At 64.3% G+C, this 114,124-nt stretch carries 100 protein-coding genes, 1 tRNA gene and 1 pseudogene (2 of these 102 running past the window's edge); 55 read left to right on the top strand and 47 right to left on the bottom strand.

Features of this window, described 5'->3' with window-relative positions:
• The 3 genes from AC1Q7Q_RS03245 to AC1Q7Q_RS03235 all read left to right on the top strand — a co-directional run.
• Positions 1–451: the 3' portion of a peroxiredoxin gene (locus tag AC1Q7Q_RS03245; protein WP_043345420.1), read on the top strand. Its footprint begins 98 nt before the window's first position; only the last 451 of its 549 coding nucleotides appear in the window; its start codon lies off the left edge, out of view; the stop codon is at positions 449–451.
• Between the two features lie 141 nt (positions 452–592).
• Positions 593–1,114: a carboxymuconolactone decarboxylase family protein gene (locus tag AC1Q7Q_RS03240; RefSeq protein ID WP_006155913.1), complete on the top strand. Its 522-nt coding sequence runs from the start codon at positions 593–595 to the stop codon at positions 1,112–1,114.
• 230 nt (positions 1,115–1,344) lie between these two features.
• Complete coding sequence (locus AC1Q7Q_RS03235; RefSeq protein ID WP_492372840.1) at positions 1,345–1,926, top strand: GNAT family N-acetyltransferase; 582 nt, start codon at positions 1,345–1,347, stop codon at positions 1,924–1,926.
• A 46-nt stretch (positions 1,927–1,972) separates the two neighbouring features.
• Here the strand turns inward: AC1Q7Q_RS03235 and ispF are convergent, their stop codons facing one another.
• Both ispF and ispD read right to left on the bottom strand, forming a co-directional pair.
• Entirely contained in the window at positions 1,973–2,482 is a 510-nt protein-coding gene (ispF, locus tag AC1Q7Q_RS03230; RefSeq protein ID WP_150987634.1) for a 2-C-methyl-D-erythritol 2,4-cyclodiphosphate synthase, read from the bottom strand.
• A gap of 90 nt (positions 2,483–2,572) precedes the next feature.
• Positions 2,573–3,373, bottom strand: coding sequence for a 2-C-methyl-D-erythritol 4-phosphate cytidylyltransferase (ispD, locus tag AC1Q7Q_RS03225; protein ID WP_492372839.1), 801 nt, complete (start codon positions 3,371–3,373; stop codon positions 2,573–2,575).
• A gap of 264 nt (positions 3,374–3,637) precedes the next feature.
• Between ispD and mfd the strand changes: the two genes are divergently transcribed.
• The 4 genes from mfd (at position 3,638) to AC1Q7Q_RS03205 (ending at position 11,311) form a co-directional block, all read left to right on the top strand.
• Positions 3,638–7,099: a transcription-repair coupling factor gene (mfd, locus tag AC1Q7Q_RS03220; protein ID WP_492372838.1), complete on the top strand. Its 3,462-nt coding sequence runs from the start codon at positions 3,638–3,640 to the stop codon at positions 7,097–7,099.
• Positions 7,100–7,266: 167 nt separating this feature from the next.
• On the top strand, positions 7,267–8,472 hold the full coding sequence (gene argE / locus AC1Q7Q_RS03215) for an acetylornithine deacetylase (protein ID WP_477134981.1): 1,206 nt from the start codon (positions 7,267–7,269) through the stop codon (positions 8,470–8,472).
• Positions 8,473–8,569: 97 nt separating this feature from the next.
• Positions 8,570–9,874, top strand: a complete 1,305-nt coding sequence (locus AC1Q7Q_RS03210) for an MFS transporter (protein ID WP_492372837.1) — start codon at positions 8,570–8,572, stop codon at positions 9,872–9,874.
• A gap of 60 nt (positions 9,875–9,934) precedes the next feature.
• A complete protein-coding gene (locus AC1Q7Q_RS03205; RefSeq protein ID WP_492372836.1) occupies positions 9,935–11,311 on the top strand; it encodes an amidohydrolase in 1,377 nt (458 codons plus the stop codon).
• A 288-nt stretch (positions 11,312–11,599) separates the two neighbouring features.
• Here AC1Q7Q_RS03205 and AC1Q7Q_RS03200 read toward each other — a convergent pair whose 3' ends face one another.
• Complete coding sequence (locus AC1Q7Q_RS03200) at positions 11,600–12,421, bottom strand: IclR family transcriptional regulator (RefSeq protein WP_492372835.1); 822 nt, start codon at positions 12,419–12,421, stop codon at positions 11,600–11,602.
• A gap of 178 nt (positions 12,422–12,599) precedes the next feature.
• Between AC1Q7Q_RS03200 and AC1Q7Q_RS03195 the strand changes: the two genes are divergently transcribed.
• The 6 genes from AC1Q7Q_RS03195 (at position 12,600) to AC1Q7Q_RS03170 (ending at position 21,067) form a co-directional block, all read left to right on the top strand.
• Complete coding sequence (locus AC1Q7Q_RS03195; RefSeq protein ID WP_492372834.1) at positions 12,600–13,445, top strand: sugar phosphate isomerase/epimerase family protein; 846 nt, start codon at positions 12,600–12,602, stop codon at positions 13,443–13,445.
• A gap of 63 nt (positions 13,446–13,508) precedes the next feature.
• Positions 13,509–14,858 (top strand): MFS transporter, encoded by a 1,350-nt coding sequence (locus tag AC1Q7Q_RS03190; protein ID WP_492372833.1) that lies wholly within the window; start codon positions 13,509–13,511, stop codon positions 14,856–14,858.
• Positions 14,859–14,951: 93 nt separating this feature from the next.
• Positions 14,952–15,785 carry a shikimate dehydrogenase family protein gene (locus AC1Q7Q_RS03185; protein WP_492372832.1) on the top strand — a complete coding sequence of 278 codons (834 nt, stop codon included), beginning with the start codon at positions 14,952–14,954 and terminating at the stop codon, positions 15,783–15,785.
• Positions 15,786–15,879: 94 nt separating this feature from the next.
• Positions 15,880–16,206 carry a hypothetical protein gene (locus AC1Q7Q_RS03180; RefSeq protein ID WP_492372831.1) on the top strand — a complete coding sequence of 109 codons (327 nt, stop codon included), beginning with the start codon at positions 15,880–15,882 and terminating at the stop codon, positions 16,204–16,206.
• Between the two features lie 919 nt (positions 16,207–17,125).
• On the top strand, positions 17,126–20,221 hold the full coding sequence (locus AC1Q7Q_RS03175; protein ID WP_492372830.1) for an acetoacetate--CoA ligase: 3,096 nt from the start codon (positions 17,126–17,128) through the stop codon (positions 20,219–20,221).
• A 54-nt stretch (positions 20,222–20,275) separates the two neighbouring features.
• A complete protein-coding gene (locus AC1Q7Q_RS03170) occupies positions 20,276–21,067 on the top strand; it encodes a 4'-phosphopantetheinyl transferase family protein (RefSeq protein ID WP_492372829.1) in 792 nt (263 codons plus the stop codon).
• Between the two features lie 253 nt (positions 21,068–21,320).
• Here AC1Q7Q_RS03170 and AC1Q7Q_RS03165 read toward each other — a convergent pair whose 3' ends face one another.
• The 6 genes from AC1Q7Q_RS03165 to AC1Q7Q_RS03140 form a co-directional block, all read right to left on the bottom strand.
• Positions 21,321–21,923: an antibiotic biosynthesis monooxygenase gene (locus tag AC1Q7Q_RS03165; RefSeq protein WP_492372828.1), complete on the bottom strand. Its 603-nt coding sequence runs from the start codon at positions 21,921–21,923 to the stop codon at positions 21,321–21,323.
• Positions 21,920–22,546, bottom strand: coding sequence for a hydrolase (locus tag AC1Q7Q_RS03160; RefSeq protein ID WP_150987658.1), 627 nt, complete (start codon positions 22,544–22,546; stop codon positions 21,920–21,922). Before AC1Q7Q_RS03160 ends, AC1Q7Q_RS03165 begins: the two co-directional genes overlap by 4 nt.
• Positions 22,547–22,819: 273 nt before the next feature.
• Positions 22,820–23,518 carry a hydrolase gene (locus tag AC1Q7Q_RS03155; RefSeq protein ID WP_013953087.1) on the bottom strand — a complete coding sequence of 233 codons (699 nt, stop codon included), beginning with the start codon at positions 23,516–23,518 and terminating at the stop codon, positions 22,820–22,822.
• A 254-nt stretch (positions 23,519–23,772) separates the two neighbouring features.
• On the bottom strand, positions 23,773–24,075 hold the full coding sequence (locus AC1Q7Q_RS03150; RefSeq protein ID WP_492372827.1) for a UBP-type zinc finger domain-containing protein: 303 nt from the start codon (positions 24,073–24,075) through the stop codon (positions 23,773–23,775).
• Positions 24,072–25,724, bottom strand: a complete 1,653-nt coding sequence (locus AC1Q7Q_RS03145; protein WP_492372826.1) for an FAD-dependent oxidoreductase — start codon at positions 25,722–25,724, stop codon at positions 24,072–24,074. Before AC1Q7Q_RS03145 ends, AC1Q7Q_RS03150 begins: the two co-directional genes overlap by 4 nt.
• 79 nt (positions 25,725–25,803) lie before the next feature.
• Complete coding sequence (locus AC1Q7Q_RS03140; protein WP_492372825.1) at positions 25,804–26,184, bottom strand: OsmC family protein; 381 nt, start codon at positions 26,182–26,184, stop codon at positions 25,804–25,806.
• A 270-nt stretch (positions 26,185–26,454) separates the two neighbouring features.
• Between AC1Q7Q_RS03140 and AC1Q7Q_RS03135 the strand changes: the two genes are divergently transcribed.
• The gene (locus AC1Q7Q_RS03135) at positions 26,455–26,826 is read left to right on the top strand and encodes a nucleotidyltransferase family protein (RefSeq protein ID WP_492372844.1); all 372 of its coding nucleotides are present in this window, start codon (positions 26,455–26,457) and stop codon (positions 26,824–26,826) included.
• Here the strand turns inward: AC1Q7Q_RS03135 and AC1Q7Q_RS03130 are convergent.
• Together AC1Q7Q_RS03130 and AC1Q7Q_RS03125 are read right to left on the bottom strand one after the other, a co-directional pair.
• Entirely contained in the window at positions 26,756–27,229 is a 474-nt protein-coding gene (locus AC1Q7Q_RS03130; protein ID WP_492372824.1) for a serine hydrolase, read from the bottom strand. The two genes, AC1Q7Q_RS03135 and AC1Q7Q_RS03130, sit on opposite strands and share 71 nt — an antisense overlap.
• 349 nt (positions 27,230–27,578) lie before the next feature.
• Entirely contained in the window at positions 27,579–28,487 is a 909-nt protein-coding gene (locus AC1Q7Q_RS03125) for a LysR family transcriptional regulator (protein ID WP_492372823.1), read from the bottom strand.
• A 140-nt stretch (positions 28,488–28,627) separates the two neighbouring features.
• Here AC1Q7Q_RS03125 and AC1Q7Q_RS03120 point away from each other — a divergent pair, with 140 nt between their 5' ends.
• Both AC1Q7Q_RS03120 and AC1Q7Q_RS03115 read left to right on the top strand, forming a co-directional pair.
• Positions 28,628–29,809: a M20 aminoacylase family protein gene (locus tag AC1Q7Q_RS03120; RefSeq protein WP_492372822.1), complete on the top strand. Its 1,182-nt coding sequence runs from the start codon at positions 28,628–28,630 to the stop codon at positions 29,807–29,809.
• A gap of 24 nt (positions 29,810–29,833) precedes the next feature.
• A complete protein-coding gene (locus AC1Q7Q_RS03115; RefSeq protein WP_492372821.1) occupies positions 29,834–30,841 on the top strand; it encodes a Bug family tripartite tricarboxylate transporter substrate binding protein in 1,008 nt (335 codons plus the stop codon).
• Positions 30,842–31,028: 187 nt separating this feature from the next.
• Here the strand turns inward: AC1Q7Q_RS03115 and pdxR are convergent, their stop codons facing one another.
• Entirely contained in the window at positions 31,029–32,555 is a 1,527-nt protein-coding gene (gene pdxR, locus AC1Q7Q_RS03110) for a MocR-like pyridoxine biosynthesis transcription factor PdxR (RefSeq protein ID WP_492372820.1), read from the bottom strand.
• A 137-nt stretch (positions 32,556–32,692) separates the two neighbouring features.
• Here pdxR and AC1Q7Q_RS03105 point away from each other — a divergent pair, with 137 nt between their 5' ends.
• Positions 32,693–33,430, top strand: coding sequence for an NAD-dependent epimerase/dehydratase family protein (locus tag AC1Q7Q_RS03105; RefSeq protein WP_492372819.1), 738 nt, complete (start codon positions 32,693–32,695; stop codon positions 33,428–33,430).
• Positions 33,427–33,963, top strand: a complete 537-nt coding sequence (locus tag AC1Q7Q_RS03100; protein ID WP_492372818.1) for a cupin domain-containing protein — start codon at positions 33,427–33,429, stop codon at positions 33,961–33,963. Before AC1Q7Q_RS03105 ends, AC1Q7Q_RS03100 begins: the two co-directional genes overlap by 4 nt.
• Positions 33,964–34,667: 704 nt before the next feature.
• Here the strand turns inward: AC1Q7Q_RS03100 and AC1Q7Q_RS03095 are convergent.
• Positions 34,668–35,465, bottom strand: a complete 798-nt coding sequence (locus tag AC1Q7Q_RS03095; RefSeq protein ID WP_492372817.1) for a Crp/Fnr family transcriptional regulator — start codon at positions 35,463–35,465, stop codon at positions 34,668–34,670.
• Between the two features lie 345 nt (positions 35,466–35,810).
• Here AC1Q7Q_RS03095 and AC1Q7Q_RS03090 point away from each other — a divergent pair, with 345 nt between their 5' ends.
• Positions 35,811–36,461 carry a TetR/AcrR family transcriptional regulator gene (locus AC1Q7Q_RS03090; protein ID WP_400102049.1) on the top strand — a complete coding sequence of 217 codons (651 nt, stop codon included), beginning with the start codon at positions 35,811–35,813 and terminating at the stop codon, positions 36,459–36,461.
• 221 nt (positions 36,462–36,682) lie between these two features.
• Here AC1Q7Q_RS03090 and AC1Q7Q_RS03085 read toward each other — a convergent pair whose 3' ends face one another.
• From AC1Q7Q_RS03085 to AC1Q7Q_RS03060, 6 genes are all read right to left on the bottom strand, one after another.
• Positions 36,683–38,380, bottom strand: a complete 1,698-nt coding sequence (locus tag AC1Q7Q_RS03085) for a tannase/feruloyl esterase family alpha/beta hydrolase (protein ID WP_492372816.1) — start codon at positions 38,378–38,380, stop codon at positions 36,683–36,685.
• Between the two features lie 320 nt (positions 38,381–38,700).
• Positions 38,701–38,928 (bottom strand): enoyl-CoA hydratase/isomerase family protein, encoded by a 228-nt coding sequence (locus tag AC1Q7Q_RS03080; RefSeq protein WP_492372815.1) that lies wholly within the window; start codon positions 38,926–38,928, stop codon positions 38,701–38,703.
• A gap of 69 nt (positions 38,929–38,997) precedes the next feature.
• Positions 38,998–40,194, bottom strand: a complete 1,197-nt coding sequence (locus AC1Q7Q_RS03075; protein WP_492372814.1) for an acetyl-CoA C-acyltransferase — start codon at positions 40,192–40,194, stop codon at positions 38,998–39,000.
• Positions 40,195–40,216: 22 nt separating this feature from the next.
• Positions 40,217–40,975, bottom strand: coding sequence for an SDR family NAD(P)-dependent oxidoreductase (locus AC1Q7Q_RS03070; RefSeq protein ID WP_416046960.1), 759 nt, complete (start codon positions 40,973–40,975; stop codon positions 40,217–40,219).
• Between the two features lie 25 nt (positions 40,976–41,000).
• Positions 41,001–42,371, bottom strand: coding sequence for an MFS transporter (locus tag AC1Q7Q_RS03065; protein ID WP_492372813.1), 1,371 nt, complete (start codon positions 42,369–42,371; stop codon positions 41,001–41,003).
• Between the two features lie 61 nt (positions 42,372–42,432).
• Positions 42,433–43,155, bottom strand: coding sequence for a nitroreductase (locus tag AC1Q7Q_RS03060; protein ID WP_492372812.1), 723 nt, complete (start codon positions 43,153–43,155; stop codon positions 42,433–42,435).
• A 245-nt stretch (positions 43,156–43,400) separates the two neighbouring features.
• Here AC1Q7Q_RS03060 and AC1Q7Q_RS03055 point away from each other — a divergent pair.
• Positions 43,401–45,055 (top strand): annotated as a pseudogene (locus tag AC1Q7Q_RS03055) (AMP-binding protein).
• A gap of 599 nt (positions 45,056–45,654) precedes the next feature.
• Here the strand turns inward: AC1Q7Q_RS03055 and AC1Q7Q_RS03050 are convergent.
• Positions 45,655–46,596 (bottom strand): LysR family transcriptional regulator, encoded by a 942-nt coding sequence (locus tag AC1Q7Q_RS03050; protein ID WP_492372811.1) that lies wholly within the window; start codon positions 46,594–46,596, stop codon positions 45,655–45,657.
• Positions 46,597–46,735: 139 nt separating this feature from the next.
• Between AC1Q7Q_RS03050 and AC1Q7Q_RS03045 the strand changes: the two genes are divergently transcribed.
• The 7 genes from AC1Q7Q_RS03045 (at position 46,736) to AC1Q7Q_RS03015 (ending at position 52,471) form a co-directional block, all read left to right on the top strand.
• Positions 46,736–47,962, top strand: a complete 1,227-nt coding sequence (locus tag AC1Q7Q_RS03045) for an FAD-dependent monooxygenase (protein ID WP_492372810.1) — start codon at positions 46,736–46,738, stop codon at positions 47,960–47,962.
• A 285-nt stretch (positions 47,963–48,247) separates the two neighbouring features.
• Positions 48,248–48,682, top strand: a complete 435-nt coding sequence (locus AC1Q7Q_RS03040; protein ID WP_492372809.1) for an SgcJ/EcaC family oxidoreductase — start codon at positions 48,248–48,250, stop codon at positions 48,680–48,682.
• Between the two features lie 121 nt (positions 48,683–48,803).
• Positions 48,804–49,019: a hypothetical protein gene (locus AC1Q7Q_RS03035; protein ID WP_492372808.1), complete on the top strand. Its 216-nt coding sequence runs from the start codon at positions 48,804–48,806 to the stop codon at positions 49,017–49,019.
• A 216-nt stretch (positions 49,020–49,235) separates the two neighbouring features.
• Complete coding sequence (gene serB, locus AC1Q7Q_RS03030; protein ID WP_492372807.1) at positions 49,236–50,090, top strand: phosphoserine phosphatase SerB; 855 nt, start codon at positions 49,236–49,238, stop codon at positions 50,088–50,090.
• Between the two features lie 104 nt (positions 50,091–50,194).
• Complete coding sequence (locus AC1Q7Q_RS03025; protein ID WP_492372806.1) at positions 50,195–50,497, top strand: hypothetical protein; 303 nt, start codon at positions 50,195–50,197, stop codon at positions 50,495–50,497.
• Positions 50,498–50,547: 50 nt separating this feature from the next.
• Complete coding sequence (locus AC1Q7Q_RS03020; protein ID WP_492372805.1) at positions 50,548–50,817, top strand: hypothetical protein; 270 nt, start codon at positions 50,548–50,550, stop codon at positions 50,815–50,817.
• Between the two features lie 22 nt (positions 50,818–50,839).
• Entirely contained in the window at positions 50,840–52,471 is a 1,632-nt protein-coding gene (locus AC1Q7Q_RS03015; RefSeq protein ID WP_492372804.1) for a PepSY-associated TM helix domain-containing protein, read from the top strand.
• A 60-nt stretch (positions 52,472–52,531) separates the two neighbouring features.
• Here AC1Q7Q_RS03015 and AC1Q7Q_RS03010 read toward each other — a convergent pair whose 3' ends face one another.
• The 5 genes from AC1Q7Q_RS03010 to AC1Q7Q_RS02990 form a co-directional block, all read right to left on the bottom strand.
• Positions 52,532–53,758: a cystathionine beta-lyase gene (locus tag AC1Q7Q_RS03010; RefSeq protein WP_492372803.1), complete on the bottom strand. Its 1,227-nt coding sequence runs from the start codon at positions 53,756–53,758 to the stop codon at positions 52,532–52,534.
• 106 nt (positions 53,759–53,864) lie between these two features.
• Positions 53,865–54,506 (bottom strand): hypothetical protein, encoded by a 642-nt coding sequence (locus AC1Q7Q_RS03005; protein ID WP_492372802.1) that lies wholly within the window; start codon positions 54,504–54,506, stop codon positions 53,865–53,867.
• Between the two features lie 49 nt (positions 54,507–54,555).
• Positions 54,556–55,740: a beta-ketothiolase BktB gene (gene bktB, locus AC1Q7Q_RS03000; protein ID WP_492372801.1), complete on the bottom strand. Its 1,185-nt coding sequence runs from the start codon at positions 55,738–55,740 to the stop codon at positions 54,556–54,558.
• Between the two features lie 103 nt (positions 55,741–55,843).
• Positions 55,844–57,223, bottom strand: coding sequence for a 30S ribosomal protein S12 methylthiotransferase RimO (rimO, locus tag AC1Q7Q_RS02995; protein ID WP_052494509.1), 1,380 nt, complete (start codon positions 57,221–57,223; stop codon positions 55,844–55,846).
• Between the two features lie 233 nt (positions 57,224–57,456).
• Positions 57,457–58,131 carry a TetR/AcrR family transcriptional regulator gene (locus AC1Q7Q_RS02990; protein ID WP_492372800.1) on the bottom strand — a complete coding sequence of 225 codons (675 nt, stop codon included), beginning with the start codon at positions 58,129–58,131 and terminating at the stop codon, positions 57,457–57,459.
• Positions 58,132–58,256: 125 nt separating this feature from the next.
• On the opposite strand from AC1Q7Q_RS02990, the gene AC1Q7Q_RS02985 reads away from it, so the two are divergent.
• From AC1Q7Q_RS02985 to AC1Q7Q_RS02955, 7 genes are all read left to right on the top strand, one after another.
• Entirely contained in the window at positions 58,257–60,065 is a 1,809-nt protein-coding gene (locus tag AC1Q7Q_RS02985) for an ABC transporter ATP-binding protein (RefSeq protein ID WP_492372799.1), read from the top strand.
• On the top strand, positions 60,059–61,825 hold the full coding sequence (locus tag AC1Q7Q_RS02980; protein WP_492372798.1) for an ABC transporter ATP-binding protein: 1,767 nt from the start codon (positions 60,059–60,061) through the stop codon (positions 61,823–61,825). Before AC1Q7Q_RS02985 ends, AC1Q7Q_RS02980 begins: the two co-directional genes overlap by 7 nt.
• Positions 61,825–62,766, top strand: a complete 942-nt coding sequence (locus tag AC1Q7Q_RS02975; RefSeq protein ID WP_492372797.1) for an ABC transporter permease — start codon at positions 61,825–61,827, stop codon at positions 62,764–62,766. Before AC1Q7Q_RS02980 ends, AC1Q7Q_RS02975 begins: the two co-directional genes overlap by 1 nt.
• Positions 62,763–63,713, top strand: coding sequence for an iron chelate uptake ABC transporter family permease subunit (locus AC1Q7Q_RS02970; protein WP_492372796.1), 951 nt, complete (start codon positions 62,763–62,765; stop codon positions 63,711–63,713). The genes AC1Q7Q_RS02975 and AC1Q7Q_RS02970 overlap by 4 nt, the downstream gene beginning before the upstream one ends.
• The gene (locus AC1Q7Q_RS02965; RefSeq protein ID WP_492372795.1) at positions 63,710–64,486 is read left to right on the top strand and encodes an iron ABC transporter ATP-binding protein; all 777 of its coding nucleotides are present in this window, start codon (positions 63,710–63,712) and stop codon (positions 64,484–64,486) included. The genes AC1Q7Q_RS02970 and AC1Q7Q_RS02965 overlap by 4 nt, the downstream gene beginning before the upstream one ends.
• The gene (locus AC1Q7Q_RS02960; protein ID WP_492372794.1) at positions 64,483–65,490 is read left to right on the top strand and encodes a siderophore ABC transporter substrate-binding protein; all 1,008 of its coding nucleotides are present in this window, start codon (positions 64,483–64,485) and stop codon (positions 65,488–65,490) included. Before AC1Q7Q_RS02965 ends, AC1Q7Q_RS02960 begins: the two co-directional genes overlap by 4 nt.
• A 120-nt stretch (positions 65,491–65,610) precedes the next feature.
• Positions 65,611–68,091, top strand: coding sequence for a TonB-dependent siderophore receptor (locus AC1Q7Q_RS02955; RefSeq protein ID WP_492372793.1), 2,481 nt, complete (start codon positions 65,611–65,613; stop codon positions 68,089–68,091).
• 46 nt (positions 68,092–68,137) lie between these two features.
• Here the strand turns inward: AC1Q7Q_RS02955 and AC1Q7Q_RS02950 are convergent, their stop codons facing one another.
• The 5 genes from AC1Q7Q_RS02950 to phaC all read right to left on the bottom strand — a co-directional run bounded on the left by AC1Q7Q_RS02950 (position 68,138) and on the right by phaC (position 74,357).
• Positions 68,138–69,118: a tRNA dihydrouridine synthase gene (locus tag AC1Q7Q_RS02950; RefSeq protein ID WP_492372792.1), complete on the bottom strand. Its 981-nt coding sequence runs from the start codon at positions 69,116–69,118 to the stop codon at positions 68,138–68,140.
• A 383-nt stretch (positions 69,119–69,501) separates the two neighbouring features.
• Positions 69,502–70,053, bottom strand: coding sequence for a polyhydroxyalkanoate synthesis repressor PhaR (gene phaR / locus AC1Q7Q_RS02945; RefSeq protein ID WP_006155938.1), 552 nt, complete (start codon positions 70,051–70,053; stop codon positions 69,502–69,504).
• 396 nt (positions 70,054–70,449) lie between these two features.
• Complete coding sequence (locus AC1Q7Q_RS02940) at positions 70,450–71,190, bottom strand: 3-ketoacyl-ACP reductase (protein WP_043345337.1); 741 nt, start codon at positions 71,188–71,190, stop codon at positions 70,450–70,452.
• Positions 71,191–71,305: 115 nt separating this feature from the next.
• Positions 71,306–72,487 (bottom strand): acetyl-CoA C-acetyltransferase, encoded by a 1,182-nt coding sequence (locus AC1Q7Q_RS02935; RefSeq protein WP_043345333.1) that lies wholly within the window; start codon positions 72,485–72,487, stop codon positions 71,306–71,308.
• A 76-nt stretch (positions 72,488–72,563) separates the two neighbouring features.
• Entirely contained in the window at positions 72,564–74,357 is a 1,794-nt protein-coding gene (phaC, locus tag AC1Q7Q_RS02930) for a class I poly(R)-hydroxyalkanoic acid synthase (RefSeq protein WP_492372791.1), read from the bottom strand.
• Positions 74,358–74,729: 372 nt separating this feature from the next.
• Between phaC and AC1Q7Q_RS02925 the strand changes: the two genes are divergently transcribed.
• On the top strand, positions 74,730–74,990 hold the full coding sequence (locus AC1Q7Q_RS02925) for a hypothetical protein (protein ID WP_492372790.1): 261 nt from the start codon (positions 74,730–74,732) through the stop codon (positions 74,988–74,990).
• 13 nt (positions 74,991–75,003) lie between these two features.
• Here the strand turns inward: AC1Q7Q_RS02925 and pgeF are convergent, their stop codons facing one another.
• Together pgeF and AC1Q7Q_RS02915 are read right to left on the bottom strand one after the other, a co-directional pair.
• Positions 75,004–75,795, bottom strand: a complete 792-nt coding sequence (gene pgeF, locus AC1Q7Q_RS02920) for a peptidoglycan editing factor PgeF (protein WP_492372789.1) — start codon at positions 75,793–75,795, stop codon at positions 75,004–75,006.
• Positions 75,785–77,095, bottom strand: coding sequence for an RluA family pseudouridine synthase (locus tag AC1Q7Q_RS02915; protein WP_492372788.1), 1,311 nt, complete (start codon positions 77,093–77,095; stop codon positions 75,785–75,787). The genes pgeF and AC1Q7Q_RS02915 overlap by 11 nt, the downstream gene beginning before the upstream one ends.
• On the opposite strand from AC1Q7Q_RS02915, the gene AC1Q7Q_RS02910 reads away from it, so the two are divergent.
• The gene (locus tag AC1Q7Q_RS02910; protein ID WP_183031633.1) at positions 77,019–77,849 is read left to right on the top strand and encodes an outer membrane protein assembly factor BamD; all 831 of its coding nucleotides are present in this window, start codon (positions 77,019–77,021) and stop codon (positions 77,847–77,849) included. The genes AC1Q7Q_RS02915 and AC1Q7Q_RS02910 overlap by 77 nt on opposite strands.
• A gap of 92 nt (positions 77,850–77,941) precedes the next feature.
• On the opposite strand, the gene yoaA is transcribed toward AC1Q7Q_RS02910, so the two are convergent.
• The 3 genes from yoaA to AC1Q7Q_RS02895 all read right to left on the bottom strand — a co-directional run bounded on the left by yoaA (position 77,942) and on the right by AC1Q7Q_RS02895 (position 81,357).
• Complete coding sequence (gene yoaA / locus AC1Q7Q_RS02905) at positions 77,942–80,119, bottom strand: DNA repair helicase YoaA (RefSeq protein ID WP_492372843.1); 2,178 nt, start codon at positions 80,117–80,119, stop codon at positions 77,942–77,944.
• Positions 80,120–80,195: 76 nt separating this feature from the next.
• Positions 80,196–80,399, bottom strand: coding sequence for a DUF465 domain-containing protein (locus AC1Q7Q_RS02900; RefSeq protein WP_150987726.1), 204 nt, complete (start codon positions 80,397–80,399; stop codon positions 80,196–80,198).
• A 145-nt stretch (positions 80,400–80,544) separates the two neighbouring features.
• Positions 80,545–81,357: a hypothetical protein gene (locus AC1Q7Q_RS02895; RefSeq protein ID WP_492372787.1), complete on the bottom strand. Its 813-nt coding sequence runs from the start codon at positions 81,355–81,357 to the stop codon at positions 80,545–80,547.
• A gap of 201 nt (positions 81,358–81,558) precedes the next feature.
• Between AC1Q7Q_RS02895 and AC1Q7Q_RS02890 the strand changes: the two genes are divergently transcribed.
• Positions 81,559–83,928: a Tex family protein gene (locus tag AC1Q7Q_RS02890; RefSeq protein ID WP_492372786.1), complete on the top strand. Its 2,370-nt coding sequence runs from the start codon at positions 81,559–81,561 to the stop codon at positions 83,926–83,928.
• Between the two features lie 118 nt (positions 83,929–84,046).
• On the opposite strand, the gene AC1Q7Q_RS02885 is transcribed toward AC1Q7Q_RS02890, so the two are convergent.
• The 8 genes from AC1Q7Q_RS02885 to AC1Q7Q_RS02850 all read right to left on the bottom strand — a co-directional run bounded on the left by AC1Q7Q_RS02885 (position 84,047) and on the right by AC1Q7Q_RS02850 (position 93,672).
• Positions 84,047–85,945 (bottom strand): potassium transporter Kup, encoded by a 1,899-nt coding sequence (locus AC1Q7Q_RS02885; protein WP_492372785.1) that lies wholly within the window; start codon positions 85,943–85,945, stop codon positions 84,047–84,049.
• Positions 85,946–86,275: 330 nt separating this feature from the next.
• The gene (locus tag AC1Q7Q_RS02880) at positions 86,276–86,995 is read right to left on the bottom strand and encodes an ABC transporter ATP-binding protein (RefSeq protein ID WP_492372784.1); all 720 of its coding nucleotides are present in this window, start codon (positions 86,993–86,995) and stop codon (positions 86,276–86,278) included.
• On the bottom strand, positions 86,992–87,822 hold the full coding sequence (locus AC1Q7Q_RS02875) for an ABC transporter ATP-binding protein (RefSeq protein ID WP_492372783.1): 831 nt from the start codon (positions 87,820–87,822) through the stop codon (positions 86,992–86,994). The genes AC1Q7Q_RS02880 and AC1Q7Q_RS02875 overlap by 4 nt, the downstream gene beginning before the upstream one ends.
• Entirely contained in the window at positions 87,819–88,790 is a 972-nt protein-coding gene (locus tag AC1Q7Q_RS02870) for a branched-chain amino acid ABC transporter permease (protein WP_492372842.1), read from the bottom strand. The genes AC1Q7Q_RS02875 and AC1Q7Q_RS02870 overlap by 4 nt, the downstream gene beginning before the upstream one ends.
• 58 nt (positions 88,791–88,848) lie before the next feature.
• The gene (locus AC1Q7Q_RS02865; protein WP_150987739.1) at positions 88,849–89,715 is read right to left on the bottom strand and encodes a branched-chain amino acid ABC transporter permease; all 867 of its coding nucleotides are present in this window, start codon (positions 89,713–89,715) and stop codon (positions 88,849–88,851) included.
• A gap of 110 nt (positions 89,716–89,825) precedes the next feature.
• On the bottom strand, positions 89,826–91,007 hold the full coding sequence (locus tag AC1Q7Q_RS02860) for an ABC transporter substrate-binding protein (protein ID WP_183030966.1): 1,182 nt from the start codon (positions 91,005–91,007) through the stop codon (positions 89,826–89,828).
• Positions 91,008–91,153: 146 nt separating this feature from the next.
• Positions 91,154–91,969 carry an alpha/beta fold hydrolase gene (locus AC1Q7Q_RS02855; RefSeq protein ID WP_492372841.1) on the bottom strand — a complete coding sequence of 272 codons (816 nt, stop codon included), beginning with the start codon at positions 91,967–91,969 and terminating at the stop codon, positions 91,154–91,156.
• A gap of 14 nt (positions 91,970–91,983) precedes the next feature.
• Positions 91,984–93,672: a benzoate-CoA ligase family protein gene (locus tag AC1Q7Q_RS02850; protein ID WP_492372782.1), complete on the bottom strand. Its 1,689-nt coding sequence runs from the start codon at positions 93,670–93,672 to the stop codon at positions 91,984–91,986.
• A 231-nt stretch (positions 93,673–93,903) separates the two neighbouring features.
• Here AC1Q7Q_RS02850 and AC1Q7Q_RS02845 point away from each other — a divergent pair, with 231 nt between their 5' ends.
• From AC1Q7Q_RS02845 to AC1Q7Q_RS02775, 15 genes are all read left to right on the top strand, one after another.
• Positions 93,904–94,842 (top strand): helix-turn-helix transcriptional regulator, encoded by a 939-nt coding sequence (locus AC1Q7Q_RS02845; RefSeq protein WP_492372781.1) that lies wholly within the window; start codon positions 93,904–93,906, stop codon positions 94,840–94,842.
• A 111-nt stretch (positions 94,843–94,953) separates the two neighbouring features.
• Positions 94,954–96,648, top strand: coding sequence for a 2,3-epoxybenzoyl-CoA dihydrolase (gene boxC / locus AC1Q7Q_RS02840; protein WP_492372780.1), 1,695 nt, complete (start codon positions 94,954–94,956; stop codon positions 96,646–96,648).
• Between the two features lie 76 nt (positions 96,649–96,724).
• On the top strand, positions 96,725–98,149 hold the full coding sequence (gene boxB, locus AC1Q7Q_RS02835) for a benzoyl-CoA 2,3-epoxidase subunit BoxB (protein ID WP_174422703.1): 1,425 nt from the start codon (positions 96,725–96,727) through the stop codon (positions 98,147–98,149).
• A gap of 84 nt (positions 98,150–98,233) precedes the next feature.
• Entirely contained in the window at positions 98,234–99,472 is a 1,239-nt protein-coding gene (boxA, locus tag AC1Q7Q_RS02830; protein WP_492372779.1) for a benzoyl-CoA 2,3-epoxidase subunit BoxA, read from the top strand.
• 212 nt (positions 99,473–99,684) lie between these two features.
• Positions 99,685–100,074, top strand: a complete 390-nt coding sequence (locus AC1Q7Q_RS02825) for an MbcA/ParS/Xre antitoxin family protein (RefSeq protein WP_043345277.1) — start codon at positions 99,685–99,687, stop codon at positions 100,072–100,074.
• Positions 100,034–100,786, top strand: coding sequence for an RES family NAD+ phosphorylase (locus AC1Q7Q_RS02820; RefSeq protein ID WP_492372778.1), 753 nt, complete (start codon positions 100,034–100,036; stop codon positions 100,784–100,786). Before AC1Q7Q_RS02825 ends, AC1Q7Q_RS02820 begins: the two co-directional genes overlap by 41 nt.
• 123 nt (positions 100,787–100,909) lie before the next feature.
• Positions 100,910–100,985, top strand: a tRNA-Met gene (locus tag AC1Q7Q_RS02815).
• A 203-nt stretch (positions 100,986–101,188) separates the two neighbouring features.
• Positions 101,189–101,773 (top strand): NUDIX hydrolase, encoded by a 585-nt coding sequence (locus tag AC1Q7Q_RS02810; protein WP_174422706.1) that lies wholly within the window; start codon positions 101,189–101,191, stop codon positions 101,771–101,773.
• Positions 101,774–101,801: 28 nt separating this feature from the next.
• The gene (aat, locus tag AC1Q7Q_RS02805) at positions 101,802–102,542 is read left to right on the top strand and encodes a leucyl/phenylalanyl-tRNA--protein transferase (RefSeq protein ID WP_492375945.1); all 741 of its coding nucleotides are present in this window, start codon (positions 101,802–101,804) and stop codon (positions 102,540–102,542) included.
• A 91-nt stretch (positions 102,543–102,633) separates the two neighbouring features.
• Entirely contained in the window at positions 102,634–103,479 is an 846-nt protein-coding gene (locus AC1Q7Q_RS02800; protein WP_150987755.1) for an arginyltransferase, read from the top strand.
• A 101-nt stretch (positions 103,480–103,580) separates the two neighbouring features.
• On the top strand, positions 103,581–104,615 hold the full coding sequence (locus tag AC1Q7Q_RS02795) for a quinone-dependent dihydroorotate dehydrogenase (RefSeq protein ID WP_492375944.1): 1,035 nt from the start codon (positions 103,581–103,583) through the stop codon (positions 104,613–104,615).
• A 57-nt stretch (positions 104,616–104,672) separates the two neighbouring features.
• Positions 104,673–105,731: an aldo/keto reductase gene (locus AC1Q7Q_RS02790; protein ID WP_492375943.1), complete on the top strand. Its 1,059-nt coding sequence runs from the start codon at positions 104,673–104,675 to the stop codon at positions 105,729–105,731.
• Positions 105,732–106,054: 323 nt separating this feature from the next.
• A complete protein-coding gene (locus tag AC1Q7Q_RS02785; RefSeq protein ID WP_043345265.1) occupies positions 106,055–107,026 on the top strand; it encodes an ABC transporter substrate-binding protein in 972 nt (323 codons plus the stop codon).
• Positions 107,027–107,179: 153 nt separating this feature from the next.
• On the top strand, positions 107,180–108,076 hold the full coding sequence (locus AC1Q7Q_RS02780) for an ABC transporter permease (RefSeq protein ID WP_492375942.1): 897 nt from the start codon (positions 107,180–107,182) through the stop codon (positions 108,074–108,076).
• 1 nt (position 108,077) lies between these two features.
• Complete coding sequence (locus AC1Q7Q_RS02775; RefSeq protein ID WP_492375941.1) at positions 108,078–108,872, top strand: ABC transporter ATP-binding protein; 795 nt, start codon at positions 108,078–108,080, stop codon at positions 108,870–108,872.
• 91 nt (positions 108,873–108,963) lie between these two features.
• On the opposite strand, the gene AC1Q7Q_RS02770 is transcribed toward AC1Q7Q_RS02775, so the two are convergent.
• The 4 genes from AC1Q7Q_RS02770 to AC1Q7Q_RS02755 are packed head-to-tail and all read right to left on the bottom strand — an operon-like array spanning position 108,964 to position 111,577.
• Entirely contained in the window at positions 108,964–109,239 is a 276-nt protein-coding gene (locus tag AC1Q7Q_RS02770) for a hypothetical protein (RefSeq protein ID WP_492375940.1), read from the bottom strand.
• The gene (locus AC1Q7Q_RS02765) at positions 109,239–110,648 is read right to left on the bottom strand and encodes a LutB/LldF family L-lactate oxidation iron-sulfur protein (RefSeq protein ID WP_492375939.1); all 1,410 of its coding nucleotides are present in this window, start codon (positions 110,646–110,648) and stop codon (positions 109,239–109,241) included. Before AC1Q7Q_RS02765 ends, AC1Q7Q_RS02770 begins: the two co-directional genes overlap by 1 nt.
• Positions 110,649–110,689: 41 nt before the next feature.
• Complete coding sequence (locus tag AC1Q7Q_RS02760) at positions 110,690–111,415, bottom strand: (Fe-S)-binding protein (protein ID WP_150987773.1); 726 nt, start codon at positions 111,413–111,415, stop codon at positions 110,690–110,692.
• A gap of 33 nt (positions 111,416–111,448) precedes the next feature.
• Positions 111,449–111,577, bottom strand: a complete 129-nt coding sequence (locus AC1Q7Q_RS02755) for a hypothetical protein (RefSeq protein ID WP_492375938.1) — start codon at positions 111,575–111,577, stop codon at positions 111,449–111,451.
• 75 nt (positions 111,578–111,652) lie between these two features.
• Between AC1Q7Q_RS02755 and AC1Q7Q_RS02750 the strand changes: the two genes are divergently transcribed.
• From AC1Q7Q_RS02750 to AC1Q7Q_RS02740, 3 genes are all read left to right on the top strand, one after another.
• The gene (locus AC1Q7Q_RS02750; protein ID WP_150987776.1) at positions 111,653–112,438 is read left to right on the top strand and encodes an IclR family transcriptional regulator; all 786 of its coding nucleotides are present in this window, start codon (positions 111,653–111,655) and stop codon (positions 112,436–112,438) included.
• Between the two features lie 173 nt (positions 112,439–112,611).
• Entirely contained in the window at positions 112,612–113,358 is a 747-nt protein-coding gene (locus AC1Q7Q_RS02745) for a FadR/GntR family transcriptional regulator (protein WP_492375937.1), read from the top strand.
• A 30-nt stretch (positions 113,359–113,388) separates the two neighbouring features.
• Positions 113,389–114,124: the 5' portion of an FAD-binding oxidoreductase gene (locus AC1Q7Q_RS02740; RefSeq protein ID WP_492375936.1), read on the top strand. It continues 677 nt past the right edge of the window; only the first 736 of its 1,413 coding nucleotides appear in the window; its start codon is at positions 113,389–113,391; the stop codon falls past the right edge of the window.

Here is a 114,124-nt window from a genome sequence, read left to right as displayed (position 1 = left end):
CATCACCGAAAAGTCGTTCGAAGGCAAGTGGAAGATCATTTACTTCTACCCGAAGGACTTCACCTTCGTGTGCCCGACCGAAATCGTTGCTTTCGCCAAGCTCAACGGCGACTTCGCCGACCGCGACGCGATCGTGCTGGGCGGCTCGACCGACAACGAATTCGTGAAGCTGGCATGGCGCCGTGAGCACAAGGACCTGAACAAGCTGGACCAATGGCAATTCGCCGACGTGACCGGCTCGCTGATCGACCAGCTGGGCGTGCGTGACCAGGCTGCCGGCGTCGCACTGCGCGCTACCTTCGTCGTCGATCCGGACAATGTCATCCAGCACGTGTCGGTGAACAACCTGAACGTCGGCCGTAACCCGGACGAAGTGCTGCGTATCCTCGACGGCCTGCAAACCGACGAGCTGTGCCCGTGCAACCGCGCTGTTGGCGGTGCCACGCTGTAAGCTGTCGACCAGCTGACATGCTGCACAAACTGCCGGTGAGAGATTGCCGGCGATTTGTGACGATCTGCGCGCCGGGCTTTGGCCCGCGCCTCAAAACCCGCCATGGCGGGTTTTTTGAGACCTCACCGATAGGAGATTTGTATGGAATTCCTCAGCACGATTAAAGGCCTTATTCCTGACTACGCCAAGGATATCCGCCTGAACCTCGACGGCACCATCGCCCGCTCCTCGCTCGAGGGCAACGATGCGGTGGCCGTGGCGCTGGCCGCGGCGTTTGCTGCCAAGAGCCGCGTGATCGTCGACGCGATCCGCAACGCGGGTGTGCTCTCGCCCGAGGAAACCAATGCCGTGCTCACCGCCTCCGCGCTGATGGGCATGAACAATGTCTGGTATCCGTTCGTGGAAATGGCCGACGACCAGGATCTCGCGACGCAACCGGCCGGCCTGCGCATGAATGCATATGCCACGCACGGCGGCGTGGACAAGCGCCGCTTCGAGATGTACGCGCTGGCCGCGTCCATCGTCGGCAAATGCCATTTCTGCATCAAGTCGCACTATGCGCTGCTCAAGAACGAGCAAGGCATGACCGCGCAGCAACTGCGCGACGTGGGCCGCATTGCCGCCGTGGTCGTGGCAGCTGCCAACGTCATCGCGGCGGAATAAGACCGTATCGAGGCCTTGCGGGTGGCACGCGCCGGCCCGGCACGGCCCGGCATGGTGCTTCCGGTACTTCCCCGAAAGCCCCGCGGCGCAAGGCCGGCGGGGCTTGCCCAGCATGCCGCGCGCGTCAGCGCAAGCCTGTTGCCCACGCGCCAAGTCGGTAATTCACTGACTGCATTTGTGCACCGAAGGGCCTACAATCCAGCAAGGTCACAGCCTTTGCCCCCTCTGCCATGAGCACCCTTCCTTCGCATACCTCCCCCCGCTTTCACTACCGCCTCGCCACCGTGCAGGACTGGGGCGACATTGCCGCCGTGACCCAGCAAGCCTATGGCCAATATGAGCTGGAGATCATGGAGGACTGCCGCGAGTCCTTCCAGCAAGGCATGAAAGCCGTGCTGGCCGCGTCGACTTCGGAAATGGAATGGTGGGTGGCGGAAACCGATCACGGCATCAGCGGCGCGGTGTTGTTCTGCCACCCCGGCGCCACGTTGCAGGCGCTGGACGGCAGCACCATCACGCTCGCCTTGCCGGAAGCCCGGCTGCTCGCGGTCAGCCCGCAGGCACGCGGACTGGGCCTTGGCCGCACGCTGATGCAGGTCTGCATCCAGCGCGCGCGCGATATTGGCGCCGGCGCGCTGCTGGTGCGCACCATGCCGGAAATGAAATCCGCCAACCAGCTGTGCCAGCAGATGGGTTTTGTCAAACGCACCGAAGCCGGTGCGCGCTCGGGCCCGATGGCCCGGCTGATCGACTACCTCTACGCGCTCCCGCCCGAAAACGCTAGCGCAACCGGAACGGCCGCAAGAAGCTGAGCGCCCACAGCGCCCAGCCCTGCAACAACTCCGCACCAGCCCCGCATCAATCCTGCGGGGAGACGATCGTGCCGCGCCAGATCAGCACCACAGCTTGCGCAACGATACCTTCCTGACGCCCCTCGAAGCCCAGCTTCTCATTGGTCTTGGCCTTGACGTTGCAGCTGGCGGCGGCCAAGCCCAGGTCCTCCGCCAGGTTCGCCACCATGGCGCCGATATGCGGCGCCAGCTTCGGCGCCTGCGCGATCACCGTCGCATCCACGTTACCGATTTCATAGCCTGCCTCGCGCACGCGCCGCGCGGCCTCGCGCAGCAGCACACGGCTGTCCGCTCCAGCAAAGCGCGGATCGGTGTCGGGAAAGTGGCGGCCAATGTCGCCCAGGCCGGCCGCGCCGAACAGCGCATCGGTGATGGCGTGGAGCAGCGCGTCCGCATCGGAATGGCCCAGCAGGCCGCGGTCATGGGGAATGTCCACGCCGCCCAGGATGAGCTTGCGGCCCGGCACCAGCGCGTGCACGTCATAGCCTTGGCCGACGCGGATATCGAATGGGGTCATGGGAGCAATTCTCCTTCAGGATCGGAACGGGGGATGGATAGGAATGGATAGGGATCGGTGGGGATGGCTGGTAATGCACGAGGATGACGGTCAGGGCTTGCCAGCACCCTCGCCCAGCAGCAACTCGGCCAGCGCGAAATCCTCGGGGTAGGTCACTTTGAAATTGCGCAGCGAGCCATTGACCAGGCGCGGATGCAGACCCAGCCGCTCGATCGCGCTGGCCTCGTCGGTCACCACGGCGCCCGCGGCCAGCGCTTCCTGCAGCGCCTGTCGCAAAACACCCAGGCGGAACATCTGCGGGGTCTGCGCCTGCCACAAGCCCTCGCGCGAGACCGTCGCGCCGATGCGCACCACCGCCGCCGACTGCCCGCCGGGGGGCGCATCGGCGCGCTTGAGCGTATCGGGCACCGGCACCGCCAGGATGCCGCCGATGGCTGCGTCGGGGCCGTCTTCGTCTGCGCCGTCGCCCTCCACCGCGCGTACCAGCGCGTGGATCATGGCGGGCGTCAGGCCCGGGCGGGCCGCATCATGCACCAGCACCCAGTCGCGGTCCGTGGCGCCGAGTTGCGCCAGGTGATGCAGGCCAGCCAGCACCGAGGCATGGCGCGTATCGCCACCCACGAAGGCAGTGTCAAAACGCAGGCCGGCAAACGCCGCCACGCCGAAGCGGGACTCCAGCGGCATATCGTCGGGCGCCAGCACCAGCGCGGTGGCGCTGATGGCATCGCAGGCGGCAAAAGCGGCGAGCGCGTACCAGATCATCGGCCGGCCGGCCACGGTCTGGTATTGCTTGGGCAGGCTGCCGCCCGCGCGGCTGCCGGTACCGGCACAGGGGATGAGGGCAAATCGGCGAGCAGACACGGATAGCGTGAGGGACAAGGTGAGCGCCATGCCAGGAGCATGGCGCAAGGCTTCGGGGCCCCTGCCATGGCAGGGGAGCGGGAAGCGCGGCATTGAAAACGCGGATTCGGAGCGCATTCTATAATACGGCCTTCGCTCGCGGACATGCGGGCGTCGATCAGCGCGAGCGCCCGCCGGGCGCCGCATGCTTCGCCCACTCCCCGCCCGCGATGCCGGCGGGGTGTCGCTGTTGCATCGCCGCGCTCTTTTAGCCCCGCAACGCCTGAAAGCCGTCAACAAGCCAGCCCGTACCCGATGCCTGAAGCCAATCGCCCCGCCCCCTTCGCCAACCTCCCCTTGGTCAAGGCCGGCCAGCGCTATACCGTGTCCGGCCTGCCCGGCTCCGCCGACGCCCTGGCGCTGGCCGCCTACGCCAGCCAGCACCGCGAGCGTGTGCCGATGCTGGCAGTGGTGTGCGCCAACGCGGTCGACGCGCAGCGGCTGGCCGAGGAAATCCCCTGGTTCGCGCCGGGCCTGCGGGTGCGCCTGCTGCCCGACTGGGAAACCTTGCCCTACGACAGCTTCTCGCCGCACCAGGATCTGGTTTCGGAGCGGCTCGCCACGCTGCACGACATCCAGGGCGGCCAGTGCGACATCATGCTGGTGCCGGCGCAGACCGCGCTCTACCGGCTGGCGCCGCCCGCCTTCCTGGCGGCCTACACCTTCTTCTTCAAGCAGGGCGAGAAGCTGGACGAAGCCGCGCTCAAGGCGCAGTTCACGCTGGCCGGCTATGAGCATGTCAGCGCCGTGATGCGGCCCGGCGAGTACAGCGTGCGCGGCGGCCTGATCGACCTGTTCCCGATGGGCTCGCCGCTGCCGTACCGGATCGACCTGTTCGGCGACGAGATCGAAACCATCCGCGCCTTCGATCCCGACACGCAGCGCAGCCTGTACCCCGTGAAGGAAGTGCGCTTGCTGCCGGGCCGCGAGTTCCCGCTCGACGACGCCGCGCGCACCGCGTTTCGCGGCCGCTGGCGCGAACTGTTCGAAGGCGACCCGAGCAAGTCGACGATCTACAAGGACATTGGCAATGGCGTGCCGTCGGCCGGCATCGAGTACTACCTGCCATTGTTCTTTGAAAGCTCGGCCACCGTCTTCGAATACCTGCCCGCCAACAGCCAGCTCGCCTTTGCCGGCGATGTGCCGGACGCCATCCACCGCTTCTGGGCCGACACCACGCAGCGCTACAACTTCATGCGCCATGACCGCGAGCGGCCGCTGCTGCCCCCCGCCGCGCTGTTCCTTTCGGAAGAGCAGTTCTTCGCAGGTGCAAAGCCGCTGGCGCGGCTCGTGCTGCAAGGCACCGCTACCGGCGACACCGTGCCGCTGGCTGAGTCCCTGCCCGATGTCTCGGTCAACCGGCGCGCGGAAGACCCGCTAGTCAACCTGGAAGCGTTGCTGCTGAAAAAAGACCGGCGCGTGCTGATGTGCGCGGATTCCGCCGGACGGCGCGAAACGTTGCTGCAGCTGTTCGGCGAAAGCGGGCTGCGCCCGCAGCCGATCGATGATTACGCCGCCTTCCTGGCGGGAGATTCGCATTTCTCCATCGTGGTGGCGCCGCTGCAAAGCGGCTTTGCCGTGCCCGGCGCGCAAGGCATCGAGCCGCTGGCCTTTGTCACCGAGGCCGAGCTGTATGCCGGCACCGCGCGCCGCACGGGCCGGCGCAAGCAGGAACAGGCCAGCGCCGTCGACTCGATGGTGCGCGACCTGGCCGAGCTCAAGATCGGCGATCCGGTCGTGCACAGCGAGCACGGCATTGGCCGCTACCAGGGCCTGGTCTCGCTGGACCTGGGCCAGGGCGAGGAGGAATTCCTGCACCTGGACTACGAGAAAGGCAGCAAGCTGTACGTGCCGGTGCACCAGTTGCATGTAATCTCGCGCTACTCCGGCGCCGATCCGGACACCGCGCCGCTGCACTCGCTGGGCTCCGGCCAATGGGACCGCGCGAAACGCAAAGCCGCGCAGCAGATCCGCGATACGGCCGCCGAGCTGCTCAACCTGTACGCGCGCCGCGCCTTGCGCCAGGGCCATGCCTTCGAGCTCACGCCCAGGGACTACGAGAAGTTTGCCGAGAGCTTCGGCTTCGAGGAAACGCCGGACCAGGCCGCAGCCATCGCCGCGGTGATCGCCGACATGACCTCGGGCAAGCCAATGGACCGGCTGGTGTGCGGCGACGTGGGCTTCGGCAAGACCGAAGTCGCATTGCGCGCCGCCTTCGTCGCGGTCATGGGCGGCAAGCAGGTGGCCATCCTGGCGCCCACCACGCTGCTGGCCGAGCAGCATTTCCAGAATCTGTCCGACCGCTTCGCCGAATGGCCGGTGCGCATCGTGGAGTTGTCGCGCTTCAAGACCAAGAAGGAGATCGACGGCGCCATCAAGCAGATCAACGACGGCACCGCCGACATCGTGATCGGCACCCACAAGATGCTGTCGGACGACGTCAAGTTCCAGCGCCTGGGGCTGGTCGTCATCGATGAGGAACACCGCTTTGGCGTGCGCCAGAAGGAAATGCTCAAGACCCTGCGCGCCGAGGTCGACGTGCTCACGCTGACCGCCACGCCGATTCCCCGCACGCTGGGCATGGCGCTCGAAGGCCTGCGCGACTTCTCCGTGATTGCCACCGCGCCGCAAAAGCGCCTGGCCATCAAGACCTTCGTGCGCCGCGAGGAAGACGGCGTGGTGCGCGAGGCCATCCTGCGCGAGCTCAAGCGCGGCGGCCAGGTCTACTTCCTGCACAACGAGGTCGACACCATCGAGAACAAGCGCGCCAAGCTCGCCGAGCTGGTGCCGGAAGCGCGCATCGCGGTGGCGCACGGCCAGATGCACGAGCGCGAGCTGGAGCGCGTAATGCGTGACTTCGTGGCACGCCGCGACAACATCCTGCTGTGCACCACCATCATCGAGACCGGCATCGACGTGCCGACCGCCAACACCATCCTGATCCACCGCTCCGACAAATTCGGCCTGGCGCAGCTGCACCAGTTGCGCGGCCGCGTCGGGCGCTCGCACCACCAGGCCTATGCCTACATGCTGGTGCACGATGTCGAAGGCCTGAGCAAGCTGGCGCAGCGCCGGCTCGAAGCCATCCAGCAAATGGAAGAACTGGGCTCGGGCTTCTACCTGGCCATGCACGACCTGGAAATCCGCGGCGCGGGCGAAGTGCTGGGCGACAAGCAATCGGGCGAGATCCACGAGATCGGCTTCCAGCTCTACACCGACATGCTCAACGCCGCCGTCAAGTCGCTCAAGGCCGGCAAGGAACCGGACCTGATGGCGCCGCTGGCCGTGACCACCGAAATCAACCTGGGCACCCCGGCCCTGCTGCCCAGCGACTATTGCACCGATGTGCACGAGCGCCTCTCGCTGTACAAGCGCCTGGCCAATTGCGAGACGGCCGAGCGCGTGGACGATATCCAGGAAGAGCTGATCGACCGCTTCGGCCGCCTGCCGCCGCAGGCGCAAGCGCTGATCGAGACGCACCGCCTGCGCATCGCGGCGGTGCCGCTGGGCGTGCGCAAGATCGACGCCAGCGACGCGGCCATCAGCATGCAGTTCCTGCCCAACCCGCCGATCGACGCCATGAAGATCATCGAGCTGGTGCAGAAGAACCGCCATATCAAGCTGGCAGGACAGGACAAGCTGCGCATCGAGGCCAAGATGCCGGATGTGGCAGTGCGCGCGCAGACCATCAAGCACACCCTGCGCCAACTGGCCTGAATGGCCTGAATGGTCTGAATGGTCTGAATGGCCTGATCATTGCTCCACAGTACCCCGTTTGCGGCGCGCCGCCGCCGCGGCGGGCCACGATGGTGCACCGTGCATGGACCGACGAGCCAGCACGGTGTAGCATCATTTACTTAACACGTTACCCAAAGCCAACCGCCATGCAAGCCGATACCCTCAGCAAGCCTGCCGATGCCGCAACCCGCGGCAGCGCGCTCGACTGGACCCAGCGCCTGGTCAGCTACGACACCACCAGCCGCCACTCCAACCTCGGCCTGATCGAAGCCGTGCGCGATCATTTCCTGGCCAAGGGCCTGCGTCCCCACCTGAGCTACAACCCGCAGGGCGACAAGGCCAACCTGTTCGTCACCGTGCCCGCCGCCAACGGCAGCACCGATGGCGGCATCGTGCTGTCGGGCCATACCGACGTGGTGCCGGTGGACGGCCAGAACTGGACCACCGACCCGTTCAAGCCGGTGATCCGCGATGGCCGCCTGTACGGGCGCGGCACCTGCGACATGAAGGGCTTCATCGGCACCAGCCTGGCGCTGCTGCCCACGCTGCTTGAGGCCAGGCTGCGTGAGCCGGTGCACTATGCGCTGTCCTTCGACGAAGAGATCGGCTGCATGGGTGCCCCCTACCTGCTGGCGGAACTGCGCGAACGCGGCGTGACCCCGGGCGGCTGCATCGTCGGCGAGCCCACCAGCATGCGCGTGATCGTCGCGCACAAGGGCATCAACGCCTACCGCTGCTGCGTCAAGGGCCAGGCCGCGCATTCGTCGCTCACGCCCAAGGGCGTCAACGCCATCGAGTACGCCGCCCGCCTGATCTGCCATATCCGCGACATCGCCGACGAGTTCAAGGCCAACGGCCCTTACGACCGCGACTTCGATGTGCCCTTCACCACGGCCCAGACCGGCACCATCCACGGCGGCATCGCGCTCAACACCATTCCGGCGCTGTGCGAGTTCGTGTTCGAATTCCGCAACCTGCCGGGCGTCGATCCGGAAGCCATCTTTGCCCGCATCCAGGGCTACGCCAACGACGTGCTGCTGCCGAAAATGCGCGCCGAGCATGCCGACGCGGGCCTGACCATCAACAAGATCGCCGCCGCGCCCTCGCTCGACGTGGCCGAGCAGGCCGCCATCACGCAACTGGTGCGCGCGCTGACCGCCGACCGCGACGTCAACAAGGTCGCCTACGGCACCGAGGCCGGCCTGTTCCAGCGCGCCGGCATCCCGGCCGTGGTGTGCGGCCCCGGCGATATCGAGCAGGCCCACAAGCCCGACGAGTTCGTCGCACTGGACCAGCTCGCCGCCTGCGAAGCCTTCCTGCACAAGGTGGTCGACAGCCTGCGCGTGAACTAAGCCGTTTTCCTCGTTTTCCTCGTTTTCCGTTGTAGCCGGCCCGCTAAACCTGCGGGCCGGTGGTTGCGTCATGTCCAAAAAATAACCCGGAGACACCATGACAGCAGTATCGGCAAGCGGTAGCAGCAACAGCGGCGCGGCAGCATCGGCAGCGCCCGCCTCGCGCCATCCCTGGCGCGCGGTGATCTCAGCCTCGATCGGCAATGCGCTGGAGTGGTTCGACCTGGTCGTCTACGGCTTTTTTGCCGTCACCATCTCCGCGCTGTTCTTTCCCAACCACGATGAAAACACCTCGCTGCTGCTGACGCTCGGCACCTTCGGCGTGTCGTTCTTCATGCGGCCGCTGGGCGCGGTCGTGATCGGCGTCTATGCCGACCGCAAAGGCCGGCGCGCCGCGCTGACGCTCTCCATCCTGCTGATGATGGTGGGCACGCTGATCATCGCGCTACTACCCACCTATGCCGCGATCGGCGTCATGGCGCCCATCGGCATCGTGGCAGCGCGCATGATCCAGGGCTTCTCCGCTGGCGGCGAATTCGGCAGCGCCACCGCCTTCCTGGCCGAGCACGCGCCCAACCGGCGCGGTTTCTACTCCAGCTTCCAGGTCGCCAGCCAAGGCCTGACCACCCTGCTTGCCGCGGGCTTTGGCGCGGTGCTCACCACCACGCTCACGCCCGACCAGATGCAATCCTGGGGCTGGCGCGTGCCCTTCCTCTTTGGCCTGCTGATCGGCCCGGTGGCGTACTACATCCGCCGCCACGTCGACGAAACCCCTGAATTCCTCCAGGCCGAGACCACCGAAACACCGCTGCGCGACACGCTCAGCCACCAGAAGGAGCGCCTGCTGCTGGCCATGGGCGTGGTCATCGTCGCCACGGTGTCGACCTACCTGGTGCTGTACATGCCCACCTACGCGGTCAAGCAGCTCGGCCTGCCGCCCTCGGCGGCGTTTGCCGCCACGCTGGCCACGGGCGTGGTGCAGATGCTGTTCGCCCCGCTGGTCGGGCACTGGTCGGATCGCTATGGCCGCATCCCACCCATGCGCCTCGCCGCGCTGCTGTTGCTGGTGTCGATCTGGCCGCTGTTCTGGCTGCTCAGCCACTATCCCGGCTTCAGCGTGATGCTGGCGGTGCAGGTGGTGCTGGGGCTGATGATGACGCTGTACTTCGGCGCGCTGCCCGCGCTGGCGTCGGAGATCTTCCCGGTCAAGACACGCACCACGGGCCTCTCGCTCTCGTACAACATCGCGGTGACGCTGTTCGGCGGGTTCGCGCCCTTCATCCTGACCTGGCTGATCGGTGCCACCGGCAGCAAGCTGGCGCCGAGCTTCTACCTGATGGCCTGCGCGTCGATCAGTCTGGTGGCGCTGGCCCAGACGCGCGCGCGCCTTGGCATCCGCTAGCCGCGCATGCGTTGGTTTTTTCATCCCGTTCCATCACGAAAAAATAAAAAAGGAGTCTTCATGGCAGCACGCCAAGCCCGTTCCCCTGCCGCGCTGCGCGCCGGCGTTTCCGCCCTCGCGCTGGCCGCCGGCCTGCTGTGCCTGGCACCCGCCGCCGCGCAGGCGCAAGCCACCGGCAGCGAGAGCCTGCAGGCGCAGATCGAGACCCGCGCCAAGGCCGTCGAAGCACAGCTGATCGCCTGGCGCCGCGACATCCACCAGCATCCCGAACTTGGCAACTATGAAATCCGTACCTCCAAGCTGGTGGCGGACCATCTGCGCAAGCTCGGCATGGAAGTGAAGACGGGGGTCGCCAAGACCGGCGTGGTGGGCGTGCTCAAGGGCGGCAAGCCGGGCCCCGTGGTGGCGCTGCGCGCGGACATGGATGCGCTGCCGGTGAAGGAGCGCGTGGACGTGCCCTTTGCCTCCAAGGCCAAGGGGCAGTACCTGGGCAAGGAAGTGGACGTAATGCACGCCTGCGGGCACGACACCCACGTCGCGATTCTCATGGCCACGGCCGAGGTGCTGGCCGGCATGAAGGACCAGTTGCCCGGCACGGTCAAGTTCATCTTCCAGCCGGCCGAGGAAAGCCCGGCGGATTTCGAGCCCAACGGCAGCAATATGTGGGGCGCCAAGCAGATGGTGGCCGAAGGCGTGCTGGACAATCCCAAGGTGGATGCCATCTTCGGCCTGCACGTGAGCAGCGGCATCGAGTCGGGCAAGCTGGCCTGGCGCAGCGGCCCGTCGATGGCCGCCGCCGACCAGTTCTGGATCGACGTCAAGGGCCGCCAGACCCATGGCGCGCGCCCCTGGGGCGGCATCGACCCGATCGTGGTGGCCTCGCAGATCGTGCTCGGCCTGCAGACCATCCAGAGCCGCCAGGTCAACGCCATGCTGGAGCCTTCGGTGATCACGGTTGGCACCATCCACGGCGGCAACCGCATGAACATCGTGCCGGACAAAGTCGAAATGATGGGCACGGTGCGCACCTATGACGAAGGCATGAAAAAGGACATCCATGCCCGCATGAAGCGCACCACCGAAGCCATCGCCAGCAGCGCCGGCGCCGAGGCCACCTTCAAGGTCGTGGAGCTTTACAACGCCACCGTCAACCAGCCCGCGCTGACCGACAAGATGGCGCCCACGCTCAAGCGCGTGGCCGGCGATGGCAACTGGATGATCGCGCCCAAGGCCACGGCGTCGGAGGATTTCTCCTTCTATCAGGAGAAGGTGCCGGGGTTGTTCTTCAACCTGGGCGTCACGCCCAAAGGCGTGGACGTGGCCAAGGCAGCATCCAACCACTCGCCGGAATTCTATGTGGATGAGGCCGCGCTGGTGAATGGGGTCAGGGCGCTAGCTGGTCTGACGGTCGACTATATGACGATGGCGCAGCGATAAGGGGGATTGCCGGGCAGACGATGATCGGAGGTGATCTCGTCTGTCTGGACCGCAGTTATGGGACATGACGGCCTCGGCCAGTCATGGCCATCCAGCGATGCATGGCCGGATGACTGAACTGGCGGCCTCTCCGGCCATCCACGCTTGCATGGGCGAACTGCCGAAGCGGCCCGACAACGGTCATCCTGTGCCAACAATCGGCATGCAGTTGCGGAAATCGTCCTGAAGCCGGCAGCCGGGATCCCCATCTTCTCCGGCATCTTCTCCGGCATATGCCGAACTGCAGCTCTAGTGGGAACCTGGTTGGGTATGGCCTCCCTGCTTAGCGTCGTGCCGAGCAAACATTGGTGAACTGACGCTTGCCAGTGCCAATGCACTGGCGCACTCCTGAACAAGGGGAGCCAGTGCCTCCATGCGCTCCTTGGTCATTCGCACCGATGGGCCTGCAATGCTAACGGTGCCGATAGGCTCGCCACCGTTCTGTCTCCGGACTACTGCCGCCAAAGCGCTGGTGCCAGCTTCGTAGGCGTCGAAGACGACCGCATAACCTCGTTGCCGCGTCTGCTCCACCTGCTCCATGAGCGCGCGCAAAGTCTGCGGTGCGCTCGGACCCATCTCTCGAGCGCGCTCCATACCCTGTAGGGCAACCAACTCCAGTGCGCGCTCCTCACTCACGGCCGCAAGCCACGCCAATCCGTTCGCGGTAGCAGGCAGATACACGTCCAGACCAGCATCCGGGTCGTAACGAAGACCGGAATGCGAGCCTTGGGCCTTCGCGACCCAAATCAGCTGACTGTCTTCGATAACGGCGAGCCGCGCCAACTCCCCGCTGGCTTCGGCGAGATCGTCCAGCAGGGGCTGCGCGACATCGGCAATGCCGGTGGCAGCCAGATAGCCGAGGCCCAGCGACGCGAGCTTGACCGTCAGCATGTATTGAGACTTGCTCTGGTCGTGTTTCACGTAACCCATCTCCTTGAGCTCACCCAGCAGACGGTGCGTCGCCGTCCGCGGGATGTCCAGGCGGTCGGCAATCTCAAACATCGGCAGCCCGCGCACATGGCGGGCGAGTAATTCGAGGATGGATAGAGCGCGGTCGCGGACTGAGGCCATAAGCGTTTCCTTGGGGGATGGACGAATTGGTGAAATGCTAACCCAACTGGGATCCAACTCCATCCCGTACTACCCCAAGAGCAAGGGTAAACACCTTTATTGGAATAAACATCCATTTGGTATCGTATTCCAAACAAGATCGCCGCGGCACTGCCGTCGAATCTTCCAGGGATACGCCATGAAACTTGCCATCGACTCCTATTGCTTTCACCGATACTTCGGCGAGGTTTACCCTGGCATCGAAGATGATCCCGGTTCACGCATGACCATGCGGGGCTTTCTCCAGCGGGCAAGCAGCCTCGGCGTGGACGGCGTATCGCTTGAATCCTGCTTCCTGCCAAGCCTGACTCCCGAGGCTGTGAGCCAGTTGCGCGAGGACCTGGACGAGCGCGGACTGGAGCGGGTGTGGGCTTGGGGGCACCCGAGTGGGCTCCAATCGGGCGATGCGCCGGAAGAAGTTGAGGATCTCAAGCGTCACACCGAGATCGCTGCGGCGATCGGTGCCAAGGTGATGCGTATCTGCTGTGGCGGCCGTCGCACGCGACCGGCCGAATGGGGCACGCACAAGGGCAAATTGGTCCCATTGCTGCGCAACGCGATAGCGCATGCCGAGCAGCACGGTGTCGTGCTCGCCATCGAGAACCACATCGACTTTCTGGCCGACGAACTGGTTGAGTTGATCCAAACCATCGACTCCCCCTGGCTGGGCGTTTGCCTGGACACCGCCAACAACCTGCGCATGCTGGAAGACCCGATGGTCGCGATTGAGAAACTGGCCCCCTATGCACGCGCCACGCATGTGAAAGATGTCGCTGCCAGAAGTGGCAATCCCCGAGAGTTCGCCTTTTGGCCGAGCGTTCCCCTCGGCAAGGGCCTCATCGACATTCCGCGAACTTTCGACGTGCTGCGCAAGCACGGATACACCGGCCTGCTCGCGCTGGAAATCGACTATCTGCATCCCGCCTTTGGCGGCGACGAACAGGCCATCGCCGACAGCCTCGACTACATGCGCGGCTTGCTCTAGACGTCGCCCCGCCCCGCCGGGCGCATTGGAAACGTTGCCCTCTACAAAATAACGGAGACATTCATGAAAGCGCCCAGTCAGATCAACGTCCAGGAGTTTTTGGACTCCAGGCCATTCGGCTCTTTTCACTGGAAGATCCTTCTGCTGTGCTTGACCATCCTGATCCTCGATGGATTCGACATCGTGGCAATGGGCTTTATTGCGCCCGCCCTCGTCGCGGACTGGAAGATTCCGCGCGAGGCGCTTGGACCGGTACTGAGCATGGGGCTGTTCGGGCTGGCGATTGGCGCGCTGACGGGGGGCCCGCTAGCGGACCGCTTCGGCCGGCGCAAGGTCATTATTGGCGCGGTCTTCTTCTTCGGCCTCATGAGCCTGGCATCGGCGTGGTCCCCAAACATCGCGGTGCTGTCGGTCCTGCGATTCCTGACCGGTCTGGGCCTCGGCGCATCGCAACCAAATGCTGCGACGCTGGTCTCCGAATACGCCCCGAAGAAGTACCGTTCACTGATGGTGACAGTTGTCTACTGCGGCTTCACGCTTGGCGCCGCAGGTGGTGGCTTCCTTGCCAACTATCTGATCACGACACATGGCTGGGCGTCGATCCTGGTCGTAGGTGGTGTGGTGCCGATCGCCTTCGCGCTGTTGCTCTGCTTCCTTCTGCCCGAGTCCGTGAAGTTCTTGGCTGTCAGGCATGGCGGTCATGGCGAACTGCTGCACATTGTCAACGCGATTGCTCCTGAGACGGCCGACCCGGCGACCGAGTTCGTGACGCCTGAACGTGAACATGCGGGCAAGAGTGCCATCAAGCTCATTGTCTCCAAACCGCATGCGGCAGTGACCCTCGCCCTGTGGGCCGGGCTATTCATGAATCTCTTGACCGTCTACTTCCTCAACAGTTGGCTGCCGATCATGGTCAAGGACGACGGCTTCACGCTGGCCGACGCGGCGCTTGTCGGCGCCATGCTCCAAGTCGGCGGCACGCTCGGCAACATTGTCATCGGCTGGGAAATGGATCGATTCAACCCGCACAAGGTCATGATCGGGACGCTGCTCGGCGCAGCATTGTTCACGGTGGCGATTGGCTCTCAGCATCATAGTGTCGATATGCTGATGGGGCTGGTCTTCCTGCTTGGCTTTTGCATCAACTCGGCCAACACGGGCTGGACTGCGATGGCTGCGGGCTACTACCCGACGGAAATGCGTGCGACGGGGACCAGTTGGATGACGGGCATCGGCCGGTTCGGTGCGATCTCCGGCGCGTCCCTCGGCGCAGTACTACTGGCCCTGAAATGGGACTTCGGCCAGCTCTTCATGGCCCTGACCTTTCCGATTGGTATCGCGATTGCGGCGGCCTACATCAAGGGGCGGCACAACGCCACGAACACGATCGCACGCAAGGCGCCTGCAATGTGAACCGGCACTTGCCTCGCCCGCCAGGGTCTTCGACCGAGGCGTCTCACATGTCAGCCAAATCTTCTACACGGCCCGATCGCCGGAGACTGAGTCATGACGCAATCTCTTTTGATTCCCAGCCCACAAGGCACAACACGGCTATTCGCGGTGTTGGGCGATCCCGTTGGACAGGTGCAGGCCCCCGTGCTACTGAACCGCCTCTTCCTGGAACTTAACGCGGACGCGGTCACGATTCCCGTGCACGTCAGACCGGGACAGTTGAAGACCGTGGTCGAAGGGCTCAAGCGCATGGAGAACCTCGACGGGATTGTGGTCACTATCCCGCACAAGTTCGCCATCTGCTCGCACGCCGACCGGGTCAGTACGACGGTCGGGTTGGCAGGCTCCGCCAACGTCCTGCGGCGCGATCCCGACGGCAGTTGGTTCGCCGAGAACTTGGATGGCTTGGGATTCGTGCAGGGCCTGCGCGCGCAGGCGCACGAACCAGCCGGCAAACTCGTCGCACTTTTCGGCGCTGGAGGAGCGGGGGCAGCAATTGCCACAGCGCTCGTTCAAGCGGGCGTCAGACGCGTGATGCTGACCGACACATTGGCGAGCAGGGCCGACGATCTGGCCGACCGCTTGAATGCATACAAGCCAGAGGTAGCGATTTCTTTGGCGAACCCGACTTTGAATGACGTGGACATGGCGATCAATGCAAGTCCGGTCGGACTGAATGCGCACGATCCCGTTCCGTTCCCTATCGATGATTTGCCGCGGCATGCGATCGTTACCGACATCATCATGAAACCGGCCGAAACCCGACTGCTCAAGTGTGCGGTCAAACGCGGGCTCAAGACGCACCCCGGCATTCACATGCTAACGCCGCAAATCCAACTGTATGCCGAGTTCTTCGGTGTAACGAGACCCGTTCACGGCAATTGTTGATTCGAATGGCGGGTCGTCGCGGTACTTCGCGGCCTTCCTGAGCGGGTGCGGCGCATCGGTACCGATTGCAGATAGCATCCGCACAAGTAGGTCCATGCCGCGACGATCTGGTCAGGGGTACCAGGAATTCATCTGCGGCGCTCATGGCCGGGACTCGACGCTCCAAAACGCGATGTCGCAGTGCGATGCATCCGGCCTGCTGCCCTCGGAGGCCGCGGCCGAAATTGCCACCCTCATCGACGCCGTGAACGCCTGGCAGGAACACTTCGCGCAGGCCGGCGTGACAGAGCGCGACATCGAGGGCCTGGCCGAGCGCATCGACAGCGAAGCGCTCCTAAGCCAACGCGCCGGCTTCGACCAGGCCCGGTTTCAGTTCACGCCGGCCAAGAGAAAGCGAGCAAGCCCCTTCCGGCGCCCTTGAAATCCTCGCACGACACACCAGTCCCTGCCCAAGCGCGTGGTACCAACTGAAGCCGTTCGATGCGCGGCTCGCGTTCTGTCGCCTGCGGGATCGAAGCAGCCGCGTGGGGATGCGCTGGGCATGGTAGCAGGGATGGAGACAATGTGCGGCACGCACCCGGAGGGCTGAAATTGGTCGGAGAACAACGGCTGCAAGCAGCTAAGCGTCGGTTTTTTCTGCCATCTCAAGTGCATCGCCTACCTCAACTTCACGACATCAGGTATGGCACTCATGGTGCCTAGCGTCCAGAATGCTCCGTCGCAAACCCGGGCATTGGGATGCTTGCCAGGAATAAAAATGCATAGCGGAGTTTGGACGGCCCCGTTCAGCGGGTAAGCCCAGCGATATATGCCGAATGTCTGTCTGGTGCACGGGAACCGACATGTCGCGCACAGTGCATAGTCGCCCGCTTCGGGTCAATTCCAGTCACTCAGAAGCGATTCACGAATGCCCCCTCACAGGGCGGACAAGAGAAGTTCATCGACCATGCTTCGAGCTTCCGCGGTCTGGTTTTGACAGGTGGTCCCTCGCGCTGCCTAGTCGCCGCCGACCGAAAGGTGCTGCCCCAAGGCCTGCATCAGGATCTCGTGGATTCGCTCACACCATTCCGGGAGGAAGTTTCGGGACGCGTGTCGATTTGATAGTGACTCGCACGTCGGTGTGATGGCCGCCTTGCTGTTTCAGCGAAGCCGCCCCGGGTCACGAACTTGTTGATACGAGAAGCCCCAGTCACGTCTACGCCAACTGGCTGGTCGTTGCCTGTGGTTTGGCAATAGTTCGTGCGATTTCGCACAGAGCAACAAATAGCGAGTCACTAGTCTGGATCATCAGAACGCGCCGTTGCTTCGAACGGTGCGCACCGGTCTCAGTGGAGAATCGGATGGATCGCTTCTACCTGTTCGACCCGTCGTTCCGCCCCAGCGCGACCATGGGACGCGTACCCATTTATAGCAGCACGCCCGAGCGCGCCGCGGCGTCGCAAATGACCGCATTTACCACGGCCCTGCAGGCATACACCGGCCAGGTCTTCAATAACTACGATACGCTACACGATTTCTCGGTACGGGAATATCGGACGTTCTGGCAATGCTTCGTGCAGTGGTCGCAGGGGCTTGCGTGGTCCGGCAGCTCCGAGCCGGTCTGCGTCGGCGACGAGTGCGAGTATGCACGCTTCTTCCCGCAGGTCCAACTGAACTACGCGGACAACCTGCTTGGCTTGGCGATAGCGACGCCCGACACACCTGCGCTGACCGCATGTCACGCAGATGGCCGACGTGTACGCCTGACCCGCGGCGAACTGCGCAATCGGGTAGCTCGTCTTGCGCATGCTCTTTCGGAGTTGGGGCTGCGCGATGGGGACCGCGTGGTTGGCGTGATGCGCAACGACGCGGATGCGGTCGTTGCCGCGCTGGCCGTCACCGCGCTCGGTGCAACGCTGTCGACCGCCGCGGCCGAGATGAGCGTCGAGACGATCCTCGATCGCTTCGCGCCGCTAGCGCCGCGACTGCTGTTCGCGCACGCTGCGGATCGGGCGTTCGACACAGGCATGTCGCTGGCGGATAACGTCGCCGATCTGGCTGCCGCGTTGCCGTCGCTGCAGGGCGTCGTCCGGCTCGACGACGGAACCTTGCCGGACACCGTCAAGCAGCGGGTCTATTCGCTTGGCGAACTGATCGACAGTGGCGATGCCGGGAGCTTCGTGTGGCGGCGTTTCCCATTTAACCATCCGCTCTTCATCATGTTCTCGTCGGGCACTACCGGCAAGCCGAAGTGCATCGTGCATGGCGCCGGCGGCAGCCTGCTCGAGCATCTGAAGGAGCATCGGCTGCACTGCGACCTGCGGCCCGGCGATCGCTTGTACTTTCACACCTCCTGCGCGTGGATGATGTGGAACTGGCAGTTGTCGGCGCTCGCGTCCGGGGCCGAGATCGTTACGTATGACGGCCCGATCTCGACGGTCGATGCGTTGTGGCGCCTCGTCGCCGACGAGCGGGTTACCGTGTTCGGCACAAGTCCCGCGTACCTGAAGATGTGCGAGGACGCGGGCCTGGTGCCAGGGCAGCAATTCGATCTCGGCGCACTGCGCGCGATGATGTCGACCGGTGCGGTGCTGTTCGACGCGCAGTTCGAATGGGTGCGCGATCACGTGAAGCCGCTGCCCCTGCAGTCAATCTCGGGCGGCACGGACATTCTTGGCTGCTTTGTGCTGGGGAATCCGAACCTGCCGATCTATGCGGGGGAAGCCCAGTGCAAGAGCCTTGCGCTTGATGTTCAGGCGTGGGAACAGGGTGCCCGCACCTGCCGAACCGGCGAGCTGATCTGCGCGAATCCGTTTCCGTCGCGTCCGCTCGGCTTTTTTGGCGACACGGACGGCAAGGGGTTTCACGCTGCCTATTTCACCAGCAACGCAGGTGTCTGGACGCACGGCGATCGCATCGAATTCTCGCCGGAAGGCACTGCGCGGCTGCATGGCCGTTCCGATGGCGTACTGAATGTTCGCGGCATCAACGTTGGTCCGGGCGAAATCTATCGTGTGCTGAGCGATATCCGGGAAATTCGCGAGGCGCTGGTGGTCGAGCAGCGGTCACGCGCTGCACCGCCTGACGCCACGCGCGCGCAAAGGTACGACCAGCGCATCGTGCTGCTGCTGGTCTTGCAGGATGGCGTCGCGCTGACGGGCGCGCTGGCCGCCCGAGTGCGCCGCGACCTCGCACGTCGTGCGTCGCCCACGCACGTGCCGGACCGGATCATCGCCGTCGATGCGTTGCCGGTCACGCATAGCGGCAAGCTGTCCGAAGCGGCCGCGCGCGATGCGGTCAACGGCTTGCCGGTCGGTAATGCCGCGGCGTTACGCAATCCCGGATGCCTCGACTCGATCCGGAACCATCCGGCACTGAACCTGGCGGCGCGCGAATTGCCACCCGCCGGCGAGTCCCGCGAACAACTAGAACGTCATTTGCAGGTGCTGTGGGAGAAGCTGTTCGACTTCGCGCCGATCGGTCACGACGACAACTTCTTCGAACTGGGTGGTCATTCGCTGCTCGCTGCGCGGTTGCTCGCCGACGTGCATCAGTCGACCGGGCGCACGATCCCACTCGCGACGCTGCTGATCGCGCCGACGATCGCGCGCCTCGCCGCGGCGATCGACGAGGGCGAACTGCAGCCGCCGTCGCCGATCCTCGTGCCCGTGCGCGCCGGCACCGGGACGCCGCTATTCCTCGTGCATGGCTTGAGCGGCTCGGTGATGGAATGTTGGGGGCTGGTCTGCGCGCTGCGTAGTCCGCGCCCGGTCTATGGACTGCAGGCACGGGGCCTTGACGGCGAGCAGCCGACACAGCGGTGCGTCGAAGATATGGCGGCCAGCTACATCGAACAGATGCGCACCGTGCAGCCGGGCGGACCGTACGCGCTGGCCGGCTACTCGTTCGGCGGGCTGGTCGCGCTCGAGATTGCACAACAGCTGATGCGCGCTGGCGAGCACATCGAATTCCTGTGCCTGCTCGATACCTATGTGCACGAGCATTTCCTCCCATGGCATGCTTGGCTGCGGCACCGCTGCAGCTATTTGAGCTACCAGTGGCGCAAGCTGCGCGCGGTGCCTGCGGCGCAGCTTTTCGGTTACCTGACGTACATGCTCGGGAAGGCGGCCGATCGCGCGGGGATGAGCCTCGGGCGCATGACGCGCCGGCCGGACGCCTACACCGAATCGTTTCCGCCTGCGCTTTGGCGCGTGCGCGAAGCGATGAGACAAGCAACGACGACCTACCGGCCGCGGCCGTATCACGCCGGCCCGATTGTCTATGTGCGCGCGGCGATTCGACACCAGGATTGGGGCGATCCGATATCGCTGTGGCGGCGTGTCGCGCGCGACGGCTTGATGATTGCCGAAGTGCCCAGCGGCCATGGCGATATGCTCGTCGAACCAAACTTGCAGGTCGTCGCGGCGCTACTGGACGAGGGGTTGGCAAACCCGTGACGCGGCGGGCGTGTTTCATGAGGCGCCGCAAGGCGTGAGCGGGGATCGAACGGCATGCAGCACGATATTGTCACCGCACGGAACGTGGTACGTACCGCATCTCTTCTACTGCCTGATCCGAGCCGCCTCACGTTGCCGGAAGGAGCCGTACATGTGTGGGTACTGCATGACGCTCTTATCGACCCGGTATGTTCGACGCTTGCCCACACGCTTTCGCCGGATGAGCGACAGCGTGCCCGAGCCTACAGACACGAAAGGCATCGCAATCACTTCATTGCCCGGCGGAGCCTTCTCCGCTGGCTGATCGGCGGCTACCTGACCTGCAAACCCGAATCCCTGCGCTTTAGTGTTGCGCCGTTTGGCAAGCCCGCCTTGCAGTGGCCGCACGCTGCAAGGCTCGCGTTCAGTGTTTCCCACACTGACGGGATGACGCTGCTCGCTTTCGCATGGGATTGCTGCGTCGGTGTGGACGTGGAGCGGCGGATTGACGGCGTAGACGTTACGGGCGTTGGACGCGGACTATTCTCTCCGATCGAGGAGAAGGTGCTTGACCCGACACGACCTGATTTGGCTGCAACCCTGCTCAGTATCTGGATCCGAAAGGAAGCCCTGCTGAAGGCGCTCGGCACGGGCCTCTCCGGCGAGCCGAACGCCTATACGACCGAAGACGACTTGCTACGCGGCGAGGGCCGCTGGTGTGCTTCGCATAACGGCACAACCATTTCCGGCTGGACGTGCCTTGACCTCGTACTCGGGCCCGAAGTCCGCGGAGCGCTGGCCGTGTCGTTTGAAGACGCAAGCGTCACCCTCCACCGTTGCTCGTTATCGACCTGGGCAAACAGCTGACCAATTCGACGGCAATGCCGCATTAACGCTGGGCCTACGAGATGCGCGATCGAACAACCAGGAAGATACATTTGAATGGTTGTCTCGGAATCAGGGTTGCCATACAGCCTGAAGTGAAGGTCTGTTAGCTGTCCAGAGTCTCCCTTGATTGTCTCTATCACCTCGTACTTAAGGTGCACGACGCCGATCGGATACTCCAACTCTCCACGATGCGCGGCCTGAACGCCGCTGCTGCGCACCAAGTACGCACTGATCATTTGAACAGCCAGTGTGCAACGAGCCGTGTATAGCGCGGCATCACCACGTAGACCATCAGGAACACGATGGCCGCCGCGACGGCTGCCTTGTCGATGAACGAGTCATGGGCGAAACCGAGGCGCGCAAGCACCGGCACGACGCCCCATGGCACGACGATGCTGAGCGGCAGGATGGCGCTCCACGTGATGAGCCACTGCTTCCACGCGGTTGGGATCTTGACCCGTGCGTTCTTTGGAGTGAACCAGAAATCGAGGCCAGTCCTGATCTCGTATCGGTCGCCTTGCCGCAGCGATGACCGCATTCTCTCAATATGTTGGCGACGCACATCGGATTCCATCCAAGCGTTGAGGCTCCTGAAGTCGGCGAAGCGGACAATGGTCGCATACTCGCGGCTCGTGCCGACCGGACGGATCACATCGGTGCTTAGGTAGCCGGAAAACCTGGAGCATGCGGCTCGGATGTCCGCGAGCCACGCTTCATACTGCTCGGCGGCGTCGGGCTCGACCTCGTGAACAATGATGCTCGTCACGATTTCCTGCGGATTGAAGGTAGTCGGGTTCATCGCACTCCCGGTGGCGCCTGCATCGAGGACGTTCATGTCGGTTTGATCATGTCACGCGCATAGGCGAGGCCCGTGCCATACCCGCCACCATGCTCGACCACGATCGAGCGAGCCTTCTCATAGGTGTCATGACGGGTCCAATCCCTCTGGAATTCGAGAAGGACCTGGAGCCAGGAAGTCATGACTGCGCCAGCGCAAGCCATCCGTCGCAACGCAAGATCATGGCTTGTTGGTGTCAGCCCGCCGCAAGCATCGGCCGCAACGTATACCTGATATCCCTCGGACAGCGCTGACAGCACCGGGAAGCTCACGCAAGCCTCCGTCAGCATGCCCGCGATGATCAGCGTACGCTTTCCGGTAGCCGTAATCGCGCCGCGCACTGCATCGTCTTCCCAAAGATTCATGTTGCGGCGCTCAATCGGCGTGACGTTTGGCAGCACGTCTCTAAAAGCCGGCATCAATGGGCCGCTGTACACCTTCGAGGCTGAAGTGGAGACCACAACCGGCAAGTCAAAGGCGACCGCGGTCTTCGCGAGCGCAAGGCCATTACTGCGCAGAATCTGGGGGTCTTGAGAACCCGCGGCGAACGCAAGGCCCGCCTGTTCATCAACGAGGATCAATGCGCAATCGGCGGGGTCGAGCAACGGTAGTTTGGACATGGGAGTTCTCTTGTTCATTTGAGACCGCGATCTTGTTTCATGCCGCGGTCTGCGATCAATCCGCCCACAGCTAGCGTGCCAGCGAGGATGCCGAGAGAAGATGACGTATGGGCATGCTTCAGGAATCCGCTCGCAAACGCGAATGCGGCGAACTCCCATTTGCTAGCAATCTTCCTTACGCTCTTCATCGTCAGTCGGGATTGAAGTGGGCAGTCGGCCCGGTCTCTGAAATGACTGGACGCCCCTTGGAACGTCCAGCCCGCGAATGCAGTATTAGCGCTCGATCACCTGCGCATGGACCGGCGCCAGCGACTCGTGCTTCGTGGCGGTGCGCTGCTCGGCCTTGTGGACCATCGTGTAGGCGTAGTCCACGCCCATGCCGTAAGCACCCGAGTGTTCCTTGGCCACCTTCATTACCGCGTCGTACGTGTCACGGTTCTTCCAGTCGCGCTGCCATTCCAGCAGGACCTGCTGCCAGGTCACCGGCACCACGCCGGCCTGCACCATGCGCTGCATCGCGTAGTCGTGCGCTTCCTTGGTGGTGCCGCCCGAGGCGTCGGCCACCATGTAGATCTCGTAGTTGCCTTCGAGCATCGCGCACAGCGCGAACGTGGTGTTGCAGACCTCGGTCCACAGGCCGGCGACGATCACCTTCTTGCGGCCATTGGCGGCCAGTGCGTCGCGCACCTTCTGGTCGTCCCAAGAGTTCATCGAGGTGCGCTCGAGCGTCTGCTTGCCCGGGAACACGTCGAGCAGTTCGGGGTAGGTATAGCCCGAGAACGAGTCAGACTCGACCGTGGTGATGGTGGTCGGGATGTCGAAGATCTTGGCCGCCTTGGCCAGGCCAACCACGTTGTTCTTCATGGTCTGGCGGTCCATCGACTGCACGCCGAAGGCCATCTGGGGTTGATGGTCGATGAAGATGATCTGGCTGTTGTGCGGGGTCAGGACTTCGAGCTTGGCGTTGGACATGGCGTTCTCTCCATTCGATGTGATTCAATTTGGCTGATGTTTCTTCGCGGCGTAAATTTGTTTCTGTGCTGCCATGGACGGAACTATAGCGTCGATAGCTTTGCTCAAAGTGATCGATTCACGGATATGTTATTCAAATATTTTGAATACATGAGCCCACCGAACGGACACTCCGGAGTACGGTGAGGGATACGACTGCACCTCTGCGCCTCTGCCAGGCCATAAGCATTCATACAGGCCCGGTTAGCGCTCCGTCAGACGAACCGTGGGATGGGTCGTCGCTGCGGCGTCTGGTCCGGGAGCGCGATCTCTTCCCGATCGATGTAGCACCACCCCCATCCCTCAGGGGGGTCATATCCCTCAATGATTGGGTGCCCGGTTTTCTCGAAATGCGCGCGGGCATGCTTGAGTGGAGAGTTATCACAGCAGCCAACGTGACCGCAGGTTCGGCACAGCCGAAGATGCACCCACGGGCTGCCCACCTTGAGGCACTCTTCGCAACCCAGGGCGCTTGGCACGACATCACGGATCGTATCCGTATGGTCACAGGTCTTCATGCCACTTCCTTTGACAGTCTGCTGAGGTAAGCGTGGATTTGGGAGATGGCAGCGGCGCCATCGCCGACTGCGGCGGCAACTCGCTTGGTCGAGCCAGCGCGGACGTCGCCGATTGCAAAGACGCCAGGCATGCTGGTCTCGAGCGATGCGTCCGATGCGCCAGTAAGAATGAAACCCTTGTCGTCCGTCGCAACCGAGCCATTGAGCCAGCGGGTATGCGGCGTCGCACCGATGAACAGGAACAGGTGGCAGATCGCATAGTGTGTCGAGGTGCCGCTGGCGCGATCGCGAACAGTAGCGCTGGCGAGCCTGTCGCCACTGGCGGCAAGTTCGGTCAGATCCGTACCGACATGAATCTCTACGTTGGACAGTGCCGAGATGCGGTCGATGAGGTAGCGGGACATGGTCGCCGACAGGTCTCGCCTGACGAACACGTGAAGTCGCTTCACGTGTGGCGCGAGAAACACGATTGCCTGGCCCGCCGAGTTACCGCCGCCGACAAGAGCGATTTCCTTGCCAGCACACAAGCGGGCTTCGATTGGGGACGCCCAATAGGAAACGCCGGAGCCCTCGAAATGTGCGAGACCGGCAATGTCGGGGTGTCGGTAGGCGGCGCCCGAGGCAATCACGACGGTACGCGCTGCCACCGTCGAGTCGTCCGAAAGCTTGAGCGCCAGCCGATTCTCGTAGCGATCGAGCCGCACCACGCTCACAGGGATGGCCACCTCAGCACCGAATTTGAGGGCCTGGGTGAATGCGCGGCCAGCGAGCGCCTGCCCGGAGATGCCGGTAGGAAAGCCAAGATAGTTTTCGATTCGCGCCGACGCGCCGGCCTGGCCGCCCATGGCACGCTCGTCCAGAACGACCACCGAGAGGCCTTCCGACGCGCCATAGACCGCTGCGGCCAGCCCGGCCGGTCCCGCGCCGACGATGGCAACGTCGTAGGTCTTCTGCTGCCCGAGCTTGGGGATGATGCCGAGACAGGCCGCCAGCTCCCGCTCATCGGGCCGCTTCAGCACGCTGCCGCCAGGGCAGACCACCAGCGGCAGGTCGGTGGGGAGAAGCGCCATCCGCTCGATAAAGCTGCGGCCCCCACCATCGACTTTGGGATCCATGACGTGGTTGGGATAGCCGCTGCGGGTCAGGAAGCCTTGGAGGCGCAGAAGATGCGCATCGTCTGGCGCACCAATCAGGATCGTGCCCGAGCCGCCGTGTTCGATCAGCCTGACACGGCGCAAGATCAGCGCGCGCATGACGATCTCACCGACCTCCGCCGATCCGATCATCAGCGCTCGCAAATACGGCGGATCGAACGGAAGCAGGGTGGCGCCGCCACGACCGGCTCGCGCCGAGGCGAGCGACGCACGGCCGTCAATCTGGCTGACTTCTCCCGTGAACTGCCCTGCGCGATGGGTGGTGATTGGCGCTTCCTCGTCAAGGCCATCCCGGCGCAGAACGTCGATCGAGCCATCCAGCACGAGCCAGACGGGCACATTCCTGTCTGCCGTGGCGAAGACAATCTCACCCGCCGCAAAATATCGCGGCGGACCGCTTGCGAACCGGCGCGCCGCCTCAACCTGGATCGGTGTCAGGACGGGGAATATCTGGTGCCTGCGCTCTCCGACACCGTCTGCGTGCTGCTCGATCATACGAGCGTTCTCCTCTCGAGAGCGGCGTCCGGTGGGTTTATTGCCAAGCACCGTCGGCTTCGCGTGAACCCGGTCAGCGTCACGCCAGGCGAGTTTCGATCGGCAACCCGGGGCTCAACGTTTTCGTGACGGGCGTGCGCTCGGCAATTTCCGCCAGACGCGCTTTCTGGCTGTCCTCCAGGCCTCTGATCACTAGCGTCCGCTCGATGCGCCACTCGTCCGTCCCGACTAGCCGCAGGGAGACATCGAGCGACTCAAGGGCCCAACCTTTGCGTTCGGCATACATTTTGAGCGTGATGGCGGTGCACGCTCCCAGGCTTGCAAGCAGTAAATCGTAAGGGGCCGGTCCGGCACCTTGCCCGCCGCGCGCGTGGGGTTCATCGGCCGTGATTGCGTGGCCGGATACGACGATGTTCGTGCGATAGGGCGTCGATCCAATCTGGGCGGTGCCGTGTGTCATGGTTCCTGCCTCCACTGCACGATGTGGGATGTTGGATGAACTGGCTTTGCTGGAGTATCTTCGCAAAGCGTCTGATATACCAATCATCCTTTGGTATGGTCGATCGGCTCGGCGGCATTTCGGGATACCCGAAGTCAACAGGTACGCAGAGACGGCGCAGCACAAGCGGCAAATCAATCCATGCGCGCGGGCAAGGCTTCGGCCAGCGTATCCACGGCCAGCCGCACCTTGCGTGACAGGTGTGGTGTCTGCGGCCACGTGGCGTAGAGACTGCCGGCCAGAACGCGCTCGCGGATCAGCCAATGTCGCCTCCTCTCGGCTGGCGCCTTCCTCAAGGGCGGTTGGGGCGATCTCGTCGGCGCGCCGTCCACATGGCCGAAAACGGATGTCGACGCGATCTGGCTCGATAGCTCACGGGCCGGAGATCATGTTGATCGGGAGATCGAACATGACCTGAGAGAGCTGAACCGGCAGGCTAATTGGTCAGCGAAGAATCAGTGCCGGCGCATATCCGAAATGGGGTGCGGGTTCAACCGGTCGATGCAACGAATTGATGGAATCGTTCATCCATTTAGAGCCGTTCACTTGAGCTTACGTAAGACGGTTGGCGCGGGTCGGGTAACACGCGTGCGACCGTCTTGAGCAAGCCAAGTCGCCGCCCGACTTCGTCGAGCCCTGGAAAGAACTCGCCGGAATTGGCCAGGGAGGGATTGGAGGTCGTCCAGTTGCCCACCGAAAGGCCCATCGAAGCCAGGCCATCCTGGCACATCTGCGCCACGGTTTCGGCCTTGAGCACGCGGCCGTTGGGCTCGGCCCCGTCATTGAGGATCATGCGGATGAACGTCATGTACTCGCCCACGGTGGCGTACAGGCCGTGGCCGCCCATATCCATCGGCGGCGGCTCGGGCAGCACGAGGTCTGGCAGCGGGGTCAGCTTGCCGTCGGCGGCGCGTTCGTGAATCGTCACGCGGCGGGCCTTCATGGATTCGGTCAGCCCGAACTTGATTTCCACCATGCCCAGCGGGTCGAAGATGCGTGCTTTCATCACCTCGCCCAACCGTCTTCCGCGCTTATGGTTGTCGCTTGCATGGCCTTCCGCACAGGAGGAAGCGATCCAAGCGTCGTCAATTTAGGGGAGACGGGCCACATGGCGTGTACGATTCCGGCATCTGCCTGTTCGGATCAGGCAGAAATCTGCGGGCTGCAATATGCCGCTGCCCGGTCCGCCCCACACATGGCCTTCCCGCGCGGTAAGCCATGCACCGTGACCACAATCACCTTGGCTCGCGGTGGCGGATCGAACGCGGCGTGCAATGGCGGGGGCGTTGTCCGCCTTCTCTGCAATTCGCAGGCGGACTGTGGCTTGCCGCCGCCGCGCTTGCCAGGTTGGTTAGTCATAGTTTCGGAAACGCCTTGACCACGTGCCGCAACAGGCTGGTGGCGACTGGCGAGAGCGGCCGTCCGGCTCGCGTGACGACGTGGATCCGGCTGTTGTTCAGGATCGGATTGGCAAGCGGCAGCGATATCAGGTCGGTGAACTGTGCGCCCTTCAGCGGAATCGAGCGTGGCGTCATGATGTAGCCGAGCCCCATCGCTGCAAATTCCCACAGCACCTTGAACGAGTTGGTGACGAGCATCGGCTTCAGGGTGATGTGCTCGTCCAGTTCCGCTGCCTGCACGTGCTTGCGCACGCCGAACGACTCGACCAGCGCCGCGCCCTGGTGCTGCGCCAGTTCCACCAAGGTCAGCGCGCTGCGGTGGTGCGCCAGGGGGTGGCCCTTGCTAACGTGAACGCGGATCGGGGACAGCCGCGAATAATGCGAGCGCAGGCGCGCGTCGTTGGGCGGCTGGAACACCAGGCCAATGTGTGCCATGTCTTCCACGATGCAGCGGACCGTTTCCTCGGTCCCGGCCACCCGGACGTTGTAGGTCACGTCAGGATGCCCGATCAGGAAGTCGCGCAGCACCGGCTCGAGCACCATGTCGATGAAGCCCTCGCCAAATATCAGCTCGATGTGCCCGCGCTGGGCGTTCTTCAGGCTGTTGACCTCGGCGAGGAATGTGTCGTGCAGATCCTGCTGGCGGCGGGCGAACAGGGCGAGCATGCGCCCGGCGTCGGTGACGACGACGCCCCGCCCGCGCCGCTCCAGCAGCGTCAGGCCCGTGTCCTGCTCCAGTTTGGCCACGGCGCGACTCACCATCGACGGGTCCACCGAGAGCACATCCGCCGCGCCGCGCACCGACCCCGTCTCGATGATCTGGAGCAGGCACAGCGCCCGCTTCCGATCCAGCACGTCTCCCATCCGTTCTTCCATTGCGCCGACATCTCAAATGTTGTGGTTCGAATGTTGTCATTTATACAACAATTCGTCCCCTCAGCTGTCATGGATGCGACGGACACATCTGCAGATAATGGCGTGAATCACCTTGATCGACGACAACCATGACCGAATCCGCCCGCGCCCACTTGAGACGATCCATCGAGGCCATCGCGCCAGAATTCGTCGCGATTCGCCGCCAGATCCACGCGCATCCCGAGCTGGCGTTCGAAGAGCGGCGCACCGGTGACCTCGTCGCGGAGCTGTTGGCAGCCTGGGGCTACGAGGTCCATCGCGGCCTGGGCACGACCGGCGTGGTCGGCAGGCTAAGCAAGGGCCAGGGAACGCGGACGTTGGGCATTCGCGCCGATATGGATGCGCTGCCTATCCAGGAGAAGACGGGGCTGGACTATGCCAGCACCCTGCCCGGAAAAATGCACGCCTGCGGGCACGACGGACACACGGCCATCCTCCTGTGCGCCGCGCGGCATCTGGCCGAGTCCGTCGACTTCAACGGGACGCTGAACCTGATCTTCCAGCCCGCCGAGGAAAACGAAGGCGGCGCGCTGCGCATGCTGGAGGACGGTCTGTTCGAGCGCTTCCCCTGTGATGAGATCTACGCCCTGCACAACGCCCCGGGCCTGCCGGTCGGCCAGATCGGCCTCATCGCCGGTCCGGCCATGGCCTCGTTCGACCGTGCCACGGTGACGCTGACCGGCCGCTCGGCCCATGGTGCCATGCCACACCATGGCATCGACGTGATGCAGGGCGCGGCCAGCATGGTGCTCGGGCTGCAGTCCATCGTAAGCCGCGAGATCGACGCGCTGAAGTCGGCGGTCATCACCGTGGGCTCCATCCAGGCGGGCGCAACCTACAACGTGGTGCCTGAGAGCGCGACGATCAAGATCGGGGTGAGAGCGCTCGACCCCAAGGTGCGCACCCACATCGAAACGCGCCTGCGGGACTTCGTGGCGGCTCAGGCGCGCAGCTTCCAGCTTCAGGCCGAAGTCGTCTATGAGCGCAAGTATCCGGTGCTGGTCAATCACGACCGCCAGACGGAGCGCGCGCGGGAAGTGGCGGTCCGGCTGCTGGGTGAGGACAACGTCGTGTCCCGCGGACCCGTGATGGGCAGCGAGGATTTCGCCTGCATGCTGGAGCATCGCCCCGGCGCCTACATCCGGCTCGGCAACGGCCTCGGCCAGGATGGCGGCTGCATGGTCCACAACCCCTTGTACGACTTCAACGACAGGGCCCTGCCGGTAGGCGCAGCGTTCTGGGCCAGCTTGACGCAAAGCTACCTCGCCTGACAAATTCAATAACGGGAGACAACCATGACCACACAGACGCGCCGCCGCTTCCTCCAATACGCTGGCCTGACCGCAGGCTCGACGGTACTTGCCGGCCTGCCCGCCTTTGCGGAGCAGACCTTCCCGAGCCGGCCGCTGTCGCTGGTGGTTCCCTACCCCGCTGGCGGTGCCAGCGATACGTCCGCGCGCATCTTCGGGGAATCCATCGGCAAGAGCGTGAAGCAGCAGGTAGTCGTCGAAAACTACGGAGGCGGCACCGGGCTGATCGGTGCCAATAAGGTACTGGCCGCGCCGGCTGACGGGTACACCTTCTTTCACGGCTCGATCAACGAAGTGTTCCTTTCCCCGCTGCTGAATCCAGCGGCCCGCTACAAGCCCCAGGACTTCATGCTTGCCGCCCCGATTAGCGACGCCAGCATCGTGCTCCTCATCCGCAGCGGCATCCCGGCCGACTCGCTGGACAAGTTCCTGGACGTGGCGAAACAGAACAAGAGCAAGCCGCTGACCTACGCGACCGTCGGCATCGACTCGATCTATCACCTGATGGGCGACGCACTCGGCGCCCGCATCGGCGCGCCCTTCCTGCACGTGCCCTACAAGGGGGCAGCCCCCGCGCTGCAGGGCCTTGCCGGCGGGGAGGTGGATTTTGCCATCCTGCCCTATCAATCGAGCTTCGACAGCATGCAGGAACAGGGCCGGCTCAAGGTGCTGACAAGCTTCTCCAGGTCGCTGCCCGCGCCGCTCAAGCATATTCCGCTGATCTCGCAAAGCCGGCAGGTCCCCGACTTCGAATACGCGATCAGCGGGGGCTACTTCGTCAAGCAGGGCACACCTGCCGACCGGATCGCAGTGCTGCGCAAGGCGATCGGCGAAGCGCTGGCCAAGCCGGAGATCCGGGCCAAGCTGGAAGCCGAGGGCCGCGCCGTCGCGCAGCCCATCGACAATCAGGCGCAGGCGAACCAGCTCTTCGACCAGTACATGGGTCGTGTTTCGCAGCTCATCCGCAACGTGGGGCGCAAGACTGCCGCCTGACTTCCGGCCGAGTGGCACCGGGGCTCGTGCCGCACATAGGGCAGTCCATCGAGGGCGGCAACAACCGACTGATCGACGAAATCCCAAACGCGAAACTCATCGTGCCGAAGCGGATGCGTCGTGATCCTCTCGAAGGCAACCGATTCGGCCCGGCCCACTTCCCAAAGATGACAACGGTTCGGAACAATTAACGCGCCAGGACACGCGCAAGAGCGATCATCCCTGACTCAATTGCGTCGCTGCCGACAGATGCAAAACCCAACACCAGCCCCGACGGCGCCGGACGGTCAATCGCGTAGAGCGACAATGGTCGTGTCTCGATGCCCTCGCGCGCCAAGCGGCGCGCCACGTCGGCATCATCGATGCCGGGCGGCAAGAAGGCCGGCGCGTCGAGTCCCGCAACGATTCGAGGAACATGCAGCAGTCCGGAAAGACGCCGATCGGCAGTGCTTTTCAGCGCTTCGGCACGCTCGCCGTACAGCATGCGCATGCGCCGGATGTGGCGCCCGAAATGGCCGTCCGCGATGAATTCATGCAGTACCGACTGCTGATCCAGTGGGACATGCCGCGCTGTCAACGACAACGCGGCCACGAACGGATCGACAAACCGGTCAGGCAAGATCGCATACGCGGTCCGTAACCCAGGAAACAGCAATTTGCTGAATGTGCCGCAGTAGATCACGCGTCCGTCGTGGTCGAGGCTCTTCATTGCGGCCAGCGGATTGCCTTCGAAGCGGTATTCGCTGTCGTAGTCGTCTTCGATGATGACGGCGTCTCGATCCCGTGCCCATTCGAGCAGCGACAATCGCCGTTCAAGCGCGAGCGGCGGTCCGAGCGGTGCTTGCCGCCCTGCCGTGACGTAGGCTAGACGCGCGTCGGGCGCGTGCTGTCGTGCCCATTCCACGTCGATGCCCCCCGCATCGACAGGCACACCGACAACCCGGGCGCCCGCGGCCTCGAGCACGAAGCGCGCGCCCGGATATCCCGGATCTTCGATCCACGCGGCGTCGCCCGGATCGAGCAGCAGACGCGCGCCCAAATCGATAGCCTGCTGGACGCTGCCGAGCACCACGACGCTATCTGCCGTGCACGTAATACCTCGCGACATGCCCACGTACTCGGCAATCGCCGCGCGCAGCGGCCGATATCCTTGCGCCTCACCGTCGCCAAGCAGATCTCGTCGAGTCCGGCGCGTGCGTTTCGCTGCCAGCCGCGCCCACAGGTCGAACGGAAACGCATCGAGATCGGGCTGGCTGGCACGAAAAGCCCGAGCGGGACTCGTGCGGCCGCTCACCTGAAAGGCGGTTCGCGCAAGCAGACGGCCGCGGGCCGAGAGCGCAATGGCACGTGGTCGCGCGTCGTCAACGTTATCGCCATGGCGGTCATGCGCGCCTGACCGTCCGTCGCGCGTCTTGATCGACGGCCGATCGCTGCTGTCGATACGTCGATCCGGCAATTCGGACGTGACGAAACTGCCTCGTCCGACAGCCCCCGTCAGATACCCTTCGGCCGTGAGTTGTGAAAACACGCCTAGTACCGTGCCGCGAGATAACGCAAAACGTGCCGCGAGATCGCGCGACGAAGGTAGACGCGCCCCTGACGACAGCCGGCCCATCAGAATGGCAGTGCGCAGTTCGTCATATAGCCAGCGTTGCAATGACATCCCGTTCGGTCGCGGCGCAAGTGCAAGTTCGATCTGTTCGGCTCGGCGCATCGTTGCCTTTCCATAATGGCTCAATCAATTTCTCGATAATGGACCTTTTTTGCGACCATTAACAACCCTATCCTGCTCTTCATCAAAAAATGCGACATACCGTTGCATCGTTCGCAATCGCAAACAGGAGAAGAGAGATGAAGCACAGGGTTTTTGTGGCCGGAGCAAGCGGCGCCATTGGCACCGCACTGGTGCCCCTGCTAATCGCGGCGGGCTATACGGTGTTCGGCAGCACCCGGCGCCCCCACCGGGCGAAGAACCTCGAAGACGCTGGTGTCACGCCGGTCGTCGTGGACGTATTCGATGTGGACGCGCTACGCGACGCGTTGGGTCGCATCGCGCCGCATAGCGTGATTCATCAATTGACCGATTTGCCGTTCGGGCTGGATCCCGCCCGCATGGCTCAGGCGGTGACCGCCAACGCCCGGATTCGCGACGAAGGAACGCGTAACCTGGTTGCAGCGGCCATTTCAGCCGGTAGCAAGCGGATGATTGCGCAAAGCATCGCGTGGGCGTATCGACCAGGCGGGACGCCCTACGATGAAAGCTGCGCACTCGATATCGATGCGCATAGCCCGCGCGGTACTAGCGTGCGGGGCGTCGCGGCACTGGAGCGCCATGTGTTGGAAACGGCGCCACTGACTGGGACCGTACTCAGGTATGGACAGATTTACGGGCCCGGCACGGGTTGCGATGTACCCGCCGGCTCAAGCCCGCTGCACGTCGAAGCCGCTGCGTTTGCGGCTTTGCTAGCGCTCGAACGGGGCACATCGGGGATATACAACATTGCGCAGGACGACGCCGAGGTCACCAGTGCAAAGGCGAAGCGTGAGCTGGGTTGGTCGCAGGACCTGCGATCGGGGGCGCATGTATGAACCCGCGTGCTCTGCTGCTTCTCGCGCACTTGCCGCGGCTGCCGGGCAATCCCACGATGCTTTCGGCAATAGCAGTAGCATTGCTGCTGCCGGGTCCGGCGACGCCCCGTTCGGCGATCGACTGGTTCGCCGGCATTTGTGGCAGCGGTGGCGATCCGCTGCTGTCCAGTGCATCGCCGGATGCCACGGCGACGGGGCGTCCCGCTTCGACCGTAAAAATTCTGTCGTGCGAAGCTCTGCCTGACGCGCCGGGCAAGTCGGTGACGACGGCTATCGTCGACTTTCCGCCGCTCGGCTTTACGCCCGCGCATCGTCACCCGGGCTCGGTGACGGCGGTCGTGCTCGAGGGGACGATTCGCTCTCAACTGGCGGGAGGAGGACCCGTCGACTATGTCAGTGGACAAACATGGTTCGAGCCGCCACACGCACTTCACCTGTTCGCCGAGAATCCCGATCCGACGCACCCGGCGAGATTTCTTGCGACCTTCGTCGCCGATACCGGTTGCGGGGCATTGGTGCTACCGCCTGACTAGATTTCACGGCCAGACCGCAATGCGAACGTCTGCTTCGAAGAAAATTGAGTGGCTGTTGTGGGTTGGGAAGAGCCGAGGACGATCTGGTTCACGGAGGACGCGACCGCGAAGCCTGGCGGGCACGGGCGGAAGGGATATTTGACGTCGAAGGTCTCATTCTGGCATGCGTTCAGGATGCCGCCACTTGCGATCCAAGCGTTGTGGCCGACGCGATCCGGGAGTGGTTCGACGTCGCAAGAGCTATAGAAAGTCGGCACGGGGCTGCTAACTCTTTCTAGAGTAGGAAACCGAAATAGGCTGAACTACCGTGCACTATGGCTTCTCCGCATTGAGACCGAGCCCGCAGACCTTGGTCTTGCCCTGCCGCTGCCGCCCACCCGACTGGAGCCGCAACCCCTCATGCCTGGGGCGCGTCCTGCATCCGGCCAAGCCCGGCCATGGAGGCGCTTTGGGCGCCCGAGCCGGGATTCTGGCTGCTGCCAGAGCGGTACCCGGATACGCCTTCCGCTCGAAGGAGCTCCTCCAGTAGGGGCTGCAGTGACCCGTCGATCCGAATGTGCCCTTTGTGGGCGGGCGTCGACCGATCGTTGTCGGTGGCATGAGCATGCGCTGCGGCCACAAGGACTTTGCGTTGGACGTCTTCCATCGCGCGCGCAAATCCGCCTCGCGCATCAGCGTGCGGACCCGATTACAGCTGCGCCTCTTCAATCCCCGGAGTGTGCGAATCTACGCAATGCCGCCAAATCCAGTATCTGAATTGACCCATACTCAGCAACCACTAACCCTGCATCTTCCAGTTCGCGGATGGCCCGATTCGTGTTCTGCCTTGAAAGCCCGCAAAGCCTCCCAATTTCCTCCTGGGAGAAGCCCAACGTCTTGTCCGTGGCTGGATAGAGCTGCTGATTGAAAAGCTCTGCCAAACAGAATGCCACCCGCGCAGATGCTTCATGCAGCCGAAGGTTGTGCACCAGTCCAACGTAGTAGCCACATCGAGCGTTGAGTTGGTCGATCACGTATCTGCTGAACGAGTGGCTCTGCTCAAGGAGCCAAAGGAATGTCGACTTGGGTACGAATGCTAGGCGACTATCCCGGATCGCAACAACAGAATAGGGCCGTGGCTCGTCTTTCAGCACAACACCCTCACCGAACCACGAGCCGGCAGGAACGCCCGCAAATGTGATAACCCGCCCCTCTCTCGAGGCGGTATCGACCTTCACGATCCCTTCCATCACCGCAAGCCAGTGGTCGGCAGGATCCCCTCGATGGCACGCAACGGCACCAGCATCGTAGGATCGGTCAAAGCTATCACGCATAACTCGAGTCTTCTGCTCAGAGGTCAGATTCGAGCACCAGGGCGCCTGCAAAAGAAACGCCTCCAGACTTAGATGGCCAGGCTTGCAAAAACCATCATTGCGATTCTGCAAGGTGGAGTCGACCAAGCTGCTGGATTTCGAGAGGGCGACGGGCGAAACTCGCATCGCTTCCGGTCGCTTGGCTTGCATGCCATTCACGTGGTTCATCATTTGGAGCCAGTATTGCGCAGTTGCATGATCACCTGTTTGCGCTGAGCACCCGTCGCCGACTTGATACCGCTGGCATGTGGCAAGCGCTGTGCAGAAGTCCAGTCTTCCAGATCCTTGGCAGACCTCCGACCTGGGAAGCTGTCGGGATCAAGTGGGATTCGACGTTCTGTTAAGTGAAATCTGGATTCGCTTTAGACTATGGCCCGAAAGGGATACTGTCAAGGGAAGCGCGGCTAGGTGTTTGTACGGAGGGCGCTATAATGGCCACCCTAAAGGTGAGCGGTGTACTGCACAATTTCTCGTCGAAAAGCAGGCATAACTGAAATGGAAATTCCACATAGCCCTCCGCGCATTCGGATTCGCCGGCGGGGTGCCGACAAACATCCGTTGATCCTCCAAGCCGCACGAGATTTGGTGGCGGAATCTGGGTTCCGAGAAGCCCAGATGTCGTTGATTGCCGAGGCTGCAGGCATCGCGATCGGCACGTTGTACCGCTACTTTCCGTCCAAGACCGAGTTGTTGGTCGAACTCGTGAAAACGACGGCGCAACGGGAAGTCGACGTCGTAGCTGGTATCGCCATGCGTGATGGGACCGCACTAGAACGTCTTGGTGCGGCCGCATGGACGTTCGCGAGTCGCGCTTTGCGAGGCCGACGCTTAGCCTACGCCCTAGTCGCTGAACCTGTTGAGCCAGATGTCGAGGCTGCCCGGCTCACTTATCACCGAGCACTGGCCAGGGTATTCAAGACGATCATTGAGCAGGGTATGGCGAATGGCGAGTTCCCTGCACAGGATGCCGCCGCATCGGCAGACTGCATAGTCGGCTGCCTTTTCGAAGGCCTGGTGGCACCGCTCACCAACAACGCTACAGCCGATGCTGTCCAGGCAGCCGCCCACGGCTCGGCCATCATCACCTTTTGTCTGCGAGGGGTTTCAGGCTTACAGGCGCCCGCCTATAGGATTCCGACTGTATAGTCGCTTCCTTCAGGAATCGACCGTCTCTACCGGCTAGCGGAGGACGATCTCCCCCCCCGAGCTCGCCTTCCGCAAGGATTTCTGTCGCGCCGACTACCTCTACAAGCCTCTTGCGCTTAGCGGATGTGCTGCCGGCCTCGTGTTTTCGGCCGGCAGCACAAGAGGACTGAAGTTGTGAAGTGACTTGATCCGCCTGTGACAATGTTGTCACAGGCAGTGGATCAATTGGAGCACGTATAGCTTGATGCGGCGTTCACGTCCCCGCTGACGTGCTTTGGCCACTGGGGGTACTCACACAGAGGCCGCGTGCGCCCCGCGGTGGGCGGGTTCAAGTCGGTAACGACGAGATTCTGCGGAGCCGTGCCTTTCGTGACCCAGTTATCCAAAGCAGTCAGCCCATCATATGCCGCCTCAAACTGCCCGCCCGTGCCATGTGCGGCACCGGGAACCAGATAGAACTTGAGGAATGACGACAGCGCATTCTGCCCATAGTTCGCCAGCAATCGGTTGTAGTAGTCAATCGACATTTGAGCCGGAATGAACTGGTCGGATTGCCCGTGCTGAAGGATCACCTTCCCACCTCGGTTCTTGAAGTTGTCGAGGTTGACAGTCGTGGAGTCCATCATTTGACTTACCGTCTGCGTTCTAGCGGTAAGCGGCCCTGGATCCGTGAAGTTGAAGGACATCAAATCGAGCGAGGGATCCCTTGCAATAGCGTATCGCACGAGGCTATTCGGGAAGGCATAGAAGAACGACCATTGTGCGGTTGCATTTGTCCCTGGGTCCAGTACGGCGTCTGCTGGAGAGTCCCCCAACGGTAACAAGAAGCCACTCCAGAAATCGGTGCCTGCGAGGATGTTGTAACCAGGAATGCTGTGAATACCGTTTGCGAAATCAAAATTTGTCTTCAGCGGCGTGGCCATGGTATTGACAGTACTGATCTGAACGTCAGACAGGCAAGTGTCGCCCGTGTCGGCGCCCCCTGGGCATCGCACAGTCGCCGGATCGAACGTACAAAGCCCCGGATTGCTGATCAGGCCGTCTGTCGCGCCGTCCAGACTGTCACAGGCCGACATCACAGCCTTCTTGAGCATAGCGGCCTTGTTTGCGTTGATGAAGCCGCCTGGGGCAAGTAACGCCTGAGAGATGCGCCCCATTTGGTAGGCCAGCCCCATGATCCCGGACGCGGGATACGTCGAAATGATGCCATCGTAGTCTGACGCGTACTTCTGCGCAGCGATAAGCGCCTGGCGACCGCCGCCAGAGCCACCAATGTAGTAGCTATGCGCGAACGTTGCCCCGTAGCGCTGCTTGGTTAAAAACAGAGCGACATCATGCGTTTTCTTGATGTGGTCGCCGGCATAGTTCGCCAACGCCTCATCGTTCTGAGCGAACCGGCCATCCCCAAAGCTTCCTTCATGCCCGCTATCGCTGCCAAGCGTCACATATCCGCGCGCCAGCGGAGTCAGAACCCCCTTCGGTTCGCCATAGGATGTGAAGCCGGTTTTTGTGAAGCCTGTTGTGTCCGGGACAGACCCGTCAAGCCCACCGCCACCGAAGTGAACAGATTTCCCGTTCCAAGTGGACGGCAAATCAACTTCGAACTTGATGTCCGGCGCGGCCGGGTCCACGGGATGAATCCCCCCCAAGACCTTGCAGAACTCGCCATTTGTATTGCCCGACGCCGTGGCAGCAATGAGCGTCGCCGACGCGATCGTGGCGCCAGTCGTTGGCAAACCAATCGCGGAGGCTGGTACGGCTGAACCTTGAAGCGCCGCGCACTGCTGCGCTGGCGTCAACTGGGGCGTGGCATCGGCTACGACAGAGTCGCTGCCTCCTCCACAACCAACGACGAGCAAGGCCGATAGCGTTGCCACAGTGGGTGCAAGCCATTGCGGCCTGACTTTGGTGAACTTCATGACGTTGTCTCCTAGCAGACGCCGGGACTTCTAGTTGTCCACGAGTCGCTTTCGTTCAAGTAAATAGTCCTGCGAGGTGCGTCGTCACTGACGAGCATGGCGGCGAAGCACCCCGATGACGACCATACCGATCGGGCCTGCTCAGGATTGTCTTGCGCAAGACGATTGGAAACTTCGAGCCGTATTCAGTCGAAGATGTTGGAGTAGCCCTGCCAAATTCAGGTTGGGCCACTCCTTGATGTACAGAAAACTTTGTTAAAGCTGGCAGTCGTTTTCGTTCTGGAATGCCACCCGCTCTGTGGTCTCGACACCTTAAGCATTTACCCGCTGTCAGCGGTGCTTGAACGCTGGTTGCCGTTTCGACAGGAAGGCGGACATCCCTTGCCGGTCAGGACGATGCATCCGATGTTGTCGTCCCGCTCGTACGCATCAACAGCGGCCCCGACTCCATTCATGACATCGTCATTGAGCGCATTCAGCGCTTCGGGGCTGTTGATCTGAATCAGACCGACGCGGTCGATCGCCTTTCGCAAAACCACTTCACTCACATTTGGCTCCGGCCAACAACTTCACGACGCCACCTGCCTCGCGTCGAATGCGAGGCAGGTGGCCTTTCCTTACAACAACTCGACCGCCACCGCGGTTGCCTCACCGCCACCGATGCAAAGGCTTGCCACGCCACGCTTCTTTTCCGCCTCCCTGAGGGCGCCAAGAAGTGTCACAAGGATCCGTGCGCCAGACGCACCGATGGGATGCCCAAGAGCGCACGCTCCACCATGAACGTTGACCGTCTCAGGGTCCAAGCGCAGGTCATGAATCGCCGCCATCGTGACTACAGCGAACGCCTCGTTGATTTCCCACAAATCGACATCTGCGGTCGACCAACCGGTCTGACCAAGCAACTTCTGGATGGCCCCCACCGGAGCAGTGGTGAAGTCCGCGGGCGCTTGTGCATGCGTCGCGTGGCCAACGATTCGGGCGAGCGGCTGTACACCCAGCTTCCTGGCAGTCGATTCCCGCGCCAGCACCAACGCAGCAGCGCCGTCCGAAATCGAGCTTGAGTTCGCCGGCGTCACCGTCCCCCCTTTTTTGAAGGCCGGCTTCAACGAGCGGATCTTCTCAAGGTTGACCTTTGGCGGCTGCTCATCGCTCCGCAGCGTGACCTCCCCTGTCCGACCTTGGACCGTGATCGGCGTCGTTTCCCATGCGAAATCACCGCGTTCGATCGCCGCCTTCGCACGCTGGGTCGAGAGAATGGCCCATTCGTCCTGGGCTTCGCGCGAGAAGCCATAGCGCTCGGCACAGTCCTCGGCGAACGTACCCATCAGCCGGCCGCGTGTGTCGTCTCGATAGTGGTCTTCCAATCCATCGAAGAACATGTGGTCCAGCAACTGCCCGTGGCCGAGCCGATACCCTTTGCGCGCTTTGGGCAGCAGATAGGGGGCGTTCGTCATCGACTCCATGCCCCCAGCAACCATCACGTCGTTGGTAGCAGCGGCGATCGAATCATGCGCCAGCATCACGGCTTTCATGCCGGATCCGCACACCTTGCTGATCGTCGTACACGTCACTGATTCAGCAAGGCCGGCGTTCAGGCAGGCCTGCCGCGCAGGAGCCTGACCAACGCCGGCCGGGAGAACACAACCCATCAGCAGTTCCTGGATCGCGCCAGCATCGATACGCGCGCGCTCGACAGCTGCGCGAATAGCGAACCCGCCCAGTTCCGGGGCTGTCAGGCTTGCGAGATCTCCTTGGAAGCCACCGATCGGCGTGCGTGCGGCGGACAGAATGACGACTGGATCGTTTGTACTCATGTTCGGTCTCCGTTCTGGTGATTTACTTTGCCGCCATCCGGATGGCGCCATCGAGCCGGATGACCTCGCCATTCAAGTAGCCATTGCCAAGCACGTGCTCGACCAGACCAGCGAACTCCGTCGCCTTACCCAAGCGCGAAGGAAACGGAACGGACCGACCCAGCGCCTCTTGCACATCGGCTGGCATCTTGAGCAGCATCGGGGTTTCCATGATCCCTGGAGCAATCGTCACGACCCGAATTCCGGACCTGGCCAACTCCCGCGCGAGCGGCAAGGTCATCGCAACCACACCGCCCTTCGAGGCGGCGTAGGCGGCCTGCCCAATCTGGCCGTCGAACGCAGCAACCGACGCAGTGTTGATGATCACACCGCGCTCGCCATCGTCGTCGGGTGGCTCCTGTTGCATGATTTCGGCGGCCAGCCGAACCATATTGAACGTGCCGCCCAGGTTGATGTTGAGGGTGCGCAAGAACGAGCTCATTGCGTGCGGCCCCTGCTTGCCTACTACCTTCTCCGCGGGCGCGATACCGGCGCAGTTCACCAGGCCGCGCAATGTTCCCAGCGCGGTTGCTGCTTTGAATACGTCTTTTGCTCCCTCTTCGCTCGTCACGTCGGCACAGACAGACGCGCAGCGGAGTTCCTCAGCCATCGCTTCGGCGGCCTCCAGATCGAGGTCAACGATCACCACCTTGCCCCCTTGCTCAGAGAGCAATCGGGCAGTTGCGGCTCCCAGTCCAGAGCCGCCGCCGGTTACGACGAATACGTTGTTACTGATCTGCATCGGATGATTTCCTGAGGGTGATGGGTCAACTGCTTGCCGACCAAGGGATGTCGGAGTGTGAGGGAAGCGCTTGCGCGCCATGTGTGTTGGCCGCGCTGCGGCGATGGTCGATCATCATGACCGCGACGGTGCCCAATACGCCGGCAAGGCCAATCGCCAAGAAGTTCTGCTCCAGAGGCAGTCGCATCGCCACCAGCATGCCGATCAGCACGGGTGCGGCGATCGCTCCGAGGCGGCCGATACCGGAGGCAAAGCCCACACCGGTCGAGCGAATCGAAGCGGGGTAAAACTCACCGGCGTATGCGTACGCCAGGAGCTGTGTTCCAAGGGTGGAGGCACCGACGACGAACACGACAAGGAAGAGCAGCTCAGTCGATTTCGTGTAACCCATCAACGCCAGCGACACTGCACCGGTCGCGTAGAAGGCCACCAGTACATATTTGATGTTGTACTTGTCGCCCAGCCAACCACCACCCACGGCACCGACCATGGCACCAATGTTGAAGACCAACACAAAGGTAAGTGCGGACCCAAGGCTATAGCCCGACATGGCCATCAACTTTGTGAGCCACGAACTCAACGAGTACACCATGAACAGCCCCATGAAGAAGGCGACCCAGATCATGACTGTGCTGAATCCACGTCCGTCCCGAAACAGCTTGGCCACCGGGGCTTTGGTCACCATCGCCTCTTGGGGCATGACGAACCGGTCTTGGCTACTGACTTGAACCTCCGGCGCGATCTTCCTGATCAGTTGTACGAGCTTCTCGGCACGGTTTCGCTGCACCAGAAACGCCAGCGAATCAGGCATGGTCAGCAAGACGAAGGGAATGATCAGAATGGGCGTGCCAGCGATGAAGAACACGGACTGCCAGCCATAGGCTTCAATCAGTTGCTTGCCGGTGAGCGCCACAAGGATGCCGCCGATCGAGTACCCAGCGAACACCAGGGTGACGAGACGGGCTCGGATCTTGCGCGGAGCATATTCACCCATCTGAGCAGTCACGATGGGAAGCACGCCGCCAATCCCGAGACCTGCGAAGAACCGGGTAATGCTGAAGCTCAACGGATCGTGCGTCAGTCCGGCCGCGGCTGTGAAGAAACTGAACAGCGCGATGCATACGGAAATCGACACAGGCCGGCCGATCTTGTCGGCCAGCGTGCCGAGGTAAATCGCCCCAAGCATCATGCCGAACAGGGCCGAGCTCGCCATGAATCCGGCCTTTGCTGCATCCACCCCCATCTGTTTCATGATGGACGGTAATGCCGCGCCCACAACGGCCAAGTCGTATCCGTCGAGCACGAGAATCAGGGCACACCAGAACAGGATCAAGCCATGGAAGCGCGAGAATCTCGCGTTCTGTGTGATCCTTTGAACATCAACTTCGTTACTCATGGTCTCCTCCATTTGAGAATGGATATCGTTGGTGGTGCTATTGGTCCATCTGCGGGTAAAGCTAGGTGACGTGATAAACCGTAAAGGTGGAAGAAGGCGCCCTTTCAGAGACGAGCGAGTTCTCAATGCGACTCTCGTCGGCGTAGCCCAAGCTCATGCCCACCAGGAACATGTCTTCTGGCGGCAAGCCAAGCTCTTGCTCGATGATCTTGTGGTACTTCATGAAGGCGGCCTGAGGGCAGGTGCTCAGACCGTAGGCACGCGCGACAACCATGATGTTCTGCAGGAACATCCCGTAGTCGAGGAGACTGCCGCGCTGCATCACGCGGTCGATCGTGAAGAACAGCCCGACTGGTGCATCGAAGAACTGGTAGTTCCTGCCGTGCTGCGCGTGCATCCTCTGCTTGTCACCCTTCTCGATGCCAAGAAGGCCATAGAGCTTCCATCCGATGTCACGACGCCTGTCGATATAGGGCGACACCCACTCTTCTGGGTAGTAGTCCCATTCATCGGCATGCGCATCCGCCAACTCGGGATCGTTGTCGACTTTGGCGATTGCGGCGCAGACCCGGTCTCGGGCGTCGCCCATGACCACGTGTACCTTCCAGGGTTGAATGTTCACTCCCGTCGCCGCATAGCGCGACACATCAAGAATTGCCTTGATGGTCTCGTGTGGGACAGGCTTCAGAAGATAGGCGCGAACGCTACGTCGCGTAGCAATTGCCCATTCCACAGCCGAACGGATCGATGAAAGTTCATCCGGTGGCGGTCCAGCTCGTTCCATCTACTACCTCGCTCAACTGTCATGCGGACCTCGCGTCCACTTAGAATTCAGATTAGCGAGCGTTTCTCAGCTCCAATGTCTTGCAGCCGACAATCGTTTCCCTCTTTGAAGGTCGGAACTCGATGCATGGAAATGTCTCAGGGGTGACATTCACCCCGTTGGACCAACGCTAGATTGGGATGTGGCTTGAGGAACGGGGAACCCCTCAGGGCCGTGCATTCATAACCCGACGTGGAGACATCGCTATGACCGGAAACATTTATCAGAGCGGGCTTGGCCGTACCCCTGCAAATCACCTCCCGCTGACACCGCTCCACTTCCTTGATCGGTGCGCCGACCAATATCCCGATCACATCGCGATCATTCACGGCTCGATGCGGCAAACGTGGAAGCAAACACGAGAACGCTGCCTGCGCCTGGCGAGCGCGCTCGTCAAGCGGGGCATCAAGCGTGGAGATACGGTTTCGATTCTCGCGCCCAACACTCCCGCCATGGTCGAGGCACATCACGGCATCCCGTTATCGGGCGCAGTGCTCAATGCGATCAACTGCCGGCTGGATGCCGAAGGCGTCCGCTTTATCCTGCGCCACGGCGAATGCAAGGTTCTCTTTGTCGACAGGGAGTTCTCTTCGCTCGCTGCAAAAGCGCTCGAACGGATTGAGAACAAGCCACTGGTCATCGACATCGCTGACATCGAAGCACCCACCGGCGATCTGGTCGGCGAAATGGAGTACGAAACCTTCCTCGCTGAAGGTGACGCTGACTTTCCGGGCGTATGGCCGGAGGAGGAATGGGACGCGATCGCCTTGAACTACACATCCGGCACCACATCGGACCCGAAGGGCGTCGTACCAAGCCATCGGGGCGCTTACCTTATGAGCATGCTCCAACTCACGGATTGGGGCATGCCCCGTCGGCCGGTGTATCTGTGGACGCTTCCCCTGTTCCACGCAAATGGCTGGTGCTTCGCGTGGGCGATCACCGCCGCTGCCGGCACGCACGTCTGCCTGCGAAAGGTGACCGCAGCGAATATCTTTGGCGCCATCAAGCAGCATGACGTGGATCACTTCTGCGCAGCACCGATCGTATTGGCATCGCTCGCCAACTCTTCTGATGCTGAGCGTTGTCAACTGAAGCGTACTGTCCGAGTTAGAACGGCCGGCTCACCGCCGCCTGCAGCAGTGCTGAAGTCAGTGATCGAGATGGGGTTCGAAGTTGAACACGTCTACGGCATTACGGAAGCATCCGGCACCCCGGTGAGCAGCTTCATCAACCCGGCATGGAGCGATAAGCCGATGGATGAGAAAGCGCGCCTCATGGCTCGCCAGGGCAATCGGGCCTCCGGCTTGGAAGACCTTTGTGTTGCTGACCCAGTCACTTGCGAGCGTGTGCCCCGGGATGGCAAAACTCAAGGTGAGCTCTTGCTCCGCGGCAACATCGTGATGAAGGGCTACCTCAAGAATCCCGAGGCCACTGCCAGCGCATTCAATGGGGGCTGGTTCCACACAGGCGACGTCGCTGTGATGCATCCGGACGGCTATATCCAGATTACGGACCGTTCGAAGGACGTCATCATCTCTGGTGGTGAGAACATTTCTTCGGTGGAAGTCGAAGACGTTCTCCATCGGCATCCGGCTGTCCTGATCGCTGCTGTAGTCGCTCAACCAGACGCAAAGTGGGGAGAGTCACCTTGCGCGTTCATTGAACTGAAGCCCGGCGTCGCTGCCCCAGACCAAGCTGCATCATCCGCTTCTGTCGTGAGCACCTGGCCCACTACAAGTGCCCGGTGAGGGTCATTTACGGGGTACTTCCAAAGACGGGAACGGGCAAGATTCAGAAATTCAGATTGCGGGAACTGGCGGGAAGCCGCGAAGCCATTACGGACCTTTCGAACGTTTAGGTCCTTGGCAGAATCTCCATCCCGAGCCGCATAGGGCAAGCTTGGTCGCCCGAGTCGGGCATGTGGGGAAACCATATTTCGGACCCATATCCAAACTGAGGGCGGCTATCTTCGCCGCCTTGCAGTCGCCGCAGCCGCCGCCGAGGTCGTCGTGAGGTTCTGTCGCCGTCGAATCGATCGGACGTTGAAAAAGATCAACCTTTCCCGCCCCAAAAGTGTCGGCGAGCTAATTGCGGAGTACAGCGCTCAGACCGCAAGCCTGGATGCCGCAGGCCTCGCCGCGGGAGCAACTCAAAAGATTCAGGACGCATTGGCATGTGGGGACTTGCGTATCCTACTGACCATCTATGACACAAGGGGTTGCTTGCCCTTGCAGCTCAACACCTGAAGCAAGCGAGATTGACTACCTTTGAGGCATGGCTGACAAGGATCCTGAGAGATGAAGCAAGGGCACCTGAATTGGCCACAGCGCTGAAGGCAGTCCTGCCGGCAGTGCAAGCCACCAACGAACGGCCAGAAGCGGACGTTGAAAAAGCCATGCCGAGCAACTGCTTACGCTCCGAGAAATTCCACTTTGAGCCCGGCGCGCCACTTCGATCCTAAACCGTCCCACGCAATCGGGCGTCCATGGGAAGGCTCGCCGATCCAGCCAACCGTACCTGTATCAATTCCAGCAGCGCCCGAACACGCGCAGTCACGGAATGGCGATGGCTGTATGCCCCCAACAATTGCAGGGGGGCGGGACACAGATCCAGTGGTACCTCCTGCAATCGGCCCGTAGCAAGGTCTTCCTGGCAGGGATAGGCCGCCACAATCGCGAAGCCGATGCCTTGGCGTGCGCCTGCCACGGCCAATTCCCCGCTGTTGACGCGGTAGCGGCTGCGTACCGGCACTTTGACGATTTCGCCTGCTGCGTCCTGAAACTGCCAGGGCTGGCCCTTCAGCGCACTGAGGGTGGTGATACAGGGCAGAGACTTCAGCTCGCGCACGTGGCATGGCATGCCGGTCCTGGCCAGCAAGGAGGGGGCAGCAACCACGATACTGGGCAGTGTGGCGAGTTCGCGGGTGATGAAGGCACTGTCCTCCTGATGGCCCCGGTGGAAGACGATGGAAAGGTCAACGTCCTCTCGAAGCACTTCCAGTCCGGTCATCCGGGTATCGCATTCCAGCTCGATGCCTGGATGGAGGCTACAGAATTCGGCGAGGATGGGAGCCAGCAGCCTTGGCGCTTCGCCGGGCATGCACATTTTCAGAGGACCACGCAGTTCGCGCTGTACCGCACCAAGCTCTTCCTGCGTAGAGAGCAGAGTATCGAGCAAGGGCTTGGCGCGTTCGTAGAGTAGTCGACCGGCTTCCGTCATACGCAGGTGGCGGGTGCTTCGCTCCAGCAGGCGCACGCCGAGTCTGCGCTCCAGCGCAGCGACATGGCGGCTGACGTTGGACGAGGGGATGGCCAACAGACGCGATGCGCCAGCAAAGCTCTGCTCATCAACAACTGCCGTGTAGACACGGACCGTATTCAGATCGAGTCCATCGCGCATTGATTATCCCGTTTTAGGTATGAAAGCCTTCCATTTTTACACGCTAGTTCTCTTTAATGACGAAATCTAAGATGCCATTTTGCACGATGCGAAACGGTGAGCCGTGCACCGGGCACCGTATGGACAGGAGAGATTCAACGTGGAAATTGGAATACTTGGCGGCGGCATCGCGGGCCTGAGCGTGGCATTGGCTTTGCGCAAGCAGGGTTACAACCCTCGGGTCTATGAGCGCCGAGCGGAGCCGGCAACCCTGGGGGCCGGCGTGACGCTTTGGCCCAATGCCTGCTTTGTGCTGGAAGAACTGGGGCTATTGCAAGACATCGACGCCATTGGTGGTCGACCGCTAACAATGCATCGCCAGGATGCCGTGGGCAATGCATTGGGAGGCCTCGATATTGCCTTGCTGGACCGGACGATGGGATACCCGACCTACACGGTGCTACGCCGGCACTTGCAGGAGGTGTTACTAGATCATGTAGCCCGGGCCAGGATACCGGTGGAGTTCGGACACCGGGCGGTGCGGATTGAGCTGGATGCCAATGGCAGGGCTGTGGCCCATTTCGAGAACGGTGCGAGCATCCGCCCGGATCTGCTCATTGGCGCCGACGGCCGCATGGATTCTGTGGCGCGCAAGTTTGTCGCGGGTGACAACACACCTGTCTATCAGGGCTTCGTGAACTGGATTGGCGTAGCTCAGGGGCAGCATGCGCTAGTGGACGATATTTCGATTCAGGATTTCTGGGGGGCGGGCGAGCGCTTTGGTTGCGTCGCGATTCGACCCCAACTGGTGTATTGGGCTGCGGCCCAGGCTCGGCCCCTATCTGAAGCCATACCGACCGCAGATATACGCAAGGAGGTCGAAGATCTGTTCGTGGGATGGCCCGAACCGGTCTCGCATATCATCCGTGCCACGCCCGCAAATGCCATCCGGCTGATTGCGGTGCATGACCTGGAGCCGCTGCATACATGGAGTCGGGCAAATGTACTGCTGGTTGGGGATGCCGCACACGCGCCATTGCCGACGTCGGGGCAAGGGGCCTGCCAGGCGTTGGAGGATGCGTGGCATTTGGCCCGGTGCCTGAATGGCGCAAGCGGCTGCCTGGATGAGGCCTTTCGGGCATTCACGAAGATCCGCAGCCCCAAAACTGCAAAGCTAGCGGAGCAAGGTCGGGTCTTTGCACGCGGGCTGTTCGCCACCGATCCTGAAACCTGCCGCATGCGCAACGAGCGGGCCAAGGCGTCCGATCCTGTGCGTGACGTGCAGGTCTTGGCCGCCGCATGGGGACAGGGCCTGCCAATGCCAAGCTGCACGGACAGCACGCCAGCGCAAGGGGGGCGCTTCGGCAGCCTGTACCGTATTGAATGACGTGCGCTAGATGTCCTTCATCGGGTTTTATGCAAACATTTCTTTCCATCCAGTCAGCTCGCATGCGGGCGTCTGCCGGTAAGCGCTGCATAACAAACATTGGTCATTGAAACTCGAACGGCGGCAACGGGTCGGGAAGAGCCAACTGGCGCCCTCCCCTCGGTCTACCGGAGTCAGCCACGAGCCGACATGCCGTGGTAAGGCAGAATTTGCTTTGACCGCTCGACAACAACCGTCCGATGCGGACGTCGGGCGTTGCAACATAGACACTTGCGAGAATCCACCATGATTCAACTGAGTCAACCCGAAGACGTGCTCCACGCGTTTCAGACCGCTTGGAACAGCCACGACATGCAGTCCCTCGGCACATTGTTTCATGAGGATGCGACATTTGTGAACCGGTTCGGGCACTACGTGCGGGGCGTCGAGGCGATTATCAAGCTGCATGCGCCCATCCACGCAACTATCTACAGCGATTCCACGCTGGATAACGAGCTGATCGACGTGATCCCCATTGGCAACGATGGGGCGGTCATTCACTTCTGGAGCCGCCTCACGGTCGGTGCTGCTCATCCGGCGGGCCCGCACGCCGTCGACACGCTGATCCTTGCCGTGCTGACGCGACAGGTTGGCGAGTGGCGAATCAAGGCGCTCGAGAATGTCACCCTGACGAATCCCCGCACGGGAGAAGCTGTCTTAAGAGACGGCCGGAGTCCTTGATCGAGCAGCAAAGTTGCTTCCACGACGTACGGTGTTGCCTGCTTGCTGGCGGATCGCGCGTCCAGCGTGGGTTGGAAGCGGCATATCAAGCAGCTATGACGTTCAGCCGCTTCCTGACTCATTGGCTCACGCGGCCTGGCGCCTGGCCGTCGAGAAATCGGCCCAGCTCTGTGCCCTGCTCTTCCTGGCCTGTGACAACGCCGAATCCGGCGTCTTCGGCGACCTGAACCCGGAGATCCAGAACCGGGTGCTGTCGCTGGCCGCCGGGCTGGCGCATGAGACGCTGGTGCTGAGCGAACTGGCCGCGCAGTGCGAGGCTAACGCGCAAATGGCGTAGTGCGATGAGGGCTGGCCTGCGGGCCGGCCCCAGACCTCGACGAGCACGATAGAACACATCCGCCCGCACGGATTGCGCCGTGCAGCAGCTAGCGCTATCGGGCGGCGGCTGCGCCGCATGCGCGCGGGCATATACAATAGCGGTCTTCGCCGCCGCTGCGGCTCGCATCCTGCATTTACCGCCATGGGCCGCCCGGCCCGGCCCTGCATTCGCGCCATGTCCCTGATTCTGCAAAGTCCCGCCCCGCTGTCCGCCAACGATATCGACGCCATCCGCGCCATCGCCCAGGCTCCCACGCTCGCGCTGCGCGCGCAGACCGTGGCTGCCGCCGATGCAAGCGCCGCGCTGACACCCGCCCTGCGCGAAGCGCTGGACGCCTACTGCGGCCCGCGCAGCATCGACTGGGCCATCGTGCCCGCCGGCCGCAAGCTGTCGGACTTCAAGCTGGTGGCGATGGATATGGACTCCACGCTGATCACCATCGAGTGCATCGACGAGATCGCAGACTTCTGCGGCCTCAAGGCGGAGGTCTCGGCGATTACCGAGGCGGCCATGCGCGGCGAGATCACTGATTTCAACGAAAGCCTGCGCCGCCGTGTGGCCCTGCTCAAGGGGCTGGACGCCAGTGTGCTGGACCGCGTGTATGAAGAGCGCCTGCGCCTGTCGCCCGGCGCGGAGAACATGCTGCAGACCGTGCAGGCCCTGGGCATGCGCACCCTGCTGGTTTCAGGCGGTTTCGTGCATTTCACCGAAAAACTCAAGCCCCGCCTGAAGCTCGACGTGACCCGCGCCAATACGCTGGAGATCGTCGATGGCAAGCTCACCGGCCAGGTGCTGGGCGAGATCGTCAATGCCGACGTCAAGGCCCGCACGGTGCAGGAAGTGTGTGCGCAGATCGGCGCGGACCCGTCCCAGGCCATCGTCATGGGCGATGGCTCCAACGACCTGAAGATGATGGCCGTGGCCGGCCTGTCGGTGGCCTTCCGTGCCAAGCCGGTGGTGCGCGCGCAGGCCAGCGTAGCGTTCAACCACGTTGGGCTGGACGGCTTGCTGCAGCTTTTCCCGCATTAACTGCCGCTGCCTGCGCCCGGCACAGGCAGACCATATGCGGCGCGCTTGCGAATTGAAATAAGAATTATTATCATCCGGCTTTGTAAGAAATTACTGAGCCCGCCATGCAAGTGTTTGCAGTGCTGCTGGGGTTGGGTGGCGCATGCTGCCTGTACCTGGCATCGCCCAACCAGCGCCTGTTGCTGCTGCCACTATCCGTGCCAGCCACGGCACGAAGCCGCCGCACGCGCCTGTGCTGGCTAGCCACCCTTTCGATCGCCGCCTCGGCGTGGGCATGGAGCCTGACGCAGGGCTGGCCGGCCGCGATCGCGGCCACGCTGGCCACGGTTGGCACCGGCCTGTCCTTATGGCCTTTTGCCGGTGCTTACCGCGATGCGCGGCGCCAGCGCCTCGCCCAGGCCGGCTAATGAAAGCCGCCCCCAGTCCCCAAAACGTCCGCAGCAAACCCAAGCCCGGCATGGGCACCAAGTGGCTGGCCGGCACCCTGCTGGGGCTGCCGCTAGCGGTCGCGCTATCCGCCCTAGGCGTCATCTGGCTGCCCGGCGGCTGGCAAAGCGGAGCCATCGGCGTGATCCTCGCCTGCCTGCCGATCTGGGTGGCGATCCTCTGCGCCAGCCTGCTATTCGCCACCAGCCGCGCGGCCTGGCTTTGGCTCGCAGCTGGCAACCTGATCGCTTACGGCGGACTGTGGGCATGGCGCCTGCTGCTCGCCCCCGGCGCGGCATGAACCGGCGCACCAGGAACCCCGCATGAAAGCCACAACCCTGCGCTTGTACCAAACCCTGCACACCTGGGTCGGCCTGATGGCCGGCTGGGCCCTTTTCATCGCTTTCTTCGCTGGCGCGATCACGGTCTTCCACGAGGAACTGCACGCCTGGCAATCGCCGCAGCGCACGGCCGCGCATAGCCCGGCCGCCCAGCCGGCCAACCCGGCCGCGCTCGACCACTTCATGCAGGCCCTGGTGGCGGCGCATCCCAAGAGCGCAGCCAGCGCCTACGTCACGTTGCCGACGGAGCACGAGCCTGGCTTCACGGCCTACTGGCAAGACCAGGCCGGCGAGTGGCACACCACAACCTCCGCCAAGCTTGACGGGGGCAAGACCACGCCCAAGGACACCGCGCTCGACACGGCGCCCGAAGAATTGGCAGCATTCATCAACAGCCTGCACTACACGCTCGGCGTGCCGGTGGCCGGCAGCTACTTCATGGGCGTTATCGCGGTGCTGTATGGGCTTGCGCTGGTGTCGGGCGTGCTGCTGCACCTGCCGCGGCTCAAGCCGGACCTGTTTGCCATCCGGCCGGGGCGCAACCTCAAGCGCTTCTGGATGGATGCGCACAACGTCGTCGGCCTGTTCAGCCTACCCTTCCACCTGGTGTTCGCCATCACCGGCGCGGTGCTATGCCTTGGCTTGGTGCTGGCGATGGTGTTCAACGTCATGGCCTTCGATGGCAAGCTGTCCGAGGCGTTGCCGCGCCTGACCACCGCCTCGCCAGAACTGAAGGCATCAGGCCGCGCGGCACGGCCCCTGCCGGCCGCTACGTTGCTGGCGGCGGCGCGCGCCAGCGCGGGTGAGCGGTTCACGCCGCTGTCGGTGCGCTATCAGCACTACGGCGACGCCAACGCGCTGATCGAGATTCGCGGCGACAGCGCACGCGTCCTTGGCAACTACGGGTCGGTTTCGGTGCACGCTGCCGCCGGCCAGCCGGACAGTGGCAGCGTGCTGGCGGACCAGACCGCCGCCGGGCGCGACAGCAACCACGCCATCTTCAGCATGATCTACGCGCTGCACTTTGGCACCTATGGCGACTTGGCCCTGCGCCTGGTCTACCTGCTGGCGGGACTGGCGGGGGCCTTCCTGTTCTATTCCGGCAACCTGCTGTGGATCGAATCGCGCCGCAAGACCCGGCAGCAGGCGCAGCCGCGCGTGCACCGCCTGCTGGCGCAGGCGACGGTCGGCGTGTGCATCGGTTGCTGCATTGGCGTGGCGGCAGCCTTCTGCGGCGCCCTGCTCTGGCCCGCGCGGGCTTCCAGCTACACCTACTTCCCGGTCTTTTTCGCGGCGCTTGGATGGGCCCTGATGCGTGCGCCGGCACGCGCCGCGATCGAGTTGCTGTGGGCCGCGGCCGTTGCCGCATTGCTGGTGCCGCTGGTCAATGCGCTGGTAACGGGGGACTTCCTGTGGCGCGCCGCGCTGGCCGGGCACTGGGCCGTGGCGAGCTTCGATATCGGTGCGCTGGCGCTGGCCTGTGGCTTTGCCGCGCTGGCCCGGTTGACGCAGCGCCGTGCGCGCAACGGCCCGCCAAACTCGGTGTGGGCCATGCAAGGGAAGCCTCGCTCTAATGTGGCGGACGCTGCCGCGGCGGGATCGACGGCTGGCTAGGGCGGCAACAAGGCAAAAAAAGGGCCGCCTCGGACAGTGTCCGGGGCGGCCCTTCTTATTTCATGCCACCAGTTGCAATTCCATCGCGCCGCGCAGGTCGGCGATCAGGTCGCGGGTATCTTCCAACCCAATATAGAGGCGCACCAGCTCGCCGGCGTTCTCCCAGCCAACGGGCGGCCAGCTGCCTTGGGGCCGCATGGTCTGGACGTGGTACGGCACCGCCAGGCTATGCGCGCCGCCCCAGGACCAGCCGATCGCGAACAGGCGCAAGGCCTCGACAAAGGCATCGACCTGGGCACGCGTGTAGCGCGCATGCAGCACGATCGAGAACAGGCCTGTGGCGCCGCTGAAATCGCGCAGCCAGAAGTCGTGGCCGGGGCAGTCCGGCAGCGCCGGGTGCAAGACCTTGACCACTTCCGGGCGTTGGTTCAGCCACTCGGCCACTTCGCGCGCGGCGCGGTCGTGCGCCGCCAGCCTGACCGGCATGCTCGGCAGCGAGCGCAGCACCAGGTAGCAATCGTCGGCCGACACGCCCCAGCCCATCAGCATGCGGGCGCGCTTGATGCGGTCATGGAGTTTGTCGTCGGTGGTCAGCACAGCGCCCATCAGCACATCGCTGCCGCCCGACTGGTATTTGGTGAGCGCCTGCACCGAGATGTCGATGCCCTTGTCGAACGGTCGGAAATATACGCCGGCGGACCAGGTGTTATCGATGGCGGTGAGCACCCCGCGCGCCTTTGCCGCGGCCACGATGGCCTCGGTGTCAGGGATCTCCATCGTCACCGAGCCCGGCGACTCCATCCAGATCAGGCGGGTGTTGGGACGGATCAGCCCGGCAATGCCCGCCCCGATCATGGGGTCGTAATAACGGACGGAGACGCCGAAGTCCCGTGCCAGCCATTCGCCGTGCTCGCGATTGGGGCCGTAGACGTTATCCGGGACGAGCACGTCGTCGCCCGACTTGACCAAGGCGAAGTAGACCTGCGAGATCGCGGCCAGCCCCGACGGCAGCAGCAGCGTATGGCGCGCGCCTTCGATCAGCGCGAGGTGCTGGCACAGCGCCTCGCTGGTGGGCGTGGCATGCAGGCCATAGCGCCAGTAGGTCGTGGCACCGTCGCCATGCGCGCGCAGCTCCGCCAGGTTGCGGAACACCACGGTGGAGCCACGATGGGTAGCTTGGGAAAACGAGGCGAAGCCCGGCGCGATATCCAACTCTGGCTGGACGGCCACGGTCGCCAGGTAGGCGGGTTGGGAAGCGGGCTGCTCGGGTGGCTGGCGGTCGGACACGGCGATTCCTTGTCTGGCGATAACTCGATGAACGTTCGAGCTTACCAGCATTCGGGTGCGCGTTGGCCTACCTGGCGAGCCTGCCCCTGTCCACCCCGGCTTGACGCTACCGGCCGGAAATCGAGGACTTCGGTGCGGGCGGGGCGTAGGTAATGCCGCTGTTGGGGGTCATGTCAAAGGGCGGGATCACCAGCACGCCCAGTGGCCGGATCATGAAGGGAAGCACGATGGCCGGGTTGACCGGGTCGGTCCAGTTGCCGTGCACGATACCGGCACCGTCGATGGTGCCTTCCCAGTTGCCCGTGACGTGCGTGCCGTCATTGGACTCCTCCATCAGGAAAGCGCCGTTCTCGAATTCGCCGGCCAGCAACCGCACGCCGCCAGCACGGCCAACGCTGTACTCACCGCGCACGCTGTCGCGCTCGTCGGGCTTGGGGCCCAGGCGCAGGCGCACCGGCTGGTCCCCGAGCGTGCCCACGTAGACCGGCAGCGCAGCGTACTCCGGTCGCGGCGCGAGCGCATTGGGCGCGGGCCCGGTTGAAAGCTGCGCACCGCGCCGCGCCTCGCCCTCGCGGATGGCCTGGTTGATCCCGAAACCCTGTACCTGGCTGGCATCGCTGGCGGCATTGGCGGTGCCGGGCGTGGCGGTGGACAGCTCGGTGGCGCCGGCGGCCAGCGCGGCGCCGGCCAGCGTTGCCGCGGCCAGCCCGGCTGCCAGAGACAGGGAGACGGGAAGTGACAAGGACATGGACAAAGGCAAAGGCAGAGTCGCTACGCGCCGCAAGGCAGCCTCAGGTTCAGAGTCGTTCGAAAATCGCCGCAATGCCCTGGCCACCGCCAATGCACATGGTCACCAGTGCATAGCGGCCTTGCACGCGTTGCAGCTCGTACAGGGCCTTGACGGTGATCAGCGCGCCGGTGGCGCCGATCGGGTGCCCCAGGGAGATGCCCGAGCCGTTCGGGTTGACCTTGGCCGGATCGAGACCGAGTGCCTTGGTGACCGCGCAGGCTTGCGCGGCAAAGGCTTCATTGGCTTCGATCACGTCGAGATCGGCCACGGTCAGGCCAGCACGTTCCAGCGCCTTCTTGGTGGCCGGCACGGGGCCGATGCCCATGGTCTTGGGATCGACGCCGGCATGCGCATAGGAGACCAGGCGCGCCATCGGCTTGAGGCCGCGCTTCTCGGCCTCGGCGCGCTCCATCAGCACCACCGCGGCAGCGGCATCGTTCAAGCCCGAGGCGTTGCCCGCGGTTACCGTGCCGTTCTCTTTGACGAAGACCGGCTTGAGCTTGGTCATGTCTTCCATGACCGCGTCGTGGCGCACGTGCTCGTCGGTGTCGAAGGTCACGTCGCCCTTGCGGCCCTTCAGCGTGACCGGCAGGATCTGGTCCTTGAAGTGGCCGGCGCGGATCGCCGCCGATGCGCGCCGGTGCGATTCCAGCGCGGCTTCGTCCTGCTGGTTGCGGGAGATGTCGTATTCCTTGGCCACGTTCTCGGCAGTGACGCCCATGTGGATGCCGTGGAACGGGTCATGCAGCGCACCTAGCATCATGTCGAGCATCTTGGCGTCGCCCATGCGTGCGCCCCAGCGGGCCGACTGCGCCAGGTACGGTGCGCGGCTCATGCTCTCCGCGCCGCCGCCGATGGCCACATCGGCATCGCCCAGCAGGATGGTCTGCGCGGCGCTGACGATGGCCTGCAAGCCCGAGCCGCACAGGCGGTTGACGGTCAGGGCCGGCGCGTCGATGGTGACACCGCCCTCCACTGCCGCCACCCGGCCAAGGTACATGTCCCGAGGCTCGGTCTGGATGACGTTGCCGAACACCACATGGCCGACGTCGTCTCCGCTGACCTGCGCGCGGGCCAGCGCTTCGCGCACGACCATGGCGCCCATCTGGGTCGGGGAAAGATCCTTCAGGCTGCCGCCGAAGGTACCGATTGCGGTCCGAACGCCGCTCACCACCACCACTTCACGTGTCATTTTGTGTCTCCTGGGCTGATGTTGCAGCGCACAGTATAGCGGCGCGCACGCCAAAACGAACGATCGTACTTTTACCTATCCGGACCGATGGCTGCTACCAGCCTCAGACTTCGCCCCACAAGTCGTGGCCATCCGCGCCGGTGATCTTCACCGAGACGAATTCGCCGACCTTGTAGCGCGGCGCGCCCTGCGCCGGCGGGTCGATATAGACCAGGCCGTCGATCTCCGGCGCGTCGGCCGACGAGCGGCCAATGCCACCGTCCTGGTTGATCTCGTCGACCAGCACGCGCAGGGTCTGGCCGACCTTGCGCTGCAGGCGTCGGGCGGACACTTCCTCGGCCACTTCCATGAAGCGGGCGCGGCGCTCTTCGCGGACTTCGTCGGGCAAGGCGCCCGGCAGGTCGTTGGCCGTGGCGCCGTCCACCGGCGAATAGGCGAAGCAGCCCACGCGGTCCAGTTCCGCTTCGGCGATGAAGTCCAGCAGCGTCTGGAACTCTTCCTCGGTCTCGCCGGGGAAGCCCGCGATAAAGGTACTGCGGATGGTCAGCTCGGGGCAGATCTTGCGCCAGGCCCGGATGCGGTCCATGGTCTTCTCGGCGTTGGCCGGGCGCTTCATGCGCTTGAGCACATCCGGGTGGGCGTGCTGCAGCGGCACGTCCAGGTAAGGCAGCACGTGCCCTTGCGACATCAGCGGAATGATCTCGTCGACGTGCGGGTACGGGTACACGTAGTGCAGGCGCACCCAGGCGCCGTACTTGGCAGCCAGCTCACCCAGCGCGCCGACCAGCTCGGTCATGCGCGTCTTGAGCGGGCGGCCGTCCCAGAAACCGGTGCGGTACTTCACGTCCACGCCATAGGCGCTGGTGTCTTGCGAGATCACCAGCAGTTCCTTGACGCCTGACTTGAACAGGTTCTCGGCCTCCAGCATGACTTCCGCCACCGGGCGCGAGACCAGGTCGCCGCGCATCGACGGGATGATGCAGAACGAGCAGCGATGGTTGCAGCCCTCGGAGATCTTCAGGTAGGCGTAATGCTTGGGCGTGAGCTTGATGCCGGCGGCCGGCACCAGGTCCATGAACGGGTCATGCGGCTTGGGCAGGTGCGTGTGCACGGCCTGCATCACCTCGCCCAGCGCGTGCGGGCCGGTCACGGCCAGCACCTTCGGGTGCACCGACGTGATGATGTCCTCACCCGCGGCGTTCTTCTTGGCGCCCAGGCAGCCGGTGACGATCACCTTGCCGTTCTCGGCCAGTGCCTCGCCGATCGCATCCAGGCTTTCCTGCACGGCTTCGTCGATAAAACCGCAGGTATTGACGACCACCAAGTCGGCGCCGTCATAGGTGCCGCTGATGGCGTAGCCCTCGGCGCGCAGCTGGGTAATGATCTGCTCGGAATCCACAAGTGCCTTTGGACATCCAAGGCTTACGAATCCCACATTTGGAATATGGTCTTTCTTGATCGTTGATTCTGAAGGGTTTTTCACGGTTACTTCCAAATGTGGAGCGAGCGGGGCGGGACATGGCCACCCGGCGGTTCAAAGCCAATCGCGCATTTTAACCGCTCGCGGGAGTTTGCCGGGGCCTCATGGCAGACATGAACATGGCCGGCCGTTTGCGGCTGCAGGCTATCGCGCGGGCCAATGCCGCCTACGACGTCCGGTCAAGACCCAACGCTTCGCTGGCATTCGAGCGGCGTGGGCCTGGCGTTTCGCAACGCCTATGACTTGATCCGCAATGCCGAGCTGTCACGGTGGGCGTCTTCCTCCAGCATGGCAAGCGCGCCGACGATGAGCGCGTGCATGCCCTGAACAAGCTCCGCCTCCATCTCGGCTTCTTCCGCCGCGCGGTCCGCCTCCACAAGGGGTTCTCGGCCTGCTACCGAATACACCGTGTCGGCCACGGCAATGCAGTGGAATGCGACCGTCGCAAGCAGCCAGCGTGCCTGTTCCTTCGAGATGCCGTAGGCATGCGCGATATGGCTCTGGTGCCCGTCGATTTTGGCGAGCATGGGCTGTGTCGCAGCCAACCTGCGGATCACGTACGGCGTCAGCCCAGGGTGTGCCTTGACGAACTCCCGTACCGATGTGGTGAACGCGATCAGGTAATCCTTTAATCCGCCACGTCCCTTGCCGCAAGCCTGCGGAATCTGCCAGCGGCTGAAGATCTCCTCAGCGACCAGGCGCTTGAGTTCCTCAAGACTCGGCACATGCTTGTAGAGCGCCATATGGCTGACCCCGAGTGCGGCAGCGACGCCGACGAAGGTGATGTTCGGCAAGCCGATCTCGATGCCCGCGTCGGCGATCCGTTCGCGCGTGATGGTACGAGGGCGCCCGCGCGCCGAAGGTTGTTGTGGCGATTTCATCTTTGTTCCTTGATCGCTGGTGACAGCCATGTAGCCGCCTTGCCAGCCTTTCGTCAATTAGTTTATAGTCATGCAACTAATTATCATTTCGATTCACGGGACTCCTCCATGACCGCCCCATCCCACCTTTCTGAATCTCTGGACGTCTCTTTTTCATGAACACTCGTGACGCGGCTGCGGCCAAACCCAAGGGACCCGGACCGCTCAGCCAAGTATTGAACCCCATCCGTGGGCAACTGATCGCCGCCGCGGCACTGGCCGGCGTGGGTGCCATGTTCACGCTGGTGCCGCTGGCCGGCATCGCGCATATCGCGAAGATCGTCCTCGGCGGCGCCGACATCGCGGCAGCGGCACGCACGCAAGTGCAGGGCGAAGTCTGGTGGACCGTCATTGCCAGCGTGGTGAGCCTGTTCGTCGGCATGGCGCTGGTGTCCGCCGGGGAACTGACCGCCCATCTGGCCGACAACCGCATCACCCATCACCTGCGCCTGGCGGCCGCGCAGCGGCTGGCCCGCGTGCCGCTGGGCTGGTTCACCAGCCGCGCATCGGGCGAGGTCAAGCAGGCGATGCAGGACGACATCGGCACGCTGCACAGCCTGACCGCGCACTTTTACACGACGCTAGGGCGCACCGTCGGCGCCATCCTGATCTCGGTCATCTACCTGTTCGCGATGGACTGGCGCATGGCCATCGTCTCGATCCTGCCGTTCCCGGGCTTCTTCCTGTTCTTCGGCAGGGCCATGAAGGCCAGCGGGGCGAACATGAAGGCATTCGTCGACGGGCTGGGGCGGATCAACAACGCGGTAGTCGAGTTCGTCAACGGCATTCCCGTGGTCAAGTCCTTCGGGGCCAGCGGCAAGGCGCACGGCGGCTACCGCGAGGCAGTCGATGCCTTCGCCCAAGCCTTTGTCGGTTTCACCCGTCCCCTCGTGGGCTCGATGGCCAACGCCAACGCGATGATCGCGCCGGTGGCGGTGCTGGGCGTGGTGCTGGTCTTCGGCACGCTGTTCGTTAGCCTGGGCTGGATTACCCCAGTGGACGTGCTGCCGTTCGCTCTGGTGGCACCGGGCCTCTGCGCGCCGTTGCTGCTGCTGCACTACATCATCCATGACCTGAACCATGCCACCGGTGCCGCCCAGCGCGTGCAGGCGCTGCTGGAGACGCCTGTGCTGGAGCAGCCGGCGCCCGATAGGCGGCAGTTGCCCACGGGTACCGAAATCCGCGTTGAGCACGTCGGTTACGCCTACGACGCACAGAACAAGGTGCTGTCGGACGTCAGCTTCACCCTCAAGCCCGGCACGGTGACCGCCATCGTCGGCGCGTCCGGTGCTGGCAAATCGACCCTGGCCCGGCTGCTGCTGCGCTTCTTCGACCCGACCGATGGGCGCATCACGCTCGGCGGCGTGGATTTGAGGCATATCGAGACCTCGGATCTGTACCAGCGCATCGGTTTCGTGCTGCAGGAGGTGCGCCTCATCCACGCCAGCGTACGCGAGAACATCGCGCTGGGCCGGCCCTCGGCCAGCCGGCAGGAGGTCGAGGACGCCGCGCGCGCCGCGAACATTCATGAGCGCATCCTGGGCCTGCCGCGCGGCTACGACTCGATGATAGGCGAGGACGCGCTGCTCTCCGGTGGCGAGCAGCAGCGCGTGAGCATCGCCCGTGCCGTGCTGCTCGATCCGTCCGTGCTCGTGCTCGACGAAGCCACCGCGGCCGCCGATGCCGAGAACGAGGTGGCGATCCAGGACGCGCTATCGCGCTTCGCGCAAGGCCGCACGCTGCTGATCATTGCACACCGGCTCGACACGGTGATGCACGCCGACCACATCATCGTGATCGAGAACGGCACGATCCACGAGCAAGGCCGCCACGCCGAGCTGATCGCGCGCAAAGGCCGCTATGCACGGCTATGGACGCTGGGCGGCTACGAAGAACCCCAGGAGCTGGCGGTGCCGTCATGCTGAAAACCTTCATTCGATTGCTGGGCGACGATGCGCACGTCTTGCGCCGCTACGCCTGGATGGCCGTGTTCCATGGCCTGCTCAGCGGGCTGACCATCACCACGCTGGTGCCCATTCTCAGCCGCCTTCTGGCCGGCGATACGCGCGGCGCGGCGCTGTGGCTCATCGTGCTGCTGGCCGGCATGACGGCCTGCTGGGGCTGGCGGCGCAAGGTGGAGAAGGCCGGCGTGCGCGTGGGGGTTGCCGTCCTGCAGGGCGCGCGCCAGCGGATCGGCGACCACGTTGCACGCCTGCCCGTCGGCTGGTTCACGCCGGAGAACAGCGCCCGGCTTGGCCATGTCATCACGAACGGCATGATGGCAGTGGCCCAGCTTCCCGCACACGTGCTCACGCCGGTGATCAGCGGCGCCGTGACACCGGTGGTGATCGTGGCCGCGCTGTTTGCGCGGCACTGGCCGATGGGCCTGATCGCGCTGGCGGCGCTGCCGATCCTGATCGGCACGTTCCTGATCGCCGCGCGCCTGGGCCGGCGCGCCGACCACACCTTCCATCGCCACTTCGCCCACACCAGCCAGCGCATGGTCGAGTTCGCCCAGGCCCAGTCGGCACTGCGCGCATTCAACGGTGGAGGCGGCAGCACGCGCTTGCTTGAACAGGCCATCGACCAGCAACGCCATTCCGGCACGCGGCTGATCTATCTGTCGGCGGCGTCCACGGCGCTCAACGCCTGGGTCGTGCAGGCCGTCTTCGCCGCGTTGCTGATCGCCGCCGCATTGTGGCTCAACGCCTGCCTGGGCGGCGCGCTGGAAGCGGACTCGGTCGTCGCCGTCATCGTGGCCCTGCTGCTGGCCAACCGCTACATCGATCCGCTGCTGGACGTGGCCGGCTATGGCGATGTCCTGCGCGGCGCGCGCGGCCAGCTCGACGCGGTGCGCGAGATCCTTGCGGTCAAGCCCTTGCCGGAACCGGACCAGCCGCAGGCACCGCGTGATGCGTCGATCGAGCTGCGCGAGGTGAGCTTGCGCTACACACCGGATCAACCCGATGTGCTGAAGGGCGTGAACCTGCGCATCGAGCCGGGCAGCATGACCGCGCTGATTGGCGCCTCCGGGTCGGGCAAGACCACACTGGTGCGGCTGATCGCACGCTTCTTCGATGTGAGCCAGGGCAGCGTACTCGTCGGTGGCGTGGACGTGCGGCAGATGTCCAACGCGCAGTTGGCCGGCCAGATCAGTCAGATCTTCCAGGACAACTACCTGTTTGCGGGCAGCATTGCCGACAACATCCGCATCGGCAAACCCAATGCCAACGATGTCGAGATCATGCAAGCTGCGCGGCAGGCCGGCGTGGCCGAGATCATCGAGCGCCTGCCGCAGGGCATCGACACCCCGGTCGGCGAAGGCGGCGCACGCCTGTCGGGCGGTGAGCGCCAACGCATCGCCATCGCCCGCGCGCTGATCAAGGACGCGCCCATCCTGCTGGTGGACGAAGCCACCGCCGCGCTGGACGCGGAGAACCAGGCCGCCATCGCCGAGGCGCTGGCGCGTCTGCGCGGCAAGCGCACGCTGATCGTCATCGCGCACCAACTCTCGACGGTGGCAATGGCCGACCAGATCGTGGTGCTCGATGGCGGCAAGGTCGTCGAGCAGGGTTCGCCCGCGCCATTGCGCGCGAGCCAGGGGCGCTACGCGCATTTCCTGGCCCAGCGCCGGGCCGCCAGAGGCTGGCGCATCGCGGCGGCGTCGAACGGAGACCGACGCTGATGCGCGCACATTGGCTTGGCTTGTTCGCCATCCTCTGCGGCGCCTCGCTGCTGGTCGGTGCCCGGCAGCTGGCGTGGTCGCAGGTATTCTCGCTGTCGGGCGATGCCTGGCTGACGATGACGGCCAGCCGCCTGCCCCGCCTGGCAGCGCTTGTTCTGACCGGCGTAGGCCTGTCCGTCTGCGGCGTGATCCTTCAGCAGATCGTCCGCAACAAATTCGTCGAGCCGGCCACCTCGGGCGGACTGGATGCGGCCAAGCTCGGCATCCTGGTGTCGATGACGCTGGCGCCCGCCGGCGGCCCGATGGGCCGGATGCTGTTCGCGCTGGTCTTCTGCTTCGCCGCGAGCCTGGTCTATGTGGCGATCATCCGCCGCATCAAATTCAAGAACACCGTCCTCGTGCCGGTCATCGGCCTCATGTACGGCAGCGTGCTCAGTGCCGTGGCCGAGTTCTACGCCTACCGGTACAACATCCTGCAAAGCATGCAGGGCTGGCTGCTCGGCGATTTCTCCAAGGTCGTCCAGGGCAACTACGAGATCATCTACCTGATCCTGCCGATCGTCGCGCTCACCTACCTGTATGCGCACCGCTTCACCGTGCTCGGCATGGGCGAAGGCATGGCCACCAGCCTGGGGCTGAGCTATTCGGCAACGGCGGCGCTGGGCCTGATGCTGGTGGCGGTCACGGTGTCGGCCACGGTCATCACCGTCGGCGCGATCCCCTTCGTCGGGCTGGTCATCCCCAACCTGGTCGCGCTGCATCACGGCGACAACCTGGGCCGGACGCTGCCCATCGTCGCGCTGGGCGGCGCGTCGCTGCTGCTGGGGTGCGACATTCTCGGCCGCCTGCTCATCTACCCGTTCGAGGTGCCCATCGGCCTGACCGCAGGCAGCGTGGGCGGCGTGCTGTTCCTCGTGCTCATCATCTGGAAGAAGCAATGAGGCGCGCGGCCCCCCGATATGCCCTCTGGATGGTGGTCCTCGCCTTGGCCGCGGCTTTCGTCCTCGTGCGATCCGGCTTCGACCTCGACTACGTCATTCCCAAACGGCTCGCCCGGCTGGCCGCCATCGTCATCGGCGGAATCTGCGTCGCCTTCTCCTCGATCACGTTCCAGACCATCGCGGGCAACCGGATTCTGACGCCGGCGATCATGGGATACGAGGCGGTCTATCTGCTGTTGCAGTCGCTGCTGATCCTGGCCATGGGCACGCATGGCCAGGTGGTACTCGGCCAGAGCGGCAACTTCTTCCTCTCCATCCTGTTGATGCTCGCCTATTCGTGGGCCATCCATCGGTGGCTTTTGCGCAACGGCAGGTACAACGTGTATTTCCTCCTCCTGCTGGGACTCGTGCTGACCATGGTGATCGGCACTGTCACACAGTTCGTCCAGCTCAGGATCAGCCCGGGCGAGTTCGCCGTTCTCCAGGGCTTTGGCTACGCATCCTTCAACAGGGCACAACCCGAGCAGTTGCTCTATTCGGCCCTTCTGGTCGCGGCCGTGTGCCTGCCAGGGCTGAAGACCCTGCCGATCCTCGACGTGCTCTCGCTGGGCCGCGACCAGGCCATTTCCCTAGGGGTCGATTACCAGCGGTACGTGAGGCTCTACTTCGCGCTGATCGCGGCTCTCGTGGCGGTCTCGACCAGCCTGCTCGGGCCCACGGCCTTCATGGGGATCTTCGTGGCGAACATCGCCTATGCGATGGCCCGGACTTCCAGGCATCGGGTCACGCTGCCCATCGGCTGCGCGATCGCCATCGGCATCTTCATCGTGGCCCAGCTCCTGGTCGAACACGTTTTCAACTACAAGACCACCGTCAGCATTCTCGTCAACCTGGTGTGTGGCGCGTATTTCCTCGCGCTGATGGTTCGCACCCGAGGCACCGCATGATCACCGTTCACAACCTTCACAAGGCCTACGGCGCCAAGACCGTACTTTCCGGCGTCAGCGCGCAATTCCCGGCGCAGCGCGTGACGTCTCTCATCGGCCCCAACGGCGCAGGCAAAACGACGCTGCTGCTGATGATCGCGCGCCTGTTGGAGCCGACCCAGGGCGACATCCTGATCGGGGATCGCAGGGTTTCAAGCATCGGCATCAGCGAATACGCCAAGCACGTCGCCACCTTGCGCCAGGCGCCCGACTTCAACCTGCGCCTGACGGTCGAGGAACTCGTCGCTTTCGGGCGCTTCCCCTACAGCCGCGGCGCGCTCACCCCCAAAGACCACGACGTGATCGACGAGGCCATCGCGTTCCTGTCGCTGCAAGCGCTGCGCGGGGCCTACATCGACGAACTCAGCGGAGGGCAGCGCCAGATGGCCTTCCTGGCGATGACCATTGCCCAGCAGACGAACGTTCTGCTGCTGGACGAGCCACTCAACAACCTCGACATGAAGCATGCCGTCCAGATCATGCGCGCGCTTCGCCGCTTGTGTGACGAGCACGGGCGCACCGTGATCCTGGTGATCCATGACATCAATTTCGCGGCCAACTACTCCGATCACATCGTCGCATTGAAGGGCGGCATGGTTCGCTTCTGCGGCCCCGTCGTGGAGGCTGTGACCGAGACACGGCTGCAGGAACTGTATGGACTGGACTTCGAAATCGTGCGCAGCGATCGAGGATGCGTATGCAACTACTTCAATCCATCAGGAAAACTGAAATGACCCGGAATCACAGAAACAGGCGTTGGGCGTTAGCCCTGCTGATGGCCGCAACCGTCGCGGTACAGGGGTGCGGCCGGAAACCAGCCGAACCGCCAAAGGCAACCGCACAGCCGGATTCTGCCAGCCGGCCCCCGCAGGAAGCGTTCGCGCCCGTCACGGTTCAGCACAAGCTGGGAACGACCGTCGTCGAGCACCTTCCGCAACGCGCGGCGGCCCTCGACATGAATGAAGTCGATTTCCTCGACCAACTGGGTGTCCCTGTCGTTGGCATGCCGAAGGATTTCGTCCCGCACTTCCTCGCCAGGTACAAGGACGCCCCGGACGTTCAGGATCTGGGCTCGATCGTTCAGCCCAATCTGGAGCGGGTTCATGCCGCCAGGCCTGAACTGATCCTGATCACCTCGCTCCAGGCGAACCACTACAAGGAATTGAGCGAGATCGCTCCGACGATTCATTTCGATGTGGACTACCGGGATAGCGAGGTCAAGCACATCGAGGTCATCAAGGACCACCTCATGACCCTGGGGCGAATCTTTGGCAAGGAAGGCCTCGCCCGCCAGAAAGCGGCTGAACTGGACGCCAAGGTCGAGGAGGCCAGGCGCATGACCCGGGGCCGTCTCGAGAAGGCGCTTGTCGTTCTGCACAACAACGGCGCCTTCAGTTCCTTTGGCGTGCATTCCCGTTACGGGTTCGTCTTCAATGCCCTGGGCGTGAAACCGGCCAGCCCGACTGTCGAGACCGGCCTGCATGGCCAGCCGATTTCCAGCGAATTCATCCAACAAGCCAACCCCGACATCATCTTCGTGGTGGACCGGACGGCCGTCATGGAGCGCCGTCCGGTCATGGACGCCGGGAGCATGGGCAACCCGCTGCTGCGCCAGACCAACGCCTGGAAGAACGGCCGTGTGGTCTTCGTTGATGCTGAAGCTTGGTACGTCACCGCCGCCAGCCCGACCTCTTTGAAACTCGTGATCGACGACGTCATCAAGGGCTATCAGCACTGATTTGTTCCAGGGCCTGTCCCTGGCCCTAAGCCAAAAACGTAATGATTCGTATTCGCCATAGCTTTCTCACTCGCAAGACGTGCTGAGAACCAACCCGATCTCAACTGAAAAGAGCTTGTAATGACCAAACGTCACCATCGCATCGCGCGATCTGCACAGCAGGCGGTGCGCCCCCAACCCGCCTTTGCCCTGAAGCGCGCCGCTGCCGTGCCGACGGTGCTGCTGGGGCTGACCGTGGGCGCCCTGGCCTTGGCCGCCCCGCCGGCACTCGCACAAAGCACCGGCCAGGCGGTGGACGCCCGGAGCCGCTTCAACGTGCCGACCGGCCCGCTGGGCGAGGCGCTCAAAGCCTATGCCGCTGCGGCCGGTGTCGAACTGACCGTGGATGCGAGCCTGCTCCAAGGCAGGAACAGCCAGGGGCTGTCCGGCAGCTACAGCGTGCGCGAGGGTTTCACCGAACTGCTACGCGGGCACGGTCTGCAGGCAGTGCGCGAGGCCAACGGCCGCTACACGCTAAGCCGGACGGCCCAACAGACGCAAAGCCCAGCCGCAGAAAGTGGGGTTACGTTGCCGGCGGTGACGGTACAGGCGAGCTCAGCGATCGACGCCTACGCCGGCGGGCAGGTGGCGTCCGGCAGCCGCGTGGGGCTGCTGGGCGACAAGGACTTCATGGAAACGCCGTTTTCCACCATCAGCTACACGGACAAGTTCATCGAAGACCGGCAGGCCAAGGACATCACCGACGTGATCGCCGCCACCGATCCCACGGTGTTCAGCAACGGCGTCACCGGCGCCTGGAGCGAGAACTACTCCATCCGCGGCTTCGCCTCCAACACCAGCGATATCACCATCGGCGGCCTGTTCGGCATGGCGCCGTACTACCGCACCACCCCCGAAATGTTCGAGCGTATCGAGGTATTGAAAGGCCCATCGGCCCTGCTCAATGGCATGCCTCCGGGCGGCTCGGTGGGCGGCACCGTCAATCTGGTGCCCAAGCGCGCGGGCGATGAGCCGCTGACGCGACTGACGGCGACCTACATGTCCAATGCGCAGTTCGGCGGACATGTGGACCTTGGGCGGCGCTTTGGTGAGAACAAGCAGTTCGGCATCCGCTTCAACGGGGTCTATCGGGATGGAGAGGGGGCCGTCAACCGGCAGGAGAAGAAAACCCAGTTCGCGTCCCTCGGGCTGGACTGGCGGGGCGAGCGCGCTCGCGTCTCTGCCGACCTCTACAGCAGCGATGACCGCGTGGACGGCGTGACCCGAGGCATCAATCTAGCCCCCGGCGTGGCAGTGCCCAAGCCACCCAGGCCCGAGACCCTGCTGAACCCGGATTGGTCCTTCGTCAACACCAGGGACAAGGGTGCGATCGTCCGCGGCGAATTCGACGTGAGCGAAAACCTGATGGCCTATGCAGCCTTCGGCACCAGCAGGACCAACTACAAGTACAACGGTACGATGTCGGCCCAGGTGCTCAACGCGGCGGGCGATGTTCGGCACAGCATGGGCCAACTGGCCTTCGATATTGAAAAGACATCGGGGGAAGCTGGATTGAAGGGCAAGTTCCAAACCGGCAGCGTCAAGCATCAATGGGCTTTAAACATCACGCACTACTCGGACACCGAAAGGGACTATGGCCGCAGATCGGTCCCGGGCGCGGACTGGACCACCAACATCTACAACCCGGTCTGGGGCCCAGCCGCCGGAATGCGTTGGCCGCCGACCCTCCACACGGAAACGCGCCTGACCAGCTACGGCGTAGCGGATACCCTGTCCTTTGCACAGGACAGGGTGCAACTGACGCTGGGCGTGCGTCACCAGGAAGTACTCACCGATACCTTCAGCCTCACGACCGGGGCGCGCAGTGCCCGCTATGACGCAAGCGCCATGACACCCGCGGCCGCGCTGCTGGTCAAAGCCACGAACCATATTTCCGTGTACGGCAATTACATTGAAGGGTTGAGCAAGGGTCAGACCGCGCCGGCAACTGCCGCCAATGCGGGAGAGCTGTTTCCGCCGTCCAAGACCAAGCAGAAGGAAATCGGCCTCAAGCTCGATCTCGGCGAATTCGCCCACACGCTCAGCTTGTATCAAATCGAGCGGCCAAGCAGCTATACCGACATTTCCACCAACGTCTTTTCCTTTGGCGGAGAGCAGCGCAACCGGGGTGTCGAGTGGGGCTTCTTTGGCTCGCCGCTGCGCGGCGTGCGCTTGATGGGTGGCATCGCCTATGTGGACCCCAAGCTCACCAAGACCGCCGGTGGCGTCAACCAGGGCAAGCAGGCGACCGGGGTGCCCAAGCTGCAAGGCAAGCTGGGCGTGGAGTGGGACACCTCCGCCGTGCCGGGCTTGACGCTGACCGCCAATGCGACCGCCGTATCCAAGCAATACATCAGTGCCGACAACTCGCTGTCGGTGCCGGGCCACACGGTGTATGACCTGGGCGCACGCTATGCTACCCAGGTCTCCAGCCATCCGCTGACCGTGCGGGCCAGCGTCAATAACGTGACAAACAAGGCCTATTGGGGCATGCCGCTGTTGTCCAGTTTGGCCCTGGGCGCCCCGCGCACCTTCATGCTCTCGGCCACGATGGACTTCTGAACGATGCGCGCGCATACGCGTCTGATGGCCGCGCCTGCTCGCGAGCCTATTGCAACGAGGGTGATGTCCCCGGCATGCCCTCCAGGGCGCTCTCGATCACCGCCTGAACCTCCAGCGCCCCTTGCAGGCGCCGGATAGCTGCATGCAGCTCTGCGGCCTGCGGCCAGGTCCGTTTCAGGTAGCTGAGCCACAGCTTGACGCGTCCGTGCTCGTGAGCGCATTCGTCATTGGCCTGCAGCTTCTTCAGGTAGCCGGCGATATGGCGGAGCACCGACGGCCATTCCTCGGCGCAGGGCGTTCTGTCCATCAGTCCGCGTATGCGCAAGGCCAGGAATGGATCCGACACGGCGCCCCGCCCGATCATCACGTCGGCACAGCCGCTGACGGCCCGGCATCGCTCCCAGTCCGCAACCGTCCAGACTTCGCCGTTGGCAACAACGGGCACGTCCACGGCGGCATCGATCCGAGCGATCCACTCCCAGTGTGCGGGAGGCCGGTAGCCATGATCGCGCGTCCTGGCATGCACGACGAGCGAGGCTGCGCCGCCTTCCGCCAGCGCCGTGGCGCAGTCGATCGCCAGCGCGGTATCGGACACGCCAAGCCGCATTTTGGCTGTCACGGCGATGTTCGCGGGCACTGCGGCGCGAACGGACAACACGATCCGGTTCAGCAGTTCCGGGTCCGCCAGCAGCATGGCCCCGCCACCGTGCCGGTTGACGACTTTGGCGGGACAGCCGAAATTCAGGTCGATGCCATGCGGCGACACGGTAGCTGCCTGGGCCGCATTGACCGCCAGCCACTCAGGATCGCTCCCGAGCAGCTGGATCACCATCGGCGTGCCGCTTGGAGTATGGCCGCCGTGAAGGATTTCGGGTGTGTCCCTCTCGTAGACACGCTCGGGAAGCAAAGAGCCCGTCACCCTGACGAACTCGGATACACATCCATCGTATCCTCCCGAGCCGGTCAGTACGTCGCGCAGCACGTAATCAGCAAGCCCCTCCATGGGGGCAAGAAACAGCCGGCTCATAGCAAAGCTGGCGGCGATGCCGGAAAACGAGAAAACGCCAAACCCACCGTCGGAACGGGCGTGGCCTCGGCGGCGAGCGCCTGGCGAAGGTCTTGGATTGCGGAGGGCATTGGGATTCGCGCTGTGCAGGCGAGTCCGCAGTATGAATCGCCACATTTGACAGGGGTAGCAGCCGCGGTGATTCCGCGCGTTACCCGAATATGCGTGATTTTAACCGATCGCCCCGATCAGCGAAGGAAGGTCATGCGTGCGCTGGGAATTCGCCTCCACGCCAGCCCGGCCTGAAGCCACTTTGCAGGAAAGGAGGCTGCCGGCGCCGCGAGGGTTCCATGCGTTCCCGGGGGATTGGGAACGCGCAACAGGCCGGCGAGGCGTGCGCCGGCTTATTTCTTGTCCGGCTGATTGAACGGGAACGTGCCAAACATGTTCTTGGCCTGGCTTTGCATCTGCTCCTGCATCTGCACGAACAGGTTCTTGCTCTGCTCGATGTAGTTGCTCATCATCCCTTGCATCATCGGGCCCTGCATGTTCATGAACTGGGACCACATATCGGGGCTGAACGGCTCGCCCGAGTACAGGCCCTTGGAGTTCTCGGCCAGCTTGCTCTGGATGTCGATGAAGGCCTGGATGTTCTTTTCCAGGTAGGTGCCCATCATGCCCTGCATCGCATGGCCGTAGTAGCGGATGATCTGCGACAGCATGGAGCTTGAGAACATCGGCACGCCGCCCGTCTCTTCTTCGAGAATGATCTGCAGGAGGATGCTGCGCGTGAGCTCGTCGCCGGACTTGGCGTCGATCACCTTGAAGTCTTCGGTATCCATCACGAGCTGCTTGACGTCGGCTAGCGTGATGTAGGTGCTGGTCTGCGTGTCGTAGAGCCGGCGGTTTGGATACTTCTTGATCAGTCGCTCTGCGCCTTTCTTGGTGGTAGCCATCGTGCTCTATCCTTTTATCGTCGCTGTTGCATGCTGCTGCACCGCATGCTGTGCGGTGCGCAAATCGGGACCGCCAGCGGGGGATACAACGTGTTGACCTGCAACGCATGATCTATTTTGGTGCGGGCTAGCCGCTGCCCTGATTCTATGCCCAACAAGGCACTATTGAAAGCCGGACCCGTTAAGGAAAACCCGCACGGGGCAAAGGATTGCGGGTGTTTGGGGCCCGCAATGCCGCGCCACGCCCGCGCGTTGGTGCGGTGCGGGGTGTGCGATGCAATATTGCTGCGGGGTGAGAGGCCTCCCGAGCGGCCGCGGAAATAAAAAAGGCCCTCGGCAGAGGACCTTCCCAAGACAAGAAACCATCCAGGAAAACCAGGGATGGCTTGCCGTTCATCACCCCATGTGCAGGCCGCCGTTCAGCGAGAAGTCCGCGCCCGTCGAGAAGCCCGACTCTTCGGACGCCAGCCACGCGCAGATCGAGGCAATTTCTTCCGGCGCGCCCAGGCGCTTGACCGGAATCGTGCCGACGATCTTGTCCAGCACGTCCTGGCGGATCGACTTGACCATATCGGTGGCGATATAGCCCGGCGACACCGTGTTCACGGTCACGCCCTTGGTCGCCACTTCCTGCGCCAACGCCATGGTGAAGCCGTGCAGGCCAGCCTTGGCGGTGGAGTAGTTGGTCTGGCCGAACTGGCCCTTCTGGCCGTTGACCGACGAGATGTTGACGATGCGGCCAAAGCCACGATCCGCCATGCCGTCGATGACCTGTTTGGTCACGTTGAACAGCGAGGTCAGGTTGGTGTCGATCACGGCATCCCAGTCGGCGCGCGTCATCTTGCGGAACACCACGTCGCGCGTGATGCCGGCGTTGTTGATCAGGATGTCGACCTCGCCCACTTCGGCCTTGACCTTGTCGAACGCGGCTTTGGTCGAATCCCAGTCGGCAACATTGCCTTCCGAGGCGACAAAATCGAAGCCCAGGGCCTTCTGCTGCTCGAGCCATTTTTCGCGGCGCGGCGAGTTGGGGCCGCAACCGGCCACGACCTTGTAGCCATCCTTGGCCAGACGCTGGCAGATGGCCGTTCCAATGCCACCCATGCCACCGGTTACGTATGCAATGCGCTGAGTCATATCTACTCCTTGATGGCTAGTTTTTATTGACGCCGGCAAGCGGGAAGCCCCCCGCGCCGGCACACCCCTCAGACCGGCCTGCGCGCTTGTTCGCTGCGGCAAGCCCGGCAAATCGTCACTTGCGTTCCACAGCCAGCGCCACACCCATGCCGCCGCCGATGCACAGCGAGGCCAGGCCCTTGTGGGCGTCGCGGCGCTTCATTTCGTGCAGCAGCGTGACCAGGATGCGGCAGCCCGACGCACCGATCGGGTGGCCAATCGCAATGGCGCCGCCATTGACGTTGACCTTGGACGTATCCCAGCCCATCTGCTTGTGCACGGCCAGGGCCTGGGCGGCGAAGGCTTCGTTGATTTCCATCAGGTCGAGCTCTTCCACGCTCCATCCGGCGCGCGACAGGCAGCGCTTGGACGCAGGCACCGGACCCATGCCCATCACCTTGGGATCGACACCGGCGGTGCCGTAGGCGCGGATCGTGGCCAGCGGGGTCAGGCCGAGTTCCTTGGCCTTGGCCGCCGACATGACCACCACCGCGGCGGCGCCGTCGTTCAGGCCCGAGGCGTTGGCAGCGGTCACGGAACCAGCCTTGTCGAAGGCCGGCTTGAGACCAGCGAGCGCATCTTGCGTGACGCCGTGGCGCACGAACTCATCGGTGGCGAACATCACCGGGTCGCCCTTGCGCTGGGGAATCGGCACCGGCACGATTTCTTCATCGAACTTGCCGGCCTTCTGCGCGGCTTCCGCCTTGTTCTGCGAACCGGCCGCGAACGCGTCCTGGGCTTCGCGCGTGATGCCGTATTCCTTGGCCACGTTCTCGGCGGTGACGCCCATGTGGTACTGGTTGTAGACGTCCCACAGGCCGTCCACGATCATGCTGTCGATCAGCTTGGCGTCGCCCATGCGGAAGCCATCGCGCGAGCCCGGCAGCACGTGTGGCGCGGCGCTCATGTTTTCCTGGCCACCGGCCACCACGATCTCGGCATCGCCCGCGGCAATCGCGTTGGCGGCCAGCATCACGGCCTTCAGGCCGGAGCCGCAGACCTTGTTGATGGTCATGGCCGGCACCATCACGGGCAGGCCAGCCTTCAGCGCTGCCTGGCGCGCCGGGTTCTGGCCGGAGCCGGCCGTCAGTACCTGGCCCATGATCACTTCGCTGACCTGCTCGGGCTTGACGCCGGCACGCTCAAGCGCAGCCTTGATGACGATGGCGCCCAGCTCAGGCGCGGGAATCTTGGCGAGCGAGCCGCCGAACTTGCCCACCGCGGTACGGGCAGCGGATACGATGACAATGTCAGTCATTGGGAGGTCCTCTCGAGTTGGATGCAAATAAGGGGTGAAAGAGGCCGGCCCCGCAGGGCGCCGGCCCGGACAAATCCTATGCCTTCGCCTTGACGTAGCGGCCCGGTGCCGGCTCGATCGCGCGGTAATCCTTGTTGCCGTAGTCGGTGGGGGCCACCTTGCGCGCGCCGGCGTGCTTGGCCAGCCAGGCCGCCCAGTCCGGCCACCAGCTGCCGGCGTGCTCGGCGGCGCCGTCGAACCACTCCTGCGCCGAAGCCGGGAGCTTGTCGTTGGTCCAGTGGCTGCGCTTCTTCTTGGCCGGCGGGTTGATCACGCCGGCGATATGGCCCGACGCGCCCAGCACGAAACGCAGTTTGTTCTTGAGCAACGCGGTGGAAGCATAGGCCGACATCCAGGGTACGATGTGGTCTTCACGCGAGCCATAGATGTAAGTTGGCACGTCGATGCTGCCCAGGTCCACCGGCGCGTTGCACACGGTCAGCTTGCCCGGCACCTTGAGCTCGTTCTGCAAGTAGGTATGGCGCAGGTACCAGCAATACCAGGGGCCCGGCAGGTTGGTGGCGTCGCCGTTCCAGAACAGCAGGTCGAACGGGACCGGCGTATTGCCCTTCAGGTAGTTGTCGACGACATAGTTCCAGACCAGGTCGTTGGGACGCAGGAACGAGAACGTGTTGGCCAGTTCCACGCCACGCAGCAACGCGCAGGGCGTGCCCGCCGCGCCACCCAGCGTGTTTTCACGCAGCTTGACGTGGGCTTCGTCGACGAACACATCGAGCACGCCGGTATCGGCAAAATCGAGCAGCGTGGTCAGCAGCGTCAGGCTGGCGGCGGGATGCTCGCCGCGCTTGGCCAGCACCGCCAGCGCGGTGGAGACGATGGTGCCGCCCACGCAGAAGCCCAGCACGTTGATCTGGTCCTGGCCGCTGATCTCGCGCGTGACTTCGATGGCGCGGATGGCGGCATGTTCGATGTAGTCATCCCAGCTGAGCTCGGCCATCGAGGCATCCGGATTGCGCCAGGAAACCATGTAGACGGTATGGCCCTGCTCCACCATGTAGTGCACCAGCGAGGTCTGCGGCTGCAGGTCGAGGATGTAGTACTTGTTGATGCAAGGCGGCACAAGCAGCAGCGGGCGCGCAAACACCTTGTCGGTGACGGGCTTGTACTGAAGCAGCTGGAAATAGGCGTTCTCGTAGACCACCGCGCCCTCGGTCACGGCCACGTTGCGGCCCACTTCGAAGGCGGATTCGTCGGTCTGCGAGATCTTGCCGCGGCCAAGGTCGTCGAGCATGTTGCGCACGCCGGCCCGCAGCGATTCGCCGCCGGAGTCGATCAGCTTTTTCTGCGCCTCCGGATTGGTGGCGAGGAAATTGGCCGGCGACATGGCGTCGACCCATTGCGAGATCGCGAAACGGATACGCTGGCGGGTCTTGGCATCGGCTTCGACCGCGCCCGCCAGCTCATTCATGGCACGCGCATTGATCAGGTAGAAAGCGGCAGCGTAGTGAAACGCCGCGCTGCTGCGCCAGGCATCGCCGGAAAAGCGGCGATCAGCCAGGGCCGTGGCGGGATTGGCGCCGCCCTCGGCCATGCTTCGCCAGAGCGCGGTGAAGTCCTTCATGTAGCGTTGCTGGATGTCGGCCAGTTGATCGGGCGCGATTTTCACGCCCGCCATGGCGGAACCCTTCAATGCCTCGAAACCGGGGATAAATGGCATGCCAGGCATGCCCTGCTGGGTCGTCGCACCGTTAGCCTGTGCCTGACGGGACCATTCCAGCCATGTCGCTGGATCAAATGGCCCCGAAGCAAATGAAAACGGTTGGGACTTGTCTTCCTTGGTGGAAGCTGCCGCACCTTTGCCGGTTGCCATGATGTTTCGTCTCTCTGCCGTCACTTATTTGAAAGCTGGCTGGGCGGCGTACCACCACCGCGGGGCTCTCCCCCGCCGCCAGCCTCGGAACCGGCCCGCGCTGACGCCCTCGGCTGGTGACGTCATGCGGTATGCTTGCCGGACACGCCGCGCCGCGGACCTGAACGTCCCGGCGGAGCCTGCGAATGCCTGCCAGCACACTGCCTTGCAGTGCATTCGAGGCCATTGTTGCCTTGCAATGTTATGCCTGTCAATGCGGAAAAATGCGCGGACCGGCGCTAACGGCAAAATGCGCTCAGCGCGAACCTGCGAGCCTCCCTTTGGCGCCACTCCGGCCACGGGGCTAGCTTGCCCGAGAAGGATGACTTCCTGATGTACATCGTTGCAATCGGTTGGCTGTATGTGGTCCTGATGATGGCCATTACCGAGCATACCGTGGTCGCGGGACTGGCCACGTTCGTCTTTTACGGCCTGTTCCCCGTGGCGATCCTCGTGTACATCATGGGCACCCCGGGGCGCCTGCGCCGGCGCAAGGCAGAGGAAGCGAGGCAGGCGAAGAGCGCGCAAGCGCCCTCCGGCTCCGTGGAACCTGCAGAATCCGCGGGACAGGAACAGCCGCCTGCCCGGGATTGACGCTGGGAAAGTTTCAGGCGGCCAGCCAGACCAGGCTGGCCATGCGCCCTGTGACGCCGTCGCGCCGGTAGGAGTAGAAGCGCTGCGCATCGCCAACGGTGCAGGCGTTGCCGCCGTACACCGCGGTGCAGCCGGCGCGGGCCAGGCGGATGCGGGCCAGCGTGTAGATATCGGCGAAGTACTTGCCGCCTGCGCCGGCGCGGAAGGCAAGATCCACCTGCGCCATCTCGTCAGGCCGCGCCTGGGCCAGGAACGCCTGCCGGACTTCGGCGCCAACCTCGAAGGCATCCGGGCCGATCGCCGGCCCGAGCCAGGCCAGCCACTGCGCCTGCGCGCCAACCTGCTTGCCCATACGCGCCAGGGTTGCCTCGATCACGCCGCCACACAGCCCTCGCCAGCCGGCGTGCGCGGCGCCAACCACGGTGCCGGCACGGTCGCACAGCAGCACGGGCAGGCAATCGGCGGTCATCACGGCGCAGACCCGGCCAGCGGTCGTGGCAATGCTGGCGTCCGCCTGCGGAGCCACGCCATCGGCGGCAAACTGGTCCTCGGTGGCGATCGCGCAGCCATGCACCTGCTCTAGCCAGCCGGGCACGGCCGGCAGCCGCGCGGCCAGCCGTGCGCGGTTGGCCGCGACCGCGGCGGCTTCGTCGCCCACATGGGTGCCAAGGTTCAGCCCGCCCGGGCTGCCGTCAGCCAGGCCGTAGGGGGCCTCGCTGACGCCGCCCTGGCGGGTGGTGGACAACGCGCGCACCCGCGCCGGAGCCGGCCAGTCCGGGACTAGCCAAGGCGCCTCAGTCGTCATCGCCGTATTCCCATGCGCCGTCCTCGCCTTCGGTCCAGCCGTCGTCCTCCTCTTCGTCGTCGGCACGGTCAAAGTCGAGCGCCTCGATCAGCGCCTGCAAGTCATCGGGCGGCTGCGCTTCCCAAGATACGAGCTTGCCGGTGGCCGGGTGCACCAGCCCAAGCCGGAAGGCGTGGAGCGCCTGGCGCGCCAGCGGCACCGGCAGCGGTGCCTTGATGGCCGGACGCTGGCCGCGCTGGGTGGCGGCGCGGTGATAGACCGGGTCGCCCACCATCGGATGGCCGATCGACTCGAAGTGGACGCGAATCTGGTGGGTGCGGCCGGTTTCGAGCTGGCACATCACCATGGAAACATGGCCGCGCCCGAGCGGCACCGTGCCAAGGGTACGGAAATGGGTGCGCGAGGGCTTGCCGCTGTTGGTGAGCACGATCGCCATGCGGATCCGCTCGCGCGGATCACGGCCGATCGGCGCATCGATCGTGCCGGACTCGGGCGTCACGCCCCACACCAGCGCCAGGTAGCTGCGCTTGACAGTACGCGCCTGCAGCTGGCGCACCAGGTCGGTCTGGGCGGTCAGCGTGCGGGCCACCACCATCAGCCCCGACGTTTCCTTGTCGAGCCGGTGGACGATGCCCGCGCGCGGCAGGCTTGCAGCCTCCGGGTAGCGGTGCAGCAGGCCGTTTAGCACCGTGCCGCCCCAGTTGCCGGCGGCAGGATGCACCACCAGGCCGGCGGGCTTGTCGATGACCAGCAGCGTGGCGTCCTCGTACACGACGTTGAGCGGCACGTCTTCGGCCACGAAGGCGCGCGATTCTGCCGCCGCCTGCGGACGGACCACGACGCGTTCGCCCATCTGCACGGAGGACTTGGAGCGGCGCACCTCGCCGTCGACCAGCACCGCCCCGTTCTCGATCCATTGCTGCAGGCGGCTGCGCGAGAAGCCGCTGAGGTGGCGTGCCAACAACTTGTCGAGGCGCTCGCCGTGTGATGCACCATCGACTTCGATCTCTACCGGCTGCATTTCCAATTCGATTGGAGATGCCTCCGCTCCTGCCTCCAGGCCGCCTAGCGCGGCCACATCGGTCAGGTCTTCCAGGTCCTCCACCTCGTTCAAGATGTCGGTTGAATCGGCAGCTTGCTGCTCGATGCCCTTGGCGGCGGTTTCCGACAAGGGGCTTGGGCTATAATGCTTGACGCTATTTTTCATCCGGGATACGTTGCCCATGCAATTGATGAGCATGAAGCGCGCCAGCTGGCGCGCAAGAATTGGAGCGATTCTGCTCGCAGGCGGCTGCGTCATGCTATCGGCGTGCGGCCTGCTGTCGGATCAACCAGACGAAACTGCCGGCTGGTCGGCTAACAAATTATATTCGGAAGCCAAGGACGCACTAGATTCCGGCGACTTTACCCGAGCTGTGAAGCTGTACGAGAAGCTTGAGGGACGTTATCCCTTCGGCCGTTTCGCCCAGCAGGCACAGATCGATACCGCCTACGCCAACTACAAGGACGGCGAAACCGCCGCCGCGCTTGCCTCGGTCGACCGCTTCATCCAGTTGCATCCGAATCACCCGAACGTGGATTATGCCTATTACCTGAAGGGCCTGATCAACTTCAATGACAATTTGGGCTGGCTCGGCCGTTTTTCCGGTCAGGACCTGAGCGAGCGTGACCCCAAGGCCGCGCGCGCTGCTTATGACGCCTTCAACACGCTGGTCACGCGCTTCCCGGACAGCAAGTACACGACGGACGCTGCCGCGCGCATGCAATACATCGTGAACTCGCTGGCCCAGCACGAGGTCCATGCGGCACGTTACTACTACCGCCGTGGCGCCTACCTGGCTGCGGCAAACCGGGCCCAGCAGGCGCTCAAGGACTATGACGGCGCACCGGCCAACGAGGAAGCGCTGTACATCATGATCCGCTCGTACGATTCGCTGGGCATGAAGGACTTGCGCGACGATACCGCCCGCGTGATGGAAAAGAACTTCCCCAACAGCGATTACATCAAGTACGGGGAACGCCGCAAGGACAAGTCCTGGTGGGAAGTGTTCTGAACGTCAGGCACCGCGCTTGAGTGCGCTGGCAACAAAAAACCCGATCGGAAGATCGGGTTTTTTGTTTGTTGGCCGCCGCCCGCGCCAGGCGGTCAATCGGGTGCGGCTTCCCCTGCGGCGTCGTCGGCCGCCGGCGCGCTTTCGCCATTGCGCAGCGACTCCAGGAAGTGCACCACCGTCTCGGCCTCGCGCGTGCGCTTGAAGGGCGGCAGGCTCTGCCAGATCTGGCGGCCGTAGGGCTTCTCCACCAGCCTGGTATCGCAGATCACCAGCACGCCACGGTCGGATTCCGAGCGGATCAGCCGCCCCGCGCCCTGCTTGAGCGTGATCACGGCATGCGGCAGCTGATGCACGGCGAACGGGCTCAGGCCCTTCTTTTGCAGTACTTCCATGCGCGCCGCCAGCACCGGGTCGTCGGGCGGGGCGAACGGCAGCTTGTCGATGATGACCAGCGAGAGCGCCTCGCCGCGCACGTCGACGCCTTCCCAGAAGCTCTGGCTGCCCACCAGCACCGCATTGCCAAGCTCGCGGAAGCGATCCAGCAATTCGGTACGGCTGGCCTGGCCCTGCACCAGCAAGGGCAGTTCCAGGCCGCGTTCGGCAAAGGCCTCGTAAAGCAGGTCGGAGGCACGTTGCACTGCCCGCAGCGTGGTGCACAACAGGAAAGCGCGGCCGCCGGCGGCCTCGATCAGCGGCAGCGCGGTCTGCACCACGGCGTCGGTGAACTGCGGCGACTGCGGCGCCGGCAGGTCGCGCGGCACGTAGAGCAGGCCCTGGGTGGCGTAGTCGAACGGACTGGGCAACGTCAGCGACTTGTCTTTGTCCAGACCAAGCTGGGCCGCATAGTGCGTGAAATTGCCCTTCACGGATAGCGTAGCCGAGGTGAAGATCCAGGCGCGAGGGTGCCCTTCGCGCTGGCGCGTGAAGATCGGCGCGATCGACAGTGGCGTGCGGTGCAACTGTACGGTCTGGGAGAACACCTCGACCCAGCGCACGGTTTCCGGCCCGAAGGCCGCGCTGGCCGGGGACTTTTCATCGCCCTCGACTGCGGCGGGCGGTGGCACCGCCTTGGCATCGTTGCGCCAGGCGGCCAGGCGCTGGTCGAGCTCCACCGCGCGGCGATGGCACTGCTCCAATGACTCGGCGCGTTCGGCCTGGCTTTCCAGCAGGGTCACGAATTCCGACAGCGCGGTTTCGAGCGCATCCAGCGTCTCGAAGAATGGCTTGCCGATGCGGGGATCCGCCTCGATCTGGCTCACCGCCAGGCGGGAATTGTCCCGGGTGAAGGCCAGGCGCAGGTCCCGCGCGGCGCGCTCCAGGGGGGCCGCGATCCGCACCCAGTCGGCGGCGTCCCGCGCGTGCGAGAGGCCCTCGGCCACGGTGTCCCGCGCCAGCTCCAGCAACTGGCTGGTGGACAGGCTCTCGCCGAAGAATAGCGTCGCCGTATCGGGCAACTGGTGCGCTTCGTCGAAGATCACCGTATTGGCCGCTGGCAGCAGCTCGGCCATGCCCGTGTCACGCAGCACCACGTCGGCAAAGAACAGGTGGTGGTTGACTACCACGATGTCCGCCTGCTGTGCTTCCTTGCGGGCGCGCATCACAAAGCACTCTTTGTAGCTCGGGCACTCCGTGCCCATGCAGTTGTCGCGGGTCGAGGTAACCAGCTGCCAGACCGGCGCGTTTTCCGGCACCGACGCCAGCTCGCCCTTGTCGCCCGACGACGTGACCTTGGCAAAGCGGGCGATCTCGCGCAGCCAGGCGGCATCCTGGCGCGAAGCCAGGCGGCCCTGGATCTCGGCCCGCTCCAGGTGGTAATGGCAGAGGTAGTTGGCCCGCCCCTTTAGCAGCGCCACCGACACCGGCACGTTGAGCGCTTTACGCACCGTGGGGATATCGCGAAGGAAAAGCTGGTCCTGCAGGTTCTTGGTGCCGGTGGAGAGGATCACCTTGCCGCCCCACAGCATGGCCGGAACCAGGTAGGCGAAGGTCTTGCCCGTGCCCGTGCCGGCCTCGACGATGACCGTGTCTGCGCGCTCGATCGCCCCGGCCACGGCGGCAGCCATCTGCTCTTGCGCCGCGCGCGGGCGATAGCCTTCGATGCCGGTGGCCAGTGTCCCGGTCTCGGCAAAGATAGTGGCCAGTTGAGCGGCGTGCGAAGCCGCCGTACCGGACGGCCCGGCAGCGCTGGCCGCCGGTGCTTCGGGCGAGTCAGGCGTGTCGGGCGTAGCGGCTTGATCAGACGGATCTGACGTTACGTTGGCGGCGGGCAGGTCTTCGGAGTCGGGCAAGGCGAGGCTTTTTGGCGAGCCACTTCAAGAGCGGCCCGGGGCAAGGGGAATCGGGGAATCAGGCGGGCACGTCCGGCTCGAGCTGAAGCTGTAGCAAGGTAATCGCGTCCTTGAGCTTGAGGCGGCGCTTTTTCAGTCGGCGCAGTTGCAGCTCATCGTGCGCGGCATCAGCCGCCATGCGGTCGATCAGGTAATCGAGATCGCGATGCTCGATCTGCAACTCCATGATCTGTCGCGATAAGGTATTCAGGTTGCGGTCCATGGGCTCCCCCGCTCAAAGCCGGCGCTGGGCGCCGGCGGGCCGGTACGGCAAATGACGTGGGCGCGGCCAGATGCATCGCGCCGACGTCTGGCACCGGCTATTGTCGCCGGTATTGCCCCCGGCTGTGGGCGCGGCGCTTAGCCGCTCAGAAACCGAAGGGACGTGGCGCGGACGCCTGACCCTGCTGCTCCTTGGCCTTGGCACGACGCTCGTCGACGTCTTTCTGCCGTTGCTCGGCGTCACGCTGCTTTTGCTCGTAAGCCTTGACATTTTCCTGCCGCTGCTTGGCTTGCTGCGCGCCCTGCTCCTGGGCGGCCTTGACGCGGGCATCGAAGTCGGCCTGCTTCTTGTCGTAGGCCTGGGCATTGGCGGCGCGCTGCGGCGCATCGGCCTCATGCTGCGCATCGCGCAGTTTCTGCTCTTGCTGCTTGCGCTCGTAGCTTTCGCGGCTGGCGCGCTCGTTGGCGTCGCGGCTGGGCTGCTCCGCTTCGTACTGGGCGCGCTGGATCGCCTGTTGCCGGTCACGCTCGGCCGCCTTGAATGCGCGCTCAGCGTCACCGACCTCAAGCTCCCGCTTGCGCAGCACCTGCAACTCGGCACGCTGCGCGTCCTTGGCCTTGTCGATGCAATGCGTGACAAAGAACTTGTTGTAGCAATCGTGCTCGGCCGTGCCATAGCGATAGGTGGTCCAGGCGCGCGAGTCGCTGATGGCCTTGCGCTCCGCGGCGAAATCCCGGGGCGGCGTTTGCGCCGCGCCGGCAGCGGCAGGAGGCTGCGCGGCACCAGGGGCCGCCTGCGCCTGGCCGAGCGTTGGCAGGAACAACGCCGCCAGGCCAGTGGCAAGCACGGCAAGCCGCACCTGCGCAGGCAGGAAGCGGGCCGCGCGGAGCACAGCCGGAGTGGCGAGGCGGTCGGGGAACGCGGCCGCAAGGGCGGTCGGATGTGGCTTGACGATCATGCTTGGATTCTAACATCCGCCCTGCCGGTTGCCGTGCTTGTTGCCACGCTTGTTGACATACGGGCAGGCCGGCATCCCGGCGCGGCGCCCCCGCCCCCGCGGGCACCCCGGGGCCACGCAGGCAGCCCCACTCCCAAGCGCCTCGCCGCGTGGCGGCAAGCTTGTGGCAAAATGCCCCGCTTTCGACCGACTGTTTTCCTGATGTCCACTCTGCCAGCTTCCGTCATGCAAAAGATCGTGTCGCTCATCGCGGCCGAACTGTCCGTCCAACCCCGCCAGGTGGCGGCGGCCGTAGAACTGCTCGACGAAGGCGCGACCGTGCCGTTCATTGCGCGCTACCGTAAGGAAGTGACCGGCAACCTGGACGACACGCATCTGCGTAATCTGGAAGAACGCCTGCTCTATCTGCGCGAGATGGAAGAGCGCCGCGCCACCATCCTCGCCTCGATCGAGGAACAGGGCAAGCTGACGCCCGAGCTGCGCGCAGCCGTCGAAGGCGCGGAGACCAAGCAGGTCCTGGAAGACCTTTACCTGCCCTACAAGCCCAAACGCCGCACCCGCGCCCAGATCGCGCGCGAATGCGGGCTGGAACCGCTGGCGCTGGCGCTGCTGGCCGACCCCACGCTGGACCCGCAGGCCGAGGCCGCCAAGTACGTCAACGGCAACCCCACCGCCGAGGGCGGCGTGCCGGACGTCAAGGCCGCGCTGGATGGCGCGCGCGACATCCTGTCGGAACAGTTTGGCGAAACCGCCGAGCTGCTCGGCAAAGTACGCGAGCACCTGTGGAGCCATGGCCTGGTCACCTCCTCTGTGATGGAAGGCAAGGAAGGCGCGGAAGAAGAGAAATTCCGCGATTACTACGAATACAGCGAAACCATTCGCACCATTCCGTCCCACCGCGCGCTGGCGCTGTTCCGCGGCCGCAATGCGGGCGTGCTGATGGTCAAGCTCGGCCTGGGCGAGGAACAGGACGCGATGGTGCCGCACCCGTGCGAAGGCATGATCGCGCGCCATGTCGGCATCCAGAACCAGAACCGCCCGGCTGACAAGTGGCTGGCCGATGTCTGCCGCTGGTGCTGGCGCGTCAAGGTGCAGCCGCACCTGGAAACCGAGCTGCTGACCCAGCTGCGTGAAACCGCGGAAAGTGAAGCCATCAAGGTGTTCGGCCGCAACCTGCACGAACTGCTGTTGGCCGCTCCGGCGGGTCCGAAGTCCGTGATGGGCATCGACCCGGGCATCCGCACCGGCTGCAAGGTGGCCGTGGTCGACGCCACCGGCAAGCTGATCGACACCGCCACCATCTACCCGCACGAGCCGCGCCGCGACTGGAACGGCTCGCTCGCCACGCTGGCGCGCATGGCCAAGCAGCACAATGTCATGCTGGTTTCGATCGGCAACGGCACCGCCAGCCGCGAAACCGACAAGCTGGTGCTGGACCTGATGAAGGCATTGCCCGAAGCCAAGCTGACCAAGATCGTGGTCAGCGAAGCCGGCGCCTCGGTGTACTCGGCATCGGAGCTGGCCGCCAAGGAATTCCCGGACCTCGACGTGTCGATTCGCGGCGCGGTCTCGATTGCGCGGCGCCTGCAGGATCCGCTGGCGGAACTCGTCAAGATCGATCCCAAGTCGATCGGCGTGGGCCAGTACCAGCATGACGTGAACCAGCGCGAGCTGGCCCGCGCGCTGGACGCCGTGGTGGAGGATTGCGTGAACGCCGTGGGCGTGGACGTGAATACCGCCTCGGCCCCGCTGCTGGCCCGCGTGTCCGGCCTGAACACGGTGCTGGCGCGCAATATCGTCGAGTACCGCGATGCCAACGGGGCCTTCCCCAATCGCGCTGCGCTGAAGAAGGTGCCGCGACTGGGTGACAAGACGTTCGAGCAGGCCGCGGGCTTCCTGCGCGTCAACGATGGCGACAACCCGCTGGACCGCTCCTCGGTCCACCCGGAAGCCTACCCGGTGGTCAAGCGGATCCTCGACCAGATCAAGAAGGGCCTGCCGGAAGTGATGGGCAATCGCGAAGCGCTGCGTGGCCTCTCGCCGACATCCTTCACGGATGAGACCTTCGGCCTGCCGACCGTGCGCGACATCCTGTCCGAACTGGAAAAGCCCGGCCGCGACCCGCGCCCCGAGTTCAAGACCGCCACCTTCCAGGACGGCGTGGAAGACATCAAGCACCTGCAGCCGGGCATGGTGCTCGAAGGCGTGGTCACCAACGTTGCCGCGTTTGGCGCGTTCGTCGATATCGGCGTGCATCAGGACGGACTGGTCCATATCTCCGCCCTGTCCACCAAGTTCATCAAGGATGCGCACGAGGCGGTCAAGGCTGGCCAGATCGTCAAGGTCAAGGTGATGGAGGTGGACGTCAAGCGCAACCGCATTGGCCTGACCATGCGGCTGGACGACGAGCCCGGCCAGGGCCCGGTCCGCGCGGGCCAGACCGACCGCGGCAACGCGCCGCGCCAGGGTCAGGGCCAGCGGCCCGGCCAGGGCAAGGGGTTCGGCGGCAATCAGCGCCGCGATGAACCGTCAGGCGCCATGGCGGCAGCCTTCGCCAAGCTCAAGCGCTGAGCCTCGCGGGACCGACGTAAAAAAGCCCCTGTGCCATGTGCACAGGGGCTTTTTTACTTTCTGCGGGCCAGTGAGGCTATCCCAGCCGCTACTGCGGCATGCGAGCCGGGGGGTGCCGTCAGATTTCCACCTTGGTTCCAAGCTCAACTACACGGTTGGCTGGAATCTGGAAGAAGTCCGAGGGCTTGGCACCGTTCTGATGCATCCACGCGAACAGGCTTTCACGCCACATCGACATGCCCGGCAGCTTCGACGGAATCACCGATTCGCGGGCGATGAAGAATGAGGTTTCCATCAGCTCGAACTGCATGTTGAGCTTGCGCTGGGCCAGATCCAGCACCCGCTGCACATCCGGCGTTTCCTTGAAGCCGTACTCGGACTTGAGGATGAACACGCCGCCGCCAAGATCCTTGCAGGTCAGGCGATGGTCATCGTCCACATAGGGCACGTCGCGCGTGACAAAGCTCAGGAACACCACGCGCTCATGCAGCACGCGGTTGTGCTTGAGGTTGTGAAGCAGCGAAACCGGTACGGACTCGGTGTTGCCGGTCAGGAACACGGCCGTGCCTTCGACCCGATGCGGCGGGTGCGCCAGCAGGCCACCGATAAACGGCTCGAGCGGAATGCCATCTTCCAGGCTGCGTGCGCGCAGCAGCTTGCGCCCGCTGTGCCAGGTCATCAGCAGGAAGAAGGCGGTGCCGCCCATCAGCAGCGGGAACCAGCCGCCCTCGGCGATCTTGAGCAGGTTGGCCGAGAAAAACGCCAGGTCAACCAGCAGGAAGGTCAGGCCGATCAGGGTCACCAGGATCGGGTTCCACTTCCAGACGTTGCGCATGACCACGGCGGCCAGGAACGTGGTGATCACCATGGTGGTCGTCACCGCGATACCGTAGGCGGCCGCCAGGTTGTCGGACTTCTTGAAGGCCACCACCACGATCACCACCAGCACCAGCAGGAGCCAGTTGATGACCGGCAGGTAGATCTGGCCGATTTCAGCGTCCGAGGTATAGCGGATGCGCATGCGCGGCACAAAGCCCAGCTGGATAGCCTGGCTGGTCAGCGAGAAAGCACCGGAGATGACAGCCTGCGAGGCGATCACCGTGGCAAAGGTGGCCAGCAACACCATCGGCAGCAGCAAGGGTTGCGGCACCATCAGGTAAAACGGGTTGCTGATGGCTTCGGGGTTCTGCAGCAGCATCGCGCCCTGGCCGAAGTAGTTCAGCATCAGGCAAGGCATCACCACCGCGAACCAGCCCGTGCGGATCGGCCGGATGCCAAAGTGACCCATATCGGCGTACAGCGCTTCCGCGCCGGTCAGCACCAGGAACACCGAGCCAAGCACCACAAAGGCCTGCAGCGAATGCTCCATCAGGAAGGTGACCGCGTAGTACGGGTTGACCGCCATCAGGATCGAGGGCACATGCATCATGTGGTAGGCGCCCAGCGCGCCTAGCGCGGCGAACCACACCATCATGATGGGCCCGAACAGCTTGCCCACCGCGGCGGTGCCGCTGCGCTGGATCATGAACAAGGCCACCAGGATCACCAGCGTGATCGGTATGACGAAGTGCGACAGCCCGGGCGCGGCGATCTCCAGGCCCTCCACCGCGGACAGGACCGAGATCGCCGGGGTGATCACCGCATCGCCATAGAACATGCAGGCGCCGAAGATGCCGAACATCATCAGCAGCTTTGCCATGCGCGAGCGCGGTGCCGCGGTACGCAGCGCCAGCGCCATCAGGGCCAGGATGCCGCCCTCGCCGTCGTTATCGGCGCGCATGACGAACATCACGTACTTGAGCGAAACCACGATGATCATCGCCCAGAACAACATGGAGATGATCCCCATGACGGCGGCGTCGCTAAATGGGATGCCGTGCTCGGTGCTGAAGCACTCCTTCAGGGCGTACAACGGGCTGGTACCGATATCGCCGAAGACGACGCCGATCGCCCCGATCACCAGCGCACGCTTGCTGGGACTTTCGACGAAATAATGACTGGATGCGGGCTGGGTCATGGATAAGGGTAAGGTTGAAAGGCTCGCGCAACGGCATCGGCGCACGGATATGTGCGCCTGAGATGGCGCAACGGCACCGCGCCGCTATTGCATTGCACAAACGCGCGCCATTCTAGATGAAGTGCCGGGTGACGACCACTAGGGAGCATCCCGCCTTGAGGAACCTGCCTCGTGCTGGTGACGTGGCAAGCATGCGAGGGAAGTCCCGCCCGGTCAAGCGCTTGCGCGGGGTGGACCACCAAATCGCCCACGAATAGGGGGATACGCACGTTGCTGCACCGCCACAAACTGTGCACATTTAGTCACAATTGAACATGGATCGTGTGCGGATCAAACGCCAAGATAGCGATCCAGCAAGCCGGGTTGCACCGCCAGTTCGGCCGCAGGCCCGTTCATGACGACCATGCCCTTCTCCAGCACCACCACGCGATCGGCATTGGCCAGCACCGTGCGGTAGTTGCGATCCACCACCACGGATGCAATGCCGGTGGCGCGCACGGTGGCAATGACCTGCCAGATCTCGGCGACAATGCGTGGCGCCAGGCCTTCGGTCGCCTCATCGAGGATCAGGCAGTCCGGGTTGGTCATCAAGGCCCGTCCGATAGACAGCATCTGCTGCTCGCCGCCGGACAGTTGCTGCCCACCGTGGCCAAGGCGCTCCTTGAGGCGCGGGAACTGGTCCAGCACCCTTGCCTCGTCCCAGTCCATCCGGCCAGACGGCCCTTTGCGCGCCGCCATCAAGAGGTTCTCGCGCACAGAGAGATTGGGGAAGATGCCCCGCCCTTCGGGCACATAGGCCACGCCCAGGCGTGCCACTTCATACGGCTGCGCACGGGAGACGTCGCGCCCGCCGGCGAGGATGGTGCCCTCGCGCTGCCGCACATGGCCCAGGAGAGTACGCAGCAGCGTGCTCTTGCCCATGCCGTTGCGCCCCAGCAAGCCCACGGTCTCGCCCGTGCCAACGCTGAAATCGATCCCGCGCAGGACGTGGCTGCTGCCATACCAGGCATGGACGCCGCGTGCGGCAATCATCTCGCTTGGCGCGCTCATGCTGCCTGCTCCCTATGCAGGGCCGCCTGGTGGGAGGCTGCCCCCTCCTCGTCCTTCTCAGCCTCCTCGCCCAGGTAAGCCTGCTGGACTTCGCGATTGACGCGGATCGCTTCGGGATCGCCAGAGGCGATCACAGTGCCGTTGACCATCACCGTGATCCGGTCCGCCACGGAGAACACCGCCTCCATGTCGTGCTCGACCAGCAGCACCGCGTGGCCATCGCGCAGCGAACGCAGCAGCGCAAGCATGCGTGCCGACTCCTCCGCGCCCATGCCGGCCAAAGGCTCATCCAGCAGCAGCACGGTGGGCTGGGTGGCCAGGCACATCGCCACCTCGAGCTGGCGCTTCTGGCCATGCGACAGCGCCGTGGCAACGGTATCCGCGCAGCCTGCCAGGCCGGCGCACTCCAAGGCTTCGTCGCCCAGCGCGCGGCTGGTGCGGCATCGCTGCGCGCCCTCCCACAGTCGCCAGGCCCGCTGCGCGCGCGACTGTGCCGCCAGGCGGCAGTTCTCGCGCACCGTCAGCGGCAGGAAGATATTGTTGCGCTGGTAGCTGCGGCCCACGCCTTCGCGCGCCAGGCGCGGCTGCGACCAGCCGGTCACGTCGCGCCCCTGCAATTGCAGCGCGCCAGACGATGGCGGCAGCTCGCCCGACAACATATTGATCAGCGTGGACTTGCCCGCGCCATTGGTGCCGATCACCGCGTGGATCTCATGCAAGGCCAGGTCCAGGTCCACGTCGCCCACCGCGGTGAGGCCGCCAAAGCGGCGAGTCAGCTTGCGGGCCGACAGGACCGGCGCAGGTACGACAGGTACAGGTGCGTTCATCGTGATCCTCCTTGGCGCCGGCGCGCGGCACCACGGGCCAGGCTGATCAGCCCATGCGGCAGCAAAGCCACCGCCAGGATGACAAAGCCGCCCATCAGCAACTGCCAGTGCTTGGTCAGCGTGCTGAACCACTCCGCGAGCAAGACGAAGGAGAAGGCCCCCAGCACCGCGCCCGCCAGGCTGCCGGCCCCGCCCAGGATCACCATCAGCATGGCGTTGCCGGACTGGTGCCAGGATGCGATCTCCGGATTGACGAAGCCGTACTGGATGGCATACAGGTAGCCGGCCAGGCCGGCAAAGGTGCCGGCCACCACGAAGGCGCCAAGCTGGTAGCGATAGGTGGCATAACCGGCAGCACGCATGCGCTGCTCGTTATGCTTGATGCCCACCAGCGCATGGCCGAAGCGCGAGCGCAGCACCACCGCCAGCCCGGCCACCGTGAGCACCAGCGCGCCAAGCACCAGCCAGTAGAAATGCGTGACGTCGTTGACGTCGAACGGGTGCGCCCCCAACAAGCCGAACTCCGGTCGGAAATAGATATAGGTACCGTCGCTGCCGCCCGCGATCTTGGTGTCGTGAAAGACGAAATACACCATCTGCGCGAATGCCAGCGTGACCATGATGAAATAGATGCCACGCGTGCGCAGCACCAGCGCGCCCACCACCAGCGCCAGCAGCGCGGCCGCGCCAAGCGCGCCCATCAGCAAAAGCCAGCCGTTGCCCGGACCGGCCTGCGGCGCCATCATCGCGGTGGCGTAGGCGGCCATGGCAAAGTAAGCCGCATGGCCCAGGCTGACCAGCCCGGTGTAGCCGATCAGCAACTGCAGCGACAGCGCGAAGATGGCCATGATCATGACCTTGCTGACCAGCTCGATGTAAAAACGCTGCCCGTCCGAGTTCAGCAGTAGCGGCAGCACCGCCAGCACCGCAAACGCGGCCAGCCAGCCCAGGCCGCCCAGCCAGGGCATGGGCTGGCTGCGCGCGCGCGCCGGCCCCTCCAATGCATTGGTATCGCTTGGCATATCCCTACCCCGCCTTGAACAAGCCCTGGGGTTTCCAGAGCAGGATGAGTGCCATCAGCAGGTAGACCAGCACGCCGGAGGCCTCCTGCCAGAACACCTTGCCGAACGTATCGACGAAACCCAGCAGCAGCGAGGCCACCATGGCCCCCTTGACCGAGCCGATGCCACCGATCACCACCACCACGAAGCACACGATCAGCACCTGGCTGCCCATGCCCGGATAGACCGAGGACACCGGCGCGGCGATCATGCCGGCCAGCACCGCCAGGGCCACGCCCAGCGCAAACACGAAGCGGTACAGCACCGTGACGTTGATGCCCAGCGACTGCACCATCTCGCGATTGGTGGCGCCGGCGCGAATCATCATGCCAAGGCGCGTGCGGCGGATGACCAGGTACATGGCCGCGGCCACCAGCAGGCAGATCGCGGAGATAAACAGGCGATAGACCGGATAGGTCATGTCATTGCCGATCGGCAGGGCCCAGTCGAGCATGGCCGGCACGGTCACGCCATGTACGTCGTCGTCCACCAGGATGCTGCGCAGTTCCTCGAACACAAGGATGAGCCCGTAGGTCATCAGCACCTGCTGCAGATGCTCGCGCTCGTAGAGATAGCTGAAGAACACCCATTCCAGCACGTAGCCGAACGCCACCGCCAGCACGATGCCCAGCGGAATGGCGATCAGCAGGCTGCCGGTCAGCCCGGCCAGCGTGAAAGCCAGGTAGGCGCCCAGCATGTAGAAGCTGCCGTGGGCGAGGTTGATCACGCCCATGATGCCGAAGATCAACGTCAGGCCGCTCGCGACAAGAAAGAGCAATAGGCCGTACTGGATGCTATTGAGGCACTGAATGAAGAAGGAAACGATATCCATGGATATCCATGCGGCAAAGCGGCAACTCGGTTGCGGTATGCGGCCCGGCTGGCGCCGGGCCGGACTTCGGCACGGCGCCTTGGCGGCGGCGGGCCACGGCGACTACCCGCTCAGAGCCGGCAGCCGCGCGCCGGATCGGCCAACGCCTTCACTGCAACGGCGCCCAGCTTGTTCTCCCGGCCATCGACTTTGCGCAGGTAGAAATCCTGCACCGGATTGTGGGCCTTCGAGAGCGTGAAAGTCCCGCGCGGGCTATCGACCTTGGTCTGCTCCATCGCCTTGATGACCTCGGCCTTCTTGCTCATGTCGCCCTTGACCGCGCCGGCGCCTGCGGCCAGCAACTGCGCGGCGTCGTAGCCCTGCACGGCGTACACGTCGGGCTGCAGCTTGTAGGCCTTGGCGTATTCCAGGCGGAAGCTCTTGTCGCGCGGGTTGGGCAGGCCATCGGCATAGTGCAGCGTGGTTTCGATGCCTTGCGCCGCGGCGCCCTGTGCTTCCAGCGTGCCGTCGGTGAGGAAGCCCGACGCGTAGAGCGGAATCTTGTCCTTGAGGCCCGCCGCGGCCCAGTCCTTGACGAATTTCACGGCGCCGCCGCCGGCGAAGAACACGAAGACCGCATCGGGCTTGATCGATGCGACCTCGGTGATCAACGCCTGGAATTCCACGTTGGGGAACGGCAGGCTCAACTCCTTCACCACCTTGCCGCCCTTGGCCTCGAAGGCTTCCTTGAAGCCCTTGACCGACTGCTCGCCGGCCGCGTATTTCCACGTCAGCGTGACCACCTTCTTCATGCCGCGCTCGGCCAGCACATGGCCCATGGCGTAGCCCGGCTGCCAGTTCGAAAACGAGGAGCGGAAGATATTGGGGCCGCACAGCGGGCCGGTGGCTTCATCCACACCCGCATTGGGAATGATCAGCAGCGTGTTGTTTTCCTTGGCCACCTTGACGATGCCCATCTGCACGCCCGAGTGCACCGTGCCCACCACCACGTCGACTTGGTCGCGCTTGATCAGCTTGGTGGCGTTCTCCGGCGACTTGGCCGGATCGGACTCGTCGTCCACCTTGAAGTACTCGATCTCACGCCCGCCCAGCTTGCCGCCCTGCTCCTGCACGTACATCTTGAAGCCATTCTCGATGGCGTTGCCCAGCGACGCATAGGTGCCCGTGTAAGGCAGCATGAAGCCAACCTTGATCTTGCCGGTGCCCTGGGCATTGGCGCCCGCGGCAAAGGCAAGGGATGCAGCGATGGCTAGGCATGCGGGGGCCAGCCCGCGCGATGTGAAGCGATGCATGGATGTCTCCTGGTGGTCAAGCCGACTTCCGTCGCCTGGGCCGGCATCGCCAGCCTGCGGGACTCCCATCCGTGCGCGGCATTCGCAGACCTCGCGAGCTGCCGGACGGGGGGGGAACTGCAGGCCAACGCGCAGGGGGCGCGGAATTATTTTAGGTATGAAGTATGTGCCGTTATAAACCTGACTGCCGCGTCCGTCAACGGCCCGGGCTGGTCGCGGTGAGGCGAGTGGCCGCATCGCGGGAGTTTAAGCAGGACGGTTTGTGGCGCATATCGATGGATACCCTCAATCTGCGCCATGGTGCCGTATTCATCGTCCTCGCCTTGCACCGCCAGCACGGGACATTGGATCTGCGACAGCAGCGGATGCAGGTCGAAGGCGCGGAACGCGGGATCGAGCCAGATATCGTTCCAACCCCAGAAGGCGGAATCCACATCGTCGTGATGGCGCGCCAGCTTGCTGCGCAGGTCCGCCTGCAGATAGGCCTCGCGGGCGGCCCGGATGCTGCTCACCGAGATATCCTCCACCAGGATGTGCGGCGCCAGCACGGTGATGCCATCGACCGCCTGAGGGAAACTCGCGGCATGTATCAGCGCGATCGAGCCGCCGTCGCTGTGGCCGAACAGCCAAGGCTTGCCACGTTTGCGTCCCGGCCCGATCTCGAGTGTGTCGAACAGCGCCGGCAGTGCCTCGCGCGCCTGGCGATGCATGTAGTCGACGCCCCACTTTTCCGGGGCGGGACGCGGGGTGGAGCGCCCATAGCCATAACGCGACAGCACCAGCCCGCGAAAGTCTCCAGCCTCGCACAGCGCGGCGGGATAGTCGCGCCACATACTGATCGAACCCAGCCCCTCGTGCAGGAAGACCACCAGCGGGCGCTCCTGCCGCTGCGGCCGCAGCCACTGGATCTCGATCTGGATACGGCGGCCGTCGAACGGAATTTCCACCAATTCGCTTTGCATGCCCTTGCCCTTCATCATCGGTCTGTCGTCGCCGGCACGATTGCCGGCTCCGGAGCCGCGCCATCGGCAGCCGCGTGCGCAGCCTCCTCTCGCTGGCGCAGCTGGAAGCGCTGGATCTTGCCGGTGGCCGTCTTCGGCAGTTCAGCCACGCACTCGATCTGGCGCGGATACTTGTACGGGGCCAGCCGCGACTTGACGAACGCCTGCAGCTCGGCCGCCATGCCCTCATGCCAGGACTGGCCGGGGCGCAGCACCACGAAGGCTTTCGGCTTGACCAGTTCGTCGGCATCGGCCACGCCGATCACCGCTGCCTCCAGCACGGCCGGATGCAAGGCCAGCACGGCCTCGACCTCGAATGGCGATACATAGATGCCGCCCACCTTGAGCATATCGTCGCTGCGCCCGGCGTAGATGAAATAGCCATCCGCATCCTGCTGGTACTTGTCGCCGCTGCGGGTCCATTCGCCCACGAAGGTGTCGCGGGTCTTGTCGCGGTTGCCCCAGTACATCAGCGCGGCGCTCGGGCCCTTGATAAAGAGGTCGCCAATCTCGCCCTGCGCGCAGGGCTGGCCCGCTTCATCCAGCAGCCTCAGCGCGTAGCCGGGCACCGGCTTGCCGGTGGTGCCGTAGCGCACGTCGCCGGGACGGTTCGACAGGAAGATGTGCAACATCTCGGTGGAGCCAATGCCGTCGAGGATGTCGCAGCCAAAATGCGCGCGGAAACGATCACCGATATCCTTGGGCAGTGCCTCGCCCGCCGACGTGCAAACGCGCAGCGCAACCTCCGGCCGACGCGGCAGGTCGCCCGCGGCCAGCATGCCGGCATATAACGTGGGCACGCCGCAGAAAACCGTCGGGCGCTGCTCGCGCAGCCGGCGGAACACCGCTTGCGGCGTGGGACGTTCGGCCATCAACACGGTGGTGGCGCCAACGGCAAGCGGAAACGTCAGCGCATTGCCCAGGCCGTAGGCGAAGAACAGCTTCGCCGCGGAAAAAACCACGTCGTCTTCACGCAGGCCAAGCACCTGGCGCGCATAGAGATCGGCGGTATGGAACAGGTTGCCATGCGTGTGCACGGTGCCCTTTGGGCGCCCCGTGGAACCGGACGAATACAGCCAGAAGGCGATGTCGTCCGGCCGCGTGGCGGCAGCGCCCTCCAGCGGCATGCCCTGCCCGGCCATCTCGGCCACGCTCGGCCCCGGGCCGGCACTGCCGGCATCCGGTGCGGCGAGGATCAGCGCGGGCGCGGTGCCAGCTTTGCCGATGGCATCGCGCATGACGCTGGCCAGCGGTGCCGAGACCACGACCGCGCGCGCGCCGCTGTGGTCCAGCATGTAGGCGTAGTCGTCGACGGTCAGCAGCGTGTTGACGGCCACGGGCACCACGCCGGCGAGCAGGCAGCCGAGGAACACCGTGGGGAAATCGATGGTGTCCAGCGCGCACAGCAGCAGGCGCTCCTCGGGGCGGATCCCGGCATGCAGCAGGGCGGCGGCAAAGCGCCGGCATCGCTGGTCCAGCGCGGCAAAGCTGAGCAGGCCGGCATCGTCCACATAGGCGACCTTGTCGGCGCGGCCTGCCGCCAGGTTGCGCGACAGCAAGTCGGCGGCGGCGTTGTAGCGGGCCGGCAGTACGGAAATGGCCGCCGCTGTAGCGGCATGAGTCGCATCGGCCGCCGGGGACGGGGATGCAATGGGGGGCGTCATGTCTCCACTCCTCGATGCCGTCCCCGGGGTCGCACTTCGCCGTGGGAACGGAGTCAGGTTTGTCGTGATTTTTTGTTTTTTCTTGACCTGCATTTGTCGATGCATTTTATTGCATATCGCCTATTATGCAAGCAGAGAAATGCACTATATGACACGAAGGCCGCGTCCCTTATAATCGCAACCCCGATCCTGGCCCCAACCGCTCCCATTCCCTATCCAAACCCGCCCGCCATGCGCCGCGACCCAGACCCACTGCTGGCCCCCGATTCCTCCGACGCCCGCCCTGCCGGCGAGCGCGATCCCTACCTGACGCAACTCGGCGAGCGCATCCGCTCGCTGCGCGCGGCGCGGGGCATGTCGCGCAAGGACCTCGCGCGCGGCGCGGAGGTGTCCGAGCGCTACCTCGCCAACCTGGAGACCGGCACCGGCAATGCGTCCGTGCTGCTGCTGCGCCAGGTGGCGCGCGCGCTGGATGTGCCGCTGCCGGTGGTGCTGGCGGAGATGGAGACCCAGCACGCTGCTGGTGGCCAGCCTGCCTCGGAGTTCTCGCAGCTGGTGCAGTGGCTGGCGCAACTGCCCGCGGCCGACCTGTCACGCGTGCGCGAGGCTTGCCGCCATGCCCTGGCGCCCTCCGCCTCCCATGACGCGCGCCATCGCCGCATTACGCTGATCGGGCTGCGCGGCGCCGGCAAATCCACACTCGGGCGGGCGCTGGCCGCGGCCATGGAAGTGCCCTTCGTCGAGCTCAACGGTGTCATAGAGCAGGAAGCCGGTGCCAGCCTGGCCGAAATCCACTCCCTCTACGGGCAGGCCGCCTACCGCCGCTACGAGATGCGCGCACTTGAACGCGTGCTGCGGGAGAACGACCGCATGGTGCTGGCCACACCCGGGAGCCTGGTCTCGGAGCCCTCCACCTTCAACCTGCTGCTGGCACGCTGCTACACAGTCTGGGTAAAGACCTCGCCCGAGGAACACATGGCACGAGTGGTAGCGCAGGGCGACATGCGCCCGATGGAAGGCAACCGTGAAGCCATGGACGATCTGCGCCGGATCCTGCTGGCGCGCACTCCGCTGTACTCCCGCGCGGACGTGACGATCGACACCAGCGGCCAGGATCCCACCACCTCCCTGCAGGCTTTGCGCGCCCATCTTCGCGTGATTGGCGCGTGATTGGTACCTGTTTGGCGCCTGAACATCGAGCAAGGATTGCGTCGGCCAGATTTGTGCACTATATTTCATCGCAAGGGATGATCGACAATATAATGCATAAAGGAGACCACGATGTCCGCCCCGGCCACTCCCACCGCCACCGCCACCACGATTGAGCAAGCCCCCGTCACCTTTGAGCGCGACCCCGCGCAATACCGCCACTGGAAACTGACGTTCGCGGGCCCGGTGGCCACGCTGTCCATGGATGTCGACGAAGACGGCGGCCTGCGCCCCGGCTATGCCCTCAAGCTGAACTCCTACGACCTCGGCGTGGACATCGAACTGCACGACGCCGTGCAGCGCATCCGCTTCGAGCACCCGGAAGTGCGCACCGTGGTCCTCACCAGCGCCAAGGACCGCATTTTCTGCTCAGGCGCCAACATCTTCATGCTCGGCAAGTCATCGCACGCCTGGAAGGTGAACTTCTGCAAGTTCACCAACGAAACCCGCAATGGCATCGAGGACGCCAGCCGCCACTCTGGCCTGAAGTTCATCGCGGCCTGCAACGGCACCACCGCCGGCGGCGGCTATGAACTGGCCCTGGCCTGTGACGAGATCGTGCTGGTCGACGACCGTTCCTCCGCCGTCAGCCTGCCCGAAGTGCCGCTGCTGGGCGTGCTGCCTGGCACCGGCGGGCTCACGCGCATCACCGACAAGCGCCGGGTGCGGCGCGACCACGCCGACATCTTCTGCACCACCACCGAGGGCGTGCGTGGGCAGCGGGCGCACGACTGGAAACTGGTCGATGCCGTGGTCAAGCCGGCGCGCTTCGCGGAACATGTGCAACAGCGCGCGCTTGCGCTTGCCGCGCAGAGCGACCGGCCCGCCGGCCAGGATGGCGTGAAGCTCACGCCACTGTCGCGCAGCCAGGATGCGCACGGATACCGCTATGAAACGGTCCAGGTGCATATCGACCCGCATGCCCGCAAGGCCACGCTGACGGTCTTCGGCCCGACCAAGCACCAGCCGCAGGCGCTGGCCGCGATCCTTGCCGCCGGCGCCGACTGGTGGCCGCTGAAGATGGCGCGCGAGCTCGACGACGCCATCCTCACGCTGCGCGCCAACCATCTCGACATTGGCATGTGGATCCTCAAGACCGAAGGCGATCCCCATCAGGTGCTGGCCACCGATGCGCTGCTGGATGCGCATGCCGGGCACTGGTTCGTGCGCGAAACCATCGGCATGCTGCGCCGCACGCTGGCGCGCCTGGAGGTGTCGTCGCGCACGCTGTTTGCGCTGATCGAGCCGGACTCCTGCTTTGCCGGCACGTTGCTAGAGCTGGCCCTGGCCGCCGACCGCAGCTACATGCTGCACCTGCCCGACGCGCCGGACGATGCACCGCGCGTGTTCGCCAGCGCCGCCAACTTCGGCCGCTATCCGGCCGTCAACGGGCTGACCCGGCTGGCCGCGCGTTTCTACCAGGACGAGGTGGCGGTCCAGGCCGTGCAGGACCATATCGGCGCGCCGCTCGACGCCATCAACGCCGCCTCGCTCGGCCTCGTCACCGCCACGCCCGACGACATCGACTGGGAAGACGAGATCCGCATTGCCATCGAGGAGCGCGCCAGCCTGTCGCCGGACGCCTTGACGGGACTCGAAGCCAACCTGCGCTTCGGGCCGGTGGAGACCATGGAGACCCGCATCTTTGGCCGCCTCACCGCCTGGCAGAACTGGATCTTCAACCGGCCCAACGCGGTGGGCGAGCAAGGCGCGCTCAAGGTGTTCGGCTTGGGCAACAAGGCCCGCTTCGACTGGGACCGCGTCTGAGCCCGTTTGCCCATCCGGGCCAGCCGTCCGCGCAACAAGAAACAAAAAACAAGAAACAAGACAAGGAGACAACCCCGTGAGCATCGACTACAGCCAGAAGATCCCGAACAACGTCAACCTGTCCGACGACCGCGCGCTGCAACGCGCGCTCGAGCACTGGCAGCCCGCCTTTCTCGACTGGTGGCGCGACATGGGACCCGAAGGCTCGCACCAGCACGATGTCTACCTGCGCACGGCGGTCTCGGTCGATCCTTCCGGCTGGGCGCATTTCGACCACGTCAAGATGCCCGACTATCGCTGGGGCATCTTCCTCCAGCCCGCCGACCCGGCACGCCGCATTCATTTCGGCGAGCACAAGGGCGAAGCGGCCTGGCAGGAAGTGCCGGGCGAGCATCGCGCCAACCTGCGGCGCATCATCGTCACCCAGGGCGACACCGAGCCGGCCTCGGTGGAGCAGCAACGCCACCTGGGCATGACTTGCCCCTCGCTCTACGACCTGCGCAACCTGTTCCAGGTCAATGTGGAAGAAGGCCGCCACCTGTGGGCCATGGTGTACCTGCTGCATCGCCATTTTGGGCGCGACGGGCGCGAAGAGGCCGAGGCGCTGCTGGGACGGCGTTCCGGCGACGAGGACAACCCGCGCATCCTGGGCGCCTTCAATGAGCGCACGCCCGACTGGCTGGCCTTCTTCATGTTCACCCACTTCACCGACCGCGACGGCAAGTTCCAGCTCTGCGCGCTGGCCGAATCCAGCTTCGACCCGCTGGCGCGCACCACGCGCTTCATGCTGACCGAAGAAGCCCACCACATGTTCGTCGGCGAGTCCGGCATCTCCCGCGTGATCCAGCGCACCTGCGAAGTCATGCGCGAGCGCGATATCCAGGATCCCGCGGACGTGCGCGCCGCTGGCGTGATCGATCTCGATACCATCCAGCGCTACCTCAACTTCCACTACAGCGTGACCATCGACCTGTTCGGCGCCGACCAGTCGTCCAACGCCGCCACTTTCTACAGCGCCGGGCTCAAGGGCCGCTTCGAGGAAGGCAAGCGTGGCGACGACCACGTGCTCAAGGGCGAGGTGTACCGCATCCTCGACGTCACCGACGGCCGCCTGGGCGAGCGTGAGGTGCCCATGCTCAACGCGCTCAACGAGGTGCTGCGCGACGACTACGTCAAGGACACGCTCGGCGGCGTGGCGCGCTGGAACAAGGTGATCGAAAAGCACGGCATCGCATTCCGCATGACAGTGCCGCACAAGGCATTCAACCGCAAGATCGGCAGCCTGGCCAACGTCCATGTCTCGCCGGCTGGCGAACTGCTCACCGAAGCGCAATGGCAGGCCGGCGAGCGCGAGTGGCTGGCAACCGACGAGGACCGCGCCTTCGTGGCCTCGCTGATGGGCCGGGTCACCGAGCCCGGCAAGTACGCCAACTGGATCGCTCCGCCGGTGGTGGGCGTCAACCGCCAGCCGATGGATTTCGAGTACGTACGCTTCAACTGACCCTGACCAGCCCGGACTGACCCACGGGCAACATGCGGCGCAGCACCGGCGACAGACCGGCCGCGCGCCAAGGAGACCAAAGAGATGGGCGCCCCCGACATCATCAAGCAGCACCTGATCGACCCCGAGATCTGCATCCGCTGCAACACCTGCGAAGACACCTGCCCGATCGACGCGATCACCCATGACGACCGCAACTACGTGGTCAGGGCCGACGTGTGCAACGGCTGCGGCGCCTGCCTGGGGCCGTGCCCCACCGGCGCGATCGACAACTGGCGCACGATGCTCAAAAGCGCGGCCTATCCGATCGAGGCGCAGTTGCTATGGGACGAACTCCCCGCCAGCCTGCCCTTGCCGGCGGACGCGGGGCTCGATAGCGCGCCGGATCCGGCTTCACCGCCGCAGACCGGGCAGGAGCCGCAAACCCAGCAGGTGGAAACCAGCCGGCATACCTCGCCCAAGGCGCCGTGGTCGGCGGCGCATCCGTATGTCAACCTGCACGGCGTGCGCGCCCCCGTCACCGCCACCGTGGCCGGCAACTACCGCCTGACCGCCGACGACGCATCGAGCGATGTGCATCACATCGTGCTGGATTTCGGGCAGCACTATTTCCCGGTGCTGGAAGGCCAGGCCATCGGCATCGTGCCGCCCGGCACCGACGCCAACGGCAAGCCGCACTACATCCGCATGTACTCGATCGCCAGCCCGCGCGACGGCGAGCGGCCGGGCTACAACAACCTGGCGCTCACCGTGAAGCGCGTCGAGCAGGATCATGACGGGCAGCCTGTGCGCGGCGTGGCATCCAACTTCCTGTGCGATCTCGCGCGCGGCGACGAAGTGCGCGTGGTCGGCCCGTTCGGCACCACCTTCCTGATGCCCAACCACCGTGAAGCCAGCGTGATGATGATCTGCACCGGCACCGGCTCGGCCCCGATGCGCGCCATGACGGAGCACATGCGGCGCAACGTCGAGCAATTCGACGGACAGCGCCTGTTGTTCTTCGGCGCCCGCAACGCGCGGGAACTACCCTACTTCGGCCCGTTGATGAAACTGCCGCCGAGCTTCCTCGATATCCATCTCGCCTTCTCGCGCGATCCCGGCCAGCCCCGACGCTATGTGCAGGACGCCATCCGCGAAGCCGGCGCCCGCGTGGCGGCGCTGCTCAACGACCCGCACGGCCATGTCTACATCTGCGGCCTCAAGGGAATGGAAGACGGGGTGCTGGCTGCGTTCGCAGAGGTCTGCGCCAGCACCGGGCTGGCCTGGGGTGAACTGGAAGTTGCCATGAAGACAGAGGGACGGCTGCATATCGAGACGTACTGAGACGTACTGAGACATACCGATCCTGCGGAAGGCCTCGCTCCGTTGCGCCCCACACCCTCGCAACGCGGAGCGCAGCAGAAGGTCTTATACAGGACAAGTGCGCATTCCGCAGCGGGCGAGACCACCAAGCCATGCAGATAAAGATGGCGTTTTCCTGCTTCCCTTACGAAACGAACCGCCTATAATGTTTCTGAAGAAACAGGAGCGAGGCGATGCAACCCAAGCAAGTCCCCGAGCATCTTCCTGCCGGCAGTCCGGACCCCGGCACCACCCTCACCAAGGCGGTCATGCGTGCAGCCGGCTTCCTTGGCATCAGCCAGGCAGGCGTGGCCAACGTGCTGGGCATCAGCACCGCCTCTGTGTCCCGAATGGCTTCCGGGGGCTATGTGCTCGATGCGCATCGCAAGGAATGGGAGTTCGGCGTGCTGTTCGTACGCCTGTTCCGCTCGCTCGACGCCATCCTCGGCCACAGCGACCAGGCCCGCCTCTGGCTGGCCAACGAAAACCTGGCGTTGGGTGGCAAGCCGCTCGACCTGATCCGCACAACAGAGGGCCTGGTACGTGTCGTTCACTATCTGGATGCCACCCGCGGTCGCGTCTGAGCGCAAGCCGTTTGCGCTCACGCTCTGGCGCGCGGTTGAGGCCCAGCATGTGGTATCGACCATGCCGCTGGTCGACAGCCTGGAGGAGCAGGCCGTGCTGGAAGCCGTGCTGGACGCCGGCAAGCCCGCGGTGCCCGCCGACGCACGCCACCTGCACTATCTTCTGTTCACGCCCTTTCGCTACCCGCCCTCGCCCTGGGGCTCGCGCTTTCGCGCCGAGCAGGATCCTGGCGTGTTCTACGGCGCGGACGATATTCGCACCGCCTGCGCGGAACTGGGCTACTGGCGCTGGCGCTTCCTGCTCGACAGCCCGGCGCTGCCCCGCATCGACGCCCGGCCCCACACCTTGTTCCAGGTGAGCGTGCGCACCGAAGGCATCGCGCTCGACGCCCCGCCGTTTGCCGAAGACGCAGCGAAGTGGACCGATCCCGACCACTATGATGCCTGCCAGGCCTTGGCCCGCACGGCCCGGGAAGCTGGCCTCGGCATGATCCGCTACACCTCGGTGCGCGACCCGGAGCACGGCGCCTGCGCCGCGCTGCTAACCCCGCGCGCCTTCGCCGAACCCCAACCACGCGTCACCACCACCTGGATGCTGACCGTGCGGCCTGACCGCGTCATCTGGCAACGCGACGACCTGCTGCAGCGGGACAGCTTCCAGTTTGCCGCCAGCGTCTGGCAGCGCAGCAAGGCCAGTCCCGCCCCTGCCTGAACCCCCGCGCGCCATTGCAGCCGCGATCCTTATCGGGGCGAGTTCTTGCGCCCTTCGCCATTCTGACGCAATTGGCTGTTGCACCGCGGTAGGATTTGCCTTATAATCTTTTTCTTCGACGGACGCGGGGTGGAGCAGTTGGCAGCTCGTCGGGCTCATAACCCGAAGGTCGCAGGTTCAAGTCCTGCCCCCGCAACCAAACACCTGCATGCCAATGCAGTCACGGTCGAATGCAAAGCAAACCAACGCCCCAACGCCCAATTCCGGGCGTTTTTTGTTTTGTGCGCCGGGTGCTCGACTTCGGTGCGGTCCCGCGCGCTAGCCCACCCCAAACTCGCACCCCACCCCCGGCAGCCCCCATCGGCGGTGATACACTTTCGCCATTCCTCCCGGACGCCCCTCATGAAATTCTGCTCGAACTGCGGCCATGCGGTCGTGCTGCGCATCCCTGAAGGCGACTCGCGCCTGCGTTCAGTGTGCGACAACTGCAGCACCATCCACTACGTCAACCCGCGCAATGTGGTCGGCACCATTCCCGTGTGGGAGGACAAGGTCCTGCTGTGCAAGCGCGCCATCGAGCCGCGCTATGGCTTCTGGACGCTGCCGGCCGGCTTCATGGAGATCGGCGAGACCACCGCGCAGGGCGCCGCGCGCGAGACGCTGGAGGAAGCCGGGGCACGGGTGCAGGTCGGCGAACTGTTCTCGATCCTGAATGTGCCGCATGTGCATCAGGTGCACATGTTCTACCTGGCAACGCTGGAAGACCTGGACATCTCGGCGGGCGAGGAAAGCCTGGAGGTAAAGCTGGTCGAGGAAGCCGACGTACCCTGGGACGAACTGGCCTTCCCCACCGTGATCCATTCGTTGCGCTGCTTCTTCGCGGATCGCGCGGCGGGACGGCTAGCCGACGGCACCTTCCGCCTGCACAGCCTGGATATCGACAAGCCGATGCGCCCGCTGACCACCCGGGCCACGGTCGAACCCTGAACCCGGGCACGTTGCCCGCACTGCCCGCATGATCACCTGGCTGGATCCGCATGATCCGTTCCCGCCGGTCGAGCGTGCGCTCGGCCCGGGCTCCGACGCGCCCGGCCTGCTTGCGGCCAGCCGCGAGCTGTCGGCGCAGCGCCTGCTGCTGGCTTACCGCCAAGGCATTTTTCCCTGGTATGCCGAAGGCCAGCCGGTGCTGTGGTGGAGCACCGATCCCCGCATGGTGCTGCCGCCGCAGGCACTGCGCGTTTCCAGCACTTTCCGCAAGACCCTCAAGCGCGTGCTGCGCGACCCCGACTGGGAAGTCCGCGTCGACGATGACTTTATCGCCGTGATGCAGGCCTGCGCCGAAACCCCGCGCGATGGCCAGCATGGCACCTGGATCACCGAGGACATCATCGCCGCCTATGGTGCACTCCACCGCAATGGCCTGGCGCATTGCGTGGAGACCTGGTACCAGGGCGAGCGCGCGGGCGGCCTGTACGGCGTGGCGCTCGGGCGGATGTTCTATGGCGAATCGATGTTCGCGCGGCGCACCGATGCCTCCAAGATCGCCCTGGCCGCGCTGTGCGCGTTCCTCGGCAACCACGGCGTGACGATGATAGACTGCCAGCAGGAAACCGATCATCTGGCTTCGCTCGGGGCGAGTCCCATACCGCGTGCGGAGTTCGCGGCCCATATCCGCATTGCCACCCGCCAGCCGGATATCGTGCCGTGGGGTTTTGACAAGACGGTGCTGCAGAGATGGACTCAGGTGCAGCCGTAGGGCGCACCGCATTGGCCACTCGCCGCAAGGCCTGGTCGCTGCGCCGTCGGCTTTCCCGCGTTGCTGTTTCATCCCTGGCCGTTGCAGACACATGAGCAAGCTAAAGGAACTCCCCCTTTCCGCGTTGCAGTTCTACGCTACGGCACCCTACGCTTGCAGCTACCTCGATGGCCGCATGGCGCGCTCTCAGGTGGCCACGCCCGCCCACCTGATCAATGCCGACGTCTATTCGCGGCTGGTGCGCGCCGGCTTCCGGCGCAGCGGCATCTTTACCTACCGCCCCTATTGCGATGAATGCCACGCCTGCACGCCGTGCCGCGTGGTGGTCGACCAGTTCCGCCCTGACCGCAGCCAGCGCCGGGCCTGGCGCCAGCACGGCAGCCTGCAGGCGCTGGTGGCGCCTCTGACCTACGTGGAAGAGCATTATTCGCTCTACCTGCTGTACCAGTCGATGCGCCACGCCGGCGGCGGCATGGACCAGGACAGCCGCGACCAGTACGAGCAGTTCCTGCTCCAAAGCCGGGTCAACTCGCGGCTGGTGGAATTCCGCGAGCCGCCGGGCTCGCCCGAGGCCGGACGGCTGCGCATGGTCAGCATGATCGATGTGCTCGACGATGGCCTGTCCTCGGTCTACACCTTCTACGACCCGCTGGAGGTGCACGCCAGCTACGGCACCTACAACATCCTGTGGCAGATCCAACAGGCCCGCGAACTCGCCCTGCCCCACCTGTACCTGGGCTACTGGATCGCCGACAGCCGAAAAATGGCCTACAAGGCGCGCTACCAGCCGCTGCAGGTGCTGACCGCAAACCAGTGGCGCGCGTTCGATGCGGCGCCAGCGTCGCTGCGGGATGCGGCGCCCGCCGTGGCGTCGCCCACCGCTGTGCCGGTCGTACCGCCGCAGCCCGGCGACGAAGCCCCGGAAAACAGCCTGTAGCGGACAGCCTGCGCGAGTCATGCCCGCGCCAGCGGCGCAGCACCCGATCTGGCCCAACCGTTACAATGCCGCCTTGGTCCCGACTTCCAAGCTGATTCCCTGTGCTGAACGCGCTCTACCCCTTGTTTCGCCCCGCCCTGTTCTCGATGGATGCGGAGGACGCTCACCATTTCACCCTCAACAACCTGCTCCGCGCCAAGCGCATGGGGCTGGCGGGCTGCATCGGCAATACCATCGCCGATGACCCGCGCACGGTGATGGGTGTGCGCTTCCCCAACCCGGTTGGCCTGGCCGCCGGGCTCGACAAGGATGGCGCCTACATCGACGGGCTGGCCGCCTTCGGCTTCGGCTTTATCGAGGTGGGCACCGTAACGCCGCGCCCGCAGGCGGGCAACCCGCGGCCGCGCATGTTCCGCCTGCCGCAGGCGGATGCGCTGATCAACCGCATGGGCTTCAACAACGGCGGCGTGGATGCCTTTATCGCCAATGTGAACGCGTCACGCTGGAAGGCTGAAGGCGGCGTGCTGGGCCTGAACATCGGAAAGAACGCCGATACGCCGATCGAGCGCGCGGTGGACGATTACCTGCACTGCCTGGAACGGGTCTACCCGCACGCCAGCTACGTCACCGTCAATATCTCCTCGCCGAACACCAAGAACCTGCGCCAGCTGCAGGGCGCCAGCGAGCTCGACCACCTGCTCTCCACGCTCAAGGACGCACAGCAGCGCCTGGCCGACAAGTACAAGCGCTACGTGCCGCTCGCGCTCAAGATCGCGCCGGACCTCGATGCCGACCAGATCGGCAATATCGGCGATGCGCTGGTCCGCCACCGGATCGACGGCGTGATCGCCACCAACACCACGATCGCCCGCGACGCCGTCAAGGGCCTGCCGCACGGCGAGGAAGCCGGCGGCCTGTCGGGCCGGCCGGTGTTCGAATCCTCCACGCGCGTGGTCAAGAGCCTGCGCGCGGTGGTTGGGGACGCGGTGCCCATCGTTGGCGTGGGCGGCATCTTCAGCGGTGCCGATGCGCAAGCCAAGATCACGGCGGGCGCGCAACTGGTGCAGGTGTACAGCGGGTTGATCTACCGCGGCCCGGTGCTGGTCAAGGAATGCGCCGCCGCGCTGCGCGCCTGACGGCCGCGGCCCAAACCCGTTTTTGCGCCTTATCACCCCAGTCTCACAAGGATAGCCATGGAAACCACCCGTCTTGGCCGCAGCGACCTGCAGGTTTCGCGCATCTGCCTGGGCACCATGACCTTCGGCGAGCAGAACACCGAAGCCGAAGGCCACAGCCAGCTCGACTACGCGGTGTCGCGCGGCATCAACTTCATCGACACCGCAGAGATGTACCCGGTCAAGCCGCGTGCCGAGACCTATGGCAGCACCGAGCGCATCGTTGGCACCTGGCTCAAGCGCCAGCAGCGTGAGCGCATCGTGCTGGCCACCAAGGTGGCGGGCCCGGCGCGCATGCCGTGGATCCGCAATGGCGGCGACCTGACCCCGGACAGCATCCGCGCGGCGGTGGACGCCTCGCTGGCGCGCCTGCAGACCGATTACATCGACCTGTACCAGATCCACTGGCCCGCTCGCAACGCGCCCATCTTCGGGCAAAAGCAGTTCGATCCGGCCAATGAACGCGAGTGCGCCTCGATCCAGGCGCAGCTCGAAGCCATGGGCGAGCTGGTGCGCGCGGGCAAGATCCGCTATGTCGGCGTGTCCAACGAAACGCCGTGGGGCGTGGCTGAGTTCGCCAAGCAGGCGGAGCTGCACGGCCTGCCGCGCATCGCCACCATCCAGAACCCGTACAACCTGCTCAACCGCAGCTTCGAGCAGGGCCTGGACGAGGCGTGCTTTCGCACCGACGTGAGCCTGCTGGTATACAGCCCGCTGGCCTTTGGCCAGCTCACCGGCAAGTACCTCGGCGGCGACCTCGCCCACCCCGTGTTTGACGCGCAGGCCAAGGGCCGCCTGACGCGCTTCCCGCCCGACTGGAGCCCGCGCTACCTGCGCCCGGAAAGCCTGGCCGCGGCAGCCCGCTATGTGACGCTGGCACGCGAGCACGGCCTCTCGCCGGCAACGCTGGCGCTGGCCTGGAGCTACTCGCGCTGGTTCGCGGCGAGCACCATCATCGGCGCCACCTCGCTGGAACAACTGCGCGAGAACATCGATGCCTGGCAAACGCCGCTGCCTGAGGCGATCACCGCGGCCATTGCCCGCATCCACGCCGAAATCCACAATCCGGCGCAGTAACGTTTCCGCGTTCCAGGCACCAGCGACGGTGCGCCGCCCGGCGCCGCCCATGGCGCGCTCCGGGCCTGCCGTTTTCCCCTACTGACGCACTGGAACAGGGCAAAACCGGGCAAATTTCGCCTCGAAAATGGTATCCTCGCAGGCTTATCGCCGTCGTATCCGCTGTACAAGAGCGTCCTCCAGCCTGCCGCCTGGTGTATCGCCCACACAACGGACCGGCCGGTTGGCGCAGCGCGCCGCCGGGCAAGACGGCGGACCAGTTCTTATCGAGAACGAAACGCGGCTCATCACCCAGAACCCATATCCGGGGGAGATTAAAAATTATGAAGTGTCTCAAGACATCGACCAAGACCATCCTGGGCAGCGCCGTCGCCCTCGCGCTGCTGTACGGTGGCGCCGTGCAGGCCCAGACCGTCAAGGTGCTCTCGATCGTCGACCATCCCGCGCTGGACGCCATCCGCGATGGCGTGCGCGACGAGCTGAAGACCGCCGGCTTTGACGCCGACAAGAACCTGAAGTGGGAATACCAGAGCGCGCAGGGCAATACCGGCACGGCCGCGCAGATCGCCCGCAAGTTCGTTGGCGACCAGCCCAACGTGATCGTGGCCATCGCCACGCCGTCGGCCCAGGCCGTGGTGGCCGCCACCAAGTCGGTGCCGGTGGTGTACTCCGGCGTGACCGATCCGGTCGCCGCCCAGCTGGTCAAGAGCTGGAGCGCATCGGGCACCAATGTGACCGGCGTGTCGGACAAGCTGCCGCTGGACCGCCAGGTTGCCCTGATCAAGCGCGTGGTGCCCAAGGCCAAGACGGTCGGCATGGTCTACAACCCCGGTGAAGCCAACTCGGTGGTGGTGGTCAAGGAGCTGAAGGCGATGCTGGCCAAGGAAGGCATGACGCTGAAGGAAGCCGCCGCACCGCGCACGGTCGACATCGGCGCCGCCGCCAAGAGCCTGATCGGCAAGGTCGATGTGATCTACACCAACACCGACAACAACGTGGTGTCGGCGTACGAAGCCCTGGTCAAGGTTGCCAACGAGTCGAAGATCCCGCTGGTGGCTGCCGATACCGACAGCGTCAAGCGTGGCGCCATTGCCGCGCTTGGCATCAACTACGGCGACCTCGGCCATCAGACCGGCAAGGTGGTGGTGCGTATCCTGAAGGGCGAGAAGCCCGGCGCGATCGCTTCGGAAACCAGCGACAAGCTGGAGCTGTTCGTGAACACCGGCGCGGCCGAGAAGCAAGGCGTGACGCTGTCGCCCGAGCTGATCAAGGAAGCGAAGACCGTCATCAAGTAATCACGGCACGCTGACCCTGCGCGTTCTCGCGCAGGTGGCTCTATCCGGGCCCGCCCCCGGAAACGCCTGCGCCGCGCCGCCTGACCCGGGCAGCGTGCCAGGCGTTTTCAGATTCGGCCTCCCGTGCCGGACACAAGCAACTGGATTTCCCCCATGTCCCTCTTTTCCCTGCTGGGCGCCCTGGAGATCGGCCTGATCTTCAGCCTCGTCGCCCTGGGGGTGCTGATCTCCTTCCGCATCCTCAATTTCCCCGATCTGACGGTCGATGGCAGCTTCCCGCTGGGTGGCGCCGTGGCGGCCACGCTGATCGCCTCGGGCCAGGATCCGTTCATCGCCACCGCGCTGGCGATTGTTGCGGGCGCCTTTGCCGGCTTCGTCACCGGCTGGCTCAACGTGCGCCTCAAGATCATGGACCTGCTGGCCAGTATCCTGATGATGATCGCGCTGTACTCGATCAACCTGCGCATCATGGGCAAGCCCAATGTGCCGCTGATCACCGAGTCGACCATCTTCACCATCCTGCAGCCGGACTGGCTGCCCGACTACATGCTGCGCCCCGCGCTGCTGCTGATCGTGGTGGTCGTGGCCAAAGTTGGCCTGGACTGGTTCTTCTCCTCGCAGCTCGGCCTGGCCATGCGAGCCACCGGCGCCAATCCGCGCATGGCGCGCTCCCAGGGCATCGCCACCGGCCGCGCCACGCTGGCGGGCATGGCGCTGTCCAACGGCCTGGTAGCCCTCGCGGGCGCGCTGTTCGCGCAGACCCAGGGCGGCTCCGATATCTCCATGGGCATCGGCACCATCGTGATCGGCCTGGCCGCGGTGATCATCGGCGAGAGCATCCTGCCGGCGCGCCGGCTGGTGTACACCACGCTGGCCGTGGTACTGGGCGCCATCCTCTACCGCTTCTTCATTGCGCTGGCCCTGAACAGCGAGTTCATCGGCCTCAAGGCACAAGACCTGAACCTGGTCACTGCCGTACTGGTGACCGGTGCCCTGGTGTTGCCCGGGACCCGCAAGAAGCTGTTCGGCCGCAAGAACGGAGGTGCCTGAGATGCTGCGCGCACAAGACCTGAAACTCACCTTCAATCCCGGCACCCCGATCGAGACGCGCGCGCTGCGCGGCCTCAGCCTGGATATCCCGACGGGCCAGTTCGTTGCCGTGATCGGCTCCAACGGCGCCGGTAAATCCACCTTCCTCAATGCCATCAGCGGCGATCAGATGGTGGACACCGGCCGCATCACGATCGACGACGTCGACGTCACGCGCAAGCCGGCCTGGGACCGTGCCCCGCTGGTGGCGCGCGTCTTCCAGGACCCAATGGCGGGCACCTGCGAGGCACTGACGATCGAAGAAAACATGGCGCTGGCCATGGCACGCGGCAGCCGCCGGGGCTTTCGCGCGGCGCTGAACAAGCCCTCGCGCGAGCTATTCCGCGACAAGCTGCGCCTGCTCAACCTCGGCCTGGAAAACCGCCTGACCGACCGCATCGGCCTGCTGTCGGGCGGCCAGCGCCAGGCCGTGAGCTTGCTGATGGCCTCGCTGCAGCCCTCGCGGATCCTGCTGCTGGACGAGCACACCGCTGCGCTGGACCCGAAGACCGCCGCCTTCGTGCTGGAGCTGACCGCCAAGATCGTGGAGCAAGCCAAGCTCACCACGATGATGGTCACGCACAGCATGCGCCAGGCGCTGGACTACGGGCAACGCACGGTGATGCTGCACCAGGGCCAGGTGGTGCTGGACGTGTCGGGCGACCAGCGCGCCGGGCTGGACGTGCCGGACCTGCTGCGCATGTTCGAGCAGACACGGCATGAGCAGCTGGATGATGATGCCCTGCTGCTGGGCTGAGCCTCGCGCTTCGTTCGCTTAGCCACGCACCCATGCAAAAGGCCCCCGCTTGAGCGGGGGCCTTTTGCATTCGGGCACGGCGTGTGGCTGCTCAGGCTGTGGCCGCCTTGTCCAGCCAGCGCTTGAGCTGGTCGGTGACGGCGGTGCTCGAGAACGAGCAGCTATCCTGCGCGAATACCGCCGCCATCTCCAGCCGGCGCAGCAGCTCTTCCATCGCCTGCCCGAACATCGGCGGCAGCACCAGGCCGGGAGCTGCCTCGCGCCAGCTGCGCACCAGGCCATCGGCCGCGAGCTGGCCGCCGACGTGTTGTTCAAGTGCGGCGCGCATGGTTGCCAGCGCCGGTGCATTGTTCGTGGTCGTGGCCATCAACGCGCCCTCCTTTCTTTGTAAAGTTCGCGGAACGTGCGTCCGCTCGGTGCCGGCAGGTCGCGGGTCTCGGTCCAGCCACGGCCCGCCATCGGCAAGCTGGCAATCAGCTTGCTGCTGCCGCCCATGCGCGCAAGCAAGCGCGCGCCGACGCGAGTGGCGAAGGCGTATAGCCCCGGGCGGCGCGCCACGTAGCCCCACACTTGCAGCCCGAGCCGCTCCTGCCAGGGACGCAGGCCACGCTCCATCTGCTTCTCGCGCAGCTTGCGCAGCAGGTCCGACAGCGGGATCGAAGCCGGGCACACGCGGTTGCATTCTCCGCACAGCGTGGCAGCCTGCGGCAGGTCCAGCGCATTGGCGATGCCGACATAGCTCGGCGTCAGCACGCTGCCCATCGGGCCCGGGTAGACCCAGCCATAGGCATGGCCGCCGATCTTCTGGTACACCGGGCAATGGTTCATGCAAGCACCGCAGCGGATGCAGCGCAGCATGTCCTGGAAGTCGCCGCCGATCAGGCCGCTGCGCCCGCCGTCGACCAGCACGAAATACATATGCTCCGGGCCGTCACGCTCGCCCTCGGCGCGCGGGCCGGTCAGCAGCGAAAAGTAATTCGAGATGGCCTGCCCGGTGGCCGAGCGCGGCAGCAGCCGCATCACGGTAGCCAGGTCTTCCAGCGTCGGCAGCACCTTCTCGATGCCGGTCACGGCCACATGCACGCGCGGCATCACCGTGCACATGCCTTCGTTGCCTTCATTGGTCACCACCGCCACCGAGCCTGTTTCGGCAATGATGAAATTGCCGCCGGTCACGCCCATGTCGGCCGACAGGAATTCCGGCCGCAGCACTTCACGCGCCTCGCGCGTCATCTCCGAGATATCGGTCAGGCGCGGCTTGTGGTGGACCTTGGCGAAGAGATCGGCGATCTCTTCCTTGTCCTTGTGCACTACCGGGGCAATGATGTGCGACGGCGGCTCGGCATCGTTGATCTGCAGGATGTATTCGCCCAGATCCGTCTCGATGCTCTGCACGCCCATCTCGCCCAGCACCTGGTTCAGGCGCATTTCCTCGGTCACCATCGATTTGCTCTTGATGACCTTCTTCACGCCGTGCTTGTGCGCAATTTCGGCTACCAGCCGCGCGGCGTCGGCCGTGGTCTCGGCAAACAGCACGGTGGCGCCGCGGCGCGTGGCGTTTTCCTCGAAGGTGGCGAGCCAGACGTCGAGGTTCTGCAGCGCGCGGTCGCGGCGCTCCTTGAGTGCCTCGCGGGTGGCATCGAAGTCGATGTCGCGGATGGCGTCGGCGCGCGCCGTGACGAATTTGGTGGAGAGCTTCTTGAGGTTCTGCTGCAGGCGCTGGTCGGCCAGCTTCTGGCCCGCGCGCGCTTTGAACTCCATGCTGCGAACTTGCATAGCGGGGATCTCGCTAAGGTTTGTTTTTCAGCTGGCCGGGATCAGGCATCACCGGCGAGCACTTGCGCGATATGCAGCACCTGGGTACGCGTGTCGCCGGTCCTGCGCAGGCGCCCTTCGATATTGAGCATGCAGCCGAGGTCGCCCAGCACCACGGCATCGGCACCGCTGGCCTTGATGTTGGCGCACTTCTCATCGACGATGGCCGTGGAGATATTGCCGTACTTGACCGAGAAGGTGCCGCCGAATCCGCAGCAAGCCTCGCAGTCCTTCATCTCGCTCAGTTGCACACCGGGCAATTGCGCCAGGAGAGCGCGGGGCTGGCTCTTGACGCCCAGTTCGCGCAAGCCGGAGCAAGAGTCATGGTAGGTAATGCGGCCCGTGAACTTTGAATCGAACTCGCCCAGCTTGGCCACGTTGACCAGGAAATCGGTCAACTCGAACACGCGCGAGCGCAGGCCTTCGTATCGGCCATTCAACTCGGGGTCGTCGCCGAGCAGGTCCGCATAGTGGTGCAGCACCATGCCGCCGCAGGATCCGGACGGAATCACCACGTAGTCGAACATTTCGAACTCGCGCAGGAATTTTTCCGCCAGGTCGCGCGATGCCGTGCGCTCGCCCGAGTTGTAGGCAGGTTGCCCGCAACAGGTCTGGGCTTCGGGCACCATCACCTCGAAGCCAGCCTTCTCCAGCAACTTGAGCACCGAGAAGCCGATTTCCGGACGCATGAGGTCCACCAGGCAGGTGGCGAACAGACCAACTCGCATTGTTTCCCTTTTCCAGACCCCGAAACCCCGCAATTATGCGCCCTTGCGCACCGGCCAGCATACAAAAGCGCGCACGGCAGGGGTGAATTCGCCGCTTTTTTGCATGCCTTTTTCGACACATTCGCTACCAGCAAAATCAGAAGATTCTTTCGGCAATGCCATTTCACCTATTGAAATTTTCACAATGCGAGATAGAATCAGGCAACCGCTTAATTTGCCGCACGGCAACATTTCCCCATGGCAGAAGCAGACAAAGCCCCCGGCAAGACGTCCATCCAGGTCATCGAACGCATGATGACCCTGCTGGATGCGCTCGCCCAGCACGCTGATCCGGTCAGCCTCAAGGAGCTGTCGCTGACCACCGGGCTGCACCCGTCCACCGCGCACCGCATCCTCAACGACATGGTGGCCTGCCGCTTTGTGGACCGCTCCGATCCGGGCAGTTACCGGCTTGGCATGCGGCTGCTGGAGCTCGGCAACCTGGTCAAGGCCCGGCTGTCGGTACGCGACGCCGCGCTGGCACCGATGCGGGCCCTGCACCGCGTGACGGGCCAGACGGTGAACCTGTCGGTGCGGCAAGGCGACGAGATCGTCTACATCGAGCGTGCCTATAGCGAGCGCTCCGGCATGCAGGTGGTGCGCGCCATTGGCGGCCGCGCCCCGCTGCACCTGACTTCGGTCGGCAAGCTGTTTCTGGCCGCCGACGAAGTGGCGCGCGTTCGCAACTACGCCACCCGCACCGGGCTGGCCGGCCACACCCGCACCTCGATCACCGACCTGATCAAGCTCGAGCGCGAACTCAACTGGGTGCGCACCAACGGCTATGCGCGCGACAACGAAGAGCTGGAACTCGGCGTGCGTTGCATCGCCGCCGGCATCTACGACGACTCGCGCCGTCTGGTGGCCGGGTTGTCGCTTTCGGCCCCGGCCGACCGCCTGCAGGACAGCTGGCTGCAAAACCTGAAGGACACCGCGTTGCAGATCTCGCGCGGCATGGGCTACGCGACTGACGTCGCAGCCTGAACACGGCGGGGTGAACGGCGCGGGAAGCCACGCGCCCTTCGCGCCGAACCCTTACCTCGCCCCCTTCCCTTTTCCCTTCCCCTTCTCCCCTTTCCCTCACGCAGGGCCTCAATCGAGAATTAGGTATATACCCTTAGTTTTCAGATAACCTGAATAGCTATATCCTGCTGGGCATGCGGACCAAAGCCATTACCCTCACCGAACAGGTAACCCAGCAGTTGCGCGCCGAGATCGCCGGCGGCACCTACCCCGTTGGCGCCCGGCTGCCGACCGGCAAGCAGCTTGCCGAGCAATACGGTGTGAGCCCCGCCGTCATCCGCGAGGTGACCGAGCACCTGCGCTCCCAAGGCCTGGTCGAAAGCCGCCAGGGCGTGGGCAGCACGGTGCGCTCGCGCGTGGGCAATGCCGGCTTCCAGCTGCCGCAGGAGATCGGCATCGATCGCGACGAACTGGCCAGCATCTACGAGCTGCGGCTCGATCTGGAGAGCGCCGCCGCCGCGCTGGCGGCGCTGCGGCGTACCGCGCAGGATGTCTCCGGCATGCAGGCGCTGCTGGACCGGCTCGCGGCGCAATTGCACGACCCGCACCGCGGCGCTGAGGCAGACACGGCCTTCCATGTGGCGATCGCCACCGCCACCCACAACAAGTACTACCTGCAGCTGCTGCAGTACCTGAACCTGCAACTGCACCAGGCCGTGCATGTGGCGCGGCTCAATACCCGCCAGCAGGAAGGCCTGTCCGAACAGGTCCACCAGGAACACCTGGCCATCTTCCACGCGATCCGCGCCGGCGACCCTGAACAAGCGCGCGCCGCGGCGGTAGCCCACCTGCGCGGCGCGGCGGCACGCCTGGGCCTGCAACTGGCAGCGCGCGGCAAGCCCCTCACCAGCGGCCAGGACCCCACTCATTCCGCGGCCTGAAGCCGCATTGCCACTCCGGATAGACCCATCATGCAAAATTCAGCTTTCCTGCCCCGCCTGATCGAAGCGCTAGGCACCGACGTGGTCGCCACCGAGCCAGACCAGGTTGCACCGTGGCTCGCCGACTGGCGCGGCCTTTACCGTGGCAACGCGCAGGCCGTGGTGCGCCCGCGCTCGGTGGATGAAGTGGCACGTTGCCTGGCCTTGTGCCAGCAGGCCGCGGTCCCGGTGGTGCCGCGGGGTGGCAACACCGGCCTGTGCGGCGGTGCCGCGCCGGACAGCAGCCCCGCCAACGTGGTGCTGAGCATGGACCGCATGAACGCGATCCGCTCGATCGATACCATCGCCAACACGCTCGTCGCCGAAGCGGGCTGCATCCTGGGCAACCTGCGGCGCGCCGCGCAGGAGGCGCATCGCCTGCTGCCGCTCAGCCTGGCAGCCGAGGACTCCTGCCAGATCGGCGGCAATCTCGCGACCAACGCCGGCGGGGTCAATGTGGTGCGCTACGGCATGACCCGCGAGCTGGTGCTGGGCGTGGAAGCCGTGCTGCCCAACGGCGAGATCTTTCACGGCCTGCGCGCCTTGCGCAAGGACAACACCGGCTACGACCTCAAGCAACTACTGATCGGCTCCGAGGGCACGCTGGGCGTCATTACCGCGGCAGCGCTGCGCCTGTTTCCGCGCACCGACGCACGCTCGGTGGTGCTTGCGGCAGTGGCCTCCCCGCTGCAGGCGCTGGAGCTCTTCGAGCTGCTGTTCGCGCAGT

The organism is Cupriavidus sp. GW823-FHT07A04 (assembly GCF_058794615.1).
Note: the sequence above shows the minus strand (reverse complement) of the source record. Positions and strands in the feature narration are given on the sequence as shown.

Coding starts and splice junctions, on each gene's coding strand:
- AC1Q7Q_RS02880 (WP_492372784.1), bottom strand. CDS start 86,995: ATGAGCGCGCCAAGCGAGATGATTGCCGCACGCGGCGTCCATGCCTGG.
- AC1Q7Q_RS02770 (WP_492375940.1), bottom strand. CDS start 109,239: ATGGCCACGACCACGAACAATGCACCGGCGCTGGCAACCATGCGCGCC.
- AC1Q7Q_RS03025 (WP_492372806.1), top strand. CDS start 50,195: ATGCAAGTGTTTGCAGTGCTGCTGGGGTTGGGTGGCGCATGCTGCCTG.
- AC1Q7Q_RS03115 (WP_492372821.1), top strand. CDS start 29,834: ATGACCACACAGACGCGCCGCCGCTTCCTCCAATACGCTGGCCTGACC.
- AC1Q7Q_RS03140 (WP_492372825.1), bottom strand. CDS start 26,184: ATGACACACGGCACCGCCCAGATTGGATCGACGCCCTATCGCACGAAC.
- AC1Q7Q_RS02810 (WP_174422706.1), top strand. CDS start 101,189: ATGAAATTCTGCTCGAACTGCGGCCATGCGGTCGTGCTGCGCATCCCT.
- AC1Q7Q_RS03185 (WP_492372832.1), top strand. CDS start 14,952: ATGACGCAATCTCTTTTGATTCCCAGCCCACAAGGCACAACACGGCTA.
- AC1Q7Q_RS03020 (WP_492372805.1), top strand. CDS start 50,548: ATGGGCACCAAGTGGCTGGCCGGCACCCTGCTGGGGCTGCCGCTAGCG.
- AC1Q7Q_RS03005 (WP_492372802.1), bottom strand. CDS start 54,506: ATGTCCTTGTCACTTCCCGTCTCCCTGTCTCTGGCAGCCGGGCTGGCC.
- AC1Q7Q_RS02885 (WP_492372785.1), bottom strand. CDS start 85,945: ATGACCCAGCCCGCATCCAGTCATTATTTCGTCGAAAGTCCCAGCAAG.
- AC1Q7Q_RS02750 (WP_150987776.1), top strand. CDS start 111,653: ATGGCAGAAGCAGACAAAGCCCCCGGCAAGACGTCCATCCAGGTCATC.
- AC1Q7Q_RS02800 (WP_150987755.1), top strand. CDS start 102,634: ATGAGCAAGCTAAAGGAACTCCCCCTTTCCGCGTTGCAGTTCTACGCT.
- AC1Q7Q_RS02850 (WP_492372782.1), bottom strand. CDS start 93,672: ATGACGCCCCCCATTGCATCCCCGTCCCCGGCGGCCGATGCGACTCAT.
- AC1Q7Q_RS02955 (WP_492372793.1), top strand. CDS start 65,611: ATGACCAAACGTCACCATCGCATCGCGCGATCTGCACAGCAGGCGGTG.
- boxC (WP_492372780.1), top strand. CDS start 94,954: ATGTCCGCCCCGGCCACTCCCACCGCCACCGCCACCACGATTGAGCAA.
- AC1Q7Q_RS03165 (WP_492372828.1), bottom strand. CDS start 21,923: ATGAACGTCCTCGATGCAGGCGCCACCGGGAGTGCGATGAACCCGACT.
- AC1Q7Q_RS02860 (WP_183030966.1), bottom strand. CDS start 91,007: ATGCATCGCTTCACATCGCGCGGGCTGGCCCCCGCATGCCTAGCCATC.
- AC1Q7Q_RS03040 (WP_492372809.1), top strand. CDS start 48,248: ATGATTCAACTGAGTCAACCCGAAGACGTGCTCCACGCGTTTCAGACC.
- mfd (WP_492372838.1), top strand. CDS start 3,638: ATGCCTGAAGCCAATCGCCCCGCCCCCTTCGCCAACCTCCCCTTGGTC.
- AC1Q7Q_RS02790 (WP_492375943.1), top strand. CDS start 104,673: ATGGAAACCACCCGTCTTGGCCGCAGCGACCTGCAGGTTTCGCGCATC.
- AC1Q7Q_RS03170 (WP_492372829.1), top strand. CDS start 20,276: ATGCAGCACGATATTGTCACCGCACGGAACGTGGTACGTACCGCATCT.
- AC1Q7Q_RS03235 (WP_492372840.1), top strand. CDS start 1,345: ATGAGCACCCTTCCTTCGCATACCTCCCCCCGCTTTCACTACCGCCTC.
- AC1Q7Q_RS03065 (WP_492372813.1), bottom strand. CDS start 42,371: ATGAGTAACGAAGTTGATGTTCAAAGGATCACACAGAACGCGAGATTC.
- AC1Q7Q_RS03090 (WP_400102049.1), top strand. CDS start 35,811: ATGGAAATTCCACATAGCCCTCCGCGCATTCGGATTCGCCGGCGGGGT.
- AC1Q7Q_RS02925 (WP_492372790.1), top strand. CDS start 74,730: ATGTACATCGTTGCAATCGGTTGGCTGTATGTGGTCCTGATGATGGCC.
- AC1Q7Q_RS03085 (WP_492372816.1), bottom strand. CDS start 38,380: ATGAAGTTCACCAAAGTCAGGCCGCAATGGCTTGCACCCACTGTGGCA.
- AC1Q7Q_RS03125 (WP_492372823.1), bottom strand. CDS start 28,487: ATGGGAGACGTGCTGGATCGGAAGCGGGCGCTGTGCCTGCTCCAGATC.
- AC1Q7Q_RS02755 (WP_492375938.1), bottom strand. CDS start 111,577: ATGGCATTGCCGAAAGAATCTTCTGATTTTGCTGGTAGCGAATGTGTC.
- AC1Q7Q_RS02965 (WP_492372795.1), top strand. CDS start 63,710: ATGATCACCGTTCACAACCTTCACAAGGCCTACGGCGCCAAGACCGTA.
- AC1Q7Q_RS03195 (WP_492372834.1), top strand. CDS start 12,600: ATGAAACTTGCCATCGACTCCTATTGCTTTCACCGATACTTCGGCGAG.
- AC1Q7Q_RS02825 (WP_043345277.1), top strand. CDS start 99,685: ATGCAACCCAAGCAAGTCCCCGAGCATCTTCCTGCCGGCAGTCCGGAC.
- AC1Q7Q_RS03175 (WP_492372830.1), top strand. CDS start 17,126: ATGGATCGCTTCTACCTGTTCGACCCGTCGTTCCGCCCCAGCGCGACC.
- AC1Q7Q_RS02855 (WP_492372841.1), bottom strand. CDS start 91,969: ATGCAAAGCGAATTGGTGGAAATTCCGTTCGACGGCCGCCGTATCCAG.
- ispF (WP_150987634.1), bottom strand. CDS start 2,482: ATGACCCCATTCGATATCCGCGTCGGCCAAGGCTATGACGTGCACGCG.
- AC1Q7Q_RS02900 (WP_150987726.1), bottom strand. CDS start 80,399: ATGGACCGCAACCTGAATACCTTATCGCGACAGATCATGGAGTTGCAG.
- AC1Q7Q_RS02985 (WP_492372799.1), top strand. CDS start 58,257: ATGAACACTCGTGACGCGGCTGCGGCCAAACCCAAGGGACCCGGACCG.
- AC1Q7Q_RS02935 (WP_043345333.1), bottom strand. CDS start 72,487: ATGACTGACATTGTCATCGTATCCGCTGCCCGTACCGCGGTGGGCAAG.
- AC1Q7Q_RS03075 (WP_492372814.1), bottom strand. CDS start 40,194: ATGAGTACAAACGATCCAGTCGTCATTCTGTCCGCCGCACGCACGCCG.
- AC1Q7Q_RS03015 (WP_492372804.1), top strand. CDS start 50,840: ATGAAAGCCACAACCCTGCGCTTGTACCAAACCCTGCACACCTGGGTC.
- AC1Q7Q_RS02890 (WP_492372786.1), top strand. CDS start 81,559: ATGTCCACTCTGCCAGCTTCCGTCATGCAAAAGATCGTGTCGCTCATC.
- AC1Q7Q_RS02910 (WP_183031633.1), top strand. CDS start 77,019: ATGCAATTGATGAGCATGAAGCGCGCCAGCTGGCGCGCAAGAATTGGA.
- phaR (WP_006155938.1), bottom strand. CDS start 70,053: ATGGCTACCACCAAGAAAGGCGCAGAGCGACTGATCAAGAAGTATCCA.
- AC1Q7Q_RS02865 (WP_150987739.1), bottom strand. CDS start 89,715: ATGGATATCGTTTCCTTCTTCATTCAGTGCCTCAATAGCATCCAGTAC.
- aat (WP_492375945.1), top strand. CDS start 101,802: ATGATCACCTGGCTGGATCCGCATGATCCGTTCCCGCCGGTCGAGCGT.
- AC1Q7Q_RS03200 (WP_492372835.1), bottom strand. CDS start 12,421: ATGGCCTCAGTCCGCGACCGCGCTCTATCCATCCTCGAATTACTCGCC.
- AC1Q7Q_RS03205 (WP_492372836.1), top strand. CDS start 9,935: ATGGCAGCACGCCAAGCCCGTTCCCCTGCCGCGCTGCGCGCCGGCGTT.
- AC1Q7Q_RS03095 (WP_492372817.1), bottom strand. CDS start 35,465: ATGCAAGCCAAGCGACCGGAAGCGATGCGAGTTTCGCCCGTCGCCCTC.
- AC1Q7Q_RS03120 (WP_492372822.1), top strand. CDS start 28,628: ATGACCGAATCCGCCCGCGCCCACTTGAGACGATCCATCGAGGCCATC.
- AC1Q7Q_RS02875 (WP_492372783.1), bottom strand. CDS start 87,822: ATGAACGCACCTGTACCTGTCGTACCTGCGCCGGTCCTGTCGGCCCGC.
- pdxR (WP_492372820.1), bottom strand. CDS start 32,555: ATGCGCCGAGCCGAACAGATCGAACTTGCACTTGCGCCGCGACCGAAC.
- AC1Q7Q_RS02895 (WP_492372787.1), bottom strand. CDS start 81,357: ATGATCGTCAAGCCACATCCGACCGCCCTTGCGGCCGCGTTCCCCGAC.
- AC1Q7Q_RS02940 (WP_043345337.1), bottom strand. CDS start 71,190: ATGACTCAGCGCATTGCATACGTAACCGGTGGCATGGGTGGCATTGGA.
- AC1Q7Q_RS03060 (WP_492372812.1), bottom strand. CDS start 43,155: ATGGAACGAGCTGGACCGCCACCGGATGAACTTTCATCGATCCGTTCG.
- ispD (WP_492372839.1), bottom strand. CDS start 3,373: ATGGCGCTCACCTTGTCCCTCACGCTATCCGTGTCTGCTCGCCGATTT.
- argE (WP_477134981.1), top strand. CDS start 7,267: ATGCAAGCCGATACCCTCAGCAAGCCTGCCGATGCCGCAACCCGCGGC.
- AC1Q7Q_RS03070 (WP_416046960.1), bottom strand. CDS start 40,975: ATGCAGATCAGTAACAACGTATTCGTCGTAACCGGCGGCGGCTCTGGA.
- AC1Q7Q_RS03145 (WP_492372826.1), bottom strand. CDS start 25,724: ATGATCGAGCAGCACGCAGACGGTGTCGGAGAGCGCAGGCACCAGATA.
- AC1Q7Q_RS03160 (WP_150987658.1), bottom strand. CDS start 22,546: ATGTCCAAACTACCGTTGCTCGACCCCGCCGATTGCGCATTGATCCTC.
- AC1Q7Q_RS03240 (WP_006155913.1), top strand. CDS start 593: ATGGAATTCCTCAGCACGATTAAAGGCCTTATTCCTGACTACGCCAAG.
- AC1Q7Q_RS02745 (WP_492375937.1), top strand. CDS start 112,612: ATGCGGACCAAAGCCATTACCCTCACCGAACAGGTAACCCAGCAGTTG.
- AC1Q7Q_RS02760 (WP_150987773.1), bottom strand. CDS start 111,415: ATGCGAGTTGGTCTGTTCGCCACCTGCCTGGTGGACCTCATGCGTCCG.
- AC1Q7Q_RS02975 (WP_492372797.1), top strand. CDS start 61,825: ATGCGCGCACATTGGCTTGGCTTGTTCGCCATCCTCTGCGGCGCCTCG.
- bktB (WP_492372801.1), bottom strand. CDS start 55,740: ATGACACGTGAAGTGGTGGTGGTGAGCGGCGTTCGGACCGCAATCGGT.
- AC1Q7Q_RS02980 (WP_492372798.1), top strand. CDS start 60,059: ATGCTGAAAACCTTCATTCGATTGCTGGGCGACGATGCGCACGTCTTG.
- AC1Q7Q_RS02870 (WP_492372842.1), bottom strand. CDS start 88,790: ATGCCCTGGCTGGGCGGCCTGGGCTGGCTGGCCGCGTTTGCGGTGCTG.
- AC1Q7Q_RS03105 (WP_492372819.1), top strand. CDS start 32,693: ATGAAGCACAGGGTTTTTGTGGCCGGAGCAAGCGGCGCCATTGGCACC.
- AC1Q7Q_RS03190 (WP_492372833.1), top strand. CDS start 13,509: ATGAAAGCGCCCAGTCAGATCAACGTCCAGGAGTTTTTGGACTCCAGG.
- AC1Q7Q_RS03180 (WP_492372831.1), top strand. CDS start 15,880: ATGCCGCGACGATCTGGTCAGGGGTACCAGGAATTCATCTGCGGCGCT.
- AC1Q7Q_RS02950 (WP_492372792.1), bottom strand. CDS start 69,118: ATGAGCCGGCTGTTTCTTGCCCCCATGGAGGGGCTTGCTGATTACGTG.
- AC1Q7Q_RS02775 (WP_492375941.1), top strand. CDS start 108,078: ATGCTGCGCGCACAAGACCTGAAACTCACCTTCAATCCCGGCACCCCG.
- AC1Q7Q_RS03050 (WP_492372811.1), bottom strand. CDS start 46,596: ATGCGCGATGGACTCGATCTGAATACGGTCCGTGTCTACACGGCAGTT.
- AC1Q7Q_RS03130 (WP_492372824.1), bottom strand. CDS start 27,229: ATGAAAGCACGCATCTTCGACCCGCTGGGCATGGTGGAAATCAAGTTC.
- AC1Q7Q_RS02785 (WP_043345265.1), top strand. CDS start 106,055: ATGAAGTGTCTCAAGACATCGACCAAGACCATCCTGGGCAGCGCCGTC.
- AC1Q7Q_RS03100 (WP_492372818.1), top strand. CDS start 33,427: ATGAACCCGCGTGCTCTGCTGCTTCTCGCGCACTTGCCGCGGCTGCCG.
- AC1Q7Q_RS02845 (WP_492372781.1), top strand. CDS start 93,904: ATGCGCCGCGACCCAGACCCACTGCTGGCCCCCGATTCCTCCGACGCC.
- AC1Q7Q_RS02915 (WP_492372788.1), bottom strand. CDS start 77,095: ATGACGCAGCCGCCTGCGAGCAGAATCGCTCCAATTCTTGCGCGCCAG.
- AC1Q7Q_RS02780 (WP_492375942.1), top strand. CDS start 107,180: ATGTCCCTCTTTTCCCTGCTGGGCGCCCTGGAGATCGGCCTGATCTTC.
- phaC (WP_492372791.1), bottom strand. CDS start 74,357: ATGGCAACCGGCAAAGGTGCGGCAGCTTCCACCAAGGAAGACAAGTCC.
- AC1Q7Q_RS02990 (WP_492372800.1), bottom strand. CDS start 58,131: ATGGCTGTCACCAGCGATCAAGGAACAAAGATGAAATCGCCACAACAA.
- AC1Q7Q_RS02960 (WP_492372794.1), top strand. CDS start 64,483: ATGACCCGGAATCACAGAAACAGGCGTTGGGCGTTAGCCCTGCTGATG.
- pgeF (WP_492372789.1), bottom strand. CDS start 75,795: ATGACGACTGAGGCGCCTTGGCTAGTCCCGGACTGGCCGGCTCCGGCG.
- AC1Q7Q_RS03150 (WP_492372827.1), bottom strand. CDS start 24,075: ATGAAGACCTGTGACCATACGGATACGATCCGTGATGTCGTGCCAAGC.
- AC1Q7Q_RS03155 (WP_013953087.1), bottom strand. CDS start 23,518: ATGTCCAACGCCAAGCTCGAAGTCCTGACCCCGCACAACAGCCAGATC.
- AC1Q7Q_RS02970 (WP_492372796.1), top strand. CDS start 62,763: ATGAGGCGCGCGGCCCCCCGATATGCCCTCTGGATGGTGGTCCTCGCC.
- serB (WP_492372807.1), top strand. CDS start 49,236: ATGTCCCTGATTCTGCAAAGTCCCGCCCCGCTGTCCGCCAACGATATC.
- boxA (WP_492372779.1), top strand. CDS start 98,234: ATGGGCGCCCCCGACATCATCAAGCAGCACCTGATCGACCCCGAGATC.
- AC1Q7Q_RS03210 (WP_492372837.1), top strand. CDS start 8,570: ATGACAGCAGTATCGGCAAGCGGTAGCAGCAACAGCGGCGCGGCAGCA.
- AC1Q7Q_RS02765 (WP_492375939.1), bottom strand. CDS start 110,648: ATGCAAGTTCGCAGCATGGAGTTCAAAGCGCGCGCGGGCCAGAAGCTG.